This window comes from Pantoea sp. UBA6567 (assembly GCF_002434165.1).
GTDB classification, from domain to species: domain Bacteria; phylum Pseudomonadota; class Gammaproteobacteria; order Enterobacterales; family Enterobacteriaceae; genus Pantoea; species Pantoea eucrina.
In genome coordinates this window covers 56848-171920 of sequence record NZ_DJJN01000006.1, presented here as the reverse complement: position 1 = coordinate 171920, position 115073 = coordinate 56848, and the positions used below count along the sequence as shown (strand labels likewise).

Sequence of the window (115073 nt, the reverse complement as noted above, 5' to 3'; positions counted from 1 at the left end):
GCTGGCGCTGCTGATCGCCCTGCTCTCCAGCGCAATTCCCTATTCACTGGAGATGATTGCCATGACCCGCCTGCCGGCGCGGATCTTTGGCACCCTGATGAGCCTCGAACCGGCTGTCGCGGCCCTTTCCGGCATGCTGTTTCTGGGTGAACAGCTTACCCTACCGCAGTGGTCAGGACTGCTGGCGATTATCGCCGCGTCGGCAGGCACCACGCTGACCATGCGCCAGAAAGCCCGTCTGAAAGAAGTCGCCTGAGTTACGCTTAATTAACGCTGTCTATCGCAGCCTGTTATTTCAGCAGGCTGCGCCGGCATCCGGAATCATTATCATTCCGTTATTGCATCGCCGGGCCGTTATTATTTTGTCACACAGATAACATCTTTAAGACCTATATAATAAACCATTGATTATGGTTACTTAATTCATGATTGCATCCGCAACGCTGCATGATGTCTTTATCTATCTCTGCTATCGGCCAGATCGCTTCAGCATATTTTATAACAGCTGCTATACTTATTTCCGTGCTTGATTAGGACAACATCAATTAGAGGACATAAATGATGAGTACCGCAAAACTGGTTAAAAACAACGCTTCCGATCTGATTTACACCCGCAATGATGTGGCTGACAGCGAAAAGAAAGCCACCATTGAGGTGCTCAACCGTCTGGTTGTGGAATTCATTGACCTGTCCCTGATCACCAAACAGGCGCACTGGAACATGCGTGGCGCAAACTTTATTGGCGTGCATGAGATGCTGGATGGTTTCCGTGCTGCTATCACCGAACATCAGGACACCATCGCTGAGCGCGTGATCCAGCTGGGTGGCGTAGCGCTGGGTACCACGCAGGTCGTGAATGATAAAACGCCGCTGCAGAGCTATCCGCTGAACATTCACAGCGTTCAGGATCACCTGAAAGCGCTGGCCGATCGCTACGCCATTGTGGCTAACGATACCCGCAAAGCGATCACCGAAGTCAAAGATGAAGATACTGCCGATATCTTTACCGCAGCGTCCCGTGACCTCGACAAGTTCCTGTGGTTTATCGAAGCCAATATCGAATAATCATCAGAGGCGGGTTAACCCGCCTTTTTTTATTGCTTCAGATCCGCTTTTTTGACCCTGTTAACACTTCTTTCATCCCACCCTTTCCTTGTCATTATCCTGATGCACACTGTGGCTGCACCAAAAATGTTTCATGCACCATAATAGTGCCCACAAATGGTGCAAACGATCATTTTTCTGCAAAATCGTGTCAGCTGACAGCCCTGCCGCCGGTAATTTCGGGCTGTTATTAAAGTTGGCATAATTTTTTCATATGACAGTCGTAGTGCAGACCATCAGGTCTGCAGAGCAATAAAGGATAAAATGATGAAGTCTCTGTTTAATGTCTCTGTGGCCGCGCTGGCGCTGGCCTTTTCTCTTTCTTCTACTGCCGCAGATAAAAAACTGATTGTCGCAACCGACACCGCATTTGTTCCTTTCGAGTTTAAGCAGGGCGACAAATATGTGGGTTTTGATATCGACCTGTGGGATGCGGTGGCAAAAGAGCTGAAGCTCGATTACACCCTGAAACCTATGGATTTCAGCGGTATTATTCCGGCTCTGCAAACCAAAAATGTCGATCTGGCGCTGGCCGGTATTACCATTACTGACGAACGCAAAAAAGCTATCGACTTCTCTGATGGCTACTATAAAAGCGGTCTGCTGGTGATGGTGCGCAATAACGAAAACGAGATCAAAGGCATTGACGATCTCAATGGCAAAACCGTTGCGGTAAAAAGCGGAACCGGTTCGGTGGACTACGCCAAAGCGCATATCAAGACCAAAGATTTGCGTCAGTTCCCGAATATCGATAACGCCTATATGGAGCTGGGAACCAATCGCGCCGACGCCGTGCTGCATGATACGCCGAATATTCTCTACTTTATCAACACCGCCGGCAAAGGTCGTTTCAAAGCGGTTGGTGAGTCTATTGAAGCTCAGCAGTATGGTGTGGCGCTGCCAAAAGGCAGTGATGAACTGCGTGACAAAATCAACGGCGCGCTGAAAACGCTGCGCGACAACGGTACGTACAACACAATCTATAAAAAATGGTTCGGTACTGAGCCAAAATAATGCCTGCATAAGCGGGCTTATGCAGCAGGGCGCCCTTTGCGCCCTGCTTTTACCTTTTCCATTGCAACATATTCCGGAGTAACACCATGGAGTTTGACTGGAGCGTCATCTGGCCAGCCCTGCCGATTCTGATCGAAGGCGCCAAAATGACCCTGCTGATTTCCGTTCTTGGCCTGATAGGCGGCCTGATTATCGGCCTGGTGGCTGGCTTTGCCCGCGCCTACGGTGGCTGGATCACCAATAACGTCGCGCTGGTATTTATTGAGCTGATCCGCGGCACACCCATTGTCGTGCAGGTCATGTTTATTTACTTTGCGCTGCCAATGGCTTTTCCCGATCTGCGCATCGATCCTTTCACGGCGGCAGTCGTGACCATCATGATCAACTCAGGCGCCTATATTGCTGAGATTACGCGCGGCGCCGTGCTCTCTATCAACAAAGGCTTTCGCGAAGCGGGACTGGCGCTGGGCCTGTCACGCCGCGAGACCCTGCGCTATGTGATTATGCCGCTGGCCCTGCGCCGTATGCTCCCGCCGCTGGGCAACCAGTGGATTGTCAGTATTAAAGATACCTCGCTGTTTATTGTTATCGGCGTGGCGGAACTGACGCGACAGGGCCAGGAGATTATTGCCGGTAACTTCCGTGCGCTGGAGATCTGGAGCGCGGTTGCCATTATCTATCTGATTATTACGCTGGTGTTGAGCTTTGTGCTGCGCCGTATTGAGAAAAGGGTGAAAATCCTGTGATTGAATTTAAAAACGTCTCTAAAAATTTCGGTCAGACGCAGGTTCTGCACGACATCAATCTGAAAATTAATCAGGGCGAAGTGGTGGTGATTATCGGTCCTTCCGGTTCCGGTAAATCCACGCTGCTGCGCTGTATCAACAAACTGGAAGAGATCACCAGCGGCGAACTGATTGTGGACGGCATGAAAGTCAACGATCCGAAAGTTGATGAGCGGCTGATCCGTCAGGAAGCGGGTATGGTGTTTCAGCAGTTTCATCTGTTTCCGCAGATGAGCGCGCTGGATAACGTCGCCTTTGGTCCGATTCGCGTCCGCGGCGCGAAAAAAGAGGAGGCCCACAGGCTGGCGCGCGAGCTGCTGGGCAAAGTGGGCCTGGCGGAACGGGCGCATCATTTTCCGGCTGAACTCTCCGGCGGTCAGCAGCAGCGCGTGGCCATTGCGCGGGCGCTGGCCGTGAAGCCAAAAATGATGCTGTTTGATGAGCCGACGTCCGCGCTCGATCCGGAGCTGCGTCATGAAGTTCTGAAAGTGATGCAGGATCTGGCCGAGGAAGGCATGACGATGGTGATCGTCACGCATGAAGTGGGGTTTGCACAGAAAGTCGCGTCGCGCCTGATCTTCATTGATAAAGGTACGATTGCGGAAGATGGCGATCCGGATACCCTGATTACCGCGCCGCCAAGCGAACGTCTGCGCGAGTTCCTGCAGCACGTTTCCTGACGCGCTGCGCGCGCTGAATAAGGCCGCACCGGGTAACCGGGCGGCCTTTTTATCGGGTGATACGCTTAGCGCTTCATCCGCTGCGCGCGGGTGGCGGGCGTCATAAAGCTCCAGGCGAGGAAGCGGCTCTGTTTCTGACCCTGCGCCATATTGACGATGCGCACCTCACAGGCCTCCGCCGCAAGCCGATCGCGCAGCGCCGGTAAGTTCTCTTTTCGCGAAACCAGCGATGTAAACCAGACAATGCTGCTGCCCTGCGCGACGCTCTCATCGATCATCCTGCCGATAAACGCCAGCTCGCCCCCTTCACACCATAACTCAGTCTGCTGACCGCCAAAATTGAGCGGCGCGTTCTGCTTCAGTCCCAGATTGCGTACTTTGCGCTGGCTGCCCGCTGCAGCATCAGTTGCCGATGCGTGAAACGGCGGATTGCACATCACGGCATGGTAGCGCTCATTTTTATGGATCACGCCGCTGAAAATCGCCTGCGGCTGTTTCTGGCGACGCAGACGTACCGCACGCTGCAGGCCGGGATTACCCGCCACAATCTGGCTGGCGGCGGTAATCGCCTCAGCGCTGGTATCCGTACCGGTAAAACGCCAGCCATACTCGGCGTGGCCAATCAGGGGATAAATGCAGTTGGCGCCGCAGCCAATATCCATGACGTCCAGATCGCGCGGGATCGCCCCGCCGTTATCACCCGCCAGCAGATCGGCCAGCGCGTGAACGTAATCAGCACGCCCCGGTACCGGCGGCGTCAGATACCCTTCCGGCAGCTGCCAGTTAAGGTTATAAAAGAGCTTCAGCAGCGCCTGATTAAGCAGCATTACCGCCTGCGGATCGGCGAAATCGATCGACTGCTCGCCGTGACCGTTAGGACGAACCTTCGGCGCAAGCGGCGGATGCGCGGCAATCAGCGCAGGAAAATCGTAACGCCCCTGATGGCGATTACGCGGATGAAAGGGCGCACTGGCGGCTGGCTTATTCATAGTCTCTCCGGAAAGTAAGGCGGGCGTAAGATACTCCGGCTGCCGCCAGCGCACAATCCGCTTACCGCAATTTTACGTTTACACCAGACTCTCTGCGAACCCTTTTCCTGCAATGCACGCCGCCTGCCGCGACGTGCCTTCACCCTGACCCAGGAGTTTTTATGACGCGCCATCGCTACAGCTACCAGCCCCGGACCGGACACGGCCTGCCCCACGATCCGCTGAACGCCATTATCGGTCCGCGTCCGATTGGCTGGATCAGCTCCCGGAGCGGCAGCGGCCAGGATAATCTTGCGCCGTACAGCTTTTTTAACTGTTTTAATTACCAGCCTCCGATCATCGGCTTTGCCAGCAGCGGCTGGAAAGACAGCGTGCAGAACATCAGCGAAAGCAAGGTGTTTGTCTGGAATCTGGCCACGCGTCCGCTGGCGGAAGCGATGAACGAAAGCTCCGCCTCGGTCAGCAGCGATGAGTTCGCGCTCGCGGGCCTGACGCCGGTTGCCGCTTCCCATATCGACTGCAGCATGGTGGCAGAGAGCCCGGTTAACTTTGAGTGTCGCCTGACGCAGCTGATCCGGCTGCAGGATGCGCAGGGCGGGGAGCTGGAGAGCTGGCTGGTGCTGGGTGAAGCGGTCGCCATTCATATTGATGAGGCCCTGCTGGAGGATGGCATTTACCAGACCGCCAGAGCGCAGCCGATTCTGCGCGCCGGGGGGCCTTCTGCCTATTACGGCATCAGTGAGGCGCAGCGTTTTGATCTGGTCCGCCCGGACGCGCGTAAGCGGTAAGCGTTTAACGCTTTCCTGCCGCCAGCAGCGCGCCGATCAGCTGCTGCAGCACCGGCTGCAGCTGTGAGGCGCGCGCTGGGTGCCAGGCAAAAGTCAGCGACTCATCCATATAGTTGTGCTGCGCCAGCTCCAGCTGTACCGCCTCGACGCCCTGCGCCGGCTGACCATAGGCGCGCGTAATATAACCGCCTTTAAAACGGCCATTCAGCACCCAGCTATAGCGCTGCTGAGCGTTACATACCTGCTCCAGCGCGTCGCTCACCGCCGCTGAGCAGCTGGCGCCATCACTGGTTCCCAGGTTCAGATCGGGCAACACGCCGCTGAACAGCCGGGGCACCCGTGAAGCGATAGAGTGCGCATCAAACAGCAGCGCATAGCCATATTGCGCTTTCAGGCGCGCCAGCTCCTGCTGCAGCTGCTGATGATAGGGCTGCCAGAGGGTCTGCAGATAGCGCTGACGCGTCGCCCGATCCGGCGTCATGCCCGGTCTGAACACCGGCGTGCCGTCAAACAGCGTCTCTGGCCAGAGTCCGGTAGTGGCGGTGGTATAGAGCGGCCGGTCGTCAGGCGGCCGGTTGAGATCGATAACGAAACGGGAATAGCGTCCGGTCAGCACGCTGGCGCCGATATCCTGCGCAAAATCGTACAGCTGCGGCAGATGCCAGTCGGTGTCCGGCAGCGGGCGTGCCGCGTCGCTCAGCCCCGCCTCAACCTCCGGCGTAAGCTGCGTACCGGCATGCGGTATTGAGATCAGAAGCGGCAGCCTGCCCGGTATAAAATCAAAGCTCATTGTGCTTCTCCACGATAGATAACCCGGCACGGCAATTCGCCGCCCAGCCAGTAAGCCAGCTCGCCCGGACGCGTCAGCGGCCAGTGAACAAAGCTGGCGACTTTGCCCGCCTCCAGTGAGCCGTGCGTCTGCTGCAGACCCAGCGCTTTCGCGCCCCACAGCGTCACCCCCGCCAGCGCCTCCTCCGGCGTCATGCCAAACAGCGTACAGCCCATATTCATCATCAGCCGCAGTGAAAGCGCGGGTGATGTCCCTGGATTAGCATCGCTGGCGAGCGCCATCGGGACGCCGTAGCGGCGGAACAGCGCGACCGGTGGCCGCTGCGTTTCGCGCAGCAGATAGAACGCTCCCGGCAGCAGCACAGCAACGGTGCCATGCTCTGCCATCGCGCGGACATCCTCCTCGCTGGCGTACTCCAGATGGTCAGCGGAGAGCGCGCCATAGCGTGCGGCCAGCGCCGCCCCGCCCTGCGCCGAGAGCTGCTCAGCGTGCAGTTTGACCGGCAGATCCAGCGCGCGCGCCGCATCAAACACCGCGCTGACCTGCGCAGGCGACAGCGCCAGATGTTCACAGAACGCATCCACCGCATCCGCCAGCCCCTCCTCTTTTACCCGCGGCAGCAGCCGCTGGCAGATAATATCGATCCAGCCCTGCGGATTGGCGTGAAACGCCGGCGGGATCGCATGTGCGGCCAGGCAGGTTGCGATGACATCAGCCGGCACGCCGGCTGCCAGCTGGCGTATGGCCCGCAGCATTTTCAGTTCGCTCTCTTCATCAAGCCCGTAACCCGATTTGATTTCTACCGTGGTGACGCCCTCCGCCAGCAGATGCGCCAGCCGCCCGCGCGCTGACGCCACCAGCGCCTCCTGTGAGGCGGACCGCGTGGCGCGTACCGTGGCGAGAATACCGCCGCCCTGCGCAGCAATTTCTGCATAGCTGGCACCGTTGAGACGCTGCTCAAATTCCGCGCTGCGATCGCCGGCGAACAACAGATGCGTATGGCAATCCACCAGCCCCGGCGTGATGATGCCGCCGCTAAACGTATGCCGCTGACGCGGCGCAAATGCCGGCAGTTCACTGCGCGCCCCGACCCATATCAGTACGCCGTTATCCACGGCCAGCGCGCCATCGGTGATGATGTTGTAGCGCCCGTCGCGCAGCGTAACGATATCTGCGCCCAGCCACAGGCTGTCGATCTGCTTCGCGTCTCTCATGCCCTGTTCCCTGCGTACGGGCGATTTACACACCCGGTTAAAGTATGTATATGTATATACAACTTTCCAGCCTGAAGGATCAACCATGACCACCTATTTTGCCCCGCGCGCTCAGCTGGCAGATGGCTGGCACAGCCACGTGACGCTGGAGGTCAGCGACGCCGGTTTTATCACCCGCGTTACGCCAGATAGCGCGCCGGGCGCTGCTATACCGCTGGCGGGGGCCGTCATTCCCGCCATGACCAACCTGCACTCGCACGCTTTTCAGCGCGCGATGGCGGGACTGGCTGAGGTGGCGGGCGATCCGCAGGACAGCTTCTGGACCTGGCGCGAGCTGATGTATCGCATGGTAGCGCGGCTGACGCCGCAGCAGGTGGGCGACATTGCGACCTGGCTCTATATTGAGCTGCTGAAAGGGGGCTACAGTCAGGTTGCTGAGTTTCACTATCTGCATCACGATCCGCAGGGCCAGCCCTATCCGGATGATGCCATGCTGCAGCAGCTGATGCTGGCCGCTGAGCGCACCGGCATCGGCCAGACGCTGCTGCCGGTGCTTTACAGCTACAGCAGTTTTGGCGCACAGCCCGCCAGCGCCGGACAGCGCCGTTTTATCCAGCAGACCGGCGCTTATCTGCAGCAGCTGCAGCGCGTGGCCGCGGTCTGCGCAGATAAACCGCTGCTGAACTACGGCGTCTGTTTTCATTCGCTGCGCGCGGTCAGCGAAGCGCAGATGCACGACGTGCTGGCCGCAGCGCCGGGCGATCTGCCGGTCCATATCCACATTGCCGAGCAGGAAAAAGAGGTCAGCGACAGCCTGGCGTGGAGCGGTGAGCGTCCCATCGCCTGGCTGATGCGCCGCTTTAACGTTGATGCACGCTGGTGCCTGATCCACGCCACCCATCCGGATGAGAGCGAGCTGCAGCAGCTCGCCGCCAGCGGTGCCGTTGCGGGATTATGCCCGACGACTGAAGCCAACCTCGGCGACGGTATTTTTCCGGCGAGTACCTATATTGCCCGGGGCGGACGCTGGGGGATCGGCTCTGACAGCCACGTCTCGGTCAGCGCCCGTGAGGAGCTGCGCTGGCTGGAGTACGGGCAGCGGCTGCGCGACAGGCGGCGTAACCGTCTGGCGCTGCCGCAGCAGCCGTCGGTGGGCGATCTGCTGTGGCAGCAGGCTGCGGCCGGGGGCGCTCAGGCGTGTGGCATCCGCAGCGGCGTGCTGGCACCCGGCCTGCGCGCCGACTGGCTGGTACTGCGCGACGACCCGCTGCTCAGCGCAACCCCTTCCGATGCGCTGCTCAATCGCTGGCTGTTTGCCGGCGCGCGCAGCGGGATCCGCGATACGTTTGTCGCCGGCCGGCAGGTGATCGCTGACGGCCAGCATGCAGAAGAGGCGCAGGCGGCCATCCGCGTTGCCGACGCGCTGCGGGCGCTGCAGTGATCCGCCGCTTTTGCCACGACGCGCTGCCGGTCAGCCGCTGGCGCAACGGCGGCGGCGAGACGCGCGAAATCGTCAGCTTTCCCCCCGGCGCGGCGGATTTCGCCTGGCGGGCCAGCATCGCCACGCTTGACGCCAGCGGCCCTTTTTCGCTGTTTCCTGGCGTGGATCGGGTGATTACCCTGCTGCAGGGCGACAGCCCGCTGCTGCAGAGCGGCGGGCTGACGCACCGGCTGCAGCCCTGTCAGCCGTGGCGCTTCGCCGGAGAAGCCCCGGTGCAGGCGACAGTGCACGGCCGCTGCAGCGATTTCAATATCATGACCCGCCGCGACAGCTGGCGGGCGGAGGTCAGCATCCTGCAGCAGGCACCGCAGCAGAGCCGGCACGGGGTGGCGTATGTGTTAGCCGGTGCGTGGCAGTACGCCTCCGGCGAGGTCCTGCACCAGACGCAGGGGATCTGGTGGCTGGATGAGCCACTGACGCTGACACCGCAGAGCTGCGATGCCCTGCTGCTCTGGTGCCGGCTCAGCCGTGTCCTTTAAAACGTCCCAGCAGCTTATAGCGCGAGCCGGGATAGAGCAGCCGCGCATAGGTCACGATCTTACTGTCGCTCCACGTCTGCCGCCGAATCAATAAGCATGGTTCGTGCTCCTCCAGCGCGAGATGCCTGCGCTGGCGCAAATCGGGCAGTACCGCCTCAACAATATGCTCGCCGGCGGTCAGCGGCGCGACCCGCATCAGATAGGTATAAGGGGTAACGCTGTGATAATCCTGCTTCAGGTAGTCCGGCGCCATCTGCGGGTTCACCAGGCGATCTTCCAGCTGTACCGGCAGATCGTTTTCGTAATGCACCATCAGCGAATGAAACAGCGGCTGGCCGGTGCGCATCCCCAGCAGCGCCGCCTGCTCCGGATCCGCCCGCCCCTGCGTCAGGGTCAGGATCTGGCAGCGGTGCTGATGACCGCGCTGCGCAATCTCATCCGCAATATTGTGCACCTCCAGCATCGCCGTGTAGCCTTTCATCTCCGCGACAAAGGTGCCCACCCCCTGCATACGCAGCAGGTAGCCCTCGGCGGTGAGTTCACGCAGCGCGCGGTTGATGGTCATCCGGCTCACGCCCAGCTCGCTGACCAGCTCGCTCTCGGAGGGCACACGCTGCCTGGCTTTCCACTCTCCCGCGCGGATCTGGCTGATAATCGCCTGTTTGACGCGCTGGTAAATCGGTGCCGGTTCATCGCCCATTGCGGCGGCTAACTGCGCCAGTGCCGTTTGCTCGGTCATCTGCTGTTCCTTTCTGCTCTGAGAAGGAAAGTTTACTGTTCCGCCAGGCAGATGTATAGACATGCAGTAGTGCAGCGCAGCGGCTGCGGGTGCAGAGGCTGCTGCTTTAGCGTGCAGCAGGCTGGCTGATTAGCCTGCCTGCCCGCAGTGCGGCACATTTCACAAATTGCAGTGAAACTGGCATAGCGCTTGCTACTTGTATAGACAGGAATAACAAACCTGTGCTTCACTCGGTTTACCGCGGGTGAAGTAACCTGACGCATGGCGTTAAGAAGCGTGACTTTTCCCGCCACTTACTTGTATATACAGGAGTAGATCATGTCGCATGCACTGCAGGAAATCTGCCTGGAACCCGGTAAGGTGGATCTCGCGACCCTGCGCACTATCTATCAGCAGCCGGTGACGTTACACCTGACGCCAGCGGCGCGCAGTGCTATTCACCGCGCCCATGCGACCGTCGACGATATCGTCGCGTCCGGCAGCGTGGTGTATGGCATTAATACCGGCTTTGGCAAACTGGCACAGACGCAAATTCCCGCTGCCCGCCTGGCTGAGCTGCAGCGTAACCTGGTGCTGTCGCACAGCGTTGGCCTCGGCGATCTGCTGCCGGATAACGTCACGCGTCTGGTGGTTGCCAGCAAGATTATCAGTCTGGCGCGCGGTCATTCCGGCGTCCGTATTGAGCTGGTGGATGCCCTGCTGGCGCTGTTTAACGCCGGCGTGATGCCCTCTATTCCGGCTAAGGGCTCAGTAGGCGCGTCTGGCGATCTGGCTCCGCTGGCACACCTGTCGCTGATGCTGCTGGGTGAAGGCGAGGTGCGCATTGCCGGTGAACGGCGGCCGGCAACGGAAGGTCTGGCGCGCGCCGGACTGACGCCGATTGTCCTCGGGCCAAAAGAGGGACTGGCGCTGCTGAACGGAACCCAGGTCTCAGCGGCCCTGGCGCTGCGCGGCCTGTTTGAAGCGGAAAATCTCTTTGCTGCTGCACTGATGGCGGGCGCGCTCTCGCTGGAGGCGATTAAAGGCTCGGTTAAACCCTATGATGCGCGCATTCATCAGGCGCGCGGCCAGCCTGGCCAGATCGCTGTCGCCGCCGCCGTCAGCTCGCTGCTCAGCGGCAGCGGGATCCTGCAGTCGCACACCCACTGCGGACGCGTCCAGGATCCCTACTCTGTCCGCTGCGTGCCGCAGGTGATGGGGGCCTGCCTTGATAATCTCAGCCACGCCGCGCGCGTCCTGCAGATTGAGGCCAATGCCGCCTCCGATAACCCGCTGGTTTTCAGCGACAGCGGTGAAGTGATCTCCGGGGGCAACTTCCACGCCGAGCCGGTGGCGTTTGCGGCTGACATTATTGCGCTCGCCGTGGCCGAAATAGGTGCTATCTCCGAGCGCCGTCTGGCGCTGCTGCTCGACAGCACTCTCTCCGGCCTGCCGCCTTTCCTGGTGCAGGATGGCGGCGTCAACTCCGGCTTTATGATTGCCCAGGTGACCGCTGCCGCGCTGGCATCAGAAAACAAATCGCTGGCGCACCCTGGCAGCGTAGACAGCCTGCCTACGTCAGCGAATCAGGAAGATCACGTCTCTATGGCCACCTATGCAGCACGCCGTCTCGGGGAGATGTGTTTTAACACCGCTGCGGTGGTCGGCATTGAAGCGATGGCCGCAGCCCAGGGCATTGAGTTTCACCGGCCGCTGCAGAGTTCGGCCATCCTTGAACAGGAGATGCAGCGCATTCGCAGCAGGGTGGCGTTTCTTGCCAGCGACCGCCTGCTGGCACCCGATATCGAAGCGATGCGTCTGTGGGCTGCGGGCACGCAGTGGCCCGACGCGCTAATAACGTTGCTGCCGAGCCAGCGCCAGAACCAGCACTGAGGAGTGAATCATGAGCGAAACCCTGACGCAGGCCGTGGCCCGCGAAATCCGTGCCCCGCATGGCAGTGAACTGCACTGCGCTAACTGGCTTATCGAAGCGGCCTGGCGCATGATCCAGAATAACCTCGACCCCGATGTCGCCGAACGTCCGGACGATCTGGTGGTCTACGGTGGCATCGGCAAAGCCGCACGTAACTGGCCCTGTTTTGAGCAGATCCTGCGCTCGCTGCGCCTGCTGCAGCCGGATGAGACGCTGCTGATCCAGTCCGGTAAACCGGTGGGCGTATTCCGCACCCATGCCGACGCACCGCGCGTGCTGCTGGCTAACTCTAACCTGGTGCCGCACTGGGCGAACTGGGATCATTTTCATGAGCTGGATCGCGCCGGCCTGATGATGTATGGCCAGATGACCGCCGGCTCGTGGATCTACATTGGCGCCCAGGGCATTGTGCAGGGAACGTTTGAGACCTTCGCCGAAGCGGGCCGCCAGCACTATAACGGCGATCTTACCGGTCGCTGGATCCTCACCGCGGGCCTCGGCGGCATGGGCGGCGCACAGCCGCTGGCCGGCGTGCTGGCGGGTGCCTGCGTATTAGCGATTGAGTGCCAGGAGTCGCGCATCGATTTTCGCCTGCGCACCCGCTATCTCGATCACAAAGCGCGTACGCTGGATGAGGCGCTGGCGCTGATTGAACAGGCCACGGCGGCAAAAGAGGCGATCTCTGTCGGCCTGCTGGGCAATGCGGCGGAGATCCTGCCGGAGCTGGTAAACCGCGCCCGCGCCGGCGGCATACGCCCCGATATCGTGACCGATCAGACCTCTGCGCACGATCCGGTCAACGGCTATCTGCCGCAGGGCTGGGAGGTGGCTCGCTGGCAGGCGGAGCGCCAGCGCAATCCGAAAGGCGTTGAACAGGCGGCGCGCGCCTCCATGGCAGTGCACGTCCGGGCCATGCTCGATTTTCACCATATGGGCGTGCCGACCGTGGACTACGGCAATAATATCCGGCAGGTGGCGCTGGACGAGGGGGTCAGCAACGCTTTTGACTTCCCTGGTTTTGTTCCCGCCTATATCCGCCCGCTGTTCTGCGAGGGCAAAGGCCCGTTTCGCTGGGTGGCGCTCTCGGGCGATCCGGAAGACATTTATAAAACGGACGCAAAATTAAAGTCGCTGTTTCCGGATAACCTCAATCTGCATCGCTGGCTCGACATGGCGCAGGCGCGTATCGCTTTTCAGGGCCTGCCCGCCCGTATCTGCTGGCTCGGACTGGGCGAACGCCATCTGGCCGCGCTGGCGTTCAACGAGATGGTACGCAGAGGCGAGCTGAAAGCGCCGGTGGTGATTGGCCGCGATCATCTCGACTGCGGTTCAGTGGCATCGCCTAACCGCGAAACGGAAGCGATGCGCGACGGCTCAGACGCGGTCTCTGACTGGCCGCTGCTTAACGCGCTGCTGAATACGGCCGGTGGCGCCACCTGGGTCAGCCTGCATCATGGCGGCGGCGTCGGCATGGGTTTTTCCCAGCACGCCGGCGTCGTAATTGTCTGTGACGGTACGCCGGAGGCGGATGCACGGCTGGCGCGCGTTCTGTGGAATGACCCGGCCACCGGGGTAATGCGCCATGCCGATGCCGGCTACGAGCAGGCGCAGGCGTGCGCCGTGCGGCACGGGCTGAACCTGCCGATGCTAACGTAACGGCCGTTTACGCAGGGAAGCGTAGCCGCTATCAGTGAGGGTTGTATATTCCACAAGGATATAATCTATAGCCAAATTATTCCTTTTAGCGATAGACGCTCCGACGACATATCACTACAGTGATGACTTATCCCCTGCGCTGGCGCGCGTTGCAAACGGAGCCCTCTGTTATGAGTCTGCCTGCTCTCCTGCTGGAAAATGCCCTTAACTGGCGTCATCAGTTACATCAACTGCCTGAGCTGGGCTATCAGGAACAGCAGACCAGCGAGCTGGTCGCCCGCGTACTGGAGCAGGCCGGGCTTCAGGTATTCCGCGGCATAGCGGGCACCGGCGTCATTGGTACGCTGGAGAACGGTCCGGGGCCGGTGATTGGGCTGCGCGCTGATATGGATGCGCTGCCGATCACAGAAAAAGGCAGCGCGGCGTGGAAATCGACCCGGCCCGGCGTGATGCACGCCTGCGGTCACGACGGCCATACCGCTATTCTGCTGGCCGCCGCCTGCCAGCTCGCCGCCACGCGCGATTTCAGCGGCACCATCCACTTTCTGTTTCAGCCCGCCGAAGAGAACCTCGGCGGCGCACGCCGCATGGTAGAAGAAGGTCTTTTCTCGCGCTTCCCTATGGATGCCGTCTATGCAATGCACAACTGGCCCGGACTGCCGCTCGGCACGCTGGCGGTGAATCCGGGGGCGATGATGGCGTCGCTCGACTCCTTTGAGATCACCCTTTCCGGCCGCAGCTGCCATGCGGCCATGCCGGAAAGCGGCGCCGATCCGATGGTCGTGGCGGCTGAGCTGGTGCTGGCGCTGCAGACCATCCCTTCACGCCGCCTTTCGCCGCTGGCGTCCGCCGTGGTGAGCGTGACGCAGATCCACGGCGGCGAGGCGATTAACGTCATCCCGGAGCAGATCACGCTGCGCGGCACGGTACGCTGTCTGCAGCCGGAGGTGCGCGAGCGGGTGCGCGGCCTGATTGAAGAGTTTGTGACCGCGCTGCCGCGACCGTTTGGCGTCAGCGGTGACATTCACTGGTATCCCGGCTATCCGGTGACCGCAAATCACCCTGCCCCGGCACAGCAGGTGCGCGAGGTGGCGGAGCAGATGCTGGGGGACGCGCAGGTAAAATGGGCGTGCAGCCCGTCGATGGCGTCAGAAGATTTCGCCTGTATGCTGGAAGCCTGTCCGGGCGCCTACTTCTGGCTGGGCGCCGACGGCGAGGTGCCTTCTGCGCCGCTGCACAACGCCAGCTACGATTTTAATGATGCGCTGCTGCCGGTGGGGATTACTTTCTGGCAGAAACTGGTGGAGAGCGTACTGGCGAAACGCTGAGCCGCTGCCGTCTGCTAAACCGGGTGCGCAGCACGCCCTGCACCGCGCTTACATGCCCGCCTGCTGCAGCCTGATCTCAGCAGCAGATAAGTTTGCCGCTTCACCCGTTGCCACCAGGCAGCAGGCGAGCTGCAGCCGCAGCGACTGCGGCACGGCACGCGTGCCGTTCAGCACCTCATCACTCCAGCGCGCGGTGGTTTCAGCCTGTTTGTTCTCCGGCAGCGCTTCCACACGCTCCGGCTGCCGCTCAACCCAGATCTGCGCCTCACCCGCCGCGCCGGCAATATAGTTGATCGCCGGACAGCGCAGCGGACTGGCATACACCTCGCCTTCCGTGCCGTTGAGCAGAATAGCGGGCGCGTCTATCGCCTGGAAAAATGCGCCGACGCGCGGCACATATTCAGGATGCGACACGCTGGCAAGACGCAGCGCGGCGCGTTCGGCAAACGGCGTGGCCAGCTTTGCCAGCGTATGCGCGCTGTTGCGCACGCCCATCCGCCAGCGCAGCGCCAGCTGTCTGGCCACAGGCGGACAGAGGTTATCGATGGTGATAAACGCCAGCTCGCCGTTATCCAGCGCCGCCTGCGCCTGCGCGGCGGTCGTTACCGCCGCGATGCCTGATGCGGCAAGCACCGCTTCACTGGTTACGCGCGTGGCGTCTTCGCTGACACCGTGCAGCAGCACCGGAAAGCCCAGCTTTACCAGCAGCCGCGCCAGCAGCGGCGTCAGATTGCCCTGACGGCGCGCGCCGTTATAGCTGGGGATCACAATCGGCATCGGCCGGCCGGCCGGCGCCTGCAGCCGCAGCATACGCTGTTGCATGGCGTGATAGAAACCGCGCATCTCCGCTTCGCCTTCGCCTTTAATCCGCAGCGCAATCAGGATCGCACCCAGCTCCAGCTCCGGCACCTCGTCTGCCAGCATGGCGCTGTAGAGCGCCACCGCAGTGTCGAAATCGATATCGCGCGCATGGTTTTTACCGCGCCCGATCTCTTTAATAATTTTATTCAGTTCCATAGTTACGCTTCCTGCTTTCTGGGCGCGCCGCAGTGCGGCGGCCGGAACGAGTAGCCGCTCAGCGCGGCTACTCAGGCTTTTCGTTTGCGTCTGGCGCTTTTTTTCTCTTCCGGCACCGCAGGCTGCTCGATCGGAAACACCGGCAGCGCCGCCAGCAGCCGGCTGCCGTAGCTTTTGCTGAGCAGACGGCGATCGTAGATCACAATCTCACCAAAACAGTGATGACTGCGGATCAGGCGCCCGACCTGCTGTATCAGCGTAAACGAGGCGCTGGGCAGGCTCTGGACTTCAAACGGATAGCGGCGCAGGCTTTTCAGCCACTCGCCTTCGGTCAAAATTACCGGACTGTCTACCGGCGGGAAAGCGATTTTATGAATATGCACCTGCGACAGCAGATCGCCTTTAAGATCGAGCCCTTCGGCAAACGACTGCAGGCCCACCAGAATGCTGCTGTTTCCTGCGGCCACCCGTTCGCGATGCAGCGTCACCAGCCGGGAGCGCGGCTGATCGCCCTGCACCAGCATCGTGAGACGCAGCTCCGGCAGCTGCGCAACAAACTGCTGCATCGCCCGTCCGCTGGCAAACAGCACCAGCACGCCTTTATGTTCCCCTTCCGCCATCTGCTGGCGGAAAAAGCGCGCCATTTCGGCGATATGCTCAGCTTCGTTTGCCAGCAGCGGCTCATAGCGCATCTGCGGGATCACCAGCTTGCCCTGGTCGACATGATTGAACGGAGAATCGAGCGCCACGAAACGATCGCCCGCTTTCTCACTCAGTCCCGACATCTCCTGCAGGCGGCTGAAGCTGCTGAGCGAACGCAGCGTGGCTGATGTCACGACCACATGCGGAATTTTACGCCACAGCAGCTTCTCCAGCTGGTCGCTGACGCGGATCCCGGCGCAGTGAAACAGCAGGTGCGCCTGCCCCTCGCGCACTTCACGCGTCACCCATTTAGAGACTGGCGCGTTTGAGGCTTTTTCCATTGCGGCCAGCCGCCAGAGTTTACTGATGGCTTCTAACCAGCCAAAGTGCCGGTTGAGCTGCAGAATCGCTTTATGCAGGCGCATAATATCCGCCTTACCGGTCTGCTCGCCCAGCTCATTCAGCAGCCCCTCACTCAGACCGCGCAGCGCGTCGCTAAGCTTAAACAGTCGCGCACAGAGCGTGAGCAGCGTTTCCGGCAGCTCCCCCAGCACAAAACGAAACTCACCCGGCTGATTATCGGGCGGCAGCAGCGGATTGAGCGCCTGACTCAGCGTCTGCAGCAGCTCGCGCATCTCTTCGCAGTGCTGTTTGAGCCGTTCAGGATTGGTCAGCGGCGGGGGCGATTTGGGGCGGAACTGCGCCATGATCGTCTCTACCAGCCGTATGAAGAGATCGAGCTGCAGCCCGCTCCAGCCTGGCGTGATCTCGGCGCTCATCTCCAGCGCGTCACGCGCCACTTCCGGCAGATGGTGGCCCTCATCCAGTATCAGCATCAGATGCTTTGCCGGCGGCAGCACCGACTCATTTTCCATAGCTGCCATTACCAGCGCATGGTTTGCGACGACGACGTCAGCCTGTTCAATCTCGCGCCGGGCGACAAAAAAGGGACATTCACGATACCAGCGGCAGTGGTGAGCCAGACAGTTGGCTTTATCGGTCGAGAGGCGCCGCCACAGGCTGTCATCGATCGCCTTCTCCGCGTGATCGCGCAGGCCATCCCATGTATGGCGGCTGAGATCTTTCTCCAGCCCGGAACAGATTTTCTGCTCCTCTTTTGAGCCGGTCACCGCCTCTTCATCCAGATAGAACAGCAGGTCGCCCTGCTGATCGTCGCTGGCGGCCAGCGCGGCCAGATTACGCGGGCAGACATAGCGTCCGCGGCCAAAGGCCGCCGTAAAGGTGAGATCGGGGATGATCTTTTTCAGCAGCGGGAGATCTTTGGTGAAAATCTGATCCTGCAGCGCCACGTTGGCTGTGCTGATCACCAGCCGTTTTTCATCGGCACGGCTTACCGCAATGCCGGGGATCAGATAAGAGAGCGTTTTACCCACGCCGGTAGGGGCTTCAATAGCCAGATGGCGCCCCTCATCGCCCGCCAGACTTTTTGCCACTTCGGCAATCATCTGGCGCTGCGGCGCGCGCGGGATAAAGTCAGGAACCTGCTGCTGCAGCGCCTTATACCATTGCGCAATCTGGCTTTTAATCGCTGCTGTCAGAGCCATAATTATTACTGTTGAGTTAATCCGGCCTGTATTTTTACACAGTAATCTGGCAGCGTCAGCCTCAGCGCATCTTTTTTCGCACCCGCTGCCCGTTACAGCAGTTTGTACATCAGGGTGGTCGCCTCCATAACCCCTTCCGTTGAGCAGGCATAGTGCGGTATCTCTCCGGCGCTCTGCCAGCCCAGAGAGAGATAGAGCTGGCTGGCCACGTCCCCGCTGCGGGTATCCAGCACCAGCAGCGTTTTTTTCTGCGCCCGGGCCAGGTCTTCTGCCTGCAGCATCAGCTGACGCGCAATGCCCTGCCGTCGACGCTGCGGGTGCACCAGCAGCTTGCTGATTTCTGCGCGGTGATAACCGTTAGGCATCGGGCTGCCGCTCAGTGTTACGGTCGCCACCGGGATCTGATCCTGCCAGGCCACCAGCAAAATATGGCTTTCATCTGCCAGCGCAGCGGCTCTCGCCTGCCAGAAGCGCTCTATAACCTGCCGATCGCCGGCGTCGGTAAAGCCCACGCTGGCACCGTCTGCGACACAGGCCTGCAGCAGATCGCTCAGCGGAGCGATAGCGTGTGCTGCGCTGGCAGCAGTAAGCTGAGAAAACGTGATCATGGTTTGCATACCGCCAGAATATAGCGGGCGCCCGCTTGCGCATCGGCGCTGAAGGCGGAGCGTCCCGTCAGGTGAAAACGCAGGCAATCGCCGGCAGCCAGCGTCCAGCGCTGCTGCTCCATCACGATCGTTAAGCCGCCGCTCTGCAGCCAGATATGCTGCTCAAGCCCCTGAAGAGGAGGCGTGTCATAGTAAATATGTGCGCCTGGCGGGAGTACCCCTTCAATCAATTCTGTTTTAAACTGCCTTGCGGGAGGAGAAAGGGTGCGACGCTGAAAGCCGCTATCGGGATCGCGCCAGCAGGTTTGCTGGTCAGCTTTTATCAGCAGCAACGTCTCATCTTCGACCTCCTGCAACAGACGTGACATTGTCACGCCATAAGCAAGACATAACCGGTTAAGCAATGCTGCGGTAGGACTGGTCTCAGCGCGTTCAATGCGCGACAATGAGGCCCGGCTGATGCCTGTCGCCTGAGCGAGTTCATCCAGCGACCAGCCCTGCTGTTCGCGAAGCTCAGCGAGCCGCAGCGCCAGCCGGTTATCCGTTTCAGTTACTGACATAGTGCCCTCTCAGATATGAGAAATCGCTCTCTTATTTGAGAATTAACCGAAAATCGGGAAAAAACTCAAGTTGTACAATAAAATAAAGATTGTACAAGGCAGCCCCGACGGTTAAGGTGTTTTTATGCAGGTCGCAATATTTGAGGACATTATGGCCTTATACAGTATCGGCGATGTTGCCGAGCGCTGTGGAATAAACCCGGTAACACTTCGCGCCTGGCAGCGACGTTACGGTCTGTTAAAGCCTCAGCGCACCGAAGGTGGTCATCGACAATTTGATGATGAAGATGTTCAGCGTATCGAAGAGATTAAACGCTGGATAGAGAGCGGCGTGCCCGTCGGTAAAGTAAAAGCGCTGCTTGAGGGTGAAACGGTCAACGTGCACGACGGCTGGACTGCGCTGCAGGAAGAGCTGATGAGCGTGCTGCGCCACGTCCGCGCGTCAAAGCTGCGCACCAAGATTGCCACCATCGGTCGTGAGCATCCGATTGATGCACTGATCGATCACGTTTTTGTGCCGGTACGCCAGCGTCTGGGTCTCGATCAAAACACTGCCCGCACGATGTGCAGCCTGCTGGACGGCGCTATCATCGATTACGTCGCGTTTTGTCTGGCGGGTGCCCGCAAAAAACCAGGTAAAGATGCGCTGATTATCGGCTGGGCCGTGGAAGATCGCACCCGAATCTGGCTGGAAGCCTGGCGTCTGGCACAGCACGGCTGGCGCATGGATGTGCTGGCTGAACCGCTGGATATGCCGCGCCCTGAGCTCTTTCCGGGACAGCATCTGTTTATCTGGACCGGGAAACGGCCAACGCGGCGTCAGCAGGAGCAGTTTGAACACTGGCAGGCGCAGGGGTTTTCCATACAGATGCACGAACCGGCTTAATGTAAAACCGCACGTCAGGCCTTTTTCCTCTGCCGGGCGCGCGTTATCATGCCTGACTCACGGCATTAATCAGGTACTGCAATGAACTGGAATAAAATTTTTATCGGTACGCTGTTCGCCATCATGGCGATAGGCGGTATGGGTGGCATGATGCTGGTAGGCTACAGCCTTATTCTGCATACCCGGTAAACCAGCGCTGCACCCGCTCCAGCAGCCGGTCGCAAATCAGCGCCAGCAGCGCAACCAGTATGGCTCCCTGAATGACATAGGCGGTGTTAAAGCCGCTCAGACCAATGATAACGGGCGAACCCAGACTGGCCGCGCCTACCGTTGACGCGATAGCCGCAGTCCCGATATTGATCATCACCGATGTGCGTATACCCGCCATCATCACCGGCGCAGCCAGCGCCAGTTCAATCTGCCAGAGGCGCCGCCACGGCCCCATACCAAGCCCGGTTGCGATCTCCCGGTTACTGGCCGGCACGCTCTCAATACCCGCCAGCGTCCCCTGCAATACCGGCAGTACGCCATAAAGAAACAGCGCGACAATTGCAGGCGTTGCGCCAAATCCCATCACCGGTACGGCAATCGCTAACACCGCAACCGGCGGAATGGTCTGTCCTGCCGCAGCCAGCGTCTCCAGCGTTGGCCGGAACGCCTCGCCAGCGCGGCGCGTGGCAAAAATTGCCCCGCCCACGCCCACAATCGTTGCCAGCAGAGTGCCGCTGGCGACCAGCCAGAGATGGGCCAGCGTCAGACGCCAGAAGCTCTCCTGCTGATAGAGCGGACGCTCCAGCCGGGGAAACCACCAGGCAAACAGCGCTTCACTGTGCGGTAATCCCCACAGCAGCAGTAAAAACAGCGCAATCAGCCAGCTAAGCGGCTCGCGTAACAGGCGCTTCATTGCGCCTCCCGCGGGCGCAGCAGATCGCTGAAATGCAACACGCCCACCCGCTGCTGCTGCTGATCCACCACCGGTAAGGTATCGGTCCCGCGTGCGATAAACTGCGACAGCGCTTCACGCAGCGACAGCGCAGCGGTAATCGGCTCGGCATCAACCCATTCGCCGCGGCGCGCCATGCTGCCCGCCTGCCCCAGCGCCAGCAGCCGCACGCCCAGCTCGCTGCGGCCAAAAAAGTTGCGGACAAAGTCGCTGGCGGGCTGCGTCAGCAGCGTAACCGGTGCGCCCTGCTGCACAATCTTACCGTTATCCATCAATACCAGCTGGTCAGCCAGCGTCAGCGCCTCATCAATATCGTGCGTCACCAGCACGATGGTGCGGCCGGTAAGCCGCTGAATGCGCAGCATCTCCTGCTGCAGCGCCTGGCGGTTTACCGGATCGAGCGCCCCGAAAGGCTCATCCATCAGCAGCAGTTCCGGATCGGCAGCCAGCGCGCGCGCTACCCCTACCCGCTGCTGCTGCCCGCCGGAGAGCTGATGCGGATAGCGGGTCGCCAGCCGGGGATCGAGATTCAGCAGCGCCAGCAGCTCTGCCACCCGTGCCGCAATTTTCTGTGCGGGCCAGCCCAGCAGCGATGGCACGGTGGCGATGTTTTTCGCCACGCTCCAGTGCGGGAATAAGCCGATTGACTGAATGGCGTAGCCGATGCGCCGGCGCAGTGCGCGGACGTTCATCTGGCCGATAGGCTCGTCCGCAAAGCGGATCTCGCCGCTGTCATGCTCCACCAGCCGGTTGATCATCTTCAGCAGGGTCGATTTACCGGAGCCGGATGTGCCGATCAGAACCGTAAAACTCCCCTGGCCGATCTGCAAAGAGAGATCGGAAATCGCCGTTTTACCGGCAAACTGTTTGCTCACGTTATGAAATTCAATCATCTTTTCTCTCCAGCAGCGCGGACAGCAGCCGCAGCAGCGCATCACAGAGTACCGCCAGCGCCACTACCGGGATCACCCCCAGCAGAACCAGATCCAGCGCGCTGCTCAGCAATCCCTGAAAGACGATAGCCCCGAAGCCGCCGGCACCAATCAGCGCCGCAACGACTGCCAGACCTACGGTTTGCACCACCACCACCCGCAAACCAGCAAGCCAGACCGGCAGCGCCAGCGGCAGCTCCGCCAGCCAGAACTGCTGTCCGGAACTCATGCCCATGGCGCGTGCGGTTTCGCGTACTTCAGGCGGCACCTGCTCCAGCCCGGCAACCACGCTGCGTACCAGCGGCAGCAGCGCATAGAGCACCAGCGCAATCAGCGCCGGCGCCATACCGATACCGCTGATGCCAAAACGGCCGAGTACGGGAAAATGTGCAGCCAGCCCGGCCAGCGGCGCAATAAGCAGGCCGAAGAGCGCCACAGAGGGAATGGTCTGGATAAGATTCAGCAGGCTGAATACCGGCCGCTGCCAGCCAGGACGGCGCGCAATAGCCAGCCCCAGCGGCACCCCCGCCAGCAGCACCGGCATCAGCGTACCGCAGACCAGCAGCAGATGCTGGCTAAAGGCCGCATGGAACGTGGTGCTGCGGCTGGCATACTCTTTCAGCAGCGACAGCTGATCCAGCCAGCCGGTCAGTAAAAACAGCAGCGGCAGCACGCCGGTCTGCAGATTCAGCAGAATGCGCCAGACAACCTGCCGGCTTATCGCTCTGATCGCTTCTGCTGCCAGCAGCAGCGATAATCCGGCCGCACACCATAAACCGCTGCCAAACGCCGTGCGCGCCAGCGGCGAACTGCTGCGCGCCAGCTCGCTGGCACCGCTGCCGCCGAGGCCGATAAGCAGTGCAAACAGACCCTGCGCGCCCAGCAGGGTTAGCAGAGCCGTACGCCGGCCCGGCGGCCCGAACAGGCTCAGCCAGAGCAGCGCGATCGGCAGCGCCAGCCAGCCGGCGTGCGCAACCTGCCACACCATCAGCGGCTCGCCCGATACCAGCCGGTTAGCCGCAAAGCGCAGAAACGGCAGCATCAGCAGCGTCAGCGTGATAAGCGCCGTCAGCAGCAGCGTGACCGGCTGACGGCCGGGGCGCAGCAGCAGCTGTCGCACCTTTTACAGCAACTTGTTCTGCTGCAGCCACGCGGTTGCGACCTGGCTGGCGTCCTGCCCTTCTACCGCAATCTGCGCATTAAGCTGCTGCAGCGTTTTTTCATCCAGCTTGCTGAACACCGGCTGCAGCCACTCTGCCATCTGCGGATACTGCTTCAGTACCGCTTCACGCACGACCGGCGCCGGCGCATAGATTGGCTGTACGCCTTTGGGATCGCTCAGCGTCTGCAGACCCAGCGCCGCGACCGGGCCATCCGTTCCGTACGCCATCGCCGCATTGACGCCAGAGGTTTTCTGCGCCGCGGCTTTAATGGTGACCGCCGTATCGCCGCCTGCCAGCGAAAGCAGCTGCGACTGATTGAGTTTGAAGTTATACGCTTTTTCAAACGCCGGCAGGGCATCACCGCGTTCAATAAATTCCGCAGAGGCAGCCAGTTTGAACGTGCCGCCCTGTTTCAGATACGCGCTGAGATCGTCAAGCGAGTTCAGCTTATTCTGCTGCGCCACGTCGCCACGCACGGCGATGGTCCAGGTGTTATTGGCGGGTGCCGGCGTCAGCCAGATAAGATGATTCTTCTCTGCATCGAGCTGTCTGACTTTCTCATAACCCTGCTGCGCATTTTTCCACGCGCTCGCTTTTTCATCGTTAAAAAAGAAAGCGCCGTTGCCGGTATATTCCGGATAGATATCCAGCTCGCCCGCGACGATGGCACCGCGAACAACCTGCGTATTGCCGAGCTGAATTTTGTTGACAGTTTTGACCCCGTGCTTATTGAGCACCTGCAGAATAATATTGCCCAGCAGCGAGCCTTCTGTATCGATTTTCGACCCGACCTTGACCGCATCGGCGGCGTGCGCCGCGCCCATGCTCAGCGACAGGGCAATCAGCCCCAGTAACCCCTGTTTAATCATGATGTTTTCCTTATGCCCTGTTTAGCACCCGGTGATAAACAAGCGTAGCCTGGCGCAGCAGGCGACGGGAAAAAAGCGCAGATTTTACGTCTGTTTTGTTAAGCCGGGCAAAAATTGCCCCGCACAAAAGGTGCGAGGTGTGCCGGGAGAGAGAGGCGTGTCAGGCAGTCAGGCGAAAGTCACCCAGCGTATGCGGAATGCGCGGGAAGGTGTGCAGAAACCATGGCGTAAACTGCTCCGGCTCGGTCTCCATCTGCTGCTGAATCTGCCCGACTGAACGGTAGCACCAGGCGTCCGCTTCTTCCGGGTTCAGCACCGGCTCTTCATCGCTGATGGCAAAGAAGACGTGTCCATACTCATGTTCAATCAGGCCGTTACTGAGCGGCAGGTTGTAGCTCAGCTCAAATACCGGCGTCAGCGCCAGGTTCAGTCCCATCTCTTCACGCAGACGGCGCTCAGCGGCATCGAGCGTCGGCTCCTGCGGAAACGGATGACTACAGCAGGTATTACTCCAGAGTCCGCCGCAGTGGTATTTGCTGCTGGCACGCCGCTGCAGCAGCAGCTCATGACGCGAATTAAACACGTAAACCGTTACTGCGCGATGCAGTAAGCCTTTTTCATGCACTTCCAGCTTTTCCATCTTGCCGGTGGGACGATCGAGGTGGTCAACAAGAATAACTTCTATGGCAGGCATGAGGGCTCCTTCAGAAAAATCCCTGCTATTGTACACAATCGCCGTGGCAGCAGCGGAGAAAAAGGCGCACGTTTCGTGCGCTGGCGCGGTAAAAAATAAGCTTAGCAGGCATAATCTGAATCGGCGAAGAAGAAGGTATGCAGAGGTAAAGCACGATGAGATTGCGGCAGCCTGTAAGCCGCCGCAATAGTGATGAGTGCGGTTATAGTCTGAAGCTCTGCACCACCTGTTCCAGCTGCACGCTCTGCTCCTCCATTGCACGCGCGGCTGAAGAGACCTGCTCTACCAGCGCGGCGTTCTGCTGCGTGCTGCCATCCAGCTGCGTGATCGCGACGTTAACCTGATCGATACCCATGCTCTGCTCACGGCTGGCGGACATAATTTCGCTCATCAGGGTGGTGACGCTGCTGACGCCCTGCATCAGCTCATCCATGGTCTGTCCCGCCTGCTCAACCAGCTGGCTGCCGGTATCAATATTTGCCACTGACTCTTCAATCAGCTTTTTAATCTCGCGCGCTGAGTTAGCTGAGCGCTGCGCAAGGTTGCGTACTTCTGAGGCCACCACCGCAAAACCGCGCCCCTGCTCTCCGGCGCGCGCCGCTTCAACCGCCGCGTTCAGGGCCAGAATGTTGGTCTGAAACGCGATGCTGTCGATGACGCTGATGATATCGACGACTTTACGCGATGAGTGGTGGATCTCCCCCATAGTGGTCACGACCTGACGCACCACTTCACTGCCGCGCGCCGCCACGGTGGCTGCGCCGTCAGCCAGCTGATTAGCGTGGGTGGCGTTATCGGCGTTTTGGCGCACGGTGCCGGTCAGCTCCTCCATTGAGGCTGCCGTCTCGACAATGGAGCTGGCCTGCGATTCGGTGCGCGCAGAGAGATCGGCGTTGCCGCTGGCAATTTCGCGCGAGGCCGCCGTGATCGCCAGCGCGCTGTCGCCCACCTGACGCATCAGCCCCTGCAGGTAGCTGATGAACTGGTTAAAGCTCTCAGCCACGGCGTTAAATTCCGGGCTATTGCTGGCAGGCAGGCGCTGTGTGAGGTCGGCGCCGCCGGTTGAGAGTGCTTCAATATTTTTGTGCAGCACGCCCAGACGCTTCATCATTGCGCGGACAAAGCCCAGCGATACCAGCAGCAGAATAATAGCCAGCGGGATCTGTACCACGCCCAGCCGCGTCAGCATACTGTGCGTCTGTGCATCCAGCAGGCTGGAGGGGACGTCGCTGGCGAGATACCACGGGCTGCCGGGGATCGCCTGCAGGAACAGCGTATGCTCACCATCCTCACCGCTAAACGTTGTCTGCGCCGGCTCGCTCCCCGCCTGCGTCAGCAGCGACTTCAGCGCAGTGGCCATCGGCAGCCGGGTATCGCTCAGGTTTTCCAGCTTTGGCGCACCGTCCAGCAGCGCCGCGTTCCCGACCACTTTGCCATCCGCTTCAACAATCAGCACGCGGCCTTTAATGGCGTCACCCATCTGCTTCGCCAGCTGATTAAAAAAGCCCAGCGTGACATCGATTGTGGCAACGCCCCAGACGCTGCCGTCGCGATAGATAGCCATCGCACAGTTGGTACGCGGCTGCGGGCTGGCCGCATCCTGATAGGCTTTGGCCCAGGCGCACTGCCCTTTTGCTGCGGCCATACCCGCTTTGTACCACGGCTGCTCCCAGTACTTATCGGCCGCATCGGAGTTCCAGTAAGTATTGACCTGCAGCTGATTGCTGGCGTTGCGCGCAAAGAAGGTGCTGTCTTTCTCTTTTGCCGGATCGCGCCGGTTCGGCAGCGGCCAGATCCCGCCGCCAAATACGTTGCTGTCCTGGTACTGGTTTACCAGCGCCGGCAGCAGCGTCTCTATCGTTGCGCTCTCCATCACGCCCGCTGCTTCCGTTATCGCCCGCTGCTGCGCCTGAACCCGGTTCATCTGTTCAACAATGCGTCCGGCCAGACCATCAACTTCATAGCGCACCAGGCGGCTCTCATTCTGACTCAGCTGCGGTGCGATAAACTGATTGATCACCAGTACAGTGACCAGCATCAGCACAACAAAAAATGCGACCAGCGTCGCGGTGAAACGGGATTGTGTCGTTTTAAACATTCGGATGCCCTTACCCTGGTTGGCGAGTTGCCTGATCGAGGTTAACGGCGTGTTAATGGGGAACTTGAGAGGCGCGGGATCACAAAAAAAGCAAATAGTTGAATCGGGTGACTATTTTTACAGGGTAGGAATAACCGGCGATAAGCAGAGCGGAGAATTGCCTGCCTGGAGACAGCGCGCCCCTCTTCACAGAAGAAGGGCGGGCGTTTACTGAGGCGGCGCCACCACCTCCTGACGCGGGCGGAAGATATGGCTGTTGCCCTCCGCCAGCAGCCGCTGAAGCAGCTGCTGTCCGCCCTGTTCATCCGACTGCGCAAAGTGGCGTTCCGCTTCGGTGATCGGCGTCGCCCAGAGCAGTTCCGGCCGATCGCCGTCGCGCTTCGGCAATCGCAGCGACACCGCCTCCGGTGCCAGCGCGTTAGCCAGCAGAAAGCTTTCAAAGCCGACCGGCGCCACTTCAGATGCCAGCGTATGCCCTTCGCCAATCCACGTCAGCCGCGCCCACGGCAGATGGGCAAACTCAGCCAGCGCGCTCGCCATCTGCACCGCGTTGGCCTCGGTCATCACCTCGCCATCTACCGCCAGCGCCAGCTCAACCCGCCGGTACTGGGGAGCCAGCTCTTCAAACAGATAATCGACCTGCGGCATCGGACGAATGCTCATTCCCAGCGTGACAAAATACCAGACGCCGTTATGCCAGTGCTGAGAAAGCGCCATCGGCGGCCAGCTGCCCTGATCGATAGCGTAATATTTGACCGACTCACCCCACCGCGCCTGGTAGACCTGCAGCATTTCATGCTGAATTTTTTCCCACTGCTGGTCGTCGTGCCAGTCGCGCCAGAAGTGACGCTGCTGCTCAGCACGCGCATAGTATTCATTGGTGGAGGCGGAACCCAGCGGCGCCGTCAGGCGGTTTTTCCTGATGCAGCCGGCTGAGAAGCTGACCTGTTTGCTCTGATAGAGGCTCCAGCCGGGGATCACCGCCAGCAGCTGGCCGTAGTACCACAGGGCAGCACCGGTATCATCCGGCTCCCACAATACCTGCAGGCCTGCGGGATCGAGCATCGGCTCCGCCTCCAGCGTGCGGCAATACTCTGCGCTCAGCAGCGGCGCGATCCCCTGCTCCATCGCTTCGCGATCTTCCTCTGCCGGTGCCGGCAGAAGGTTGCGCAGCCAGCAGCCGCGAACAGCGTACTGGCTGCGAAACAGGTCGTTGGGCCAGATATAAAAATAGGCGGTGCGCGCATCCTGTTCGACGATCGCGGTTAAAGTATGTTGCTGATTCGGCACCTCAGCAATCAGAGGGTAACTGGTCATAACGCCTCGACAATGCCTGGAGGGATCCATTTTCCCCGAGAATAGAGCAGGATCGGCACTCGCGCCATGTGAGACAAGGGTAAAACTCTCAAAGTGCGGCTGCGCTCGCGCTGAGCGACTGGCTTTGCTTCAGCGGTAGCGGGCGTCACGCCCCATGCGCTGCATCGCCCGTGACCAGGCGCCGCGCTGTATCGACCAGCGCAGCAGGCGCGCCAGCAGCAGCATCTGCCGGTCGGTGCGCCACTGCGTCAGCGGGCTGACCGGGCGCTGCAGCTGCTGCTGTGCCCACGCCGGCAGCAGACCGATGCCCGCCTGCAGCATGGTGCGCATTGCCGGTCGCGCCTGCCAGCCGGGTGCCGGTGCATTCATCAGCAGCGCCATCACCTCCTGCGTGCGCGCATCAAAACAGAGTTCCGGGCGTATCGCCTGCAGATAGTGCTCAACGTCGGTGACGCTGCACGGCACCTGCTCTGCGCCCAGCGCAATCGCCACCTGCGCCGCCTCCTGATAGTAGCGATCCTGCTCAGCCCGGCTGAGCGCCGGGTTTTTATAGCGCAGATGGGCCGCCAGAAAACGGCTGGTTTCCGCCACGTGCACCCAGGTCAGCAGATGCGGATCGCTGGCCGCGTAAGGATTACCGTTGCTGTCCGTGCCGCTGACCTGCAGATGGATGCGCTTCACCCGCTCAATCAGCGTCCGGGCATCGGCACTGTTGCCAAAGGTCGTTACGGCGATGAACTGGCTGGTGCGGCGCAGCCGGCCGAGCATATCCTGACGGAAGCTGGAGTGATCCCAGACCCCGGCCAGCGCCGCCGGATGCAGCATCTGCAGCATCAGGGCGCTGATACCGCCGCAGAGCATCGCCGGAAAATCACCGTGGATGCGCCAGATAGTGGAGTCGGGGCCGAACAGGCCGGGATCGCCGGGCGGCTGTGAGAGGTCAAACTCGTTGAGTGCCAGCCCGTTAAGGCGAAAGATCTGCTGTTCAATGCGATTGCGAAGCGTCATGGTGGCGTGGTGTCGGATAAAAAGGCGTCAGGGATAGCGCTCCCGGCCTGGCGACCGGGAGACGCGGTTATCCGTTAAAGATAGTCGAACTGCGCATCCTGAGTGCGTACGGAATCCAGGCCAATCATAACGTTAAATTTGCCGGGTTCCGCCACGTGCTGCATCTGCTGGTTCCAGAATTTCAGCGCGTCAGCATCAATCGTAAAGCGCACGGTTTGTGACTCACCGGCTTTCAGCATAATGCGCCGGAAGTCGCGCAGCTCCTGAACCGGACGGCTGATACTCGCCACCGGATCGTTGAGATACATCTGTACCACCGTTGCCCCGTCGCGTTTACCGCTGTTGGTCACCGTTACGCTCGCTTCAATGCTGCCGCTGCGCGGCATCGTGCGGGCGGAGAGCGTCACCGGTGAAACGGTAAAGCGGGTATAGCTCAGGCCGTAACCAAACGGATAGAGCGGGCCGTTGATGGTGTCGTAGTAGTGAGAAGTATATTTATTCGGCTTTTCCGGATTATAAGGTCGCCCGGTTGGCAGATGATTGTAGTAAAGCGGGATCTGCCCCACTGAGCGCGGGAACGTGACCGGCAGCTTGCCGGAAGGGTTGTAATCGCCAAACAGCACGTCCGCGATAGCATTGCCGCCTTCGGTGCCGCTGAACCAGGTTTCCAGCATCGCATCCGCCATGCGGTCTTCATTCACCAGCGTCAGCGGCCGGCCATTCATCAGCACAATCACCAGCGGCTTGCCAGTGGCTTTCAGGGCCGCCAGTAATTTCTGCTGGCTGGCCGGGATCGCCAGTTCGCTGCGGCTGGACGCTTCATGCGCCATGCCCTGCGCTTCACCCACCGCAGCGACGACCACATCCGCCTTCTCTGCCTGGGCTACCGCCTCATCAATCATCTGCTGCGGTGTGCGTGTATCGACGCTCACCGCCTGCTCGTAAAGATTGAGGAAGCCCTGAATACCTTTGTTGTCAGAAACGTTAGCTCCTTTGGCGTACAGCAGCGTGCCTTTGTCCGCCATGGCATTGCGCATCCCCTGCAGCAGCGTCACTGACTGCTTTGCCACACCCGCGGCTGACCAGCTGCCCATGATATCGCGCTGGCTGTCCGCCAGCGGTCCCACCAGCGCAACGGTCGCGTCACGCTTCAGCGGCAGCGTCTCGTGCCAGTTCTTGAGCAGCACCATGCTCTTGCGCGCCACATCGCGCGCTTCAGCACGGTGCAGACGGCTCTCAGCGTTGGTATCCTGCGGATCGCTGCTCTGCGGTCCGAGGTGGCTGTACGGATCGTTAAACAGCCCCATGTCATATTTCACGTTGAGCACGTGACGGGCGGCATCATCAATTTCACGCATACTCACCGCCCCGCTTTTCACCAGCGCCGGCAAATATTTGCTGTAGTACTCATCGCTCATGCTCATGTCGATGCCTGACTTGAGCGCAATGCGCACCGCATCCTGCGGATCGCTCGCCACACCATGTTTAATCAGCTCTTTAATCGCACCGTGATCGCTGATGGTAATACCTTTAAATTTCCACTGGTCACGCAGCAGATCTTTCAGCAGCCAGCCATCGGCGGTGGCCGGGGTGCCGTTCAGCGAATTCAGCGCCACCATCACGCCACCGCTGCCGGCATCGAGCGAGGCTTTATAAGGCGGCAGGTAGTCCTGTGCCAGCCGCTGCGGACTCATATCCACGGTGTTGTAGTCACGCCCGCCTTCCACCGCGCCGTAGGCGGCAAAATGTTTCACGCTGGTCATCACGGCGTAACGATCGGCCGGGCTTTTGCCCTGCATCGCTCTGACCATGGCGCTGCCCATCTGCGACGTAAGATAAGTATCTTCGCCAAAGCCTTCTGAGCCACGCCCCCAGCGCGGTTCGCGGCTGACATCCACCATCGGTGCCCAGGTCATATTCAGACCATCATCCGCGGCCTCATAAGCAGAAATACGTCCCACTTCACCAATCGCATCGCGATCCCAGCTGGCCGCGAGGCCCAGCGGAATCGGAAAAATAGTGCGCTGCCCGTGCACCACATCGTAGGCAAAAAAGAGCGGGATTTTCAGGCGGCTGAGCTGCATCACCTGATCCTGCATGGCGCGAATATCCTGGCGGGTGACGGTATTAAAAATCGCCCCAACCTGACCCTGCTGGATCATGTCGCGAATCGCCTCTTTCGGCGTGTCGGGTCCGACGCTGATCAGCCGCATCTGGCCGATTTTCTCATCCAGCGTCATTTTGCTGAGCAGCTGGCTGACATACGCGTCGCGCGCCTGCTCCGTCAGGGGATGTGTTTCACGCAGCGTATCGGCAAACGCCGGCTGCAGAGCCAGGGAGACCGCGAGGCTAACAGAGTAAATCCATTTCATCAGGTTGGGTTCTCTTAAGTAACTGCGCACAATAAAGATTACCGGGGCAGTGTGCCACAAGATGAGGATAGCAGGTAGCCGCCTTTGTCACACGGCGACCAGAGCCGCGCCGCGTGCTACAGTAGAAACGCCACGTTAACGACAAGGACAGGCTCATGAATTCTCACCTTTCTCACCCTGCACTGGTTGCCGACCTGCGCCGTCTGGTTGGTGCCTCTCATCTGCTGACTGACGCGGAGCAGACCGCGCGCTACCGGACCGGCTTTCGCTCCGGCGCGGGCGATGCGCTGGCGGTGGTCTTTCCGGGGTCGCTGCTTGAACTCTGGCGGGTCCTGCAGGCGCTGGTCAGCGCGGACGCCATTATCCTGATGCAGGCGGCAAATACCGGCCTGACGGAGGGTTCCACCCCCAGCGGCAACGATTACGATCGTCCGGTGGTGATCGTCAGCACCCTGCGTCTCGACCGGCTGCAGCTGATTGATGGCGGCAAACAGATCCTCGCGTTTCCCGGCAGCACGCTTTATCAGCTGGAAAAAACGCTCAAACCGCTCGGGCGCGAGCCGCATTCGGTCATTGGCTCCTCCTGTATCGGTGCGTCGGTGCTGGGCGGGATCTGTAACAACTCCGGCGGCTCGCTGATCAAACGCGGACCGGCCTACAGTGAGATGGCGCTGTTTGCGCAGGTGGACGCCAGCGGTAAACTCAAGCTGGTTAACCATCTGGGAATCGATCTGGGCCACTCACCGGAAGAGATCCTCGGGCGGCTGGATGATGAGCGCTGGCAGCAGAGCGACGTGCGCTGGGATGAGCGCCACGCCTCGGACCATGAATACGCCGGGCGGGTACGTGATATTCACGCCGATACGCCGGCGCGCTTTAACGCTGACGCCCGCCGGCTGTTTGAAGCCTCCGGCTGCGCCGGTAAGCTTGCGGTGTTTGCCGTGCGTCTGGATACCTTTCCGACTGAGCCACAGCAGCAGGTATTCTATATCGGCACCAACGACCCCGCCGTGCTGGGCGACATCCGCCGTCATATCCTGGCAGAGTTCACCCATCTGCCGGTGGCGGGTGAATATATGCACCGCGATATCTTCGATATTGCCGAAGTGTACGGCAAAGATACTTTCGTGATGATCGACAAGCTCGGCACCGATAAGATGCCGCTCTTTTTCACCCTCAAGGGCCGGGTTGATGCCTGGCTGAACAAGCTCAGCTTTGTGAAGCCGCACTTCACCGACCGTCTGCTGCAGCGTATCAGTCGCCTGTTCCCGGCCCATCTGCCGAAACGTCTTAAGCACTATCGCGATAAGTATGAGCACCACCTGATGCTGAAGATGTCCGGCGAAGGCGTTGCCGAAGCGCAGGCGTATCTGCAGGACTATTTCCGTGAGGGTGGCGGCGAGTTTTTCGCCTGCGACAGCAAAGAGGGATCGCATGCCTTTTTGCATCGGTTTGCCGCCGCCGGTGCCGCCGTGCGCTATCACGCGGTGCATGCGGATGAAGTGGAGGATATTCTGGCGCTGGATATCGCCCTGCGCCGCAACGATGAAGCCTGGTTTGAACAGCTGCCGCCGGAGTTTGATAACGATCTGATCCACCGGCTCTACTATGGCCACTTCTTCTGCCACGTGTTCCATCAGGATTACATTGTGAAAAAAGGCGTGGATGTGCACGCGCTGAAAGAGAGGATGCTGGCGCTGCTCAGCGCGCGCGGGGCAGAGTATCCGGCGGAACATAACGTCGGCCATCTCTACAAAGCGAAACCGCAGCTGCAGGCGTTTTATCGTGAACTGGACCCGACCAATACCTTCAATCCCGGCATCGGTAAAACCAGCAAGCAGAAAGGCTGGGCAGTCAAAGCCTGAGACCGGTCGTCATGTGCAGGGTGGTCCGATAACCACCCTGCCATTGACTCAGGATTGCGGCGCATCCTGCTCCTGCGTAGCCGCCGCCAGAGCGCGGCGCTCGATGATCATGGTCTGCGGCGCCGACAGCACAATGCCCTCTTTACGCAGCCGCGTCAGAATATCGAACAGCAGATCGCTTTTCGCACCCGAAATCTGGCGCTGGCTGGCGACGTTGCCGGTTACGCTCAGCACTATGCCCGACGGGGTAAGATCTTTAAACGATACCGAAGGTTCAGGCGTCTCCAGAATGCGCTCATTCTCGTTATAGACCTCCAGCAGCAGCTCGCGCACCCGCACCGGATCGATATCGAGCGGGAACGTCAGCTGAATGGTCACCACCCCCTGCGCATTGCCCATAGTGGCATTACGTACGTTCTGTGAAATCAGCTGCGAATTAGGCACGATCACCGTTGACTTGTCGCCCAGCTGAATCTCCGTGGCGCGAACGTTAATCCGCCGGATATCGCCCTCAATGCCGCTGATGCTGACCAGGTCGCCTACCTTGACCGGCCGTTCGGTGAGCAGGATCAGACCGGAAATAAAGTTTTTAACGATCTCCTGCAGACCAAAACCGATACCCACCGATAGCGCGCTGACAATCCACGCCAGCTTGTTCCACTGCAGCCCCATGATGGAGAGCGTCAGCAGGATAATCAGCACGTAGCCGATATTGCTGAACAGCGTCACCAGCGAGACGCGCATGCCGATATCCATAGTGGTTTTCGGCAGAAAATCGTTATCCAGCCAGCGGCGCACTGAGCGCAATATCCAGATGCCCGCTACTAGGCAAATAAGGGCATTTACCATATGCGCCGGTACGATATTCAGCGACTCCAGCCCTTTGCCACCCCAGAACTCAATGACTTTCTGAATAAGCTCTACCGGCGTGGAGGAGGCGAACGTGCCGGTCATCAGCGCCAGCGCCACAATCCCCATCAGCAGCGCTTTACCCAGCGCGCTGAGCAGCGTGGCGGCCTGCTGCAGATAGCGCTCATCGATATTGAGCGAACTCTGCAGGCGGCGCCCGGCGGCGCTGCTGGTGGAAAACAGGCTTTCACAGCCGTCGGTAATGACGTGGCTTAAAAAATAGAAGGAGCCAAACAGGATCCCGCACCACACCACCTCGTAGCCCAGAAAGCGCGCCAGCGTCACATAGCCGATTGTCAGTGAAATCAGAATCGCAACGGCAGTCAGCGTGAGCGCCAGCTGAACCAGCCCGACCACCGTCGGACGCGCCTCTGGCGGATTGCCGAGCCGGGCCATCCGGCGGCGCACGCGGTTGGTACGCATACTGATAGCGAGCCCGGTGCTGCCAATCAGCAGCGCGGTCAGGCCATTAGCAAAAATCGTCGTGCTGAGACTGGTACCTACCGTGTAGTTAAACGCTTCTGCGGTCTGAAAGATAAACACCAGCGCAGCGGTAATCGGCGGGAACGGCTTCAGCGCCAGCGCAACCTCATTAGAGATGGCCGGCAGACGCCAGCTGGGACGACGGGTCGAGAGAAACGCCCGTCCCAGACCGGCAATCAGCCCGCAGTAGACGCTCAGCTGCACCAGGCGGGTAACAAAATCCTGTACGTCGCCGGAGACTTCATCCCGGCGGGTAAACGCCAGCGCGCTAAAGTTAAAGGTCAGCACCACTGCAGCCAGCGTGGTCAGCGCGATGGCAGCCGCGAGGAAGCTGCGCCGCAGCCGCCCTTCCGGCAGCTTGTTAATACTCACCCAGGCGAGAAACTCTTCGCTGTAGCGCCGTCCCAGCGTCATCACCAGCATCGCCGCCACCAGCCAGCCGATGGTACCGACGCGCCAGTCCGGCTCCCACGACAGTGCCGCCGACGCCTTCAGCTCCGTAATAAAGTCACTGATTTTTTCGCCGTCGAGATCCTGACGGCTCACCAGCGGCGCCCAGAAGCGCGGGCCAAAAATACTGCCGGAATTGAGCGCCAGCTGATTTTTCAGCTGATCGCGGCGCAGGTTCACAATCTGCGAAGAGAGCACCAGCGCACCGTTTTTAATGCCTTCTGCCTGCTTTATCTGATCGTCCAGCTTGCCTTTCTGGTTTTCCAGCGAGCGGCGCTTGCGCGTCACCTCCGGCGTCTCTTTAACGCCGCTGTCCGCTTTGGGCGCGGGACCCAGTACCGCCAGCTGCGCATCAAGCTGCTGGCGCTGCGGGACTAACGCCTGTCCCAGCGTCTCTGCATTGCCCGACAGCTCCAGCGCCATCTCATTAAGCTGGTTGAGCTGGTTTTCGCTGGTTTCTCCCGATACCTGTCCTTTGATCTTATCGAGAATTTTTTGCATTTTTGGCAGCTCAACCGCCGGATTCGCCTGCGGCGGCGCTTCTTCTTCCTGTGCCGGCTGCTGTTGCGTCACATCGGGCGCGTCATCCGCCTGGCTCAGCGCGGGCACGCACAGCATGAGCAGTAACAGCGGAACAGTGAAAAAACGAAACTTAATCATAGAACGACATTCCAGCGAAAAAGCCAGTTAAACGAGTGTGGCGGCCAGTACAGGAGGTCGCCGCCGGGATGAAAACAGGTGTGATAAGGCTAAATCAGGGTACTGATGATACGCCAGTTTGCAAGTGGCGCGCCCCTTCTGCTGGCAGGCGCGCCCTCGTCGTTACTCCACTACCGTATTGCTGGTGGTGAGGCCCGCTTTCTGTTTTTTATATGCCAGCGCTGCCGCCGGAACCGGGGCCGCTTTACCGGTTTCCAGCCAGTCGCGCAGGCGATTAGCATCGGCAAAGTGGGTATATTTACCAAACGCATCCAGTACCACCAGCGCCACCGGGCGGTTGTTGATCACCGTACGCATCACCAGACAGTGGCCCGCCTCATCGGTGTACCCTGTTTTCGTCAGCTGGATCCGCCAGCCCTCTTTGTAAACCAGGTGATTGGTGTTGCGGAACGGCAGTGCGTAGCTCGGGTGCTGAAACACCGCCGTCTGCTCTTTCGTGGTGCTGAGCTGGCCCAGCAATGGGTACTGACGCGTCGCTTTCAGCAACTTAACCAGATCGCTGGCGCTGGAGACGTTCTGCGTGGAGAGGCCGGTGGGTTCTACATAGCGCGTATGCGTCATACCCAGCGCGCGCGCTTTGGCATTCATGGCGCGGATAAAGGCGTTATAGCCGCCCGGATAGTGGTGCGCCAGACTGGCCGCCGCGCGGTTTTCAGACGACATCAGCGCCAGCAGCAGCATCGAGCGGCGGCTGATTTCGCTGTTGAGTTTGACGCGCGAAAACACGCCGCGCATCTCGCGCGTCTGGCTGATATCTACCGAAAGCATCTCATCCATCGGCAGCTTTGCATCCAGCACAACCATCGCCGTCATCACTTTGGTAATGGAGGCGATAGGCCGCACGCGGTCAGGATGGCTGGAGAACAGCACCTTGCCGGTATCGAGATCAACAATCATTGCGCTGCCGGAGGCGATTTGCGGCTGGGCCAGCGGTGCCAGACCCGACAGCGCGGCCGGTGCAGCCAGTACAGGTGTTACCGCCGCCGGGGCCGTCATAAACAGCGCCAGCGACAGCAGAGAAACAGGTAATTTAACAGACATCGTGTCAGTGAGATCCGATCAGGAGTTTTGCGCTGTGAAAGCTCCACAGGCCGCCCGCATCAGGCCTGTCAGGGTGCGGGCTGGCAGCGGCATAATACGCGCAAATGCGGCAAATTTCTTAGTGAGATTGTTTCCGGGCGTTAAAAAGGCCGCAGTTATGTGCGGCCTCAGAAAAAAGCAGGGAAATCAGAACAGCCTTGGTCCATAGCCCCACAGCACAACCGTCAGCGCCAGCAGCACTTCAAATACCAGTACCCCTATCGCCAGCGTTGAACCGGAGAAGCGCATGCTCTCTTCGCGGTCGATATTCAAAAACACCGGGATGCCGACATAGAGCAGGTAGCCGGTGTAGACCAGCGCCACGGCACCCGCCAGTACGCAGAGCCATACCAGCGGATAAAGTGCGACCAGACCGCTGAGAAACAGCGGCGTGGCGACATAGCCGGCGAACACGGTACAGCGCTGAATACCGGGACGCTGCGGATAGTCGCGCGCCATCCAGTGAATGACCCGCCCCATTACCGCGACGCCACCCAGAATTAACAGATAAAAGAGAATACCCAGACCGAGGCCAGTGAGCAGATTGAGCTGAATAAAGCGATTGTCGCCCAGATTCCAGCCAAATTGTGTCGTGCCGATAAAGGCGCAGATAACCGGTATCGCTGCCATCAGCAGCACGTGATGCGTGTAATGATGTGAAACGCTTTCGTTTTCCTGCTTGATATGGCGCATTTCCTGATTCGGATGCGCCAGAAGACCCCAGACATGATTCATAAAATCACTCCTCTGATGCAGTGGGCCGCCCCTTTAGCATTCAGTCAGACTCCGACAGGCAGCGTCTCTTCAAGTATAACCAGCGCGCCTGTTTTTGCGGCCCGCTGCACAAAAAAAGCCGCCTGCAGCTACACTGCTCAGGTGTCTGTTCTGTCCAGGGAGAAAAAATTGCATCTCGATATCAATGGATTAATCACCCAGTATGGCTATCTGGCCCTGATGATTGGCTGTATTGCCGAAGGGGAAACCTTTACCTTGCTGGGCGGCGTGGCGGCGCATGAGGGGCTGCTGCACTACGGCGGCGTGGTGCTGGCGGCGATGGCAGGCGGCATCATTGGTGACCAGCTGCTGTTCTGGCTTGGCCGCCGCTACGGTACGCGCATTTTGCGCCGCTTCAGTAAACATCAGGCGACGATTGGCAAAGCTAACCGTCTGATCCAGAAGCGTCCCAGCCTGTTTGTTATCGGCGTGCGCTTTATGTACGGTTTTCGCCTGATTGGGCCGATTATCATCGGCACCAGCCGTCTGAAGCCGCTGCGCTTTTTTGTGCTTAATATTATCGGTGCTGCGCTCTGGGCGCTGATTTTTGTCACGCTGGGCTATTTTGCCGGCGAAATCATTGCGCCCTGGCTGCATAAGCTCGATCAGCATCTTAAACATCTGGTCTGGCTGGCGGCGGCTATCGTCACCGGTATTGTCTTACGCTATCTGATCCGCCGCTGGAACCACCGCCGCGCCGGTTAACTGTGGTAGCCTTTGAACTGCGGATTCGCCAGAGTGAATCCGCCATCACACGCTCTCCTCGCTGTTAACGATTTTTCAGTACAGAAGTTATCCATCCGTGCCACGGCGCTGCCCGGCCAGCCGTTTCGTCTATAGTTAACAGTCAGATAAGGTACCGGAGGCGGGATGAGCAAAATTAAACGCAGAATTGATGACCACGGCGTAATCGGCGATTTGCGCACCTGCGCCCTGATCGCAAACGACGGCACTATCGACTATCTCTGCTGGCCAGAGCTGGACAGCCCTTCTGTCTTTGCGGCGCTGCTCGACAGCGAAGAGGCGGGCCGTTTTACCCTTGCGCCTGACTGGCCACAGGCGCGTCGCCAGCAGCTCTACCTGCCTGATACCAATATTCTGCAGACCCGCTGGCTGGCCGATGAGGGGGTGGCGGAGATCACCGACTATATGCCGATCTGCGACGAGAGCAGCAAAGTCCCGCGGCTGGTACGTCGGGTAAAAATGGTGCGCGGCACCGCCACTTTTCAGCTGGTCTGCGCGCCGCGTCACGATTACGCCCGGGCTGAGACGCGCGCTGAAATGCGTGAAAGCGGCGTGGCGTTTCTGGCGGAGGGGCAGCCCGCGCTGCGCCTGAGCGCTACGCTGCCGCTGCGCTGCGAAAATCAGGCGGCGGTAGCGGAATTTACGCTGCAGAGTGGCGAACACGCGGAGTTTGTCTTTAGCAACGATGACGATCCGCACGTTGAAACCATCTCAACGGCGCGCTGCTTTCAGGATACGCTCGATTACTGGCTGCGCTGGAGTAATCACAGCTCCTATCAGGGGCGCTGGCGTGAAATGGTGACACGTTCAGCGCTGACGCTGAAGCTGCTTACCTCACATGAACATGGTTCGATCGCCGCCGCCGCCACCTTTGGCCTGCCGGAGGAGCTGGGCGGCGAGCGCAACTGGGACTACCGCGCCTCCTGGATCCGCGACGCCTCGTTCAGTATGTATGCGCTGATGCGCCTTGGCTATGTAGAGGAGGCGCACGATTTTACCCGCTGGGTCGGCCGCTGCGTTGAACACAGCCATGACGACACGCCGCATCTGCAGGTGATGTATCGTCTCGATAGCGGCACCGAACTGCATGAAAGCGAACTGCTGAACCTCTCTGGCTACGCCGATTCACGGCCGGTTCGCATCGGTAATGATGCGTGGCACCAGACGCAGCTTGATATTTATGGCGAGCTGATGGATGCCATCTATCTGGCCAACAAATATGGCGACGCCATCTCCCACCGCGGCTGGCTGCACGTCTCCAGCATGATTGATTACGTCTGCGACAACTGGAACCAGCCGGACGCCGGCATCTGGGAGATGCGCGGTGAGCCGGAGCATTTTCTCCACTCGCGCCTGATGTGCTGGGTGGCGCTGGATCGCGCGCTGCGGCTGGGCATGAAGCGTTCACTGCCGATGCCTTACGATCGCTGGGATCGGGTGCGCAGCGAGATCCGCGACGATATCTGGCAGAACTTCTGGAACGCCGACCTGGGGCATTTCACTGCGACGCGCGGCGGCACCGCTCTGGATGCCTCAATGCTGCTAATGCCGCTGGTGCGCTTTGTCAGCTCCACCGACCCCGACTGGCTGGCCACGCTGGATGCCATCAAGGCTAACCTGGTCAGCGATGGTCTGGTACGGCGCTATAATATCAGCGAAACACCGGCTGACGGACTGGCCGGCGGCGAAGGCTCTTTTGTCGCCTGCTCTTTCTGGTACGTAGAGTGCCTGGCGCGCGCCGGCCGGGTGCAGGAGGCGCATTTTGAGTTTGAGAAGCTGCTAAGCTATGCCAACCCGCTGGGTCTGTATGCCGAAGAGTTTACCGAGCGCGGCTATGCCCTGGGCAACGTTCCGCAGGCGCTGAGCCACCTGGCGCTGATCAGTGCCGCCTTTTTTCTTAACCGGAAACTCAGCGGTGAAGTGACGCTCTGGCAGCCCTGACTATTCACAATTTGGGTCATTGCGCCAACAGATTTATCTGTTAAGAAGGACTTTTTGCGTAAAGTATCTTCAGGCAGTAAAAATCATCATTCCCATCGCCGCAGCAATGCACATATAATGCGCAGCGGGTCACACCGACCACGATGGGTTCGATACACTGACAAGCCTGAAACACGGCCATAACGACTTGTAAAAACATGAAAAAAAGCATTCGCGCGTTCGCTTCACTAGCTCTTGCCCTGGCCGCTTTCAGCCAGTCAGCCTTTGCTGTCGTCTATCCGCTTCCTGCAGCGAATAGCCGCCTGATTGGCGAAAATATTGAAATCACCGTGCCGGAAGAGAGTAAACTTCCGCTGGAAGCTTTTGCGGCTCAGTACCAGATGGGCCTCAGCAATATGCTGGAAGCGAATCCCGGCGTTGACGTTTATCTGCCTAAAGCGGGCAGCAAAATGGTGATCCCACAGCAGCTGATCCTGCCTGACGCACCGCGTGAAGGCATCGTGATCAACAGCGCTGAGATGCGCCTCTACTACTACCCGAAAGGCACAAAGACCGTGGTCGTGCTGCCTATCGGTATCGGTGAGCTGGGTAAAGATACTCCGGTAAACTGGACCACCAAAGTAGAGCGTAAAAAAGCGGGCCCGACCTGGACGCCAACCAAGGCGATGCACGCTGAATATGCGGCACGCGGCGAAAGCATCCCGGCGGTCTTCCCGGCTGGCCCGGATAACCCGATGGGTCTGCACGCGCTCTATATCGGCCGCCTGTATGCCATTCACGGTACCAACGCCAACTTCGGTATCGGCCTGCGCGTCAGCCACGGCTGCGTCCGCCTGCGTGCTGACGATATCAAATGGCTGTTTGACAACGTGCCGGTCGGCACCCGCGTTCAGTTTATCGACCAGCCGGTTAAAGCGACCGTTGAGCCGGATGGTTCACGCTGGATTGAGGTGCACAACCCGCTCTCCACCACGGAAGAGCAGTTCAACTCACGTGAGCTGGTCCCGATCAATCTGACTTCAGCCGTAACGAAAGTGGTTGCTGACGCCAGTACCCGTCAGGATGCGGTCAACAACGCCATCCAGGCTCGCAGCGGCATGCCGACCAAAATCAACGGCCAGACTGACGATGCGCAGCCGGCAGCGATTGCCGTGCAGGAATCGGCTGATGCGATGCCAAAAGAGGAACCGATGACGCCGCAGGGCGCAACGGCCGTCGCACCGCCAGCCGATCAGCCTGCTGCGCAGCCGCAGGCCGACGCGCAGCCGGCACCGGTCGATCAGGCGCAGCCAGCGACCAGCAACAGCCTCTGATATCGTTCTGACGCCGTCAGAAAAGCCAGCCTCCGGGCTGGCTTTTTTATTGCCATCATCATTCTGTCACACTGCAGGCGTATCACACTGCCAGTAGCGGATGCCATGGGTGCATCCGATTGTCAATGGGGTGTGTCATGGCTGAAACCAGTTTACCGGCGGCGCGCGGACGTCCCGATCTGCAGCGCGGCAGCGGTCCGCTCTCCCGCATACTGTTTCTGCTGCTGCTGGCCGCAGGGCTGATTTTTACCGGGGTTAACCTGTTTAATGATGTGGCGGAAACCGGCGCGGCGATCACCACCTATACGCCCTTTGTGCTGCTGACGCTGGCGTTACTGATTGCGCTGGGATTTGAATTTGTGAATGGCTTTCACGACACCGCCAATGCCGTAGCCACGGTGATCTACACCCATTCTCTGACGCCCGGCGTGGCGGTGGTCTGGTCCGGCATCTGCAACTTTCTTGGTGTGCTGCTCTCCAGCGGCGTGGTGGCGTTTGGCATTATTTCGCTGCTGCCGGTCGAGCTTATTCTGCAGGCGGGCAGCGGACACGGCTTTGCGATGGTCTATGCGCTGCTCTTCTCTGCCATTATCTGGAATCTGGGAACCTGGTATTTTGGTCTGCCGAGCTCCTCATCCCATACGCTGATTGGCTCCATCATCGGCGTCGGCGTAGCGAATGCGCTGCTGCATGGCCGCAGCGGCACCAGCGGCGTTGACTGGGATCAGGCGCTGAAAGTGGGCTACGCTCTGTTGCTCTCGCCGATCGTGGGATTTGTCTGCGCAGCTCTGCTGCTGCTGGCGCTGAAAGCGCTGGTGCGTAATCGTCAGCTCTATCAGGCGCCCGACAGCGCCCGCCCGCCGCCGGTCTGGATCCGCGGGCTGCTGATCCTGACCTGCACCGGCGTCTCTTTTGCACACGGCTCTAATGATGGTCAGAAAGGCATGGGGCTTATCATGCTGATTCTGGTCGGCACGATGCCCATTGCCTATGCGCTGAACCGGTCGCTGCCGCCGGAGCAGATCCCGCGCGTCGCCGCGCTGGCGCAGGTCACGGAGCAGCAGCTGCTGACGCTGCAGCCGGCACCCGGGGCGATGCCGGCACCGCGTACGGTACTGACTGAGTTTGTCCGCAGCCGTCAGCCCCGGCCTCAGGTGCTGCCGGCGCTGGGCCTGCTGCTGGGTGATATCAGCGATCAGATCCGGCGCTACGGCTCGGTGAATAATATTCCGGCACAGGCGGTGACCAATACCCGTAACGATATGTACCTGGCTTCAGAAAGTATCCGGCATCTGCAGAGCAGCAGCGTAACGCTGCCCGAAGAGACCGCCCGCAATCTCAGCGCCGTGAAGCGCGAGCTGGACAGCGCCACGCGCTTTATTCCGCTCTGGGTAAAAGTGGTGGTGGCGCTGGCGCTGGGTCTGGGCACGCTGGTGGGCTGGCGACGTATCGTCATTACGGTAGGCGAGCGCATCGGCAAATCGCATCTCAGCTATGCCCAGGGTGCCAGCGCCGAACTGGTTGCGATGGCGACTATCGGCGCAGCTGATGCGTTTGGCCTGCCGGTCTCCACCACGCACGTGCTCTCATCGGGCGTGGCGGGAACCATGGCCGCAAACCGTTCCGGCCTGCAGCTTGCCACGCTGCGCAACCTGGCGATGGCCTGGATCCTGACGCTGCCGGTCTCCGTGCTGCTGGCGGGCGTGCTTTATGCGCTATTTGCCCGGATATGAGCGCCGGTAAAGCAAAAAAAAAAGCCAGCACGGAGGCTGGCTTTTAGCATGGAAAGCGCATAACGCTTAGCGCACCAGGCGCGCCGCATAACGCTCAATTGCGGCAGCGATATCGGCAGATACCCGCAGCGTCCGCACTTCGCTGAAGAGAACGTTCGCTTCGGCGTAGGCTTTACGCAGATAGCCCAGCCACTGTTTGATGCGCGCAACGTGATAGTTGCCGGTATCTCCCTGCTTCTCCAGCTGGGTATACTTCAGCAGCAGCGCCACTACGTCCGGCCAGGCCATCGGCGCCTCGTTATGCTTCACTACGCGCCCGAGGTTAGGCACATTCAGCGCACCGCGGCCCAGCATCACCGCATCGCAGCCGGTGATACGCATACACTCCTGCGCATCTTCCCAGCTCCAGATCTCACCGTTGGCGATAACCGGGATCGACAGCCGCTGACGAATTTCGCCAATCGCCTGCCAGTTAATGCATTCAGCCCGGTAGCCATCCTCTTTGGTGCGGCCGTGTACCACCAGCTCGCTGGCTCCCGCCTGCTGTACCGCATCGGCAATTTCAAAGCGGCGATCGCTGCCATCCCAGCCGAGCCGCACTTTAACCGTGACCGGCAGGTGATCCGGCACGGCGGCACGCATCGCCTGCGCGGCGCGGTAAATCAGCTCCGGATCTTTCAGCAGCGTGGCGCCGCCGCCGCTGCCGTTAACCAGCTTTGACGGACAGCCGCAGTTAAGATCGACGCCCCACGAGCCGAGTTCAGCTGCGCGGGCGGCGTTTTCTGCCAGCCAGGCGGGGTGCTGTCCCAGCAGCTGCAGCCGCACCCGCGTACCGGATGGCGTGCGGCTCTGGTGGCGCAGCTCCGGACAGAGGCGATAGAACGACTTTACCGGCAGCAGCTGATCGACCACGCGCAGAAACTCAGTCACGCAGAGATCGTAATCATTGACGCCGGAGAGCAGTTCACGCACCAGTGAATCCAGTACGCCCTCCATCGGAGCCAGTAACACCCGCATCGCGTTATGCGTTCCCGTTGCCTTTGGCAGCCGGACGACGTGAACGTGCCGGTTTGCCCGCGTGACCTGCCGCCGGGCCGTTACCGCCCTGACGACGCGGCGCGCGCGACTCACTCTGCGGACGTGCCGCACCGTTGCCCTGACGCTGACCGCCGCCGGCGCGACCGGCGTTGCCGCCCTGCCCCTGACCGCGACCGCGCGGCTGCTGCTGGCGACCATTCTGGATCGGCTCCGCTTTAATGCTCGGATCCGGCTCAAACCCCGGCAGCGCAATGCGCGGGATCTCACGCTTCAGGAGGCGTTCGATATCACGCAGCAGCTTGTGCTCATCAACGCAGACCAGCGACAGCGCGGCGCCGGTTGCCGCCGCGCGTCCGGTACGGCCGATACGGTGTACGTAATCTTCCGCTACGTTTGGCAGCTCATAGTTCACTACGTGCGGCAGCTCTTCGATATCAAGACCGCGTGCGGCGATATCGGTAGCGACCAGCACGCGAATGCTGCCCGATTTAAAATCAGCCAGCGCGCGGGTACGGGCGCCCTGACTCTTGTTACCGTGGATAGCCGCCGCGGTGATGCCATCTTTATTCAGCTGCTCAGCCAGATGGTTGGCACCGTGCTTGGTACGGGTAAACACCAGTACCTGCTGCCAGTTATCACGGCCAATCATCAGCGACAGCAGTTCCCGCTTGCGCTTTTTATCCACAAAGTGCACCTGCTGCGACACCTGCTCTGACGCGGTGTTGCGGCGGGCAACTTCGACCTGCTCCGGGTTCGTCAGCAGTTTTTCTGCCAGCGTTTTGATTTCGTCGGAGAAGGTTGCTGAGAACAGCAGGTTCTGACGCTTCGCCGGCAGCTTCGCCAGGACGCGACGGATATCGTGAATAAAGCCCATATCGAGCATGCGGTCGGCTTCATCCAGCACCAGAATTTCTACCTGCGAGAGATCAACCGCATTCTGATGCGCCAGATCCAGCAGACGGCCTGGCGTCGCCACCAGTACGTCAACGCCGCCGCGCAGTTTCATCATCTGCGGATTAATGCTGACGCCACCAAATACCACCAGAGAACGCATGTTCAGGTACTGGCTGTATTCGCGCACGTTCTCACCGACCTGTGCGGCCAGCTCACGCGTTGGCGTCAGGATCAGCGCGCGCACCGGGCGGCGGCCGCGTGCAGCGGCAGGGTTTTCAGAAAGACGCTGCAGCAGAGGCAGCGTAAAACCGGCGGTCTTACCGGTACCGGTCTGGGCACTCGCCAGCAGGTCGCGGCCAGCCAGTACCACAGGAATTGCCTGACGCTGAATTGGCGTCGGTTCGCGATAGCCCTGTTCTGCTACCGCACGCAAAATATCGGCATTCAAGCCGAGAGAGTCAAAGGACATGCAGGTGTATTACTCCGAACCGCCCTGATCGCGCTGCGCGATGTAGTTTTCAGGGGGGATATGACGCAGCCCCGGGGGCCTGCGTGTGAAAAGGGCACAAACTACCATGCGTAAGGGGGCGAGTGTATCAGCTTTCCCTGCACACTGCGACCTGCAAAACAGGCGCGTCGCCGGCTGCTTTTGCCTGACAGGACGTGCAGCAGGCAATAAAAAGGGAGCCTTTAAGGCTCCCTGACTGGCGGGATGCGCAGCGGTCAGCTACGCTTTTTCTCCACGCGGGGAGCAGGTTCTCTGGCCAGCAGAGAGACCAGCGCCGGACCCACCAGCATGACCACGCCCAGGCAACCAATCAGCAGGTTGTTATGGAAAAAGCGTGAGATCAGGAACAGCGTCAGCATCGCTGCGCCAAAATAGTAGGTTGTGGTGACCTCTTCCAGAGTGTCACCCATACGGCGTAAACGGGCACTACGCTGCAGGGCCAGCATGGAGATAAACACCACTGCATAAGCTGCCACCAGGGTACTGCTCACTTCAACCAGTGCCTTATGTTTCCAGCCCCAGACCAGTGCAGCAATCACCAGCAGATGCGTGGCGATGTGCAGACAGGTTTGACCGGTAACAATCTGAACACGATTAGACCATTTCATACTTTTCTCCTGGCAGACCCAACAGGTCGCCCAAGTGTATCTGACCGAAGCCAGACGGATTTCCTCAATGTAAAACAAATTTCAGATAAGACCTTAATTTTCTCGCCCTGGCACCACCCGTTTGTGACAAAGACTACACTTTGTTCTATTCATGATGAAAAGGAGCGCGTCGCAGTATGCCACAAAACACGCAAGGATTTTCATTTAAAGTCCTGACGATCAATACCCATAAAGGTTTCACCACGTTTAATCGTCGTTTTATTCTGCCGGAATTACGCGACGCCGTACGCGCCACATCAGCGGATATCGTCTTTTTACAGGAGGTAATGGGTACCCACGCTATTCATGCCGCACAGATAGAAGCGTGGCCTGAGAACTCACATTATGAGTATCTGGCTGACACCATGTGGCACGACTTCGCCTATGGCCGCAACGCGGTTTATCCCGAAGGCCACCACGGCAACGCGATACTGTCACGCTTTCCTATTGCTGAATATCAAAATCGCGACATTTCCGTTGCTGGCAGCGAAAAGCGCGGCATGCTGCACTGCCAGATTACGCTGCCCGACCGGGCACAGCCGCTGCATGTCATTTGCGTCCATCTTGGCCTGAAAGAGAAGCATCGGCTGACGCAGATGAAGATGATGTGCGAGGTGATCAACGCGCTGCCAGCGGATGCACCGCTGGTCGTAGCCGGGGATTTCAACGACTGGCAGGTGCGCGCTAACCGTTTTCTGCAGCGCGGTGCCGGTTTGAAAGAGGTGTTCAGCCTGAAAAATGGCCGGCCGGCGCGCACGTTCCCGGCACGCTTTCCGCTCTTACGCCTCGATCGTATCTATATTCGTAATGCGTCCGTCAGCCAGCCCTGGGCGCTGCCGGTCAAACCCTGGTCTCATCTGTCCGATCATGCGCCGCTGGCGGTGGAGATATTCCTATGAATTTCAACTGGCGTGATGGCAACCAGCTGCGCCTGCTGGAGAATGGCGAAGCGTTTTTTCCGCGCGTATCGGGTGCCATCCAGCGCGCCGAGCGCACGCTGCTGCTCGAAACCTTTATTCTTTTTGAAGATAACGTAGGTAAGGCGCTGCACCGTGACCTGCTGGCGGCGGCACAGCGCGGCGTGAAGGTCGAAGTCATGGTAGATGGCTATGGCTCTCCCGATCTCTCTGATGAGTTTGTTAATACCCTTACGGAGGCGGGCGTTCGGTTTATCTACTACGATCCGCGCCCGCTGGTCATGGGGATGCGTACCAATCTTTTTCGCCGTCTGCACCGTAAAATCGTGGTGATCGATGAGCAGATCGCCTTTGTCGGCGGTATCAATTTCTCGGCTGAGCACAACACCGATTACGGTCCGGAAGCGAAACAGGATTATGCCGTGGAGGTAAAGGGGCCGGTGGTGATCGATATCGCCCGCTTTGTCCAGATGGCGATGGGCAGCGATCAGATCACCCGCCGCTGGTGGGGAAAACCGTCAAGACATGTGGCCGTTAATGCCCAGCCCGGCAGCGCTCAGGTGCTGTTTGTTTATCGCGACAACAATGAACACCGCGACGACATTGAGCAGCACTATCTGGATATGCTGCGCAAAGCGAAACGCGACGTGATTATCGCTAATGCCTACTTCTTCCCTGGCTATCGCCTGCTGCGCGAGATGCGCAACGCTGCCCGGCGCGGCGTGCGCGTGCGGCTGATTGTGCAGGGTGAGCCCGATATGCCGATTGTAAAAGTGGGGGCTGAACTGCTCTATAACTATCTGGTGGATGGCGGTGTGGAGGTCTATGAGTATTGCCGCCGGCCACTGCATGGCAAGGTCGCGGTGCAGGATCAGCACTGGACCACCGTCGGCTCCAGTAACCTCGATCCGCTCAGCCTGTCGCTTAATCTTGAAGCTAACCTGATCATTCACGACCGCGCTTTCAACCAGACGCTGCGCGATAATCTGGAAGGCCTGATTCAGCACGACTGTGTGCGCGTCCAGGATGACAAACTGCCGCCGCGTAACTGGTGGCAGTTAACCAAAGGCGTCATTGTCTTCCACTTTCTGCGCCACTTCCCGGCCATTGCTGGCTGGCTGCCTGCGCATACGCCTCAGCTATCCCAGGTCTCGCCTCCGGTTCAGCCTGAGATGGAGACGCAGGATCGGGTGGAAGCCAATAATGAAGGAGCGAAATCCTGATGAGCAAAAAGAATCCGAAGTGGCGGCTGGCGAAAAAAATTCTCACGTGGCTCTTTTTTATTGCCGTCGTTGTTCTGCTGGTGGTCTACGCGCGCAAAGTCAACTGGGAAGATGTCTACAAGGTTATCACCGGCTACAACCGCTATGTGGTGCTGGGCGCGGCCGGGCTGGTGGTGGTCAGTTATATTACCTATGGCCTGTACGATCTGATTGGCCGCGTCTACTGCGGTCATAAGCTATCGAAGCGGCAGGTCATGCTGGTGTCGTTTATCTGCTACGCCTTTAATCTGACGCTCAGCACCTGGGTGGGCGGCGTCGCCATGCGCTACCGCCTCTATTCACGCCTGGGTCTGTCAGGCAGCACCATCACCCGTATTTTTTCACTGAGCATTGCCACTAACTGGCTTGGCTATATTTTGCTGGGCGGCGTGGTGTTTGTCTCCGGCATGGTGCCGATTCCGCCACGCTGGTTTATCGGTGAAGGCACGCTGCGTATCATCGGAGGCATACTGCTGCTGCTGACGGCAGTCTATCTCTGGGCCTGCGCCTTTGCGAAAAAGCGGCAGTGGACGGTGAAGGGCCAGCGGCTGCAGCTGCCTTCACTGCGTATGGCGCTGTTCCAGTTTGCCGTCTCCTGCGCGAACTGGATGGTGATGGGCACCATTATCTGGCTGCTGCTGATGCGTGAAGTGGACTATCCCATCGTGCTGGGCGTGCTGCTGATCAGCAGTATTGCCGGCGTCATTATTCATATTCCGGCGGGTATCGGCGTGCTGGAAGCGGTGTTTCTGGCGCTGCTGAGCGGACAGCACGCGTCACACGGTGAAATTATCGCCGCGCTGCTTGCCTACCGTGTTCTTTACTTCATTCTGCCGCTGCTGCTGGCGCTGGTGCTTTATCTCTGGCTGGAGAGCCGGGCGAAGCATCTGCGACACAAAAATCAGCAGAAAATGGCAGAGCAGTAACCGCAGCTGGAAGGATAAAAAACGGGGGCGCATCGCTGCGCCCCCGGTAAAGATAAAGCCGGCGTCTTAGCGGCGGTTGCCGAAAATCCGCAGCAGCATCAAAAACAGATTGATGAAGTCGAGGTAGAGCGTCAGCGCCCCCATAATGGAGTAGCGACGCAGGTTTTCGCTATCGCGGGCGTCAATATTTTCACCCACCGCTTTCAGTTTCTGCGTGTCATAGGCGGTCAGCCCCACAAACACCACCACGCCGATATAGGTAATAGCCCACATCAGCGCCGGGCTTTTCAGCCAGAAGTTCACCAGCGACGCCAGCACGATACCAATCAGCGCCATAAACAGCAGGCTGCCGATACGGCTCAGATCGCGTTTGGTGGTGTAGCCGTAAAAGCTCATCGCCCCAAACATTCCGGCGGTAACAAAAAAGGTGCTGGCGATAGACGAGTAGGTGTAAACCAGAAAAATACTCGCCATGGTCAGGCCGGTCAGCGCCGAATAGAGCATAAATAGCGCCGTCGCCACGGCCCCGCTCATACGCTGGACCAGACCCGACAGCACAAAGACCAGCGCCAGCTGTGCGATGATCAGGCCAAAGAAGGTAATGCGGTTAGCGAACACCAGCTCCATGACCGCAGGCGTACGCGCGGCAAACCAGGAGACAAACGCGGTGAGCAGCAGGCCGCAGGTCATCCAGCCGTACACCTGAGCCATATAGGCCTGCAGCCCGGCCGACGCCGGCTGCACAAACGAATCATTACGTGGATATCGATCCATGATGCACCTCTCAAATAGAAATTACAGGGTCAGAGTGAAGTGTATACCATGCCGCCTCAACGGCGCGTCATACACTGCTGATATCGGCTGTTAACCCGCTGGGCAAACCACGCGGTGGTCAGATTACGGGTGATTTTCGGGCTCTCCAGTTTGATCCCCGGCAGCATTTCGCGCGGCACCCGCTTGCCCGCCATTTTGTCAGCCAGAATGAAGGTCTGTTTCCATAACGTTGTGTCGCTGAAGCCCGCCGTGTCCCCTTTTTCCAGATCGCGGCGAATTTCCCGGTCGCTCATATCCAGGCGTTTACCCAGCGTACGTACCGCCAGCTCAGTCGAGCCCGCCTGCTCGCTGCCGTAATTGATCAGATCGCCATCCAGCGCCAGACGAATACCACTGGCGCGCGCAATCGCGGCCTGAAACGCCGCGTTGCGGCTGGCATACCAGCCTGCGTTAAAGTCGGCAAAGCGATAGAGCGGCTGACTATAGTCTGCCGGATAGCCCAGCAGATGCTTCGTGCCGAACCAGATCCCTCCGCGCCGGCTGAACACCTCGCGCCGGATCGAACCATCGATGGCATACGGGTAGCCCTGCGCATGCGCCTCGGCAAAGGCAACGCTTACCTGCATCGGCCCGCCGGTGTGTACCGGGTTCAGTTTGCCAAACAGCGTCTGCCCCATCGGCACCATATCGATAAAATCATCAAAAATGGCGCTCAGCTCCTTTTCACTGCGCACCTTGTCCAGCCGCGCGGCGTAGCTTTCACCATTGGAGGATTTGATCAGCAGCGCAGTCCGCACCAGAAATGCCGGAATGTGCAGCTTTGCCGCGCGCCGGTCAATCTCCCCCCAGGCAATTTTTGGCAGCCCGGGCACCTCAGCATCGGCGCTGAAATTTGACTCCTGCCCGGCGACGGCGATCACCGCGCACAGATTGCTGGCGCTCGTATCGAGCTGCTGGACACGGAAAGCGGTATAGATGTCATCAGCCCAGGCTGATTTTTGCGTCACGTACCCGGGCAGCAGCTGCTCAATCTGCGCTTTAACATCTGCGGGCTGGCGCGCCGGCGCCTGCGGCTCTTTTTTACTGCTGCAGCCGGCCACGATCAGCGCGGTCAGCAGAAGCGCGCCGCGGCGTAAGAAGGTTGGTTTCATCCTGCTCCCTGATAAAAAAATGCGTGCTTCAGGCACGTTGCGGGCGCGAGGCTCCCGGCCCCCGCCCTGTCAGTTATTACTCCCAGCGCGCCGCTGCCTGATGGTCGCTGTCACGCGCATCCACCCAGCGATCCCCCTCCGGGGTGGCTTCGCGCTTCCAGAACGGCGCACGGGTTTTAAGATAATCCATAATAAATTCTGCGGCTGCGAATGCGCTGCCGCGGTGTGCGCTGCTGACGCCCACCAGCACTATCTCATCACCGGGAAAGAGTTCACCCACGCGATGGATCACTGTTATCTGCTGCAATGGCCAGCGCTGCCGGGCAGCCTCAGCGATTTCCGCCAGCGCTTTTTCCGTCATACCCGGATAGTGCTCCAGCGTCAGCGCCGCTACGTCGGCGCCGAGGTTATGATTGCGCACTTTACCGGTGAAGGTAACGATAGCGCCATCCCGATCGTCTGCGGCCAGCAGCCGGTATTCAGCCCCGGTATCAAACGGCTCGGGGCCAACGCGAATACGGGTTGTCATGGTTAACCTCCGGTGACCGGCGGGAAAAACGCCACTTCATCACCCGCCTGCAGCGGATGCGTCATGGGGACCAGCGTCTGATTGACTGCGGCCAGCAGCCTGCCCGATTCCAGCGCCAGCGCCCAGCGATCGCTGCGCTGCGCCAGTGCAGCACGCAGTGCCGCCACGTCAGGATAGGCTTCCGGCAGCGTCAGCTCGCTGGTGCCGCTCAGCTCACGCACCTGGGCAAAAAACAGGACTTTAATCATGGCTGACCGCCCTGAAGTCACCTGACTTCCCGCCGCTTTTGCTCAGCAGGCGCAGCTGGTCAATCACGATATCTTTCTGCACCGCTTTGCACATGTCATAGATGGTCAGCGCCGCCACGGAAGCGGCCGTCAGCGCCTCCATCTCCACTCCGGTTTTACCGGTCAGGCGGCAGCGCGCGGTGACGCGTACCCGGCTCTGCGCCGGTTCCGCTTCCAGCGTCACTTCCACTTTACTCAGCATCAGCGGATGACAGAGCGGTATCAGCTCCCAGGTGCGCTTCGCCGCCTGAATGCCGGCGATACGGGCCGTGGCAAAGACATCGCCTTTATGATGGCTGCCTTCCATGATCATCTGCAGCGTGGCTGGTGACATCAAAACCAGCGCCTCCGCCTGCGCTTCGCGCACGGTTTCATTTTTGCCGGAGACATCAACCATGTGCGCTTCGCCAGCGGCGTTAATATGCGTTAACTGATTCATACAGTGACTTTCTTCAGATGAGAGACAAAATTACAGGGCCGGGTGCGCGCATCCAGCTGATCGGCGATGATGCGCTCCCAGCCGCAGCGGCAGGCGCTTGTAGAGCCTGGCAGGGCAAAAATCAGGGTCTGATTGGCGAGGCCGGCAACGGCACGCGACTGCAGCGTTGCGCTGCCGATATCTTCATACGAGAACATACGGAACAGTTCGCCAAAGCCGTCAATTTCGCGGTCAAACAGCGGCAGCAGCGCTTCCGGCGTACTGTTTTTGCTGTTAAAGCCGGTGCCGCCGTTCACAATCACCACCTGGATATCGTCGCTGGCGATCCAGCGCGATACCGTGGCGCGAATGCGGTAGCGATTGTCAGGCAGAATAGCGTGATCCACCACCTGATGCCCCGCGTCCGCCAGCGCCTCACGCAGATAGTCTCCTGAGGTGTTACTCGCCGCATCGCGGCTGTCGGATATGGTCAGCACCGCGGCAGTCAGAGCGGTAAATTCGCCGGTTGGTTTAGCCATGGCTGTAACTCCTGTGTTTAGCCACCAATGAAAGAGAGATTTTGCGTAATACCGGTCTGGCCCTGATGCAGAAAGTGGGTCTGCTTTTTCTGGCCAAGACTATGGGCGATACGCGCCTGCAGCTCGTCCTGCTGTGCATCGGAGGCGAGCAGATCGCGCAGCTCTACCCCACCGTCGCCAAACAGGCAGAGGTGCAGTTTACCGGTGGCCGAGACGCGCAGCCGGTTGCAGCTGGCGCAGAAATCTTTTTCATAAGGCATAATCAGGCCGACCTCACCCTGATAGTCGGGATGACGAAATACCTGTGCCGGCCCGTCGCTGCGGCCGCGCGGCTGCCGCTGCCAGCCCTGCACGATCAGCCGGTCGCGGATCACCTCACCGGAGATATGGTGACGCCGGAACAGATCGCCCCCTTCACCGGTTTCCATCAGCTCAATAAAACGCAGCTGAATCGGACGCGTGCGGATCCAGGCCAGAAACGTATCCAGACTCTGGCTGTTAACATCACGCATCAGCACGCTGTTAACTTTGACTTTTTCGAATCCGGCGTCAAACGCGGCGTCGATACCGGCCATGACCTCAGCAAATTTGTTCTGCCCGGTGATGGCATGAAACTGCCGCGCATCCAGGCTGTCCACGCTGACGTTAATGTGCGTCAGCCCTGCATCGCGCCATGACTGTACGTCACGCGCCATGCGATAGCCGTTGGTGGTCACCGCAATCTGTCGCAGCGCGGCGTTTTCACGCACGGCAGCGATGATGTCGGTAAAGTCGCGACGCATCGAGGGTTCACCGCCGGTAAGCCGGATCTTCTCCGTTCCCGCCGCGGTAAAGGCGCGGGTCACCCGGCGGATCTCATCCAGCGAGAGAAAGCTTTTGTTGCGGGTACTGCCAGGCTTGTAGCCGTCCGGCAGACAGTAAGTACAACGGAAATTACATACATCCGTGATCGACAGGCGCAAATAGTAGAAGCTGCGCGCCCAGGCATCTGTAAATTGTGGCACCTTAACACCTTTCCAAAGTCGGGAGATGCAGGCATTTCTTTCTGCACCCTGGCAGCATGACGCTGCGGCCAGGCGGCCCTATCATTTGACTTAGGCGCGCAAGGCTTGGGAGTTTGTTGTCATTGAGGACAACGCGGTCTCTGGATGGTAGCGCGCTTTGCGTCAGTCAGCCAGTCACTGCGTGCGTTGTATAACATGATATATAACGATTTTTCGCGGCATTATCGCAGCAGAATAGGCTAAACTGCGCCACATGACGCTGCCCCCGGCAGCAAAGAATTGGCTTTCAGCGCAGTGGACCGATAAGGAGCAGCATGAATCGAACGCTGGCAGATTTAGATCGCGTGGTGGCACTGGGCGGCGGACACGGCCTGGGCCGCGTCATGTCAGCGCTGGCGCCGCTGGGCTCGCGACTCACCGGTATAGTGACCACCACGGACAATGGCGGCTCCACCGGACGTATCCGCCGTTCAGAGGGGGGGATCGCCTGGGGAGACATGCGCAACTGTCTTAATCAGCTGATCACCGAGCCCAGCGTCGCTTCCGCGATGTTTGAATACCGTTTTGCCGGTAACGGCGAACTGGCGGGCCACAATCTTGGCAACCTGATCCTGAAAGCGCTGGATCATCTCAGCGTGCGTCCGCTGGAAGCGATTAACATTATCCGCAATCTGCTCAAGGTTGATGCGTTTCTCATCCCGATGTCAGAGCAGCCGGTTGATCTGGTCGCGCAGGATGCAGAAGGCAACATGGTGTATGGCGAAACCGCGATTGATGAGATGCGTCAGGCGCCTCAGGCGCTGATGCTGCATCCGGCGGTTAATCCCACCCGCGAAGCGCTGGACGCCGTGGCTGAAGCCGATCTGATCCTGATTGGCCCGGGCAGTTTCTATACCAGCCTGATGCCGATTTTGCTGATGGAAGAGATGGCGCGCGCGCTGCGGCGTACGCCCGCTACGATGGTATTTATTGGCAATCTTGGCCGCGAGCTTAGCCCGGCAGCCGCCCGTCTTAGCGTGGCAGATAAGCTGGCCATTATGGAGCAGGCGATTGGTAAACGGGTTATTGATGCCGTAGTGATCAGCCCGACTGCCGACACGCAGGGTCTGGCGCAGCGCATTATTGTGCAGGAGCCGCTGGAAGCTGAAGATATCCGTTATCGCCACGATCGACAGCTGCTGCGCCTGGCGCTGGAGCACGCCATCCAGGCGCTTTAAAGCCGCCAGCCGTATAAATACGCCAGGGCCGCATAAATGCGGCCCATGTGGAATGCGGCTCCTGCGGAATGCGGCACGGGTTGGTGGTTATGAGGCGGCAATAAACAGTTCGCGCAGCTCATGCAGCCGGTCGCGCAGGCTGGCGGCTTCTTCAAACTCCAGGTTTTGCGCATGCTGCTGCATCTGCGCTTCCAGTTCGTGAATTTTCTTCTGCATCGCCTGTGGCGTAAGCGCCAGGTAATCAGCATCATTCTCTGCTGCCGTGCGCGTGGCCGTTTTGCCTTTGCCGCGCGTTTTCACCACGTTTTTGCCCAGCTCAAGAATATCCGTGATCTTCTTATTCAGCCCCTGCGGCACAATGCCGTGCTCGGTGTTGTAGCGCTCCTGCTTCTCGCGACGTCGCTCTGTCTCTTCAATCGCGCGTGCCATAGAGGGCGTGATTTTATCAGCATAAAGAATCGCTTTGCCGTTCACGTTACGCGCTGCACGACCAATCGTCTGGATCAGGGAGCGTTCTGAACGCAGGAAGCCCTCTTTGTCGGCGTCGAGAATCGCCACCAGGGAGACCTCCGGCATATCAAGTCCCTCACGCAGCAGGTTAATCCCTACCAGCACGTCAAACTCGCCCAGGCGCAGGTCGCGAATAATCTCCATGCGCTCAACGGTATCGATATCAGAGTGCAGATAGCGCACCTTCTCACCATGCTCTTCAAGATATTCAGTGAGGTCTTCAGCCATACGCTTGGTCAGCGTCGTCACCAGCACGCGTTCGTTGATCTCCACGCGTTTGCGGATTTCAGAGAGCAGATCATCCACCTGTGTGCCGACCGGGCGCACCTCAAGAATGGGATCGAGCAGACCTGTCGGACGCACTACCTGATCGATCACTTCCGTGCCCGATTTTTCCAGCTCATATTTACCCGGCGTGGCGGAGACATAAATGGTCTGCGGGGCCAGCGCCTCAAACTCTTCAAACCGAAGCGGACGGTTGTCCAGTGCGGACGGCAGGCGGAAGCCGTACTCCACCAGCGTCTCTTTACGCGCGCGGTCGCCGCGATACATGCCGCCAATCTGCGGAATAGTAACGTGCGACTCATCCACCACCAGCAGACCATCGGCCGGCAGATAGTCAAACAGGGTCGGCGGCGCTTCACCCGGTCCGCGTCCCGAGAGATAGCGGGAGTAGTTCTCAATCCCCGAGCAGTAACCCAGCTCGTTCATCATCTCCAGGTCAAACTGGGTGCGCTGCGTAATGCGCTGCTCTTCCAGCAGCTTGTTGTTTTCCAGCAGCACCTTACGGCGCAGGGCCAGCTCATCTTTGATCTCTTCCATCGCCTGCAGGATGCGCTCGCGCGGCGTAACGTAGTGCGTTTTGGGATAGATGGTAAAGCGCGGGATCACTGACTCAATTTGTCCGGTAAGCGGATCAAACAGTGAGAGCCGCTCAACCTCTTCATCAAACAGCTCCACCCGCAGAGCCATATCGTCGGACTCCGCCGGGAAGATATCGATCACCTCCCCGCGCACGCGGAACGTACCGCGCTGAAACGCCTGATCGTTACGCGCATACTGCAGCTCAGCCAGACGCCGTAAAATACTGCGCTGATCGATGATCATACCGCGCGTCAGATGCAGCATCATTTTCAGATAGAGATCGGGATCGCCCAGACCATAAATTGCCGAGACCGACGCGACCACGATGACATCGCGCCGTTCCAGCATCGCTTTGGTGGCAGAGAGGCGCATCTGCTCAATGTGCTCGTTCACCGCCGCATCTTTTTCGATAAAGGTGTCAGAACTCGGCACATAGGCTTCAGGCTGATAGTAGTCATAGTAAGAGACGAAAAATTCTACCGCGTTGTCCGGAAAAAACTCTTTCATCTCCCCATAGAGCTGCGCCGCCAGCGTTTTATTAGGCGCCAGAACCATCGTCGGCCGGTTGAGATCGGCAATCACATTGGCAACGGTAAAGGTTTTGCCCGATCCCGTTACGCCGAGCAGGGTCTGATGCGCAAGGCCATCTTCCAGCCCCTCCTCCAGACGGCGGATCGCTTCAGGCTGATCGCCTGAAGGCTTAAAGGCGGAGTTGAGTTTAAAGACTTTGCTCATGATTTCAGAATTCCTGCTGAAGAAAAGGGCTGGCAGGCTGATAATTCTACTCTGCTATGGCGATTTTGCCAGAAAAAAACACTGGATATATTTACAGATAAACGCCACGATGGTCCTGCTGCCCGTGGCGCCGCTTCAGAGGCATTAAAGCGGCAGCTGGCTAAAATATGTCGCGCCAGGTTATCCCCAGGCGGGCCGGGCTTTTAACAATTGTCAAGAGAACGTCATTAAAATGCAGCGGTAAACTTCAGCCGGAGTTTTACAGGCTTGCTTTTAGATAACATACTGAATTTAATGAAAATAGACCAAAAGCCCAGTTTCGCAGCATAATGTATCCAGGCCGCGTATTTCCTCGCTTGCGCCCGGTTTTCAGTCGCTAATGCACAAGGTTATCCACAGGAATAGTGGATAAGTGAAGCCAGCCCCGAGCCCGCAGGCTGTGTATAAAAAATCCCGCCCTCTTCTGCGCTAACAAAAAAATTTTTTTTATGATTATTTTTCCAGCAGGGCTGGCGCAATTAACTATTCTTTTTTGATTCCACAGCGCCGCCACGCCTGGGCTGCGCTGTTTTCCTGCGCTGGACCGCTGCCTTATTAATGAACAGATGCACCAGAAAAGCTTAGTAATCAGCACCGTCAAAGTGCAGCAGCTTAATCACCCCTTTTCACAGTTAAGATTTCCTGATGTGTAAGGCACAATTACGGGCATTTATTAACGACAGAAACGCAGGATTATCGATCTGGCCCGTTGATTGCATCTCTTTTCCGGCGGCAGAACATTCAGGTTTAACAGGGACGCCCTGATGTCTGATACCACCGCGTTACTTAATCTGTCACTGCATGCCAGACGACACAGAGCGGGTGCATTCAGGCTAACTATCTGTAAGGAGAAGATCAGATGCTGAGTTTACGTTCGGTGAATCAGTTTTATGGCCAGAATCAGATTCTGTGGGATGTCGATCTTGATCTGCCTCCGGGATCCTGCACTGGCGTGCTGGGCAGTCCGGGGATGGGGAAAACCACGCTGGTAAACTGCATTATGGGCCATCTGCCGGTCAACAGCGGCTCTATCTGCTGGCAGGAGGCGGGCTATCCGCCGGAGAACCTGCTGCTGCAGCCCGCCGTGCAGCGGGCGCGGATGGGCATCGGATATGTGCCGCAAAAGCGCCATATCTTTACGCAGATGAGCGTTGAGGACAATCTGCTGATCGCCCTGCTGGCGGCTGAAGATGAGCGCAACCGCGCCATTCCGGAGATGGTGTTTGAGCTGTTTCCCGCGCTCTATTCACTGCGCCATCAGCGCAGCGGTGAGCTGCCGGTTAATCTGCAGCAGCAGCTGGCACTGGCGCGCGCGCTGGTACTGAAACCGCGCCTGCTGATCCTCGATGAGCCTTCCGGTACGATGTCGCCGTGGCTGGAGGAGGAGACGGGCAACCTGATCCGGCGGCTCAACCGGGAGTATGGCCTGACCATCCTGCTGCTGGAGCAGCACGTCTCGTTTATACGCCGCGTCGCCGACTACTTTCTGCTGCTGCACCGCGGACGTAATGTGGCGCAGGGGCGCGTTGCGCAGCTGGACGATTTTACCGTGAACAAATGGCTGACGCCGGCCTGATCTCTTAAGGGATGCTTATCGCTCAGGGCAGCGTCAGGTAGCGTCCGCAGGTCGCCTGCTCCGTCCCGGACGCCAGCCAGGGGATTTCGCCCAGAAACGGCGCGTCGATGCGCTGGCGCAGCGACGCAATATATTCACGATGCCGCTTGCCCGGCGGCTGAATATCGTTTGCGATCCAGCCTGCCAGTGGTAAGCCGGCTGCCTTGATCGCCGCAGCGGTCAGCATGGCGTGATTAATACAGCCCAGCTTTACGCCCACCACCAGGATCACCGGCAGCTGCTCTGCGATGACCCAGTCCGCATAGGTCTGCGTCTCAGAAAGCGGCGTAAACCAGCCGCCCGCCCCCTCAACCAGCAGCCATTCAGCCTGCGCTTCCACGCTGCGCAGACCCGCCGAGAGCTGTGCAAAGTCGATCGGCCTGCCCTCTTCTGCGCTCACGATATGCGGTGAGGTCGGCTCCATAAATGCCAGCGGGTTAACCTGTTCATAGCGCAGCGGCACGCTGCTGTAGCGCTGCAGCGCCAGCGCATCGCTGTTGCGCACGCCCTCCGCCGTCATCTCACAGCCCGACGCTACCGGTTTATACCCTGCCGTACGCAGCCCGGCAGCGCTGGCCGCCTGCAGCAGCGCGCCGCTGGCAACTGTTTTTCCCACTTCGGTGTCGGTTCCGGTGATAAACCAGCGTTTCATTTTTGCAAAACTCCATACATCAGGTGATAAGTGAGGCGATAGCCCTGTTCATCCTGCGGCCAGTACCGCTCAAGCTGCGCCAGCTGCTGACGCGTCAGTACGCTGTTGCTGCGTCCGCCGTGCAGGTGGGTCGCGCCAATTCCCTTCAGCGAGCGCATCGCACTCAGCGCATCCGGAAAGTGCAGCGTGATGATCTGCTGCGTGCTGCGCAGCGGCTGCGCCCGCGCGGCAGCGGTAACCTCACCGGCCTGAAGAAAGCGGTTGGCGTGACGACGGGAATCTATCGCTGCCCATGCGCGATCCACCTCCGGCAGCGATCCCGCCAGCAGCGTGGAAAAAAGCGCGGTGCCGCCGGGCCGCAGCACGCGATAAAATTGCTGCAGAGCCACGCTCAGATCGCTGCTCCACTGCACCGCCAGGTTGCTCCAGACGCCATCCACGCTGCCGTCCGCCAGCGGCAGCCGGTCGATATCGCCCTGCAGATAATGGTGCGCCGATCGCTGCGCGCGCGCGGCGTCCAGCATCGGCAAAGAGAGATCGAGCGCGGTTACCCGACGGTCGCGATCGCGCCAGTACCGGCTGTACCAGCCGGTGCCGCAGCCGGCATCGAGCAGGTGCGGACCAAATCCGGCTGGCGCACAGGCCAGCAGCGCATCGCCGCTCAGGCGCTGCAGCGCGGCGTGCTGTTCATAGTGTGGCGCGGCGCGACCAAACGCCTGCGCCACCGCCTGCTTGTTAACCTGCAGCGTCATACAACGCCTCCAGCAGCGCGTCGATATCTTCCGGCTCATGCGCCGCCGTAAGGGTAATGCGCAGCCGGGCCGTACCGGGCGGCACGGTAGGCGGGCGGATGGCGCTGACCCAGCATCCCGCCTGCGCCAGCCGCTGCGAGAGCGCCAGCGCGGCCGCGTTCTCCCCCACAATCAGCGGCTGAATGGCACTCTCTGAGGCGGGAAGGCTCCACGGCAGCTGCGCTGCGCCGGCGCGAAAGCGGCTGATATTGGCCCGCAGTCGTGCCCGCAGCGCATCGCCCTGCTGCACCTGCTGCAGCGCCGCCAGCAGCGCGCAGCACTGCGCCGGCGGCATGGCGGTAGAGTAAATAAGGTGGCGCGAGAACTGTTCAACGTAATCGGCGGTCGCATCATCGCACAGCAGCGCTGCGCCGCTGACGCCAAAGCCTTTGCCAAACGTCACCACCAGCAGCTCAGGTTTCACCTGCTGCTGCCAGCAGCTGCCGCGCCCCTGTTCACCGCTCACGCCAATGCCGTGCGCGTCATCGACCAGCAGCCAGCCGTCCGCAGCCCGGGTCGCCGCAGCAATCTCCGCCAGCGGTGCGCTGTCACCATCCATGCTGAAAACGCCTTCGGTGACCACCAGCGTGGCGCCCGCCCCCGGCTGCGCCAGCAGCTTTTGCAGACTTGACGGCTGATTATGCGCAAAACGCCGCAGCGTGGCCGGGCTGTGACTGGCAGCATCCAGCAGCGACGCGTGCGCCAGTTTGTCCGCCACGATGCGGTCCTGCTTCTGCGCCAGCAGATGCACAATCGCCTGGTTGGCGGCAAAGCCGGAGATAAACAGCAGCGCGCGTGAATAGCCGAGCCAGCCTGCCAGCTGCTGCTCCAGCTCTGCATGATAACGGCTATAGCCGGTCACATACGCGGACGCCCCTGCCCCGGCTCCCGCCTGCGCCGCACCCTGCTGCCAGGCCGCAATCACCGCCGGATGCCGGCTCAGCCCGAGATAGTCGTTACCGGAGAAGTGGCGATAGCGCTGACCGTCCAGCGTGATTTCCCGCACGCTGTTCTGCTCAACACAGCGCCGGTAGCGCCAGCCATCCGCGTCCCGGCGCGCCTGCAGCGCCCCGGTAATACGTTCAGCCCACATTTACACCGCCGCGTTGTAAAACTGCGGCGTATCGGCCTCAGCCAGCTGCGCCTGCAGCTGATGCTGCTGTGCGTTATCCCCGCTCGCGGTTGTGGTATGTTCCGGATTCAGCCCCAGCTTGCGGAACAGGATCAGATCTTTATCCTCCTCCGGATTGGGCGTGGTCAGCAGTTTGCAGCCATAGAAAATAGAGTTAGCGCCCGCCATAAAACACATCGCCTGCGTCTGCTCGCTCATCTGCTCACGCCCCGCTGAGAGACGCACGTGCGAAGAGGGCATCATGATGCGCGCTACGGCGATAGTGCGGATAAAATCAAACGGCTCCACGTCAGCGTTATCCGCCATCGGCGTGCCTTTGACTTTTACCAGCATGTTGATCGGCACGCTCTCTGGCGGCACCGGCAGGTTTGCCAGCTGCACCAGCAGTCCGGCGCGATCCGTCACCGTTTCACCCAGACCGACAATGCCGCCGGAGCAGACCTTGATACCGGCCCCACGCACTTTATCCAGCGTATCGAGACGCTCCTGGTAGGTACGGGTCGTGATGACGCTGCCGTAAAATTCCGGTGAGGTATCCAGGTTATGGTTGTAGAAATCGAGTCCGGCCTCTGCCAGACGCTGCGCCTGGTTTTGTTCCAGCGTCCCCAGCGTCATGCAGGTTTCCATGCCGAGCGCTTTCACGCCCTGCACCATCTGCTCCAGATAAGGCATATCGCGTTCGTGCGGGTTTTTCCATGCGGCGCCCATGCAGAAACGGCTGGAGCCGGCCGCTTTAGCTTTACGCGCCGAGGCGAGCACCGCCTCCACCTCCATCAGCCGTTCTGACTCCAGTCCGGTTTTGTAGCGCGCGCTCTGCGGGCAATATTTACAATCTTCCGGGCAGGCGCCGGTTTTAATCGACAGCAGCGTGCTGACCTGTACCTGACGTGGGTCAAAATGCTGGCGATGCACCTGCTGCGCCTCAAACATCAGTTCCAGAAAAGGTTTATCAAACAGGGCCTGGGCCTGGGCCAGTGTCCAGCGGTTAGCCATTACATACTCCAAAAAGGGGTTCATCCCGACAATGATCGTGGTTATACTTGTAAACTAAATCTTTTCAAAATGGTTTACAAGACAGATGTTCACGCCTGACGACCTCGATTTTGACCGCCAGCATATCTGGCATCCCTACACCTCAATGCGCGACCCGCTGCCCTGTTATCCGGTGGTGGCCGCCCAGGGTTGCCAGCTGCAGCTGGCAGATGGACGCGAGCTGGTTGACGGTATGTCGTCATGGTGGGCGGCGATCCACGGCTACAATCATCCGCGTCTCAACCAGGCACTGCAGCAGCAGATGGCGCAGATGTCACACGTGATGTTCGGCGGTATTACCCATCCGGCAGCAGTCGCGCTGAGCCGTCAGCTGGTGGCGATGACGCCTGAAGCGCTGGAGTGCGTGTTTCTGGCTGACTCCGGATCCATTGCGGTGGAAGTCGCGATGAAAATGGCGCTGCAGTACTGGCTGGGTCGCGGCGAGAGGCGCCAGACATTCCTGACGCTGAAGCGCGGCTATCACGGCGATACGTTTGCGGCGATGGCGGTATGCGATCCGGAAAACTCAATGCACAGCCTGTGGCGTGGCTATCTGCCGGAGCATCTGTTTGCCGCTGCGCCGCAGTGCGGTTTCACTGATACATGGGATGATGCCGATTTCAGCGACTTCGCCCGGCTGGCGGAGCAGCACCATCGCGACATTGCCGCGGTGATCCTGGAACCGATTGTGCAGGGTGCGGGCGGGATGCGCTTTTACCATCCGCGCTATCTGCAGCAGGTGCGGGCGCTGTGCGATCGCTACGGGCTGCTGCTGATCGCCGATGAGATCGCCACCGGCTTCGGCCGCAGCGGCAAGCTGTTTGCCTGTGAACACGCGGGCGTGACACCCGATATTTTATGCCTCGGCAAAGCGCTGACCGGCGGGATGATGACGCTCGCCGCCACGCTGACCACGCGCGAGGTGGCTGACACCATCAGCCGCAGCGCCGCTGGCTGCTTTATGCATGGCCCGACCTTTATGGGCAACCCGCTTGCCTGCGCGGTCGCGGCTGAAAGTCTGGCCATGGTGGCGGAAGGAGAGTGGCAGACGCAGGTCGCGGCCATTGAGCAGCAGCTGCAGCGGGAGCTGCTGCCGCTGCAGCTGCATCCCGCCGTGGCGCAGGCGCGCGTGCTGGGTGCCATTGGCGTTATCGAAACGCATCAGCCGGTGAATATGGCCGCGCTGCAGCAGTTCTTTGTTGAGCGCGGCGTCTGGATCCGCCCGTTTGGCCGGCTCATCTATCTGATGCCACCTTATCTGATTTCTGCGCAGGCGCTGAGCCAGCTCACCCGCGCCATTCGGGACGCGCTGGATCACGCTGGCCATTTTCAGCCCTGACGCCGCTGGTATCTGCTGCGCTTTTGCACCATGATGACCTTCCGCGATTAGTAAAAAAGGAGGAGTTATGCGCCTGTTTAGTCAGGATTTTAACGACGGCGATAAGATGCCAGAGCGCCACGTGTTTAACGGCATGGGTTATCAGGGCGATAACCTGTCGCCCCATCTCGCCTGGGATGAGGTGCCGGAAGGCACTAAGAGCTTTGTTGTCACCTGCTACGATCCCGATGCGCCCACCGGTTCCGGCTGGTGGCACTGGGTGGTAGCCAATATTCCGGCTGACGTCACCGTGTTGCCGCAGGGCGCCGGTTCCGGCGTGGCGGAGCTGCCTGAAAGCGCTATCCAGACCCGTACCGACTTCGGCCAGACCGGCTACGGCGGCGCCGCACCGCCGCAGGGAGAATCACACCGCTACATTTTCAGCGTGCACGCGCTGGACGTGGAGACGCTGGATGTGGATGAAGGCGCCAGCGGCGCAATGGTCGGCTTTAACGTGCATTTCCATGCTCTTGCCAGCGCATCGGTTACGGTAAAATACGCCTGATCGCACCGGGCGCGCTTCGCTGCGCACCCTGATAAAGGTCGCCTCTGAGGGCGACCTTGCGTGACATCATCACGCCAGCGCGAGGATCGCTACCCACATCGGCCCCTGCCCGACCGCATAACGCGCCAGCGGCTGCAGCAGGCCACGCTCCGCAATCCGGTACACTTCAATATGATGCGATTTCTGTCCCGCAGCCACCAGGTAAGCGCCACGGCTATCGATATTAAAACCGCGCGGCTGCGTTTCCGTTGGCTGATGGCCCTCAATGGTCAGCGCATCGCCCGCTTCACTGACGCTGAACACGGTAATCGTGCTGCTGGTGCGATCGCAGGCGTAGAGCGACCGGCCATCCGGTGTGATATGAATATCTGCCGCCCAGCGTGTGCCACTGAAATCAGCCGGCATCATATCCAGACTTTGTACGCACCTCATCTCGCCCTGCAGTGACCAGACATCCACCGTGCTGTTGAGTTCATTGACCACATAGCCATAAGCGCCGCCGGGATGAAACGCCATATGGCGCGGGCCTGCGCCTGCGGCAGTATTGACGTCTGCCTGCGCGTGCGGCGTCAGCGTGCCATCCTGATGCAGCTGAAAACGGCAGATGCGATCCTGCTTCAGCGCCGGCACCAGCAGCGTCTCGTTATCCAGGTCGATGTTGGCGGAGTGGCATCCCTCAAGGCCGTTGATCACCTGCGACGGGGCCTGCGGCAGGCCGTTCTCATCCAGCGGACTGATGCTGACGCAGGCGTCGTTATAGGAGCCGCAGAAGAGAAACCGGCCTTCGCGATCGGTGGAGATATGCGTCGGGCTGCCTGGCAGCGGCGCTTCACCCGCCAGCGTCAGCGTTCCGTCTGCGGCGATGCGGTAGGCGAGCACGCGAAAATCGGGACGTACGCCCACATAAAGAAAATCTTTTTTCGGGCTCACCACCATTGGCTGCACCTGACCGGCCACATCGGTAACCTGCAGTAGCGTCAGCGCGCCATCTTCCTGAAGCTGCCAGGCGTGGATCTGCTGGCTCTCGGGACTGGCGGTATACACGACTTGTTTCATGCGTTTTTCCTTATTCGCTGCCTGATGAAAGGGATAACTGTAGCCTGTTTCAGCCGGCTACGCTGGCGGGATTTTTGCCCGCTTTTTTGTCTCAGCGCGGCTGGCAGGTGTAGACTTGATGCCTGGTTATTCAAAGACGGAACCCGTAATGAGCTATCGCGTAATCGCCCTCGATCTGGATGGCACCCTGCTGACACCCAATAAAACTATTCTGCCTGAATCGCTGGAGGCGCTGGCCCGCGCGCAGCAGGCGGGCGTTAAAGTGCTGATCGTTACCGGTCGCCATCACTGCGCTATCCACCCTTTTTATCAGGCGCTGCAGCTTGATACACCCGCAATCTGCTGTAACGGTACCTATTTGTATGATTATCAGGCAAAAAAAGTGCTGGCCGCCGATCCGCTGGCGAAAAGTCAGGCTGCAAGGGTAATAGAGATGCTTGACGAGGAGAACATTCACGGTCTGCTGTACGTCGACGATGCCATGCTCTACCAGGAGCCGACCGGTCACGTCACCCGCACGCTGAACTGGGCGCAATCGTTGCCGGAAGCGCAGCGCCCGCTGTTCCTGCAGGTGCCCAGCCTGGCGCAGGCGGCGCAGGATGCTGAAGCGATCTGGAAGTTTGCCCTGTCACATCCGGATACCCGCGCATTACAGCAGTTTGCTGAACGTACCGAAGCGGAGCTGGGCCTGGCGTGTGAATGGTCCTGGCACGATCAGGTTGATATCGCCCAGGCGGGTAACAGCAAAGGCAAACGCCTGGCGCAGTGGGTGGAGAGCCAGGGCTTCAGCATGCAGGAGGTGCTGGCGTTTGGCGATAACTATAACGACCTTAGCATGCTGGAGCAGGTGGGGCTGGGCGTGGCAATGGGCAACGCCGATGATGCCATCAAAGCGCGCGCGGCCGAGGTGACCGGCACCAACCTTGAGCCGGGCATTGCAGAGATTATTCGCCGGGAAGTGCTGTGACGGCAGCCGCCTCCGTCAGGCAATAACTGAAACGCTTTTGAGCTGGACATAGAGCCACTGATCGACGCGAATGCCCAGCTCATCGCGTGCCCACGGCGTGATGCGTGCCCAGAGCTCGCTGCTGCCGATGCGGACCCTGACTTCGACCTGATCGTCAATATCCAGCAGCTCCATGACCTGCGCAGGCAGAATGTTACGCACGGAGGTATGCTGGGCTGGCTGCAGCGCCAGTGAGACATCGGCTGACGCGATGCGAATGCGCAGCGTGCTTTTTGCTGGCAGGTTAACGCGACTCACCCAGATATGCTGATCGCCCAGCAGCAGTGCGGTCATGGGATAGTAAGGATGCTGCTCCAGCACCTGCACGCGCAGCACGCTGGTGCGTTCGCTGACCGGCAGCCAGGGGCGCATTGCGCTGCTGCTCCAGACTTTCTCCAGCGGGCCTGCCGCTTTAACGCTGCCGTTATCCAGCACCAGCACATTGTCCGCGAGCTGCACAATCTCATCCAGGCTGTGCGAAACGTAGAGCACCGGCACGGCAATCTGCTTTGTCAGCTGCTGCAGCCACGGCAGCAGCTCACGCTTGCGCGGCAGATCCAGTGACGCCAGGGGTTCATCCATCAGCAGCAGATCGGGCGCACTCAGCAGCGCCCGGCCAATCGCCACGCGCTGTTTTTCACCGCCTGAAAGCGTGGCCGGAAAGCGATCCAGCAGCGCATCCAGTCCCAGCAGCGTCACCAGCTGCGCAAACTGCGGCTTCATTGATGCGGCCATGCTGTACTGCAGATTGCCGCGCACCCGATAGTGCGGAAAGAGTCGCGCGTCCTGAAACACATAGCCGATACGCCGCTGCTCCGGCGGCAGATTGATGCCGCGCGCGCTGTCAAACAGCAGCCGCTCATTGATCTGTATGCGGCCCAGCTGCGGCTGGGTCAGGCCGCTGATAGCGTTGATCAGCGACGTTTTACCCGCGCCCGAGACGCCAAACACGGCGGTAATACCGTGCGCCGGCAGCGTCGTATCCAGCTCCAGCAAATGATCACCCAGCCGCTGGGAAAACTGCAGCGTCAGCATCAGGCGATCCCCCAGCGTTTGCGGCCCCAGCGCGCCAGTAATTCTGACGCCACCAGCGACAGCAGCGCCAGTGCGATAGCCATCGCACAGAGCCGCGCGGCGGTGCTTTCTGCACCCGGCGTTTCAATCAGGGAAAACATCGCGGAAGGAATGGTACGGGTTTCTCCGGGGATATTGGAGACAAAGGTGATCGTGGCGCCAAACTCCCCCAGCGAACGGGCAAACGCCAGCACGGTACCGGCAATAATGCCCGGCAGCGTCAGCGGCAGCGTAATAGTAAAGAAGACCCGCCAGCGCCCCGCTCCCAGCGTTCGCGCGGCCTGCTCCAGCCGGGTATCCACCGCCTCCAGCGCCAGCCGGATGGCGCGCACCATCAGCGGAAATGCCATCACCGCCGCCGCCAGCGCCGCACCGCGCCAGCTGAAGGCGAAGGTAAAGCCAAACCACTCCCAGAGCCAGGCACCGATCGCGCCGCGACGTCCCAGCGCCAGCAGCAGCAGATAGCCCACCACTACCGGCGGCAGCACCAGCGGCAGATGCACCAGGCTATCGAGCAGCGTTTTACCCGGAAAACGGCAGCGTGCCAGAATCCAGGCCATGAGAATGCCAAACGGCAGGCTGCACAGCACCGCCACGCAGGAAACTTTCAGGCTGAGCGCAACAGCCTGCCACTCGGGATCGCTCAGTATCATTTTTTCGGCGTAAATCCATACTGTTTAAAAATAGCTGCGGCCTCAGGTCCCTGCAGATAGTGCCAGAAGGCGCTGACCGCCGCGTTCTGATGCGCTTTGACTATGGCCATCGGATACTCCACCGGCGGATGAGAATCGGCGGGAAAACGCCCGGCTACAACAACCTCTTTACTCGCGACGGCGTCAGATCCATACACGATGCCATAGGGGGTTTCGTTACGCTCAACCAGCGCCAGCGCGGCGCGCACGTTGCTGGCTGGCGCAAGCTGTGACGCGAGCTGCTGCCAGGCGCCCAGCTTCTGCAGCGCTGCTTTAGCGTAAATCCCGGCGGGCACATGTGCCGGATCGCCCACCGCCAGACGCTGCCCCTGCAGCAGATTTTTCCAGTTGGTGGCGGCAGAGATGGTTACGGGTGCCGCGCCGGCAGCTTTAGGCGCGATCAGCACCAGATCGTTACCCAATAGCGTTACGCGCGTCTCCGCTTCAATGCTCTGATTTGCCGCCGCGTCATCCATCCACTGCTGATCGGCAGAGATAAAGAGATCGGCCGGCGCGCCCTGTTCAATCTGGCGTGCCAGCGTGGAGGAGGAGGCAAACGAGGAGACCACTTCGGTCCCACTCTGCTGCTGATACCGGGTAGCGATCTCCTGCAGCGCATTGGTCAGTGATGCTGCAGCAAACACCGTAATTTTATCAGCCGCCACCGCCTGGCCCGCCAGCGAAAGGGTCAGCGTAGCCGTAGCCAGCCAGTAAGAAGATTTGTTCAGCATGTAAGACTCCCTGTTTCGTTGTATACCGAATGATACAACGCCTGGGCAGATGCCGCTATGCGCAGCATGCGGATAAATATTATCAGAGTGGGTATCGGCAGGAGCGGGCGGAAATTGATAAAAAAACGCCCGCAGCGTGCGGGCGGGTCAATCAGTGCTGTGAGCTTTTCGCCGGGCGGTCATTGCGGCGGCCAAATTTGGAGATAATGTTAAACACCTCTCCGAGGCCGTAAATCAGACCCAGCATAATCGCCATCACAATCGGCACCATGATGACCGCGACGGCCAGGCTTTTTATCAGTTCCAGCATGGAAACCTCACGCAGAATTTAAAAAAGTGATTGTAGCGGCAGCGGAAAAAAAGGCACTGCCCTTTTCGTGCTTTTACTTTACGCCGTACACTACCCGCTTCCGACTAAAGGAGCTGACATGCAAGCCGATCTCTCACTTCATATTCGTCTTCAGCAGAAACTGTTTGCCGATCCGCGCCGTATTGAACTGCTGCGGCGGGTTGCTGAGACGGGGTCAATCAGTCAGGGTGCCCGGCTGGCGGGTATCAGTTATAAAAGCGCCTGGGACGCCATCAACGAGATGAACCAGCTGGCGGATGAGACGCTGGTTGAGCGGGCTACCGGCGGCAAAGGCGGCGGCGGCGCCCGTCTGACGCGCTATGGCACACGACTGATCCAGCTGTTCGATCTGCTGGCGCAGATCCAGCAGAAAGCGTTTGATGCCCTGCAGCAGGATAACCTGCCGCTCGACAGCCTGCTGGCTGCGATTGCGCGCTTCTCGCTGCAGACCAGCGCGCGTAATCAGCTGTTTGCCACCGTGCGCAGCCGTGATAACCGGCCGGTGCAGCAGCATATTGAGGTGGTACTGGCCGATGGCGTGACCCCGGTTAACGTGGCGCTGACCGCGCGCAGCGCGCAGCGGCTGCAGCTGGTACCCGGAAAAGAGGTGCTGGTGCTGATTAAAGCGCCGTGGATCCGGCTCGGTGACGAAGGAGAACCCGGCGATAACGCCCTCTCTGCTCAGGTCAGCGCCATTGAAGAGGGAGAAGAGATGAGCGAAGTGCTGCTGACGCTGAGCGGTGGTGAAACGCTGTGCGCTACCCTGAGCGCAGCGCAGCTGGCGCAACAGCCGCTGCGGCCAGGCGACGAAGTCACCGCCTGCTTTAGCGCTGAACAGGCGATTATTGCCACGCTAATCTGACGCCTCTGCCCTGATTGACTTCCGTAGCAGCGGCCGTTACAACAGTAACAACGATGCACAAACCGGAATACATCATGTCTTTATTGCATATTTCGCAAGGCACATTTCATCTTAGTCACCATCGCGCGCTCAGCATTAACGCGCTGACCGTTCAGCGCGGTGAGAGCTGGGCCTTTGTTGGCGCTAACGGCAGCGGTAAATCTGCCCTGGCCCGGGTGCTGGCAGGTGAACTTAACGCGGGAAAAGGCCACTTCAGCAGCGATTTTCGCCGGCCGATCCGCCTCTCATTTGAGCAGCTGCAGCAGCTGGTGAGTGAGGAGTGGGAGCGCAATAACACCGATATGCTCAGCGAAGGGGAAGAGGATACCGGCCGCACCGCTGCAGAGATCGTCCAGGCGGACGTCAGCGATGAAGCCCGCTGCCGCGCGCTGGCGCAGCAGTTTGGTATCCAGGATTTGCTGGATCGCCGCTTTAAATATCTCTCTACCGGTGAAACCCGCAAAACTCTGCTTTGTCAGGCGCTGATGGCAGAGCCGGATCTGCTGATCCTTGATGAGCCGTTTGACGGGCTGGACGTCGCGTCGCGCGCCAGCCTCACCGCGCTGCTGCAGCAGCTGCATACGCAGGGCTATACGCTGGTGCTGGTGCTGAACCGGTTTGAAGATATCCCCGATTTCATTCAGCAGGCGGGCGTGCTGGCAGAGTGCACCCTGACCCACGCCGGTGACCGCAGGACGCTGCTGGCGGAAGCGCTGGTGGCCCAGCTGGCGCACAGCGAACGATTGCAGGGCATGGCGCTGCCGGAGGCAGATCGCCCCGATCTGCTGCCGGCGCTGGCCGTTGACACGCCACGCGTAATACTGCGTCATGGCAGGGTCGCCTATGATGATTGTCCTATCATCGATAACCTCAGCTGGCAGGTTAACGCCGGCGAACACTGGCAGATTACCGGGCCAAACGGCGCCGGCAAATCCACCCTGCTTAGCCTGGTGACCGGCGATCATCCGCAGGGCTACAGCAACGACTTAACGCTGTTTGGCATCCGGCGCGGCAGCGGCGAAACCATCTGGGATATTAAGCAGCATATCGGCTACGTCAGCAGCAGCCTGCACCTTGACTACCGGGTAAGCTGCAGCGTGCGCACCGTGGTGCTCTCCGGCTTTTTTGACTCGATTGGCCTTTACCAGGCCGTTTCAGAGCGGCAGAAAGCGCTGGCGCGTCAGTGGCTGGCGCTGCTCGGCATGGATAACGCGCTGGCAGATGCCCCTTTTCACAGCCTCTCCTGGGGTCAGCAGCGGCTGGTGCTGATTGCGCGCGCGCTGGTTAAACATCCCGCCCTGCTGATTCTGGATGAGCCGCTGCAGGGACTGGACCCGATTAACCGTCAGCTGGTACGCCGCTTTACGGATGTGCTGATTGGTGAAGGCCGCACCCAGCTGCTGTTCGTCTCGCACCACGCTGAAGATGCGCCGCGCTGTATTACCCATCGCCTCAGCTTTGTCAAAACCCCGCAGGGTTACTGTTATCAGCAGGAGGCGTTGCGCACGCCGCAGCCCTGACCGCGTTCTGCCCCGCTTACTCTGCCTTGCCGATCGCCTGCTCCGTCAGGCAGGCGACCGGTGCCTCACCTGCTAATGTAATCGCTACCACTAATCTGTGCTAAATTTGAATCCATCTGTTTCACAGACCGCAAAATTAAGAATAAGCGACTTGTGTAAACGATACCATTTATCCAGACTTGATCACGCTTTTGCCTGCGGGCATATGCTAGTTTGAGCGCAGAAAACGTTTACTGTTTGCCGTTACCAGGACAAGTTATGCAAAAATTTAATCCGGTGGATCATCCGCATCGCCGCTATAACCCGTTAACCGATCAGTGGGTCCTGGTGTCACCGCATCGGGCGAAACGCCCGTGGCAGGGCGCGCAGGAGACGCCAGCGCGTGAGACGCTGCCGGCGCACGATCCCGACTGCTTTCTGTGCGCGGGCAATACCCGTATCACCGGTGATAAAAACCCTGATTACACCAACACCTATGTCTTCACTAACGACTTTGCTGCGCTGATGGAGGAGACCCCGGATGCGCCGCAGAGCGACGACCTGCTGATGCGCTGTGAAAGCGCCCGCGGCACCAGCCGGGTGATCTGCTTTTCGCCCGATCACAGCAAAACGCTGCCGGAGCTGTCGCTGAGCAACCTCGAAGCCATTGTTGCGACCTGGCAGCAGCAGAGCGCTGAGCTGGGGCAGCACTATCCGTGGGTGCAGGTGTTTGAGAACAAAGGCGCGGCCATGGGCTGCTCCAATCCGCATCCGCACGGTCAGATCTGGGCCAACAGCTTTCTGCCTAATGAAGCGCAGAAAGAGGATGATAACCAGCGCCGTTACTATGCCGAAAAAGGCACGCCGCTGCTGCTGGATTACGCGGCACGCGAGCAGCAGGATGGCAGCCGTACCGTCGTGGAGACGGCGCACTGGATCGCCGTGGTACCGTGGTGGGCTGCCTGGCCGTTTGAAACCCTGCTGCTGCCAAAAACGCACGTAAAACGCCTGACCGAACTCAGCGCAGAGCAGAGCAGCGACCTGGCGCGCGCGCTTAAGCTGCTGACCAGCCGCTATGACAATCTGTTCCAGTGCTCATTCCCCTACTCGATGGGCTGGCACGGCGCGCCGTTTACCGAAGAGGCCGGCGATCACTGGCAGCTGCATGCGCACTTCTATCCACCGCTGCTGCGCTCGGCAACGGTGCGTAAATTTATGGTCGGCTATGAGATGCTGGCTGAAACCCAACGTGATTTAACGGCGGAGCAGGCAGCAGAACGTCTGCGCTCTGTCAGCGATATCCATTTTCGTGAGGCGCAATAAATGTCTTTGAAATCGACTACCCGGCAGCTGTTCGCTGACACCTTTGGTTATGCTGCCACCCATACCATTCAGGCGCCGGGCCGCGTCAATCTGATTGGTGAACACACCGATTACAATGACGGCTTTGTGCTGCCGTGCGCTATCGATTATCAGACGGTAATCGCCTGCGCACGCCGCGACGATCGCCAGGTCCGGGTGATCGCCATGGATTATGACAACCAGCAGGATAGCTTCTCGCTGGATGCGCCGATCGAACCGGTAAAAGAGCTCATGTGGGCCAACTATGTGCGCGGCGTGGTGAAACACCTGCAGCAGCGTGACGCCGGCACCGGCGGCGTGGATATGGTGATCAGCGGCAACGTGCCGCAGGGCGCCGGCCTCAGCTCCTCTGCGTCACTGGAAGTGGCCGTCGGCACGGTATTCCGTGAACTCTGGCAGCTGGATCTCGATGGCGCGGCGATTGCGGTCAACGGCCAGGAGGCGGAGAACCAGTTTGTTGGCTGTAACTGCGGCATTATGGATCAGCTGATTTCAGCACTCGGCAAACAGGATCACGCCATGCTGCTCGACTGCCGTACCCTGGCGACCCGGGCGGTGCCGATGCCGGACAACGTCGCCGTGGTTATTATCAACAGCAACTTCCGCCGCTCACTGGTGGGCAGTGAATATAATACCCGCCGCGAGCAGTGTGAAACCGGCGCGCGCTTCTTCAACAAACCGGCGCTGCGCGACGTCACGCTGGAGGAGTTTGAAGCACGGGCACATGAGCTGGATAAGCTGGTGGCGAAGCGCGTGCGCCACGTTATTACCGAAAACGCCCGTACGCTGGAAGCAGCCGACGCGCTGAGCAAAGGCGATCTTGAACGCATGGGCGAGCTGATGGCGGCTTCACACGCCTCTATGCGCGACGATTTTGAGATCACCGTGCCGGCAATCGATCAGCTGGTGGCGATTGTTAAACAGGAAGTGGGTCCGCACGGCGGCGTGCGCATGACCGGCGGCGGCTTTGGCGGCTGCATCGTGGCGCTGATGCCGGCAGAGCGGGTAGATCAGGTCAGAGCGGCCGTGGCGGAAAAATATGAAGCGCAGACCGGTATCAAAGAAACCTTCTACGTCTGTAAAGCGTCAGAAGGAGCGGGTCAATGGTAAGCGACGTCAACTCCCATGCGCCAGACGGACAGCCGTGGCGCATTACGGTTCTGCGCAACCGTCACGGCATGGTGGCCACCTTTATGGACTGGGGTGCCACCTGGCTTTCGGCGCGCGTGCCGATGCGGGATGGCAGCGTGCGTGAAGCGCTGCTGGGCTGCGCTACGCCGTCAGATTATCTGCATCAGGACGCCTATCTCGGCGCCACGATTGGCCGCTACGCCAATCGCATCGCGCAGGCTGAGCTAAAGACGCTTAATCTGAAGCTGGCTGCCAATCAGGGGCCGCATCAGCTGCACGGCGGGCCGGAAGGGTTTGACAAACGCCGCTGGCAGATTGTCAGCCAGAGCGACAGCAGCGTGCACTATCGGCTCGACTCGCCGGATGGCGATCAGGGCTATCCGGGTAATCTTATCGCCTCCGTGACCTATGAACTCACGGAGGATAATACGCTGGCGATCCGCTATCAGGCGGAGACCGATCGCGCCTGCCCGGTTAACCTGACTAACCACGCCTACTTTAACCTTGATGCGCATCATGGCGACGCCCGCCAGCATCGGTTACAACTGCAGGCAGATCGTTACCTGCCGGTAGACAGCGCGGGCATCCCCGCTGCGCCGCTGAAAGCCGTTGCGGCGACCAGCTTCGACTTCCGCCAGCCTAAGCGCGTGGCGGACGAGTTTCTGGCTGATGCCGATCAGCAGGCGGTCAAAGGCTACGATCACGCGTTTTTACTGAACGCGGCAGGTGACATCACGCAGTGTGCCGCCCGACTCTGGTCCGCTGACGGCGCGCTGCAGCTCAGCGTGTTTACCACGGCACCTGCGCTGCAGTTCTATACCGGCAACTACCTGGCGGGAACGCGCGCCCGCGAGCAGGAGAGCTATACTGCTTTCCAGGGCATTGCGCTGGAGAGTGAATTTTTACCCGATTCGCCTAACCATAGCGAGTGGCCGCAGCCCGATTGCTGGCTGCAACCCGGTGACATCTGGCGCTCAGAGACGCGGTATCGCTTTACGGCACACTGAGACGACGGCTGAAAAACGCGCACTGCGTATGCGACAGACTTACGCCGTGCGCCGTTTTCCGTTATGGTATGGCGCTATCAGTGTGCCGCCGCTTCAGGCGGCCGCAGCCGGGTTCATTACTAATCTACTTAAGCATTAAGGAGTAAAGCTATGGCCGTAACTAAGCTGGTTCTGGTCCGTCACGGCGAAAGCCAGTGGAATCAGGAAAACCGCTTCACCGGATGGTATGATGTGGATCTCTCTGACAAAGGTCGTACCGAAGCGAAAGCGGCGGGTCAGCTGCTGAAGAAAGAGGGCTTCGTGTTCGATTTCGCCTATACCTCCGTGCTGAAACGTGCCATCCACACCCTGTGGAACGTGCTGGATGAACTGGATCAGGCCTGGCTGCCGGTAGAGAAAACCTGGCGTCTGAATGAGCGTCACTACGGTGCGCTGCAGGGGCTGGATAAAGCAGAAACCGCGGCTAAATATGGTGATGACCAGGTTAAGCAGTGGCGTCGTGGTTTTGCCATTACTCCGCCAGAGCTGGATCGCAGCGATGAGCGTTTCCCCGGCCACGATGCGCGTTACAAATCACTGACCGAGGCGCAGCTGCCTACCACCGAGAGCCTGGCGCTGACCATCGACCGCGTTATCCCTTACTGGAACGAAACCATTCTGCCGCGCATTAAAAGCGGTGAGAAAGTTATCATTGCCGCACACGGTAACTCGCTGCGCGCGCTGGTAAAATATCTCGATAACATGAGCGAAGATGAGATCCTCGAACTGAACATCCCGACCGGCGTGCCGCTGGTGTATGAGTTCGATGAAAACTTCAAGCCAATCAAACACTACTATCTGGGTGATGCCGATGAGATCGCAGCGAAAGCCGCGGCCGTGGCAAACCAGGGTAAAGCGAAGTAAACCTCCGCAGTAAACCTGAAGGCCAGACGTTTGTCTGGCCTTTTTTATGCGTCACGCTCAGCCGCGACGGGTACGGATCGCCTGCGCCAGCTGACGCAGCGCTGTTTCCGTATCTTCCCAGCCAATGCAGGCATCGGTTACGCTCTGGCCGTATACCAGCGGCTTCCCGCTCTCCAGGCTCTGATTGCCTTCCACCAGATGGCTCTCAATCATCACGCCGGTAATCGCCTGCTCGCCGCCGGCAATCTGCTGTGCCACATCTTCCGCCACAACCATCTGCCGCTGGAACTGCTTGCTGCTGTTGGCATGGCTGAAATCGATCATCACCTGCGGACGCAGGCCCGCTTTTTCCAGCCCGCTCTTCACTGCCGCAACGTGCTCAGCGCTGTAGTTTGGCTCTCTGCCGCCGCGCAGGATGATGTGGCAATCTTCATTGCCGCGCGTCTCAACGATAGCCGAGTGCCCATATTTGGTTACTGACAGGAAGCAGTGCGGCGCGCTGGCCGCGCCAATGGCGTCAATAGCGACTTTGATCGTGCCGTCGGTGCCATTTTTGAACCCTACCGGACAGGAGAGACCGGAAGAGAGTTCGCGATGCACCTGCGATTCGGTGGTGCGTGCACCGATGGCGCCCCAGCTCATCAGATCGGCCATATATTGCGGCGTGATCATATCCAGAAACTCGCCGGCAGCTGGCAGACCGGTGTCATTGATATCCACCAGCAGCTTACGTGCCAGACGCAGTCCTTCATTAATCTGAAAGCTGCCATCCATGTGAGGATCGTTAATCAGCCCTTTCCAGCCCACCGTGGTGCGCGGCTTTTCAAAATAGACGCGCATCACCACTTCCAGCTCGCCGCTCAGCTCATCGCGCAGCGTCAGCAGGCGTGCAGCGTACTCTTTCGCCGCTGCCGTGTCGTGGATTGAGCAGGGACCGATCACCACCAGCAGGCGATCGTCCTCGCCATGCAAAATGCGGTGAATGGCCTGACGCGCCTGCGATACGGTCGCCGCCGCGCGCTCCGTTGCCGGATATTTCTCCAGCAGCGCTACCGGGGGAAGTAACTCTTTGATCTCTTTAATGCGTAAATCGTCGTTCTGGTAATCCATACTTATTCCATTCAGATTTTCGCCCTGCGTGCGCCGGACGTAACCCCTTCAATCTATCCCTTCAGCCGGCATGAGTAAATTAAGAGCGTTATGAAAATGCTTTTGTCTCATTTGCATTTATAGAGCCATAGACTAAGCTTTTAAACGTAAGCACTGAGGAACGAGTCGCTTACACTATATATTTTTACGCCGAACACTCCTGACGAAATTTAATTTCGTTACGGCCCGCTTTTTTCGTCACACAGCACCCGTGGGTGTCAAACGGCAACTATCCATTTATTACAGGAGCATAATGATGAATAAGTTTGCAATTGTTTTTCTGACGGCAGCAATGACTCTGGGTAGCGGTGCAGCGATGGCTGCAAACAACAATGGACAGGCCAACGCATCAGCTGAAGCGGGTGCGGCAGCGGGCGGCGCAAAACAGAATCTGCCTCCGCACAATGTTGATAATAGCGATATCAACACCGGCAACACCAATACCAACGGCGCAGCAATGTCAGGCACTGAGTCAGGCGATATGTCTGCCAAAGAGGTGCACAAAAACACCATGTGTAAAGATGGCCGCTGCCCGGACATGAACAAAAAAGTCGAAACCAAATCGGGTAGCGACAACGTGAATACCAAAACCGACGGCACAACTCAGTAAGAGATGTCTCTGCGGTAATCAGGGCGAGCGCAGGCTCGCCCTTTATTTTTGCCGGCCCCGCTTTTCCGCTATGCTAACCGCCATGAAATTCACAGGAACGGTGACATGGCTACCCTACTGCTTATTGACGATCACCCGCTGGTTGAAGTCGCACTTCAGGCTGCCTGCCAGCACGCCCCTATTCCTCTGCAGCTCTATGCCGCCGCTGATGAATCTCAGGCACGCGCCTGCCTGCAGCAGCATAATATTGACGTCATTATTCTTGATATCGGCCTGCCGGATTGTGATGGTCTGGAGCTGCTGCGCCGCCTGCGCGCCCGCGATGCACAGCGCCCGGTGCTGATCTACTCTGCACAGCAGAGCCGCCACACCTTACTGAGCGCCGCTTCGCTGGGGGCGGCAGGCTATGTGGTGAAAAGCCAGAGCATGGCTCAGCTGCTCAGCGCCATCCTTGCAGTGCTGGGGGGACAGCAGGCCTTTCCGCCGCTGCCGGAGCGCCTGGACCTGCCGTTGACGGAGAAAGAGCAGCAAATTGTAGCGCTACTGGTGCGCGGCCTCTCTAACCTGCAGATTGGTGAGCAGCTGCATATCAGCAATAAAACCGTCAGCACGCATAAAAAAAATATCATGGCCAAGACCGGCGTGACCTCGGTGGTTGAGCTGGCTGAACTGTGGAAAGCGCAGCAGTGAAGCGGCTCTGGCTGCTCTGCTTGCTGCTGGTAGCCGGCGCACGCGCTGAACTGCTGCCCGCCAGCAGCGTCATGCTGCCTGCGGTTATGCCGGTGCCTCACGCTGCGCCACCGCCCGCCACGCAGCTGCGCGTGGCGGTGCCGGTGCAAAATAGCGCGCCCTGGTCGATGCGCATCGGCGATCGCCTGTGGGGCATTGATGCTGACTATCTCAGCGCCCTCAGCCAGCAGAGCGGCGTACGGTTTCAGCTGCAGGGCTACCCTGACCGGAGCGCGCAGCTGCAGGCGCTGAAGCGCGGTGAGGTGGACCTGGTTTTGACGACTGAAAGCGCACCGCTGCCTGCCGGCGCCTCGCTCAGCGCCAGCTGGTTCAGCACGCCGCTCCGTATTTACCGCAACCGTGCAAATCAGCGCGCGGTAATGTTTAACAGCGATAACGCTCAGCTGACTATTGCCGGCAGCACGCTGACGCAGCTGCCGCCGGAGCTGGCAGCGCGCCACCGCTGGCATCCGCTGGCCGGCAACTTACAGGCGCTCTACGCCCTGCTCAATCAGCAGAGTGATTATCTGGTCGCCGATGAAGCCAGCGCCGGCTTTCTGCTCAGCCAGCTGCAGCAGGGAGAGATCTACCAGATCACCGCCGATCCGGATGCGGTACTGACGCTGCGCACGATCGCCCGCGATCCGGCGCTGACAACATGGATCGATGCGCAGCTTCGCCTGCTGCCGGCGGAGTTCAGCCGGCAGGTTGCTCAGCGCTGGAGCCCGCCGCTGCCGCGCTATCAGGATACGCAGACGCTGATGCTCAGCCCGGCAGAGCAGCAGTGGCTGGCGGCGCATCCCGTTGTCACCTACGCCGCCGCGCCAGATAATGCCCCCTGGAGCTACCGGGACGCCAGCGGTAACGCGCGCGGCTTTGGTATTGACCTGCTTAATGCGCTGGGCCAGAGCACCGGCATCCGCTTCACGCCGCGCTGGGTCGCTAACCCGCAGCAGGCGCAGGCGCTGCTGGCACAGCAGGCGGTGATGCTTACGCTGCTGGAGCCTCTGGATACGCCCGATGCGGCCTCCACCACGCTTCCGGTATGGCGTGCTATCTGGGGCGTTTACAGCCGGATGCCGCTTGCGCCTGCCGACTGGTCCTCGCTGCAGGGCAAACGTCTTGGCGTACTGCGCGGCGATCTGGCCCGTCAGCTGCTGCCGCCGGGTATTACGCCACAGTGGTTTGACGACCGCACCCGGCTCTGGCAGGCGCTCGGCAGCGGACAGATTGATGCGCTGGTGGATAATGTGATCTCAGCACGCTGGCGGCTGGCCAGCCGCGATGACACCGCGCTGCGTCTGGCGTTTGCCGCCAGCGATATCGCCTGGCCGATGGCGCCCCGGGTAACCCCGCAGCAGCCGCAGCTGCGCGCCCTGCTCGATCGCGCGCTGCAGCAGATACCGCCAGAAACGCTGAACCAGATGCGGGCAAGCTGGGCGCAGCCGCCGCAGCCCGGCAGCACGATGATGATGCGCAGCATACCAAAACTGCTGCTGTTTGCAGCGGCGCTGATTATTGCAGGGCTGCTGCTGCTGCAGCTGCGTCACGTGCTGCAGCAGCGGCGTGAACGGCGGCAGCGCGCAGAAGCGGAGCGCGCCAGTGCGGCTAAAAGCCAGTTTCTCGCGACCGTCAGTCATGAACTGCGCACGCCGATGCAGGCGATTCTTGGCCTGCTGGAGCTGGAACAGCAGCAGCATGTGCCCTCACGGGTCGCGCTGATGCACAGCAGCGCCCGCTCGCTAATGGCGCTGCTGAACGATTTGCAGGATCATGCGCGGATTGAGAATCAGAGTTTCCGCCTGAATCCGCACCCGCTGAATCTCTCCCGCTGGCTGCAGCAGCAGCGGCAGCTTTACCATCCGCTGATGCGCCCCGGCGGTCCGCAGCTGCGCGTAACGGCCCTGACGCCGCTGCCCGCCAGCGTGCTGCTGGATAGCGATCGCCTGCAGCAGGTCATTAATAACCTGGTGGCTAATGCACTGAAGTTCACCCGTGAAGGCGAAATAAGCCTTACGCTGGCGGCAGAGGAGCAGATTACGCTTGTTGTGACGGACAGCGGCAGCGGCATTCCGCTCAGCGAACAGGCACACCTGTTTGAGCCATGGTATCAGGCGCCGTCTGGCCGGCGTCATGCGGTACAGGGCAGCGGTCTGGGGCTCTTTATCTGCCGGGAAATCGTACAGCGAATGGGCGGTACGCTGCAGCTGAGCTCTGCGCCGGGCCAGGGCACACGCGTCAGCGTAACGCTGCCGCTGACGCCCTGTGACATTGCGGATGCCGGCGACGATCCGGTCTGGCCGCGCTATCCGCAGCTGCGGGTGGCGATTGTTGACGATCATCCCGCTAATCTGCTGGTGCTGCAGCAGCAGCTGGCTGCTTTTGGCATTCAGGCTGAGACCTTTGATGCGGGACGCGCCCTGCTGCTCGCCGATGCCAGGCAGCCGTTTGATGTGCTGTTTATCGATCAGATGATGCCGCATCCCGATGGCCTGACGCTGCTGCGCATTCTGCGCCGCCGCCAGCGGCAACGACCACACCCTGCCCTGCGCGTGATCTGTTCCGCCGACGTGCAGCGCTTGCGCCTGCCTCTGCAGGCGCATGAGGCGCAGCTGGTGAAGCCCGTTACGCTGCAGGCGCTGGCCGCGCTGCTGGCGCAGGCGCAGTCCGATCCGCTGGCGCAGCTGCCGGCAACGCTGCAGCAGCTGGCTCAGCACGACGCCAGCTGGCTGCCGCGCATCAGTGAAACGCTGCAGCGCGCCGTTACGCAGGATCGCGATGCGCTGCTGCAGGCCAGCGGGCAGCGCGACTGGGCGGCGATTGAAAAAGCGGCTCACCGCCTGAAAGGCAGCTGGCTGATGCTGGGCATTGAAGATGCCGCCGGAGCGTGTCAGCAGCTGATTGACGCCGCGAAACAGCAGCAGCTCCATCCTGACACGCTCAATTTACTGATATTATTAACCAACAGGCTACTCAACCAACTGGAACGCTATGGCACACTCTCACTCTCACGGTGACCACAATGCTAATCGCACCCGCCTGGCGGCGGCGTTTAGCGTCACGGCACTGTTTATGCTGGCCGAAGTGATCGGCGGCCTTCTTTCAGGTTCACTGGCGCTGCTGGCCGACGCCGGACATATGCTGACCGACGCCGCCGCCCTGCTGATGGCGCTGCTGGCGGTGCAGTTTGCGCGCCGTAAACCCAATGCGCGGCATACCTTTGGCCTGCTGCGTCTGACCACCCTGGCGGCGTTTGTAAACGCGATTGCGCTGCTGGTGATCACCGTGCTGATTGTCTGGGAGGCGATCCGGCGTTTTACTCATCCGCAGCCGATTGAGGGCGGCCTGATGCTCGGTATCGCTATCGCCGGGCTGTTTGCTAACCTGCTTTCATTCTGGCTGCTGCATCGCGGCAGCGGCGAGAAAAATCTCAACGTGCGCGCCGCCGCGCTGCACGTCATGGGCGATCTGCTTGGTTCGGTGGGCGCCATTGCCGCCGCGGTTATCGTTATGCTTACCGGCTGGACGCCCATCGATCCGATTCTTTCACTGCTGGTTTCCGTGCTGGTGGTGCGCAGCGCCTGGGCGCTGCTGCGTGAAAGCCTGCATGAGCTGCTGGAGGGTGCACCGGTGAATATCAATATTGATAAGCTGGCGCGCGAGCTGAAGCTGAACATCGATGAGGTGCGTAACGTTCACCATATTCACCTGTGGCAGGTGGGAGAGAAGCCAGTGCTTACGCTGCATGTTCAGGTGGTGCCGCCGTACGATCACGACGGCCTGCTGCGAAAAATTCATCACTATCTGCATCAGCACTATCAGATTGAACATGCCACGGTGCAGATGGAGTATCAGGCGTGCAGCCTGCCCGACTGCGCGCTCGGTTCAGAACACGCCGCTGATGACGATCATCATGCGGTGCTGGACGGACACGCGCATCATCATCACTAACCCGCCAGCGCACGTGAGCCCTGCTCGCGTGCGCTCTGTATCCACAGACGCGAGCCGTTCAGCGCAATCAGCGTGAGAATGGCGTACTCCAGCGACATCGCATATACCCCCTGCCGGGCAAAAATCATCACGCTAATGACGTTGATGACCACCCACAGCAGCCAGTTTTCGACATATTTACGCGTCATCAGAATCATTGCCACGACAGAGAGCACCATCATGCAGGAATCCCAGAAGGGAAACGCGTCAGGCTGCAGCTGCGGCATGCTGACCTGCAGGCCGATTCCCTGCATGATCTGCACTGCGCTGCGGGTAAGGAAGCCAAACACCATGTCGATATAGCGCGTCATCAGCGCAATCGCAATAACGCAGGCGGCGCCCCATGCCAGCGCTTTCGGCAGCGACAGCCAGCGAATTTTTAACGCGCGCTCATGGTCACTGGTTTGCCGGCTCCATGCGTACCAGCCATAGAGATTGGCGACAAAGAAAAAGAGCTGCAGCAGCAGGCTGGCGTAGAGCTGGATCTGAAAGAAAATCACCGCAAACAGCGTGACGTTGATCAGGCCAAACAGGTAGTTACTGATTTTTTCCTGGCTTGCCAGCCAGATACAGAGCAGCCCGGCCAGCGTGCCGAACGCTTCAATCCATGAGAGGTCGTATCCGCCGGCGCCCAGAGGGATATGTACCAGGATATTTTGCGTGCTGAAAATGTCCATTACTGGCTCCTGTGCCTGAAATGCAGGGTGCGTAAAAGAGCGGTTCGCCTGCCGCCGATCCGATGGCGCACTACCGCATCAGTGTTTTATGTAATTAACAACAGAAGCCACGAAAATACTACAAAGCATAATAAATCGCTATTTAGTTTTTTATACTAAACAACCGGCGCACCCAACTCTTTACCTGCCCGCTCCAGCTCCAGCAAAAACGCCTTAACCGGCAGGCCACCGGCAAAGCCGGTCAGTTTGCCGTTGCTGCCAATGACGCGGTGGCATGGAGCCATAATAGAGAGCGGGTTTTTGCCGTTGGCAGCCCCCACCGCGCGTACGGCTTTGGGATGCCCAATCTGCTCGGCTATCTGCCGGTAGCTGCGCGTCTCTCCAAATGGGATGGTCAGCAGGGCGGCCCATACCTTTTGCTGGAACGGCGTGCCGGACGGGTCGTAGCTCAGGGTAAAACGCTGCCGGGTGCCGGCAAAATACTCCTGCAGCTGACGCTCCGCCTCGCACAGCACCGGGTGCGACTCGTTACGTGACAGCGGCGTCAGCGGCACGCGCTGCGATCCTTCATTTTCCCACAGCACGGCTGCCAGGCCTTTATCGCTGGCAATCAGCGTCAGCTCGCCGACCGGCGTCACGATGGTTTTAGTATGGTACATAACAGATCTCCGCAGTGGATGACTCCCGACTATTATTGCATTAATCGCGCCGCAAACTGGCTGTTTTCGGACAGGCACATAAACTGATTAGCTGTCCGAAAGCAGCGTGTTTCCGCACCCGGACTGCGCCATGATGCCCTTTATTTACCGGAGAAGACGATGCTTGATCCTGAAATTGCTTACCAGGCGCTGACGTCGCGCGACAGTCGCTTTGACGGGCTGCTCTACGTGGGCGTAACCTCAACCGGTATTTACTGTCGTCCTGTCTGTCCGGTGCGCAAACCGCTGCTGAAAAACTGCCGCTTTTTTCATAACGCAGAAGCAGCGGAAAAGGCGCGCTTTCGCCCGTGCCTGCGCTGCCGCCCGGAGCTGGCGCCGGGATTTGCGCCGGTAGATAACCATCACCGCATTGCCGATCGTCTGATCCGTCGCGTTGAAGAGGGCATGCTGGAGGAGCAGACCTCGCTGGCAGATATTGCCGGTGAGTTCTTTCTGAGTGAACGTCAGCTGCGGCGCGTTATTCAGCAGGAGCTGGGCGTTTCGCCGCTGGAGCTGCGTCAGACGCGGCGTATGCTGCTGGCCAAACAGCTGCTGACCGAAACCGCGCTGCCCGTAACGGAGATCGCTTACGCCAGCGGCTTTCGCAGCCTGCGCCGCTTTAATGATGTGTTTCAGGCGCGCTATCACATGACGCCTTCCGCGCTGCGTAAGCGGAGCCAGCCGGAAGGCGCTGCGCTGCCACAGCAGAGCGCCACCCTGCAGCTGAGCTACCGTCCACCCTATGACTGGGCGGCGATGCTGGAGTTTCTTGAAGCGCACGTCATGAAGCAGGCTGAGTGGGTGGCCGATGGCGCTTATCACCGCACCGTCGCGCTGGGCGGCTGTCGCGGCTGGGTGCGCGTCAGCGCCCTGCCCGATAAGCATGCGCTGCAGGTTGAGTTCACTACCACACTGACGCCGGTGCTGCCTGCCCTGCTGCGCCGGCTGCGCGATCTGTTCGATCTGGATGCTCAGCCGCAGGCGGTGAGCGAGCTACTGGGCCGCGATCCGCTGCTGGCAGAGAGCCTGGCGCGCCACCCGGGCCTGCGCGTGCCCGGCGCGTTCGATGCGTTTGAGTTAAGCGTGCGCGCGATTCTCGGCCAGCAGGTTACGGTAAAAGCGGCTGTAACGCTCAGCAGCCGTCTGACGGAGCGCTTTGGCGAGCCGCTGGAGACGCCCTGGCCAGCGCTCTCCCGCCTCTCTCCGGACGCGGCCACGCTGGCAGCAGCAACGGTCGATGATATTGCGGTGCTCGGCATAGTCAGCGCCCGTTCAAATGCGATTATCGCACTGGCCCACGCCTGCGCCAGCGGCGCGCTGCGCTTTAACGGATCTCTGCCGCCGGATACTGTACAGCAGCAGCTGCTGGCGCTGAAGGGGGTCGGCCCGTGGACCGCCAGCTATATCGCCATGCGGGCGCTACGCTGGCCTGATGCTTTCCCGAAAGAGGATATCGCTATCCGTAATAATCTCGGTGGCGTAACGGCCAGAGAGGCAGAGCAGCTATCGCAGGTCTGGCGGCCATGGCGCAGCTATGCCGTGCAGCATATCTGGAAAAGCCTGATGCCCGAAAAAGCCTCCCGGAAAAAGCCGGCACGGTAGCGGCCAGGACGCCATAAATGGCGCCCCTGCGGATAGATGGGCATATTCCGTCAACGCAAACGCATTACCGCTCCCCATACCCGTAGGGGTCGCATTAATGCGACCCTGGTGTATTAATGCGCGTCTGTGGGGGGGGCATTACCGTACTGCGGAAAACGAAAAAAGCGCCCGTTGGGCGCTTTTTTCTGAATCTGGTGGGTCGTGCAGGATTCGAACCTGCGACCAATTGATTAAAAGTCAACTGCTCTACCAACTGAGCTAACGACCCGCTGTGGAAGCGACTTACAACTTTAAACTTGATGGTGGGTCGTGCAGGATTCGAACCTGCGACCAATTGATTAAAAGTCAACTGCTCTACCAACTGAGCTAACGACCCATCAAGGTTGTGAAGCTAACTGAAGAACCCGCCTGAACCTGTGGTTGAGATGGTGGGTCGTGCAGGATTCGAACCTGCGACCAATTGATTAAAAGTCAACTGCTCTACCAACTGAGCTAACGACCCATCTTCAGCGTCGCCGATACGCATTTACATATGTCCCGGCAACGGCGGCATATATTACTGATTTAGCGGGAGGGCGCAACCCTTATTTTCCCGCAGATAGCTCAACTGCTTACCTTTCAGGCGGCAAGACCAGAAATCAGGCGAAATCTGGTCTTTTTCGTACAAATTACAATCCGGCCAGCCGCTTTTGCGCCTGCTTTGCTGACTCACTATCCGGGAACTGCTTGATCACCTGCTGATAAACCGCTTTGGCTTTTGCCGTGTCTTTTTTATCCTGCATGATCACGCCAACCTTAAACAGCGCTTCCGCCGCTTTCGGTGATTTGGGATAGTTCTTCACCACCGTGGCAAAATAGTAAGCCGCATCGTCCTTCTTGCCTTTGTTGTAATGCAGCTGCCCCAGCCAGTAGTTGGCATTTGGCTGATAGGTAGAGTCAGGATACTTCTTCACCCATGCCTGCAGTGCAGAGATAGCCTGATCGTACTGCTTCTTCTCCAGAATCAGCGCGACGGCAGCGTTGTAATCGGTATTTGCATCGCCGGTTTGTGCAGGTGCGGCAGCCGTATTACTGCTACCCGCATCAGCGTTTCCCGCTGCGGCACCGGCAGCATCAGCGTTACCGCCGCTCTGTGCAGCGGACTGGCTGCTGCTTAACGTGTCGAGCTGCTGGTAAAGCTGCTTCTGACGCTCAACCGCCTGGTTAAGCTGATAGCTGTTCTGCTGGATCTGCCCGCGCAGGGAATCGATGTCGCTCTGATTATCGCTCATCTGCTGCTGTAACTGCTGCAGCAGCTGCGCCTGAGCATTGGAGATACGTTCAAGAGTGGTGACACGGTCTTCGACCGAGCCTGAGCCAACGCTACTGATTGACGCCTGGGCATTAGCGGCCCAGGGGGCCGCTACGCCAACCAGTAACGACAGACCCGCAAGGGATAGTCTGAAGTTACTAATCATATGATTCTCTTAGTAAACCAGTACGGCACGACGGTTTTTAGCATACGCTGATTCGTCATGGCCCAGTACGGCTGGTTTCTCTTTACCGTAAGATACGATAGACATCTGATCGGCAGAGACGCCTTTGCCCTGCAGATACATTTTCACTGCGTTAGCACGACGCTCGCCCAGCGCGATGTTGTACTCTGGCGTGCCACGCTCATCCGCATGACCTTCGATAGTCACTTTGTAAGACGGGTTGCCGCGCAGGAAAGCTGCGTGCTGATCCAGCATCTGAGCATAGTCAGACTGCACGTCATACTTGTCCAGACCGAAGTAAACGATGTTGTTCTGCTGCAGCTGCTGCATCTGCAGACGCGCCTGCTCGTCAGAAGACATGTTGCCGCCGTTCATGCCAGCGCCAGAGCCCGCACCGTACGCACCATCAGCACCCATACCGGACTGATCGTTGTTGTTGTTTTTGTGTGAGCTACAAGCAGCGACTGCAATCACTGGCAGAGCCAGCATTAAACCCTTCAGCATTTTGTTCAGTTGCATTTCTTTATCCTATTATTTTGTTTGCCATACATTGACTCCTCCGCCGACGAGGCAAGGGAGCGATGCATCACAGATACGGCGACCAGGCAGGTGATTTTACCTGTCCATCAGTTGCCGGAAGACGCGCTTTGAAACGCCCGTCAGTTGAAACCAGCTGCAGCACGGATCCCATCCCCTGAGTAGAGCTGTAGATAACCATGGTGCCGTTTGGTGCCAGACTTGGCGTTTCATCCAGGAACGTGTCCGTTAACGTCTGAACGGCTCCCGTTTCCAGATCCTGTTTGGCGACGTGCTGCGCGCCACCGGCGCTGCTGATCATCACCATGGTTTTACCGTCGGTCGACACATCCGCATCCTGGTTCTGTTTGCCTTCCCAGGTAATACGCTGTGGCGCGCCGCCGTTAACACCGACTTTATAAATCTGCGGTGCACCCGCCTGATCCGAGGTATACGCCAGGGTCTGGCTATCCGGGAACCAGGTTGGCTCAGTGCTGTTATAGCGGCCGTCTGTTACCTGACGGATCTGACCTGAGCCCAGGTCCATTACATAGAGATTCAGGCTACCCGTTTTAGAGAGGGCGAAAGCCAGCTTAGAACCATCCGGTGAGAACGATGGTGCACCGTTGTGACGCGGGAAGGAGGCAACCTGACGAATAGCGCCATTTGCCAGCGTCTGGATTACCAGCGCTGATTTGCCACTCTCAAACGTAACGTAGGCCAGTTTGCTGCCGTCAGGTGACCAGGCCGGTGACATCAGCGGCTGCGGTGAACGGTGTACCACAAACTGGTTGTAACCATCGTAGTCAGACACGCGCAGCTCATACGGGAACTGGCCGCCGTTGGTCTGCACAACATAAGCGATACGGGTGCGGAATGCGCCTTTAATGCCGGTCAGCTTCTCAAAGACTTCGTCACTGGCGGTATGCGCCGCATAGCGCAGCCACTGTTTTGTTACTTTGAAGGAGTTTTGTGCCAGTACGCTGCCCGGTGCACCACCGGTGTCGACCAGCTGATAGGCGACCTGATAGCTGCCATCGGCGTTAGGTGAGACCTGACCGACCACCACGGCATCAATACCCAGCGCGCTCCATGCGGCAGGCTGAACTTCCTGCGCACTGCCGGGCTGCTGCGGCAGACGTGAGCGATCCAGCGGATTAAATTTACCACTGTTGCGCACGTCAGCTGCCACAATACCGCCGACATCTTCTGGCGCCGCGCCAGGTCCGGCCCATTTAAACGGTACTACACCAATCGGACGGGCAGTGTTAACGCCCTGCGTAATTTCAATGCGTACTTCTGCGTGCAGCACAGCGGCCCACAGCAGTACAAAAAAACCTAAGGTTACACGAAGTGCCTGCTTCATCTTATCTCCCTTACCTGAACCTGAGTTCACGATAATTCGCACAGTTCCTGAAAAAACACGAGTATTTTATAGAATACGGCAAGCTAACCTTAGTTCAACCTGCCGTACGTTACTGCATTATTGCGGCCTGAAACGCATTGGTGCGTTTTTAAACACTTCATACACCGCCTGCGAAGGTGGCTTAGGAATACGCGCCTGCTTCGCAGCGGCAATGGCAGCCTGGCAAAGTGCCGGATCGCCCCCTTCCGATTTCACATCAATCAGCAGCCCATCGGGTGCCAGCTTAATACGTAAATCGCAGCTCTTACCGCGATAGAGATCGGCATCATAGAAGCGGCTTTGGATGGCGCTGGTGATCTGGCCCAGATAGGCGTTGACCTCAGCACCCGATGCACCCGCTTTCTTCTGATTGCCCTGCCCTGCTGCACCACCGCCGCCGGCTGCAGCGCCACTCTTCGGCGCGTTTTTACCGGAGGAGAGGCCGCCCAGCAGATCGTCAACATCGCTTTCGCCCTGCGCGGCTTCAGCAGCAGCCTTTTTCTTCGCGTCCGCGGCTGCTTTGGCTTTCGCCGCTGCATCTGCTTTTGCTTTAGCGGCTGCATCCGCTTTCGCTTTGGCAGCGGCGTCTGCTTTCGCTTTTGCCTCAGCGGCCGCCTTCTCTTTAGCAGCTTCCGCAGCTTTCTCCTTCGCCGCCTCTGCTGCTTTCTCTTTGGCTTCCTGCGCAGCTTTGGCTTTCGCCTCTGCCGCTGCTTTAGCTTTGGCATCGGCCGCTGCCTGCGCTTTCGCTTCCGCCTGCGCTTTGGCTTTCGCCTCAGCTGCCGCTTTCGCCTGCTCTGCCGCTTTCTCTTTTGCAGCATCCGCTGCCGCTGCTTTCGCCTGCTCTTCTGCCTGTTTCTTCGCCTCGGCAGCAGCCTGCTTCGCTTCAGCCGCTGCGGTTGCTTTCGCTTCTGCTGCTGCTTTAGCGCGCGCGTCTGCTTCTGCTTTCGCATCCGCTTTCGCCTGTGCGGCAGCGGCTTCAGCCGCTTTTTGCTGCTCCTGAGCCTGCTTTGCAGCCGTTTCGGCCGCTTTCTGCTGCTCAGCCTGCTGTTTAGCCTGCTCTTTCGCTTCCTGCTGCGCCTGCAGCCGCTCTTTTTCCAGCGCTTTCAGACGCTGCTGCTCGGCGGCCTGCTTCTGCTGTAGCTCTTCCGCCTGCTGCTGCGCCTGCTTTTTCCGCTGCTGCTCCGCACGCTGGCTGTCGCTCTGCTGATTTTGCTGACGATTATATTGTTCAACCACAGCCCCGGGATCGACCATGACGGCATCAATATCGCTACCGCCGCCGCCGCCGCTCGCTTCAATATGTTCGTTGAACGAGCTCCAGATCAGCAGCGCAATCAGCACGATGTGCAGCGCCACCGAAACAATAATTGCGCGTTTCAACTTCTGGTTCTGTTCGGTTGCCTTCGACACTCTCGGTTCCCAAAAACAAGTCGCGTTAAATCGGCTGCGTCATCAGACCGACTGATTTGACGCCAGCCTGATGAAGCAGGTTCAGCGCTTTAATGATTTCGTCGTAAGGCACATCTTTGGCCCCGCCAATCAGAAACACGGTTTTAGGATTGGCTTCAATACGACGCTGCGCTTCACTCACAACCTGCTCAGGCGGCAGCTGGGTCATACGATCGTGATCCACCACCAGGCTGTATTGTCCTACACCGGCCACTTCAACAATTACCGGCGGATTATCATCGCTGGCAACCGTTTTGGAGTCAGTGGCGTCCGGCAGATCAACTTCCACGCTCTGCGTAATGATTGGCGCGGTTGCCATAAAGATAAGCAGCAGCACCAGCAGCACATCGAGCAGCGGAACAATGTTGATTTCCGACTTAAGATCGCGGCGTCCGCGACCACGGGTTCTGGCCATCGTAAACCTCGACTTACTTCGTATTGTCGCTAGAGAAAGCCTGACGATGCAGGATAGCCGTGAACTCTTCCATAAAGTTATCGTAACCCTGCTCCAGCTTGTTGACGCGCTGGTTCAGACGGTTATAGGCCATGACCGCCGGGATCGCGGCAAACAGGCCGATCGCGGTGGCGATCAGCGCTTCTGCGATACCCGGTGCCACCATCTGCAGCGTGGCCTGCTTGACTGCGCCCAGCGCGATGAAAGCGTGCATGATCCCCCATACGGTACCAAACAGACCGATATAGGGGCTGATAGAACCCACGGTGCCGAGGAAAGGAATGTGGGTTTCCAGCGCTTCCAGCTCGCGGTTCATAGAGATACGCATGGCGCGGCTGGCGCCCTCGACCACCGCTTCCGGCGCATGGCTGTTTACGCGATGCAGGCGGGCAAACTCTTTAAAGCCGGCGTAGAAAATTTGTTCCGAACCGCCCAGCTCATCACGACGCCCCTGGCTCTCCTGATAGAGACGCGAGAGTTCGATACCGGACCAGAACTTATCTTCAAAGGCGTCCGCTTCGCGTCCTGCCGCATTCAGAATGCGCGTACGCTGGATAATGATTGCCCAGGAGGCAATAGAAAAGCCGATCAAAATCAACATGATAAGTTTGACCAGAAGGCTCGCCTTCAGGAACAAATCAAGAACATTCATGTCAGTCACTGCTTGAACTCCGCGACAATAGACTTGGGAAGCGCAATCGGCTTCATCAGGTGTGGGTTAATGCAGGCGATCAGGACATCTGCCTCGTTGAGCACCCTGCCTTCAGCATTGACGATACGCTGGGTGAAGGTCATGGTTGCGCGGGTCATTGAGGTCACTTCGGTCTGTATCTCCAGAAGGTCATCAAGGCGAGCCGCGGCAATGAACTCCACCGTCATGCGCCGTACCACAAATGCGACCTGCTCTTCTAACAGGACGTGTTGATTGAAATGGCGCTGACGCAGCATTTCGGTACGTGCTCGTTCATAAAAAGCAAGATAGCTGGCGTGGTAAACCACACCTCCGGCATCGGTATCTTCATAGTAGACCCGCACCGGCCAGCGAAACAGCGTTGTACTCACTCTACATCCCGGTCTCATTTTTAAACGTTGCTACTATACGCAAGAGCGATCCGCTTGGGAATGGTCCGCCAGAGCCAGAAGAAAATAATTATCTGACGGTAACAACCAGAAGGAATTACTCAACATTTCCTGACCTGATGCTGACAAAAGTCCTGGTCTGCAGTCAGGCGAGTGTGCCGTTAACAGGCACAAAAAAAGGGCCCGTCCGGACCCCTTTATTACCCCATGCTACCGGCCAGCATGCTGACCGATCAGGCGTTGTCATCCTGTGCACGGTTTGCATCTCTCTGCTCCAGCGCCAGGGCGGTGATCACACCTAATGCGCAGGCCAGCAGCGTGCCGAGGATCCAGGCAAAATACCACATGCAAAAGCTCCTTAATCAGTAGAGAGAGTGCGTGTTGCGTTCAATATCATCTTGGGTAATGCGACCGAACATTTTGTAGTAGCACCAGCTGGTGTAGGCCAGAATGATCGGCACAAAGATGAGTGCGGCGATGGTCATAATCTTCAGCGTCAGCAGGCTGGAGGTGGCATCCCAGAGGGTCAGGCTGCTACCCGGCACGGTGCTGGAGGGCATGATAAACGGGAACAGCGCAATACCGGCGGTCATGATGACGCAGGCCAGCGTCAGGGAAGAGAAGATGAATGCCCAGGCGCCCCGCTCGCCGCGCGAACAAAGTAGTGTAAGCAGCGGCAGAACAGCGCCCAGCAGCGGAAACGCCCACAGCAGCGGCATCTGCTCAAAATTACGCAGCCAGGCACCCGCCTCGCGCACCACCTCTTTGCCCAGTGGATTAGAGGCTGCGTGGTGATCGATAACGCTTTTCACTACATAGCCGTCAAGGCCATATTTTACCCACAAGCCCGCCAGCACAAAGGCGATGAGCATCACCAGCGCCCCCGCCTGCGCCGCGCTGCGCGCACGTAAATGCAGCTCACCGCAGGTGCGCATCTGCAGATAGGTGGCGCCCTGGGTCAGGATCATCGCCACGCTGATGACTCCCGCCAGCAGGCCAAATGGATTGAGCAGCTGGAAGAAATTGCCGGTATAGAACAGACGCAGATAGCTATCTGCATGAAACGGCACCCCCTGCAGCAGATTGCCAAAGGCGACGCCTATCACCAGCGGCGGAACAAAACTGCCGGCAAAGATGCCCCAGTCCCACACGGCACGCCAGCGCCTGTCTTCAATTTTGGATCGATAATCAAAACCCACCGGGCGAAAAAAGAGCGAGGCGAGCACCAGAATCATGGCGACATAGAAACCAGAGAAGGCGGCGGCATAGACCATGGGCCAGGCGGCAAACAGCGCACCGCCAGCCGTGATCAGCCAGACCTGATTGCCGTCCCAGTGCGGTGCAATCGTGTTGATCATAATACGGCGCTCGGTGTCGCTGCGTCCGAGCACGGGCGTCAGCATACCGACCCCCATATCAAAACCGTCCGCCACGGCAAAGCCGATCAGCAGTATGCCAATCAGCAGCCACCAGACAAAACGTAACACTTCGTAGTCAAACATGGTTGCTCTCCTTTAGCCGCGCTCTGGCTGCGTAGCGATCTGCACTGATTCATTGTGATAGCGGCCGGTTTTCAGGCTGCCCGGCCCCATGCGGGCAAACCGGAACATCAGATACATCTCTGCCACCAGAAACAGCGTGTAGAGTCCGCAAATCAGCGTCATCGAAAACAGCACGTCTCCCACGGTCAGCGAAGAGTTCGCTACGGCGGTGGGTAACACTTCACCGATTGCCCACGGCTGACGCCCGTACTCCGCAACAAACCAGCCCGCCTCGATAGCGATCCACGGCAGCGGAATGCCATACAGTGCGGCTTTCAGCAGCCAGCGCTGCTGACCGATCCGGTCGCGGACTACGCTCCAGAATGAGAGGGCAATAATCGCCAGCAACAGCGCGCCGCACAGCACCATGATACGGAAGGCAAAATAGAGCGGCGCCACGCGCGGAATGGCGTCTTTCACCGCCTGTTGTATCTGCGCTTCGCTGGCATCGGTGACCGTCGGGGTGTAGCGCTTAAGCAGCAGGCCGTAGCCAAGATCCTGCTTGCTGGCTTCAAACGCGCGGCGGACTTCCGGGTCCTGATTGCCGCTGCGCAGCGCATTGAGCAGGCCATACGCTTTGATGCCGTTACGGATCCGCACCTCATGCTGCGCCTGCAGTTCTTTCAGGCCGGTAACGGGTTTATCCACTGAGCGCGTGGCGATAAGGCCAAGCAGATACGGAATCTGAATCGCATATTTGTTCTCCTGCGTCTCCTGATTCGGTATACCAAATAGCGTAAAGGCGGCGGGTGCCGGCTGGGTCTCCCACTCCGCCTCGATTGCAGCCAGTTTGGTTTTCTGGACATCCCCCATCTCGTAGCCCGACTCATCGCCGAGTACAATCACCGAGAGCACCGCCGCCATGCCAAAACTGGCCGCAATGGCAAAGGAGCGGCGGGCAAACGCCACATCACGCCCTTTAAGCAGATACCAGCCGCTGATCCCCAGAACAAACATGGCGCCAGCGGTATAGCCCGCTGCCACGGTATGCACAAATTTCACCTGTGCGACCGGGTTAAGCACCAGCTCTGAAAAGCTCAGCATTTCCATACGCATGGTTTCAGCGTTGAATGCTGCGGCGATGGGATTTTGCATCCAGCCATTGGCCACCAGGATCCAGAGCGCAGAGAGGTTGGATCCCAGCGCCACCAGCCAGGTGACCGCCAGATGCTGAACTTTGCCCAGCCGATCCCAGCCAAAGAAAAACAGCCCGACAAAGGTGGATTCAAGAAAGAACGCCATTAATCCTTCGATGGCCAGCGGCGCCCCGAAAATATCGCCGACGTAGTGGGAGTAATAGGACCAGTTAGTGCCGAACTGGAACTCCATGGTAAGTCCGGTGGCCACGCCCAGCGCAAAGTTGATGCCAAACAACTTGCCCCAGAATTTGGTCATATCTTTATAAATCTGTTTGCCCGACAGCACGTAGACGGTTTCCATGATCGCCAGCAGAAACGCCATACCCAGCGTTAATGGTACGAACAGAAAGTGGTACATCGCCGTCAGGGCAAACTGTAAGCGCGACAGCTCGACAATATCTAACATGAGAACTCCTTGCTCTTCGCATGCCGCTGTGTTGCCGGACGGTAAACGGCGCAACAGCGTGCAGGAACGGCTGATTATTAATTCCGGTTTTATTACCCGCAGATAGCGCAATCTGCGGCCCGAAATGAGCGAGTAATAGTGGTGATAATTCCCTGAAAATATCGCCTCACATTTCTGTCATGCAGGCGTCAGCGTCAGATGTCACAATATTGATCCGGGGGCATACGACTCAGACGGCTGTTATCCGTGGCAAAACTGTGATTTGATGCAGCGCAATTTATACCGGCCGGGTTGTTTTTAGCCAGCAGTAAAGTTTGCTATAACACGCTATTATTTGATCTGGATTAAGATATAAAGTTTACGAATATGTAGCCTGAAAGAGTTGTTAAAGCGATGTCAAAAGCTGCCGCGTTTAATTAAAATTACGATTACCTTTTCTGTGAGTTATTAACTTTAAAATCCGCCGCGCAGGATAATAAATAAAAACCGCTACGCTGCAGGCATAAAAAAAGCCACCCGCAGGTGGCTTATGCTTATTCAGTCAGCGCAATCAGTTAGCAGGCAGAACTGCTTTTACCGCATCACCGATATCGGCCAGGCTGCGGACGGTTTTCACACCTGCCGCTTCCAGCGCAGCAAACTTCTCGTCAGCCGTGCCTTTACCGCCGGCAATGATGGCGCCAGCATGGCCCATACGTTTGCCTTTCGGCGCCGTTACGCCTGCGATGTAGCCGACAACCGGCTTGGTGACGTGCTCTTTGATAAAGGCTGCCGCTTCTTCTTCCGCGCTGCCGCCGATTTCACCGATCATCACAATCGCTTCGGTCTGCGGATCGTCCTGGAACATCTGCAGAATATCGATGAAGTTAGAGCCCGGGATCGGGTCGCCACCGATACCGACACAGGTAGACTGGCCATAGCCAATATCTGTGGTCTGCTTAACCGCTTCATAGGTCAGGGTGCCGGAACGTGACACGATGCCCACGCGGCCTGGCTGGTGAATGTGGCCTGGCATAATGCCGATTTTGCATTCGCCTGGGGTGATCACGCCAGGGCAGTTAGGGCCAATCATGCGCACGCCTGCTTCATCCAGCTTCATTTTCACAGTCAGCATATCCAGCGTCGGGATACCTTCAGTGATGGTGATGATCAGCTTGATGCCCGCGTCGATCGCTTCCAGGATACCGTCTTTGCAGAACGGAGCCGGAACGTAGATAACCGTGGCCGTTGCGCCGGTCGCTTCTACCGCTTCACGCACGGTATTGAACACCGGCAGGCCCAGATGGGTAGTGCCGCCTTTACCTGGCGTTACGCCGCCAACCAGCTGCGTGCCATAGGCCAGCGCCTGCTCAGAGTGAAAAGTCCCCTGGCCACCGGTGAAACCCTGGCAGATGACTTTGGTGTTCTTGTCGATCAGAATGGACATTATTTACCCTCCGCTGCAGCAACAACACGCTGTGCCGCGTCTGTCAGGCTGGTTGCTGCAATGATGTTCAGACCGCTGTCCGCCAGTTTCTTAGCGCCCAGCTCAGCGTTGTTACCTTCCAGACGTACCACTACCGGCACGTTGACACCCACTTCTGCCACTGCGCCGATGATGCCATCAGCGATCAGATCGCAACGGACAATACCGCCGAAGATGTTAACGAATACCGCTTTTACCGCGTCGTCAGAGAGGATGATTTTGAAGGCTTCGGTTACGCGCTCTTTAGTTGCGCCGCCGCCGACATCAAGGAAGTTTGCAGGCTGGCCACCGTGATGCTTCACGATATCCATTGTGCCCATCGCCAGACCCGCACCGTTGACCATACAGCCAATGTTGCCTTCCAGCGCGACATAGTTCAGCTCCCACTGCGTTGCGTGCGCTTCGCGTGGATCTTCCTGGCTTGGATCGCGCATTTCGCGCAGTTCAGGCTGGCGGAACAGCGCGTTGCCGTCTGCGCCCAGCTTGCCATCCAGGCAGATCAGGTCGCCCTGTTTGGTGATCACCAGCGGGTTGATCTCAACCATCGCCAGATCGCGCTCCAGGAACATGGTAGCCAGACCCATAAAGATTTTGGTGAACTGGCTGACCTGCTTACCGGTCAGACCCAGTTTGAACGCCAGTTCGCGGCCCTGGTATGGCTGCGGTCCCGCTAACGGGTCGAGCGCCATTTTGTGGATCAGGTGCGGGGTCTCTTCCGCCACTTTTTCAATTTCCACACCGCCTTCGGTTGATGCCATGAAGATCACGCGGCGCGTAGCGCGATCGACGACCGCACCCAGATAGAGTTCCTGATCGATATCCGTTGCCGCTTCAACCAGAATCTGGTTAACCGGCTGGCCCAGCGCATCTGTCTGATAGGTCACCAGACGTTTACCCAGCCAGTGCTCAGCAAATGCACGGATCTCTTCTTTACTTTTCACTACCTTCACGCCGCCCGCTTTACCACGGCCACCGGCATGAACCTGACATTTCACTACCCACGGGCCTGCGCCAATTTTTGAGGCGGCTTCTTCGGCTTCACGTGGCGTGGTGCAGGCATAACCAGTCGGTGCTGGCATACCATACCGTGCAAACAGCTGCTTCGCCTGGTATTCGTGTAAGTTCATGATGTTCTATCCATTCAGATCTGAAACATTTAAATGTGGGCGCGCATCGCTGCGCGCCCGGCGAAAATCAGACATCCAGCAGCAGACGAGCCGGATCTTCCAGCATCTCTTTCACTGCGACCAGATAGCCCACCGATTCACGGCCATCGATCAGACGGTGATCGTAAGAGAGCGCCAGATACATCATCGGCAGGATCACAACCTGACCATTGACCGCCATTGGACGATCTTTAATGGCGTGCATGCCCAGAATGGCGCTCTGCGGCGGGTTAATGATTGGCGTTGACATCAGCGAACCAAATACGCCGCCGTTGGTGATGGTGAAGTTACCGCCGGTCAGCTCTTCAACTGTCAGCTTGCCATCACGGCCTTTCACCGCCAGCTCTTTTATTTTCTTCTCGATATCCGCCATGCTCAGCGCATCCACATCTTTCAGCACTGGCGTCACCAGACCGCGCGGCGTAGAAACGGCGATGCTGACATCGAAGTAGTTGTGGTACACCACATCTTCGCCATCGATAGAGGCGTTTACTTCCGGGAAGCGCTTCAGGGCTTCAACGACCGCTTTGATGTAGAAGGACATAAAGCCCAGGCGTACACCGTGACGTTTTTCAAACGCCTCACCATACTGCTTGCGCAGATCCATGATGGGCTTCATGTTGATTTCGTTGAACGTGGTCAGCATGGCGGTGCTGTTTTTCGCTTCCAGCAGACGCTCAGCCACGCGTTTGCGCAGGCGGGTCATCGGCACGCGCTTCTCGCTGCGGTTAGCAACCGGAGCCGGAGCCGCCGCTTCAGCAGCCGGAGCCGCTTTCGCTTCCGGCTTTTTCGCCAGGTGCTTTTCAATATCTTCGCGCGTCAGTCGGCCACCCACGCCGGTGCCTTTGATCTGGCTGGCGTCGAGATTGTTTTCCGCGATCAGACGGCGTACAGCAGGGCTCAGCGCGTCGCTGCTCTCTTCTTCCAGCGACGCGGACTGGCGCTGTGCCGGTGCAGATTCATTGCTCTCAACTTTCGCTGAGGTCTCTTTCCCGCCGCTGTTGCCCTCTTTCAGGCGACCAAGCAGCTGGCGCGAGGTGACGGTAGCACCCTCTTCTTCCAGCACGGCTTCCAGAATACCATCAGCAGCAGCAGGAACTTCTAGCACCACTTTATCGGTTTCAATTTCGACCAGCACTTCATCACGGCTGACTGCATCGCCAGGTTTTTTGTGCCAGGTTGCAACCGTTGCGTCCGCTACGGATTCAGGTAAATCGGGAACGAGAATTTCTACGCTACTCATTTTCTTTCCTTTTTATTAACCAAGGTTCAGCGCGTCGTTGACCAGGTCTTGCTGCTGTTGTTGATGTACGGACATATAGCCCACGGCCGGTGAAGCAGATGCCGGACGGCCTGCGTAACGCAGCGACGCACCAAAGGGAACCACTTCGCGGAAATGATGCTGACTGCAATACCATGCGCCCTGATTGAGCGGCTCTTCCTGACACCAGACGAAATCCTGGACATGGGCGTAATCTTTTAACGCTTCCTGTACCGCTTTGTGCGGGAAAGGATAGAGCTGCTCGATGCGCACAATGGCAACATCGCTCTGCTCGTTTTTGCGACGCTGTTCCAGCAGATCGTAGTAGACCTTACCTGAACAGAGCACCACGCGTTTAACCTGCTGCGGATCGAGCGCATCGATCTCGCCAATCGCCGGCTGGAAGCTGCCGTTTGCCAGATCGTCCAGGCTGGAGATCGCCAGCGGATGACGCAGCAGCGACTTCGGCGACATCACAATCAGCGGACGGCGCATACCGCGCAGCGCCTGACGACGCAGCATGTGGTAAACCTGAGCCGGGGTAGATGGCACGCAAACCTGCATATTCTGCTCAGCGCAGAGCTGCAGATAACGCTCCAGGCGCGCTGAGGAGTGCTCCGGACCCTGACCTTCATAGCCGTGCGGCAGCAGCATCACCAGGCCACACATGCGGCCCCACTTCTGCTCGCCCGAGCTGATGAACTGATCGATAACCACCTGTGCGCCGTTGGCAAAGTCACCAAACTGCGCTTCCCAGATGGTCAGCACGCGCGGCTCTGCGGTGGCGTAGCCATATTCAAACGCCAGTACCGCCTCTTCCGACAGCACGGAGTCCCAGACTTTGAACTCTCCCTGACCATTATGAATATGGTGCAGCGGCGTATAGGTAGAGCCATTCAGCTGGTTGTGGATCACCGCATGGCGGTGGAAGAAGGTGCCGCGTCCGGAATCTTCGCCAGAGAGACGCACCGGAATGCCTTCATCCACCAGCGTGGCGTAGGCCAGATTCTCTGCCCCGCCCCAGTCAAACGGTTTGTTGCCTTCCGCCATCTCTTTGCGGTCGTTGTAAATTTTGGCCACGCGCGACTGCACTTCAACCGCTTCCGGAACCGTGCTGATACGGCGCGCCAGCTCCTGCAGGCGTTTCAGCTCAACCGTTTCCGGGTAGCTCTCATCCCACTCGTGGTTGAGATAAGGGGACCAGGTAAACGAGTGCAGGCTCATCGGGCGCCATTCCGGCACCACGCACTCACCGGCATCCAGCGCATCGCGATAGAGGTTAACCAGTTCAGTGGCATCTTCCTGCGAGGCTACGCCCTGGCTCTGCAGGCGGTCGGCGTAAAGTTTACGCGGCGTCGGATGCTTTTTAATCTTCTGATACATCAGCGGCTGCGTTGCACTTGGCTCATCCGCTTCGTTATGGCCATGACGGCGATAGCAGACCAGATCGATAAAGACATCACGCTTAAAGGTGTTGCGGTAGTCGAGCGCCAGACGGGTAACAAAAGCAACGGCTTCCGGATCGTCCGCGTTCACGTGGAAAATAGGTGCCAGCACCATCTTACCGATATCAGTACAATAAGGCGTGGAGCGCGCATCTCTTGGATTTGACGTGGTAAAGCCAACCTGGTTATTGATCACGATACGCACCGTACCGCCAACTTCATAACCACGCGCCTGCGACATGTTCAGGGTTTCCTGCACCACACCCTGACCAATTACCGCTGCGTCACCGTGAATGGTGATAGGCAGAACTTTGTTACTGCCCGGCTCAGAGAGACGATCGAGGCGGGCGCGTACGGAGCCCATGACAACCGGGCTGACAATCTCCAGATGTGACGGGTTAAACGCCAGTGCCAGATGCACCAGGCCCCCTTCGGTTTCAACATCGGAAGAGAAGCCCATGTGGTATTTCACATCACCGGTACCCAGATGCTCTTTGTGCTTGCCGGCGAACTCATCAAACAGATCCTGCGGCTTTTTGCCCAGTACGTTGATCAGCACGTTCAGACGTCCGCGGTGCGCCATACCCAGCACCACTTCGCGCGTGCCGCTTTTCCCTGCGTGGCGAATCATTTCGCGCAGCATAGGCACCAGCGCATCGCCACCTTCCAGTGAGAAGCGTTTGGCGCCGGGGAATTTCGCCCCAAGATATTTTTCCAGACCTTCGGCTGCGGTCAGCTCTTTCAGGAAGCCTTTTTTCTCTTCCGCGCTGAATGAAGCCTGTCCAGCCACTGATTCAAGACGCTGCTGGATCCAGCGCTTCTCTTCAGTGTTGTTAATGTGCATATACTCTGCGCCAATCGACCCGCAGTAGGTCTGCTGCAGGGCGGCGTAGAGATCGGCCAGCTTCATCGTCTCTTTGCCAATCGCAAATGAGCCTACGTTGAAGCTTTCCTGAAAATCGGCGTCGGTCAGATCGTGAAAGGCCGGGTCGAGATCGGCCACAATATCCTGTTTCCACAGGCCAAGCGGATCAAGATTAGCGTGCTGATGGCCGCGGAAACGGAACGCGTTAATCAGCTGCAGGACTTTAACCTGTTTGGAGTTAGTAGCCGGATCGGTAACGGTAGAGGTGTAGCGGGTAGCATCCTTCGCCAGGCGGCGGAAATAGTCACGCGTCGTGGAGTGAAACTGCTCTGGTTTTACGCCGGTACCTGGCAACTGCTGGAACAGGTCGCGCCACACTTCATCAACAGAGTCAGGATCGGTCAGGAAATCCTCATAGAGTTGCTCTATGTAAGACTGGTTCGCGCCGGCCAGCCAGGAGGAGTCCAGCCAGGGTTTCATCGCGCTGTTCTGCATTGTGATCCCTTAAGCATTAAGCTGCTTTTTATGAGGTTTCATTTGTTGCCGCTTTCACGGCTTGCCGTAGTGAGTTCAGCGATACGAACCTGTGCGCTACCGGCGCCGGGCCCGTAAGGGAACCTTTATAAGCGTGGTCAGCACCGCGCTTATAGAGGCTTCCATACGCTGCCGGGAACCTGAGTTCCCGGCAGGACTTCTTAGCTTTACGCCCCGCGCTGCAGCAGCATCGACTTGATATGGCCGATGGCGCGCGTGGGGTTAAGCCCTTTCGGACATACGCTCACACAGTTCATGATGCTGTGACAGCGGAATACGCTGAAAGCATCACTCAGATTGTCGAGACGCGCATCCGTTTCCGTGTCGCGGCTGTCAATCAGGAAGCGATAGGCAGCCAGCAGACCGGCCGGACCGATAAACTTATCCGGGTTCCACCAGAACGACGGGCAGGAGGTTGAGCAGCAGGCGCAGAGAATACACTCATACAGGCCATCAAGGTGCTCACGCTCCGACGGGCTCTGCAGATGCTCACGCGCCGGCGGATTCTCACCGTTGTTCAGCAGGAACGGTTTGATTTTCTCATACTGCGTATAGAACTGGCTCATGTCGACCACCAGATCGCGCACAACCGGCAAACCTGGCAGCGGGCGAATCACGATCTTTTTACTGCCGTTACCCAGTGCTGAGACCGGAGTAATGCAGGCCAGACCATTTTTGCCGTTCATGTTCAGACCATCTGAGCCGCAGACACCCTCGCGGCACGAGCGACGAAACGCCAGCGTTGGATCCTGCTCTTTCAGCCGAATCAGCGCATCCAGCAGCATCATGTCGCGCCCGTCTTCCGACTCCAGGGTGTAATCCTGCATGCGCGGCTTGTCATCGACGTCCGGGTTATAACGGTAGATTGAAAATTCGAGTTTCATCATGACCTCCGCAATTAATAGGTACGCGCTTTCGGCGGGAAGGCCGCGCGCAGTTTCGGCTGCATGTTCACCTCACGGCGCGTCATGCTTTCCGTTTGCGGAACATAGAGACTGTGACACAGCCAGTTTGCATCATCACGCTCCGGATAGTCGAAGCGGCTATGTGCGCCACGGCTTTCAGTGCGGAAGTTTGCGGCAACCGCGGTTGCATAAGCGGTTTCCATCAGGTTATCCAGCTCCAGACATTCGATACGCTGCGTATTGAAATCGGGTGAGCGGTCATCCAGACGCGCACTCTTCAGACGCTCGCGAATCGCTTTCAGCTCGGCCAGGCCTTCACGCATGGCGTCACCTTCGCGGAACACTGAGAAGTTGTTCTGCATGCAGCGCTGCAGCGCTTTGCGGATTTCCACCGGATCTTCACCCGTGGTGTTATTTTCCCAGCGATTGAAGCGCGCCATCGCCGCATCGATCTCTTCCGCGGTAGCATCGCGCAGCTCGCCCTGCTCAGCGATACACTCCATCAGGTGCACCCCTGCCGCGCGACCAAATACAACCAGATCCAGCAGTGAGTTACCGCCCAGACGGTTAGCACCGTGCACCGATACGCAGGCGATCTCGCCAACCGCAAACAGGCCCGGGATCACTTCATCTTCGCCCTGTTCATTCACGCGCAGCGCCTGTCCGGTGACGCGGGTCGGAATACCGCCCATCATGTAGTGACAGGTTGGAATAACCGGAATCGGCTCTTTAACCGGATCGACATGCGCAAAGGTGCGCGACAACTCAAGAATGCCAGGCAGGCGCGACTCAAGCACCTCAGCCCCAAGATGATCGAGCTTAAGTTTGATATGCGGACCCCACGGGCCATCGCAGCCGCGACCTTCACGGATCTCAACCATCATTGAACGCGCAACAACATCACGGCCCGCCAGATCTTTGGCGTTTGGCGCATAGCGCTCCATGAAGCGTTCGCCATGTTTGTTCAGCAGATAGCCGCCTTCACCACGGCAGCCCTCGGTGACCAGCACGCCCGCACCCGCAATACCGGTTGGGTGGAACTGCCACATCTCCATATCCTGCATCGGTACGCCGGCACGGATTGCCATGCCAACGCCGTCGCCGGTATTGATGTGTGCGTTAGTGGTGGACTGGTAGATACGTCCCGCGCCGCCGGTTGCCAGAATAGTCGCTTTGGCTTTGAAGTAGACGGTTTCACCGGTTTCAATGCAGATAGCGGTACAACCCACAATCGCACCATCTGCGTTTTTCACCAGATCCAGCGCATACCATTCGGAGAAGATGGTGGTTTTGTTTTTCAGGTTCTGCTGATACAGCGTATGCAGCAGCGCGTGACCGGTACGGTCAGCGGCCGCAGCGGTACGTGCGGCCTGCTCGCCGCCAAAGTTTTTGGACTGGCCACCAAATGGACGCTGATAAACGCGGCCATCTTCTAAACGGGAGAACGGCAGTCCCATATGCTCCAGCTCCAGAATCGCTTCCGGACCGGTTTTACACATATATTCGATCGCGTCCTGGTCCCCGATGTAGTCGGAACCTTTTACGGTATCGTACATATGCCATTCCCAGTTATCGTCATGGGTGTTACCCAGCGCAACGGTAATGCCGCCCTGCGCCGATACGGTATGGGAACGGGTTGGAAAAACTTTCGATAACAGGGCACAGCTCTGGCCCGACTGGGAGATTTGCAGTGCCGCGCGCATACCCGCGCCACCTGCGCCGATCACCACGGCATCAAATTCTCTGACTGGCAAATTCATTTACACACCCCACACAACAACAGTGCCATAAACGGCATACGACAACAGCGCGACCACAATAACCAGCTGCAGCAACAAACGCGGCGCCAGCGCTTTCACGTAGTCAGTCAGTACCTGCCACATACCGATCCAGCCGTGAACCAGAATGGAGAACAGGGTCAGCAGCGTAAACACTTTGGTGAAGGAGGAGGCGAAAAAGCCGCGCCAGACATCATAGGTCAGCGTATCGGTCATGACGACGAAACCGAGCAGATAGATGATGTAGAGCGTAATCAGGATTGCGGAAGCACGGACCAGAAGCCAGTCGTGGATACCGTTGCGTCCTAAAGCAGAAGCATTGCTTACCATACGAGGACTCCAGCCAGAATTGAGAGCACGACAGTGATAACAAAAACCGCCTGCGCGGTACGGGTTCCCACCTGCAGGGTCTCTGCGGTAAAGCCAAAATCTGCCAGCATATGACGGATACCGCTTGCCGCATGATAGGCCAGCGCGGTCAGAATGCCCCACATAATGAATTTGGCAAAGAAGCTATCCATGATGGATGCCGCCTGCTGAAAACCTTCGGGAGAGGAGAGAGAGAGACCCAGTAACCAGAGCAGAATTCCGAGAGCGACAAACGTAATCACGCCGGAGACGCGGTGGAGAATGGACGATATTGCAGTAACGGGAAACCGGATCGTCGTGAGATCCAAGTTAACAGGTCTTTGTTTTTTCACGGTTTTGCCCACACAGCTCTTTTTTATTTTGCTTCCTCCGGTCCTGAGTTGCAGCAGAGCACTGAGCGTGTTCAGACAACAACCGCCACCAAAATAGCAACATCCAGTGTTAAATGAAGCGGGTAAAACGCTGGGTGGCTCCTGGTGTCAGGGTATTCCGGAGACCTGGCGGCAGTATAGGACGATCACATTCTGATTACAATTCCCCTACAATCTGTTTGGTCACATTTAAGCTGAACAGTGATCAGGGTCACGATTTTCACAAAATATACATTTTTAATTATCTGATTTGACAATAGATCAACATTTCAGTTACAAACAATCGCACTAAAGCCCTATGATGCACAAAAGTTATGGGGATACACTTTCCCCTAAGCTCAAGTTATGTAACATTGCCCTAACGAGCAACATAAACCGTCAGGTTATTGGTTACCAAGAAGTTATGTCGTGACAGGATCTTTAACATCTGCGATGAGCGCCATGTCATGTCCGAATATCCTTGCCCCGGATGCCTTAGTACTGCGTAACCTCATTACGTGCAGGTTATTGCCAGGTGATAATCTGAAGCGAGTGGTGTTACGCAACATGCGAACTATTCTGGTGTCTAAAGATCCTTACTTACCCAGGCGCTATGGAGACGAAAAATGACAGATAAAAAAGTGACGCTGACCCTACAAGACAACAACACGCTTGAACTGGATGTGATGCAAGGCACGCTGGGACAGGATGTTGTTGACGTCCGCGCCCTTGGCTCACAAGGCCTGTTTACATTTGACCCCGGCTTTACCTCTACCGCGTCGTGTGAATCCAAAATAACGTTTATTGATGGTGATGAAGGCATTCTGCTGCATCGCGGTTTCCCGATTGACCAGCTGGCGACCCACTCAAATTATCTGGAAGTCTGTTATATCCTGCTGTACGGCGAAGCGCCTACTCAGGAGCAGTTCAAAGAGTTCTGCACGACCGTTACCCGTCACACCATGATTCACGAGCAGATCACCCGTCTGTTCCACGGTTTCCGTCGTGACTCACACCCGATGGCCGTTATGTGCGGCGTAACCGGTGCGCTGGCCGCGTTCTATCACGACTCGCTGGATGTAAACATTGAGCGCCATCGCGAAATCGCTGCGTTCCGCCTGCTGTCGAAAATGCCTACCATGGCAGCCATGTGTTACAAATATTCTATCGGTCAGCCTTTTGTTTATCCGCGTAACGACCTCTCCTATGCCGGCAACTTCCTGCATATGATGTTTGCCACACCGTGTGAAGAGTACAAAGTGAATCCGGTGCTTGAGCGCGCGATGGATCGTATTCTGATCCTGCACGCCGATCACGAACAGAACGCCTCCACCTCTACCGTACGTACCGCAGGGTCATCCGGGGCTAACCCGTTTGCCTGTATCGCGGCCGGTATCGCTTCACTCTGGGGGCCGGCACATGGCGGCGCCAACGAAGCTACCCTGCGTATGCTGGAAGAGATCAGCACCGTAGAGCACATTCCGGAGTTTGTGCGCCGTGCTAAAGATAAGAATGACTCGTTCCGCCTGATGGGCTTTGGTCACCGCGTTTACAAGAACTACGATCCGCGCGCCACCGTGATGCGTGAGACCTGCCATGAAGTGCTCAATGAGCTGGGTATGAAAGATGACCTGCTGGAAGTGGCGATGGAGCTGGAACACATTGCGCTGAACGACCCCTACTTTATCGAGCGTAAACTCTATCCAAACGTCGATTTCTACTCCGGCATCATTCTGAAAGCGATGGGCATCCCTTCTTCAATGTTTACCGTAATCTTTGCGATGGCGCGTACCGTTGGCTGGATTGCACACTGGAAAGAGATGCACGATGAAGGCATGAAAATTGCCCGTCCGCGTCAGCTCTATACCGGTTATACCGAGCGTCCGTTTGAGTCAGCGCTGAAAAAATAAGCGCCGTCACGCCATAAAAAAGGGCAGATTCTTCTGCCCTTTTCTTTTGCCCGCAATCTGCCCACGTCTGGCTACAGCTGGCACCCCGGACACCAGTAAAAAGGACGTGATGAGAGCACGCCTTTCTCAATCAGCGTACCGCAGCGCCGGCACTTTTTGCCCTGCCGGTGAAAGACTTCAAAGCGAAACGCCGCCTCTTCATGATACTTCTTCATGCTGCCACGCATTTTGTAAGAGAGACGCGGGATCGCCAGCAGCGCGTCACTGAGCCTGTCGAGCTGAGCGTCATCCAGATCCTGCGCCCGGTGCTGCGCGCGCAGTCCGGCGTGCCACAGGATCTCCACCCGCAGATAGTTACCCAGCCCGGCCAGAAAAGCCTGATCCAGCAGCAGGCCGCTGAACTGCCGGCGCCGGAACCGCGGCGAAAGCAGGCGTTCGCGCACCTCCGTGACGGTCAGCGTGGCATCCAGCACATCCGGCCCGACGCGCTGCAGAAACGGGTGTGCACCGAGCGTGTCCGCATTCAGCAGTTCAATATCAGACGCGCTGTAAAGCAGAATGGCTTTATCGGCGCTCTCCAGCCGCACCCGCAGCTGCCGGGTGGTCGCGGGCTGCGTGCCTGCGGCAACGACCCGCCAGACGCCGTAGAGCTGATTGTGACTGTAAAGCGTCAGGCCATTAGAGAAGTGGGTCAGCAGCGCTTTACCGCGCGTTTCAATAGCGTTAACCGTTTCGCCCAGCAAGGCGGGCTCATAGGTTTTCAGCGATGGAAAAGCAAACCACACATCGGTAAGGGGCTTGCCCACGATAGCGGCTTCCAGCTGATCCGCCGCCCGGCGGATCTCCGGTCCCTCTGGCATACAGACTCCTGATTAGTGTGTTGCGCCACCCGCAACACGGATGTCGTCATGGGTGTTCATCATGACCTGAATGGCGATCTCCAGCGCCTGCGTCACGCTGCTAACGGACATGCTCGGCGCGCCAGGATGATTCACCGCCTGCTGCGGCATCCAGGGAATGTGCATAAATCCGCCGCGTGCCGGACTGCCGTGGGTGTGCAGCCAGTGCAGCAGAGAGTACATCACGCTGTTGCAGGTAAAGGTGCCGGCCGTTTGCGAAACCGAGGCGGGAATGCCTGCCTCCCGCAGCGAGGCGACTATCGCTTTAATGGGCAGCGTGGCAAAGTAGGCCGCCGGGCCTCCCGCTACGACCGGCTCATCCACCGGCTGCTGCTGCTGGTTATCGGGGATACGCGCATCGTGAATATTGATCGCTACCCGCTCCAGCGTAATATCGCAGCGACCGCCCGCCTGCCCCACGCAGAGAATGCCATCGGGCTGCAGCGTAGTCAGCGCGTCAGTCAGCACCGCACCGCAGGTTGCAAACACCACCGGCAGCTGGCGTACCACTACCCGCACGCCAGCCAGCATTTTACCGTCAAAGTCGCGCACCGCCTCCCAGGAAGGATTGAGACGCTCACCGCCAAACGGCTCAAAAGCCGTTAACAACACCGTTTTCATTACTGCCTCACAAAAACATCAGGAAGTAGAGCAGGAAAATATTCACTAACAAGAGTAGTACACCGGTAGGAACCTGAGCCTTGATCACCGCATTCCTATCCGGCAGCTCCAGCAGGCGCGCGGGCACGATGTTGAAGTTTGCTGCCATCGGTGTCATCAGCGTCCCGCAGTAGCCGGAAAACATGCCGATCGCCGCCATGACGGCCGGGTTTCCGCCATGCTGCAGCACCAGAATCGGGATGCCGACGCCGGCCGTCACAATCGGGAACGCGGCAAAGGCGTTGCCCATTACCATCGTCAGCAGTGCCATTCCTCCGGCATAGACCGCCACCGCAATCAGCCGGTTATCCACCGCCAGATAGTGTTCAGTGAGATGCGAAATCGCGCTGCCGACGCCGGCGCTGGTAAACAGCAACCCCAGCGTGGCGAGGATCTGCGGCAGAATAAACGCCCAGCCTACCGCATCCAGCAGCCGCCGTGTCTCCTGCATCGACTGCAGCGGCTTTTCCCGCGTAAACGCCAGTGCAATCAGCCAGCCCAGAATACAGCCCACCATCATTGAAAACAGCGTCACCAGCGTAGCGTGGTTGCCCGCGCCAAACACCTGCTCCTGCAGTCCGGGAATATGATTAAACGCCAGTACGCCAATCACCGTAACCAGCGGTATCGCCAGGGCGGGTAAGAACAGCTTATTGCCCAGCCGTCTGGCGCTGGCCTGTTTCTCCTCATCCGTACGCTGATGATAGCGCCCGAGGCGTACCCCACCACAGCCGGCGATCAGCGCCATCACAACCACGACCACCCCGGTGGCAATATGCAGCCAGCGGCGGCCCAGCTCAGCGTCGCCGGCCCACTGCCCTGCCAGCTGATAAGCGCCATCACCAATCAGAAAAATCAGGCCATAGAGCGCCCAGAAGAGACCGGTGGTCAGACGGCGCGGATTGGCGCGGTCTCCCCAGGAGAGCCGCGCCACCACCAGCAGAATCGCCCCTGCCAGCCACATCAGATATTGTTGCTGAAACATTACTTCTCCTCCCTGGCGTGCAGCGCCTGCTGATTCAGCGCACCCAGCTCACGCGACAGCTGGCGATCCAGCCGCACCAGCCGGGCCGAGTGGATAAGAAAGGCGCACAGCGCGGTCGGGATGCCCCACAGCGCAATATGCAGCGGCTCGGTGGTAATGCCGGCTGATTCCTGCATAAAGTTATGCATAAAGATAATCGCGCCGAACGCGACAAAGATATCCTCACCAAAGAAAAGGCCGACGTTATCCGTTGCGGCAGACATGGCGCGCAGCCGGTGACGTATCTCCGGCGAAACCTCACCATAGCGGTTCTCCGTCGCCCCCTCCGCCATCGGTGCCAGCAGCGGACGCACCATCTGCGGATGGCCGCCCAGGCTGGTCAGCCCCAGCGCGGCGGTTGCTTCGCGCACAAACAGATAAACGATAAGCAGACGGCCGGCGGTGGCAGTTTTGATCTGCGCAATCCAGCTCTGGGCACGCTCTTTCAGCCCGTGGCGTTCCAGCAATCCGATTACCGCCAGCGGCAGCAGCAGGATCAGCGGCAGATTGCGCGTATTGAGAAAGCCGGAACCGAGTTTTTCCAGAATGTCGCCGAGCGGCATCTGCGCCGCGAGGCCAGTAACAAAGCCCGCGACGATTACCACCAGCACCGGATTAAAGCGTAATAAAAAGCCAATAATGATGGCCAGGATCCCCAGCAGGGGCCAGAGGTTGACAACGTTTTCCATGATTTTCCTCACTGAAAACAAAAAAGCCCGGCCGTAGCAGGCCGGGCGAAAAAGGGACGTTATGCGCTGCTGACGGCAATCTGCTCAGCAGCAAACGCGGCACGCAGCGTACGGGCAAACTGCAGCGCGTGTGCGCCATCACCGTGCAGGCAGACCGTCTCCGCGTTGACGGCGACCCACTCACCGCTCACGCTTTGCACCTGCTGCTGCTTTACCATAGCCAGCGTCTGCGCCAGCGCCTGGCCGGCATCCTCAATCAGCGCGCCTGGCTGGCTGCGCGGCACCAGCGCCCCGCTCGCCAGATAGCCGCGATCGGCAAACACCTCTTCGCGGGTGCGCAGGCCATACCGGGCACCTGCCGCAATCAGCTCGCTGCCCGCCAGGCCAACCAGAATAAGCTGAGCATCCACCGCCCGTACTGCCCGGGCAATCGCGTCAGCGAGCTGCGGATCGGCGGCGGCCTGGTTATAAAGCATGCCGTGCGGCTTAACGTGAAACAGCCGCGCGCCTTCACTTTCCGTCATGCTTTTCAGCGCGCCAATCTGATAGATCATCTGGGCATAGACTGTCTCCGGCGGCAGCTGCATCGCCGTGCGACCGAAGTTCTCGCGGTCGGGAAAGCCCGGATGAGCGCCAATCGCCACCCCTGACGCATTGGCCCAGCGCACCGACTGCAGCATGGTCTGCGCATCACCGGCGTGAAAACCGCAGGCGATATTGGCAGAGCTTACCAGCATCAGCAGTTCCCGATCGCTGCTGCTGCCTTCGCCGAGATCGGCATTCAGATCAATTTTCATGCGTAAGCCCCCAGGCTATCTGATCCAGCGCGCGCTGCTGCTGCTGTTTCGCCAGCAGCGCCTCCTCCAGCGTGCACGGAATAAAGTGAATCGGTTCGCCGAGCCGGATTTGCGCCAGCTGATAAATATCCGCCTCGATAATGCAGGCGATCCGCGGATAGCCGCCGGTGGTCTGTGCATCCGCCATCAGCACAATAGGCTGACCGTTTGGCGGCACCTGCACCACGCCAGGCACCAGACCATGTGAGAGCAGATCGCGCGTGGCGGTCCGCTGCAGGCTGTCGCCCTGCAGGCGATATCCCATACGGTTACTCTGCGGGCTCAGTTTCCACGGGTTACGCCAGAATGCCTCCTGCGCCTCCTGGGTAAATTCGCTATATTCCGGACCCGGCAGCGCACGAATGCGGTTCCCCCACAGCAGCTGGCGCACGCCCGCCGGCTGGCTGAAGCGGCGGGTTGGCTCGCCCAGCGGCAGACGATCGCCATCCTGCAGCCTGCGGCCCTGCCAGCCGCCAAACGCAGCTTTCAGATCGGTGCTGTGCGAGCCCAGCATTTCTGCTACCGCAAACCCGCCGTTTACCGCCAGATAACTGCGCATGCCGCTGGTTGGCATGGATAGCGTAAGAACCTGACCACGCCGCACCGGCAGGCGCCATCCGGTCCAGACCGGCTTGCCATCCAGCTCAGCGTTACAGGCGGCTCCCGTCAGCGCAAACCAGCCGTCGCGCTGAAACTCCGCCCTGAACTGACCCAGCACAATCTCCAGTACCGCGCTGTTCTCGCTGTTACCCACCAGCATATTTGCGGTACGCATGGAGGGCTCATCCAGCGCACCGCTCAGGCTGACGCCCAGCTGACGCCAGCCGTGCCGCCCGCGATCCTGTACCGAGGTCATTAACCCGGCGCGTAAAATATTCAGCATATGCCCTCCTTCTGCGGCACAAACCGAACGCGATCGCCGGGGCGCATCAGCGTGGGCGGCTGCTTAAGCGGATCAAACAGGCTGAGTGGCGTATGGCCAATCAGCTGCCAGCCGCCGGGGGCAGCCAGCGGATAGATACCGGTCTGACTGCCGCCAATCCCCACTGAACCAGCCGGGACGGCCACGCGCGGCTCGGCGCGACGCGGCGTATGCAGTCGCGTATCCAGGCCGCCCAGATAGGGGAAACCAGGCTGGAAGCCAAGAAAATAGACAATGTAGTCTGCGCTGCTGTGCAGCTCTACCACCTGCGGCGGCGTCAGCCCGGCGCGATCTGCCACTTCTGACAGATCGGGTCCGGCACTGCCACCATACACCACCGGGATCTCAATCAGCCGGGGATTATTCTGCAGCTGCTCTTCACCCTCTTCCCACCAGCGCTGCAGACGCTCAATGGCGTCCTGCGCATCAATTTGTGACTCGCGCAGTATCAGCGTGAGGTTGTTCATACCGGGGATCACCTCCTGCACCTGCTCATCCTGCTGCAGTCGTTCACATAATCCCCAGATGCGCTGCTGACTGGCGAGCGAAACCGGCGGCGCCAGTTCCAGTACAACCGCCCGCTCTCCCAGTAAATAACAACGTGCCTGTTGCAAAACCCACCTCCCGATCGTGAATAACGCGCGCCGGCAGACGTGCTGCGGCACGATAAACCTTTCACATAGCTGCTCAGGTTCAATAGGTTATGCAAAAGTGGCGGAGATGTGTCAACCAGTTTGCGCCCGGCGAGCGGACGCAGAGAGAGAAAAATCAGGCAGGATTGTCGATATCGATAAAGGTAACATCGAGGTGGTAATGCTGCGCCAGCCACTCACCCAGCGCTTTGATACCGTCGCGCTCGGTCGCGTGATGGCCCGCGGCGAAAAAGTGCAGCTCCTGTTCGCGCGCGCTGTGAATGGTCTGCTCAGAGACTTCGCCCGTAATAAAGGCGTCAACGCCGGCCGCGGCCGCGTTGTCGATAAAGCCCTGACCACCGCCGCTGCACCAGGCCACGCGTTTGATCAGCGCGGGTGCGTTATCACCGCAGTGCAGCGGCGTGCGTCCCAAGCGCTGCGCGATTTTTTCTGCCAGGTCGCTGCCGCTGAGCGGCGTGCGCAGCTCACCCCAGGGCAGCAGCGGTTCGATTTCACCCCTGACGTCGATATCAAACAGGCGCGCCAGCTGCGCGTTATTCCCCAGCTGCGGATGCGCATCCAGCGGCAGATGCCAGCCATAGAGATTAATATCGTTAGCCAGCAGCGTGCGCAGACGCTGTCGTTTCATGCCTTTTATTGCCGGGGCTTCGTTTTTCCAGAAATAGCCGTGGTGTACCAGAACGGCATCGGCATTCCGCTTTACCGCTTCATCCAGCAGCGCCTGGCAGGCCGTAACGCCGGTAACCACTCTTCTGACTTCACTGCGTCCCTCAACCTGCAGTCCGTTAGGTGCATAGTCGCTAAACGCGCTGCTGTTTAGCTGCTGGTTAACGATCTTTTCCAGCTCAATGTTATTCATAAAGGCTCCGTCATCGCCTCAGGCCGCGCCGCGTGCGCGTTCAAAGGCGTCTAATGTCTTTTTGCGTGCCGCCTTATGTTCCACGATTGGCAGGGGATAATCGAGTTTCTTGTTATTTTTCTTCGCCCAGACGTGCGGCTGATGAATATCGCTGTCGGGCACATCTTTCAGCTCCGGCAGCCACTGCCGGATAAATGCGCCCTGCTTATCGAACCGTTCACCCTGGGTTGTCGGGTTGAAGATACGGAAATAGGGAACGGGATCGGTGCCGGTAGAGGCTGCCCACTGCCAGCCGCCGTTGTTAGCAGCGAAATCACCGTCAATCAGCTGTTCCATAAAGTAGCGCTCGCCCTGCCGCCAGTCGATAAGCAGATCTTTTACCAGAAAGCTGGCGGTGATCATGCGCAGCCGGTTGTGCATCCAGCCAATGCTGTTCATCTGGCGCATACCTGCATCAACGATGGGATAGCCGGTTTTGCCCGCTTTCCAGGCATCAAAATGGGCGCTGTCTTTCTGCCAGCTGACGTGATGGGTCCAGTCGATAAACGGCTGATGTTTACAGAGCGCCGGATAGGCCACGATCAGATGGCGATAGAATTCCCGCCAGATCAGCTCACTGATCCAGGTAAAGGCTTTTCCTCCTTTCAGCGCATCAGCATGCTCTTTCACAATCCGATGCAGACACTGCCGGGGTGAGAGTACGCCGGTTGAGAGATAGGCTGACAGCTGGCTGGTCCCGTCGCTGGCAGGTGTATCGCGCTCTAAGGGATAATCCAGTACCGGCTGTCTGGCGAAGGCGCGCAGGCGTTTTAACGCTGCCTGT

At 59.0% G+C, this 115073-nt stretch carries 107 protein-coding genes, 3 tRNA genes and 1 riboswitch (2 of these 111 only partly in view); of the genes, 37 read left to right on the top strand and 73 right to left on the bottom strand.

What is annotated here, in order from left to right:
• The 5 genes from rhtA to glnQ form a co-directional block, all read left to right on the top strand.
• Positions 1-256, top strand: the 3' end of a protein-coding gene (rhtA, locus tag B4M48_RS06795; protein ID WP_039383412.1) for a threonine/homoserine exporter RhtA. Its footprint begins 635 nt before the window's first position; the window shows 256 of its 891 coding nt (coding positions 636-891); the start codon falls outside the window, past its left edge; the stop codon is at positions 254-256.
• A 305-nt stretch (positions 257-561) separates the two neighbouring features.
• Entirely contained in the window at positions 562-1065 is a 504-nt protein-coding gene (gene dps, locus B4M48_RS06790; protein WP_039383410.1) for a DNA starvation/stationary phase protection protein Dps, read from the top strand.
• 306 nt (positions 1066-1371) lie between these two features.
• A complete protein-coding gene (gene glnH, locus B4M48_RS06785; RefSeq protein WP_039383409.1) occupies positions 1372-2118 on the top strand; it encodes a glutamine ABC transporter substrate-binding protein GlnH in 747 nt (248 codons plus the stop codon).
• 86 nt (positions 2119-2204) lie between these two features.
• Complete coding sequence (glnP, locus tag B4M48_RS06780; RefSeq protein ID WP_039383407.1) at positions 2205-2864, top strand: glutamine ABC transporter permease GlnP; 660 nt, start codon at positions 2205-2207, stop codon at positions 2862-2864.
• On the top strand, positions 2861-3583 hold the full coding sequence (glnQ, locus tag B4M48_RS06775; protein ID WP_039383405.1) for a glutamine ABC transporter ATP-binding protein GlnQ: 723 nt from the start codon (positions 2861-2863) through the stop codon (positions 3581-3583). The genes glnP and glnQ overlap by 4 nt, the downstream gene beginning before the upstream one ends.
• 65 nt (positions 3584-3648) lie before the next feature.
• On the opposite strand, the gene rlmF is transcribed toward glnQ, so the two are convergent.
• Entirely contained in the window at positions 3649-4572 is a 924-nt protein-coding gene (gene rlmF / locus B4M48_RS06770; protein WP_104084699.1) for a 23S rRNA (adenine(1618)-N(6))-methyltransferase RlmF, read from the bottom strand.
• Between the two features lie 161 nt (positions 4573-4733).
• Between rlmF and B4M48_RS06765 the strand changes: the two genes are divergently transcribed.
• The gene (locus tag B4M48_RS06765; RefSeq protein ID WP_071669021.1) at positions 4734-5360 is read left to right on the top strand and encodes a flavin reductase family protein; all 627 of its coding nucleotides are present in this window, start codon (positions 4734-4736) and stop codon (positions 5358-5360) included.
• 4 nt (positions 5361-5364) lie between these two features.
• Here the strand turns inward: B4M48_RS06765 and hutG are convergent, their stop codons facing one another.
• Complete coding sequence (hutG, locus tag B4M48_RS06760; protein ID WP_039383398.1) at positions 5365-6150, bottom strand: N-formylglutamate deformylase; 786 nt, start codon at positions 6148-6150, stop codon at positions 5365-5367.
• The gene (gene hutI / locus B4M48_RS06755) at positions 6147-7364 is read right to left on the bottom strand and encodes an imidazolonepropionase (protein ID WP_039383397.1); all 1218 of its coding nucleotides are present in this window, start codon (positions 7362-7364) and stop codon (positions 6147-6149) included. Before hutI ends, hutG begins: the two co-directional genes overlap by 4 nt.
• 85 nt (positions 7365-7449) lie before the next feature.
• Between hutI and B4M48_RS06750 the strand changes: the two genes are divergently transcribed.
• Positions 7450-8805, top strand: coding sequence for a formimidoylglutamate deiminase (locus tag B4M48_RS06750; RefSeq protein ID WP_104084696.1), 1356 nt, complete (start codon positions 7450-7452; stop codon positions 8803-8805).
• Positions 8802-9344, top strand: a complete 543-nt coding sequence (locus tag B4M48_RS06745; protein WP_071669018.1) for a HutD family protein — start codon at positions 8802-8804, stop codon at positions 9342-9344. The genes B4M48_RS06750 and B4M48_RS06745 overlap by 4 nt, the downstream gene beginning before the upstream one ends.
• Here B4M48_RS06745 and hutC read toward each other — a convergent pair.
• A complete protein-coding gene (gene hutC / locus B4M48_RS06740) occupies positions 9328-10083 on the bottom strand; it encodes a histidine utilization repressor (protein WP_039383392.1) in 756 nt (251 codons plus the stop codon). The two genes, B4M48_RS06745 and hutC, sit on opposite strands and share 17 nt — an antisense overlap.
• A gap of 318 nt (positions 10084-10401) precedes the next feature.
• Between hutC and hutH the strand changes: the two genes are divergently transcribed.
• The 3 genes from hutH (at position 10402) to B4M48_RS06725 (ending at position 14979) form a co-directional block, all read left to right on the top strand.
• On the top strand, positions 10402-11955 hold the full coding sequence (hutH, locus tag B4M48_RS06735; protein ID WP_039383390.1) for a histidine ammonia-lyase: 1554 nt from the start codon (positions 10402-10404) through the stop codon (positions 11953-11955).
• Positions 11956-11965: 10 nt separating this feature from the next.
• On the top strand, positions 11966-13651 hold the full coding sequence (gene hutU, locus B4M48_RS06730) for a urocanate hydratase (RefSeq protein ID WP_071669017.1): 1686 nt from the start codon (positions 11966-11968) through the stop codon (positions 13649-13651).
• Between the two features lie 170 nt (positions 13652-13821).
• The gene (locus B4M48_RS06725; protein ID WP_071669016.1) at positions 13822-14979 is read left to right on the top strand and encodes a M20 aminoacylase family protein; all 1158 of its coding nucleotides are present in this window, start codon (positions 13822-13824) and stop codon (positions 14977-14979) included.
• A 48-nt stretch (positions 14980-15027) separates the two neighbouring features.
• Here the strand turns inward: B4M48_RS06725 and ybiB are convergent, their stop codons facing one another.
• From ybiB to B4M48_RS06705, 4 genes are all read right to left on the bottom strand, one after another.
• Positions 15028-15996, bottom strand: coding sequence for a DNA-binding protein YbiB (gene ybiB, locus B4M48_RS06720; RefSeq protein WP_039383385.1), 969 nt, complete (start codon positions 15994-15996; stop codon positions 15028-15030).
• Positions 15997-16067: 71 nt separating this feature from the next.
• Complete coding sequence (gene dinG, locus B4M48_RS06715; RefSeq protein ID WP_250341004.1) at positions 16068-18203, bottom strand: ATP-dependent DNA helicase DinG; 2136 nt, start codon at positions 18201-18203, stop codon at positions 16068-16070.
• 92 nt (positions 18204-18295) lie between these two features.
• Positions 18296-18811 carry a GNAT family N-acetyltransferase gene (locus B4M48_RS06710; RefSeq protein ID WP_039383382.1) on the bottom strand — a complete coding sequence of 172 codons (516 nt, stop codon included), beginning with the start codon at positions 18809-18811 and terminating at the stop codon, positions 18296-18298.
• Positions 18808-19371 (bottom strand): helix-turn-helix domain-containing protein, encoded by a 564-nt coding sequence (locus B4M48_RS06705; RefSeq protein ID WP_039383380.1) that lies wholly within the window; start codon positions 19369-19371, stop codon positions 18808-18810. The genes B4M48_RS06710 and B4M48_RS06705 overlap by 4 nt, the downstream gene beginning before the upstream one ends.
• A 151-nt stretch (positions 19372-19522) precedes the next feature.
• Here B4M48_RS06705 and B4M48_RS06700 point away from each other — a divergent pair, with 151 nt between their 5' ends.
• Positions 19523-20257 (top strand): MerR family transcriptional regulator, encoded by a 735-nt coding sequence (locus B4M48_RS06700; protein ID WP_039385767.1) that lies wholly within the window; start codon positions 19523-19525, stop codon positions 20255-20257.
• 169 nt (positions 20258-20426) lie between these two features.
• Here the strand turns inward: B4M48_RS06700 and B4M48_RS06695 are convergent, their stop codons facing one another.
• The 9 genes from B4M48_RS06695 to bglX form a co-directional block, all read right to left on the bottom strand.
• Complete coding sequence (locus tag B4M48_RS06695; protein ID WP_039383378.1) at positions 20427-21161, bottom strand: ABC transporter permease; 735 nt, start codon at positions 21159-21161, stop codon at positions 20427-20429.
• Positions 21158-22093, bottom strand: coding sequence for an ABC transporter ATP-binding protein (locus B4M48_RS06690; RefSeq protein WP_288656278.1), 936 nt, complete (start codon positions 22091-22093; stop codon positions 21158-21160). The genes B4M48_RS06695 and B4M48_RS06690 overlap by 4 nt, the downstream gene beginning before the upstream one ends.
• Positions 22086-23252: an ABC transporter permease gene (locus tag B4M48_RS06685; protein ID WP_288656275.1), complete on the bottom strand. Its 1167-nt coding sequence runs from the start codon at positions 23250-23252 to the stop codon at positions 22086-22088. Before B4M48_RS06685 ends, B4M48_RS06690 begins: the two co-directional genes overlap by 8 nt.
• A 3-nt stretch (positions 23253-23255) precedes the next feature.
• Complete coding sequence (gene osmF / locus B4M48_RS06680; protein WP_071669013.1) at positions 23256-24164, bottom strand: glycine betaine ABC transporter substrate-binding protein OsmF; 909 nt, start codon at positions 24162-24164, stop codon at positions 23256-23258.
• Positions 24165-24324: 160 nt separating this feature from the next.
• The gene (gene idi / locus B4M48_RS06675) at positions 24325-24858 is read right to left on the bottom strand and encodes an isopentenyl-diphosphate Delta-isomerase (RefSeq protein ID WP_039383369.1); all 534 of its coding nucleotides are present in this window, start codon (positions 24856-24858) and stop codon (positions 24325-24327) included.
• A 202-nt stretch (positions 24859-25060) separates the two neighbouring features.
• Positions 25061-26956, bottom strand: a complete 1896-nt coding sequence (locus B4M48_RS06670; protein ID WP_071669012.1) for a methyl-accepting chemotaxis protein — start codon at positions 26954-26956, stop codon at positions 25061-25063.
• Between the two features lie 207 nt (positions 26957-27163).
• Positions 27164-28273, bottom strand: coding sequence for a suppressor of fused domain protein (locus tag B4M48_RS06665; RefSeq protein ID WP_039383365.1), 1110 nt, complete (start codon positions 28271-28273; stop codon positions 27164-27166).
• Positions 28274-28402: 129 nt separating this feature from the next.
• Positions 28403-29281, bottom strand: coding sequence for an oxygenase MpaB family protein (locus B4M48_RS06660; protein WP_039383363.1), 879 nt, complete (start codon positions 29279-29281; stop codon positions 28403-28405).
• A 74-nt stretch (positions 29282-29355) separates the two neighbouring features.
• Positions 29356-31653: a beta-glucosidase BglX gene (bglX, locus tag B4M48_RS06655; protein ID WP_039383360.1), complete on the bottom strand. Its 2298-nt coding sequence runs from the start codon at positions 31651-31653 to the stop codon at positions 29356-29358.
• Between the two features lie 155 nt (positions 31654-31808).
• On the opposite strand from bglX, the gene dld reads away from it, so the two are divergent.
• The gene (gene dld, locus B4M48_RS06650) at positions 31809-33518 is read left to right on the top strand and encodes a D-lactate dehydrogenase (protein WP_039383358.1); all 1710 of its coding nucleotides are present in this window, start codon (positions 31809-31811) and stop codon (positions 33516-33518) included.
• A 48-nt stretch (positions 33519-33566) separates the two neighbouring features.
• On the opposite strand, the gene B4M48_RS06645 is transcribed toward dld, so the two are convergent.
• The 3 genes from B4M48_RS06645 to B4M48_RS06635 all read right to left on the bottom strand — a co-directional run bounded on the left by B4M48_RS06645 (position 33567) and on the right by B4M48_RS06635 (position 37895).
• Positions 33567-36020 carry a DUF3772 domain-containing protein gene (locus tag B4M48_RS06645; RefSeq protein WP_039383355.1) on the bottom strand — a complete coding sequence of 818 codons (2454 nt, stop codon included), beginning with the start codon at positions 36018-36020 and terminating at the stop codon, positions 33567-33569.
• A 162-nt stretch (positions 36021-36182) separates the two neighbouring features.
• On the bottom strand, positions 36183-37121 hold the full coding sequence (gene pbpG, locus B4M48_RS06640) for a D-alanyl-D-alanine endopeptidase (protein WP_071669009.1): 939 nt from the start codon (positions 37119-37121) through the stop codon (positions 36183-36185).
• A gap of 186 nt (positions 37122-37307) precedes the next feature.
• Positions 37308-37895, bottom strand: a complete 588-nt coding sequence (locus B4M48_RS06635) for a Yip1 family protein (protein WP_039383350.1) — start codon at positions 37893-37895, stop codon at positions 37308-37310.
• Between the two features lie 168 nt (positions 37896-38063).
• Between B4M48_RS06635 and B4M48_RS06630 the strand changes: the two genes are divergently transcribed.
• The 4 genes from B4M48_RS06630 (at position 38064) to B4M48_RS06615 (ending at position 43665) form a co-directional block, all read left to right on the top strand.
• On the top strand, positions 38064-38639 hold the full coding sequence (locus B4M48_RS06630) for a DedA family protein (protein ID WP_039385764.1): 576 nt from the start codon (positions 38064-38066) through the stop codon (positions 38637-38639).
• Between the two features lie 165 nt (positions 38640-38804).
• Positions 38805-40619, top strand: a complete 1815-nt coding sequence (locus B4M48_RS06625) for a glycoside hydrolase family 15 protein (protein WP_288656269.1) — start codon at positions 38805-38807, stop codon at positions 40617-40619.
• Between the two features lie 197 nt (positions 40620-40816).
• Complete coding sequence (locus tag B4M48_RS06620) at positions 40817-41932, top strand: L,D-transpeptidase family protein (protein ID WP_039383345.1); 1116 nt, start codon at positions 40817-40819, stop codon at positions 41930-41932.
• A 137-nt stretch (positions 41933-42069) separates the two neighbouring features.
• Positions 42070-43665: an inorganic phosphate transporter gene (locus tag B4M48_RS06615; protein WP_039383343.1), complete on the top strand. Its 1596-nt coding sequence runs from the start codon at positions 42070-42072 to the stop codon at positions 43663-43665.
• Between the two features lie 66 nt (positions 43666-43731).
• Here B4M48_RS06615 and dusC read toward each other — a convergent pair whose 3' ends face one another.
• The 3 genes from dusC to B4M48_RS06600 form a co-directional block, all read right to left on the bottom strand.
• Positions 43732-44682 (bottom strand): tRNA dihydrouridine(16) synthase DusC, encoded by a 951-nt coding sequence (dusC, locus tag B4M48_RS06610; RefSeq protein WP_071669007.1) that lies wholly within the window; start codon positions 44680-44682, stop codon positions 43732-43734.
• Between the two features lie 4 nt (positions 44683-44686).
• Complete coding sequence (rhlE, locus tag B4M48_RS06605) at positions 44687-46066, bottom strand: ATP-dependent RNA helicase RhlE (protein WP_039383341.1); 1380 nt, start codon at positions 46064-46066, stop codon at positions 44687-44689.
• Between the two features lie 254 nt (positions 46067-46320).
• The gene (locus B4M48_RS06600) at positions 46321-46713 is read right to left on the bottom strand and encodes a YbhQ family protein (protein ID WP_039383339.1); all 393 of its coding nucleotides are present in this window, start codon (positions 46711-46713) and stop codon (positions 46321-46323) included.
• Positions 46714-46889: 176 nt separating this feature from the next.
• Between B4M48_RS06600 and B4M48_RS06595 the strand changes: the two genes are divergently transcribed.
• The 3 genes from B4M48_RS06595 to B4M48_RS06585 are packed head-to-tail and all read left to right on the top strand — an operon-like array spanning position 46890 to position 49857.
• Positions 46890-47651: an endonuclease/exonuclease/phosphatase family protein gene (locus B4M48_RS06595; protein WP_071669005.1), complete on the top strand. Its 762-nt coding sequence runs from the start codon at positions 46890-46892 to the stop codon at positions 47649-47651.
• Positions 47648-48892, top strand: coding sequence for a cardiolipin synthase ClsB (gene clsB / locus B4M48_RS06590; RefSeq protein ID WP_039383337.1), 1245 nt, complete (start codon positions 47648-47650; stop codon positions 48890-48892). The genes B4M48_RS06595 and clsB overlap by 4 nt, the downstream gene beginning before the upstream one ends.
• Positions 48892-49857 (top strand): lysylphosphatidylglycerol synthase domain-containing protein, encoded by a 966-nt coding sequence (locus B4M48_RS06585; RefSeq protein ID WP_039383336.1) that lies wholly within the window; start codon positions 48892-48894, stop codon positions 49855-49857. Before clsB ends, B4M48_RS06585 begins: the two co-directional genes overlap by 1 nt.
• A 66-nt stretch (positions 49858-49923) precedes the next feature.
• On the opposite strand, the gene B4M48_RS06580 is transcribed toward B4M48_RS06585, so the two are convergent.
• The 7 genes from B4M48_RS06580 to moaA form a co-directional block, all read right to left on the bottom strand.
• The gene (locus tag B4M48_RS06580) at positions 49924-50631 is read right to left on the bottom strand and encodes a Bax inhibitor-1/YccA family protein (protein ID WP_039383334.1); all 708 of its coding nucleotides are present in this window, start codon (positions 50629-50631) and stop codon (positions 49924-49926) included.
• Positions 50632-50687: 56 nt separating this feature from the next.
• Positions 50688-51782: a DUF1615 domain-containing protein gene (locus B4M48_RS06575; protein ID WP_039383332.1), complete on the bottom strand. Its 1095-nt coding sequence runs from the start codon at positions 51780-51782 to the stop codon at positions 50688-50690.
• A gap of 76 nt (positions 51783-51858) precedes the next feature.
• Entirely contained in the window at positions 51859-52311 is a 453-nt protein-coding gene (gene moaE, locus B4M48_RS06570) for a molybdopterin synthase catalytic subunit MoaE (RefSeq protein ID WP_039383330.1), read from the bottom strand.
• 2 nt (positions 52312-52313) lie between these two features.
• The gene (moaD, locus tag B4M48_RS06565) at positions 52314-52559 is read right to left on the bottom strand and encodes a molybdopterin synthase sulfur carrier subunit (protein WP_039383327.1); all 246 of its coding nucleotides are present in this window, start codon (positions 52557-52559) and stop codon (positions 52314-52316) included.
• Positions 52552-53037 carry a cyclic pyranopterin monophosphate synthase MoaC gene (gene moaC / locus B4M48_RS06560; RefSeq protein WP_039383325.1) on the bottom strand — a complete coding sequence of 162 codons (486 nt, stop codon included), beginning with the start codon at positions 53035-53037 and terminating at the stop codon, positions 52552-52554. The genes moaD and moaC overlap by 8 nt, the downstream gene beginning before the upstream one ends.
• The gene (moaB, locus tag B4M48_RS06555; RefSeq protein ID WP_286877185.1) at positions 53034-53555 is read right to left on the bottom strand and encodes a molybdenum cofactor biosynthesis protein B; all 522 of its coding nucleotides are present in this window, start codon (positions 53553-53555) and stop codon (positions 53034-53036) included. Before moaB ends, moaC begins: the two co-directional genes overlap by 4 nt.
• A 17-nt stretch (positions 53556-53572) precedes the next feature.
• Positions 53573-54559: a GTP 3',8-cyclase MoaA gene (gene moaA / locus B4M48_RS06550; protein WP_039383320.1), complete on the bottom strand. Its 987-nt coding sequence runs from the start codon at positions 54557-54559 to the stop codon at positions 53573-53575.
• Positions 54548-54683, bottom strand: a riboswitch (molybdenum cofactor riboswitch). (Overlaps the previous gene by 12 nt.)
• 190 nt (positions 54684-54873) lie before the next feature.
• On the opposite strand from moaA, the gene B4M48_RS06545 reads away from it, so the two are divergent.
• Entirely contained in the window at positions 54874-55776 is a 903-nt protein-coding gene (locus B4M48_RS06545; RefSeq protein ID WP_039383318.1) for a gluconeogenesis factor YvcK family protein, read from the top strand.
• An 87-nt stretch (positions 55777-55863) separates the two neighbouring features.
• Here B4M48_RS06545 and uvrB read toward each other — a convergent pair whose 3' ends face one another.
• Positions 55864-57885, bottom strand: coding sequence for an excinuclease ABC subunit UvrB (gene uvrB / locus B4M48_RS06540; RefSeq protein ID WP_039383316.1), 2022 nt, complete (start codon positions 57883-57885; stop codon positions 55864-55866).
• 898 nt (positions 57886-58783) lie between these two features.
• On the opposite strand from uvrB, the gene B4M48_RS06535 reads away from it, so the two are divergent.
• Positions 58784-59500 carry an ABC transporter ATP-binding protein gene (locus B4M48_RS06535; RefSeq protein ID WP_288656264.1) on the top strand — a complete coding sequence of 239 codons (717 nt, stop codon included), beginning with the start codon at positions 58784-58786 and terminating at the stop codon, positions 59498-59500.
• 22 nt (positions 59501-59522) lie between these two features.
• Here the strand turns inward: B4M48_RS06535 and bioD are convergent, their stop codons facing one another.
• Genes bioD through bioB form a run of 4 tightly spaced genes read right to left on the bottom strand, consistent with a single transcriptional unit; the run spans position 59523 to position 63107 of the window.
• Positions 59523-60191, bottom strand: a complete 669-nt coding sequence (gene bioD, locus B4M48_RS06530) for a dethiobiotin synthase (protein WP_071669003.1) — start codon at positions 60189-60191, stop codon at positions 59523-59525.
• The gene (gene bioC, locus B4M48_RS06525) at positions 60188-60943 is read right to left on the bottom strand and encodes a malonyl-ACP O-methyltransferase BioC (protein ID WP_039383310.1); all 756 of its coding nucleotides are present in this window, start codon (positions 60941-60943) and stop codon (positions 60188-60190) included. Before bioC ends, bioD begins: the two co-directional genes overlap by 4 nt.
• Entirely contained in the window at positions 60927-62075 is a 1149-nt protein-coding gene (gene bioF, locus B4M48_RS06520; RefSeq protein WP_250341010.1) for an 8-amino-7-oxononanoate synthase, read from the bottom strand. Before bioF ends, bioC begins: the two co-directional genes overlap by 17 nt.
• On the bottom strand, positions 62076-63107 hold the full coding sequence (bioB, locus tag B4M48_RS06515) for a biotin synthase BioB (protein ID WP_071669001.1): 1032 nt from the start codon (positions 63105-63107) through the stop codon (positions 62076-62078).
• An 85-nt stretch (positions 63108-63192) separates the two neighbouring features.
• Here bioB and bioA point away from each other — a divergent pair, with 85 nt between their 5' ends.
• Positions 63193-64485 carry an adenosylmethionine--8-amino-7-oxononanoate transaminase gene (bioA, locus tag B4M48_RS06510; protein WP_039383304.1) on the top strand — a complete coding sequence of 431 codons (1293 nt, stop codon included), beginning with the start codon at positions 63193-63195 and terminating at the stop codon, positions 64483-64485.
• A gap of 67 nt (positions 64486-64552) precedes the next feature.
• Positions 64553-65029 (top strand): kinase inhibitor, encoded by a 477-nt coding sequence (locus B4M48_RS06505; protein WP_039383301.1) that lies wholly within the window; start codon positions 64553-64555, stop codon positions 65027-65029.
• A gap of 69 nt (positions 65030-65098) precedes the next feature.
• Here B4M48_RS06505 and pgl read toward each other — a convergent pair whose 3' ends face one another.
• Positions 65099-66085, bottom strand: coding sequence for a 6-phosphogluconolactonase (gene pgl / locus B4M48_RS06500; protein ID WP_039383299.1), 987 nt, complete (start codon positions 66083-66085; stop codon positions 65099-65101).
• Between the two features lie 148 nt (positions 66086-66233).
• Between pgl and B4M48_RS06495 the strand changes: the two genes are divergently transcribed.
• Positions 66234-67052, top strand: coding sequence for a pyridoxal phosphatase (locus B4M48_RS06495; RefSeq protein WP_039383296.1), 819 nt, complete (start codon positions 66234-66236; stop codon positions 67050-67052).
• Between the two features lie 15 nt (positions 67053-67067).
• On the opposite strand, the gene modC is transcribed toward B4M48_RS06495, so the two are convergent.
• The 4 genes from modC to B4M48_RS06475 form a co-directional block, all read right to left on the bottom strand.
• Complete coding sequence (gene modC, locus B4M48_RS06490) at positions 67068-68126, bottom strand: molybdenum ABC transporter ATP-binding protein ModC (protein ID WP_039383294.1); 1059 nt, start codon at positions 68124-68126, stop codon at positions 67068-67070.
• A complete protein-coding gene (gene modB, locus B4M48_RS06485; protein ID WP_288656262.1) occupies positions 68126-68818 on the bottom strand; it encodes a molybdate ABC transporter permease subunit in 693 nt (230 codons plus the stop codon). Before modB ends, modC begins: the two co-directional genes overlap by 1 nt.
• Positions 68815-69588, bottom strand: coding sequence for a molybdate ABC transporter substrate-binding protein (modA, locus tag B4M48_RS06480; RefSeq protein ID WP_288656260.1), 774 nt, complete (start codon positions 69586-69588; stop codon positions 68815-68817). The genes modB and modA overlap by 4 nt, the downstream gene beginning before the upstream one ends.
• A 151-nt stretch (positions 69589-69739) precedes the next feature.
• Positions 69740-69898: an AcrZ family multidrug efflux pump-associated protein gene (locus tag B4M48_RS06475; RefSeq protein WP_039383289.1), complete on the bottom strand. Its 159-nt coding sequence runs from the start codon at positions 69896-69898 to the stop codon at positions 69740-69742.
• Between the two features lie 118 nt (positions 69899-70016).
• On the opposite strand from B4M48_RS06475, the gene modE reads away from it, so the two are divergent.
• The 6 genes from modE (at position 70017) to gpmA (ending at position 76740) form a co-directional block, all read left to right on the top strand.
• Positions 70017-70799 (top strand): molybdenum-dependent transcriptional regulator, encoded by a 783-nt coding sequence (gene modE / locus B4M48_RS06470; protein WP_288656259.1) that lies wholly within the window; start codon positions 70017-70019, stop codon positions 70797-70799.
• Positions 70800-70873: 74 nt separating this feature from the next.
• A complete protein-coding gene (gene modF / locus B4M48_RS06465) occupies positions 70874-72358 on the top strand; it encodes a molybdate ABC transporter ATP-binding protein ModF (protein ID WP_039383283.1) in 1485 nt (494 codons plus the stop codon).
• 258 nt (positions 72359-72616) lie between these two features.
• Positions 72617-73660 (top strand): galactose-1-phosphate uridylyltransferase, encoded by a 1044-nt coding sequence (gene galT / locus B4M48_RS06460; RefSeq protein ID WP_039383281.1) that lies wholly within the window; start codon positions 72617-72619, stop codon positions 73658-73660.
• Positions 73661-74809 carry a galactokinase gene (galK, locus tag B4M48_RS06455; protein WP_288656257.1) on the top strand — a complete coding sequence of 383 codons (1149 nt, stop codon included), beginning with the start codon at positions 73661-73663 and terminating at the stop codon, positions 74807-74809. It begins immediately after the preceding gene.
• Positions 74803-75837, top strand: coding sequence for a galactose-1-epimerase (gene galM, locus B4M48_RS06450; RefSeq protein ID WP_288656255.1), 1035 nt, complete (start codon positions 74803-74805; stop codon positions 75835-75837). The genes galK and galM overlap by 7 nt, the downstream gene beginning before the upstream one ends.
• Positions 75838-75987: 150 nt before the next feature.
• Positions 75988-76740: a 2,3-diphosphoglycerate-dependent phosphoglycerate mutase gene (gpmA, locus tag B4M48_RS06445; protein ID WP_039383274.1), complete on the top strand. Its 753-nt coding sequence runs from the start codon at positions 75988-75990 to the stop codon at positions 76738-76740.
• A gap of 57 nt (positions 76741-76797) precedes the next feature.
• On the opposite strand, the gene aroG is transcribed toward gpmA, so the two are convergent.
• Positions 76798-77850, bottom strand: a complete 1053-nt coding sequence (aroG, locus tag B4M48_RS06440; protein WP_039383273.1) for a 3-deoxy-7-phosphoheptulonate synthase AroG — start codon at positions 77848-77850, stop codon at positions 76798-76800.
• Positions 77851-78145: 295 nt separating this feature from the next.
• Between aroG and B4M48_RS06435 the strand changes: the two genes are divergently transcribed.
• From B4M48_RS06435 to zitB, 4 genes are all read left to right on the top strand, one after another.
• Positions 78146-78499 carry a YbgS-like family protein gene (locus tag B4M48_RS06435; protein ID WP_082032651.1) on the top strand — a complete coding sequence of 118 codons (354 nt, stop codon included), beginning with the start codon at positions 78146-78148 and terminating at the stop codon, positions 78497-78499.
• A gap of 105 nt (positions 78500-78604) precedes the next feature.
• The gene (locus B4M48_RS06430) at positions 78605-79189 is read left to right on the top strand and encodes a response regulator transcription factor (RefSeq protein WP_039383269.1); all 585 of its coding nucleotides are present in this window, start codon (positions 78605-78607) and stop codon (positions 79187-79189) included.
• The gene (locus tag B4M48_RS06425) at positions 79171-82245 is read left to right on the top strand and encodes a hybrid sensor histidine kinase/response regulator (RefSeq protein WP_039383266.1); all 3075 of its coding nucleotides are present in this window, start codon (positions 79171-79173) and stop codon (positions 82243-82245) included. The genes B4M48_RS06430 and B4M48_RS06425 overlap by 19 nt, the downstream gene beginning before the upstream one ends.
• Positions 82220-83179, top strand: coding sequence for a CDF family zinc transporter ZitB (zitB, locus tag B4M48_RS06420; RefSeq protein WP_039383263.1), 960 nt, complete (start codon positions 82220-82222; stop codon positions 83177-83179). The genes B4M48_RS06425 and zitB overlap by 26 nt, the downstream gene beginning before the upstream one ends.
• Here zitB and pnuC read toward each other — a convergent pair.
• Together pnuC and B4M48_RS06410 are read right to left on the bottom strand one after the other, a co-directional pair.
• Positions 83176-83895, bottom strand: a complete 720-nt coding sequence (pnuC, locus tag B4M48_RS06415) for a nicotinamide riboside transporter PnuC (protein ID WP_283340771.1) — start codon at positions 83893-83895, stop codon at positions 83176-83178. The two genes, zitB and pnuC, sit on opposite strands and share 4 nt — an antisense overlap.
• A gap of 155 nt (positions 83896-84050) precedes the next feature.
• On the bottom strand, positions 84051-84554 hold the full coding sequence (locus B4M48_RS06410) for a methylated-DNA--[protein]-cysteine S-methyltransferase (protein WP_283340770.1): 504 nt from the start codon (positions 84552-84554) through the stop codon (positions 84051-84053).
• Between the two features lie 159 nt (positions 84555-84713).
• Between B4M48_RS06410 and B4M48_RS06405 the strand changes: the two genes are divergently transcribed.
• Positions 84714-86195 carry an AlkA N-terminal domain-containing protein gene (locus B4M48_RS06405; protein WP_039383254.1) on the top strand — a complete coding sequence of 494 codons (1482 nt, stop codon included), beginning with the start codon at positions 84714-84716 and terminating at the stop codon, positions 86193-86195.
• A gap of 192 nt (positions 86196-86387) precedes the next feature.
• Here B4M48_RS06405 and B4M48_RS06400 read toward each other — a convergent pair.
• The 21 genes from B4M48_RS06400 to sdhC all read right to left on the bottom strand — a co-directional run bounded on the left by B4M48_RS06400 (position 86388) and on the right by sdhC (position 105792).
• Positions 86388-86463 (bottom strand) — tRNA-Lys (locus B4M48_RS06400).
• Between the two features lie 32 nt (positions 86464-86495).
• Positions 86496-86571, bottom strand: a tRNA-Lys gene (locus B4M48_RS06395).
• Between the two features lie 50 nt (positions 86572-86621).
• Positions 86622-86697, bottom strand: a tRNA-Lys gene (locus B4M48_RS06390).
• A 166-nt stretch (positions 86698-86863) separates the two neighbouring features.
• Positions 86864-87652 carry a cell division protein CpoB gene (gene cpoB, locus B4M48_RS06385; protein WP_071668993.1) on the bottom strand — a complete coding sequence of 263 codons (789 nt, stop codon included), beginning with the start codon at positions 87650-87652 and terminating at the stop codon, positions 86864-86866.
• Positions 87653-87661: 9 nt separating this feature from the next.
• Complete coding sequence (pal, locus tag B4M48_RS06380; RefSeq protein WP_039383250.1) at positions 87662-88189, bottom strand: peptidoglycan-associated lipoprotein Pal; 528 nt, start codon at positions 88187-88189, stop codon at positions 87662-87664.
• 67 nt (positions 88190-88256) lie between these two features.
• Positions 88257-89552, bottom strand: coding sequence for a Tol-Pal system beta propeller repeat protein TolB (gene tolB, locus B4M48_RS06375; protein WP_039383247.1), 1296 nt, complete (start codon positions 89550-89552; stop codon positions 88257-88259).
• A 117-nt stretch (positions 89553-89669) separates the two neighbouring features.
• A complete protein-coding gene (gene tolA, locus B4M48_RS06370) occupies positions 89670-91001 on the bottom strand; it encodes a cell envelope integrity protein TolA (RefSeq protein ID WP_071668992.1) in 1332 nt (443 codons plus the stop codon).
• Between the two features lie 25 nt (positions 91002-91026).
• Positions 91027-91455, bottom strand: coding sequence for a colicin uptake protein TolR (tolR, locus tag B4M48_RS06365; protein ID WP_039383244.1), 429 nt, complete (start codon positions 91453-91455; stop codon positions 91027-91029).
• A gap of 13 nt (positions 91456-91468) precedes the next feature.
• On the bottom strand, positions 91469-92155 hold the full coding sequence (gene tolQ, locus B4M48_RS06360; protein ID WP_039383242.1) for a Tol-Pal system protein TolQ: 687 nt from the start codon (positions 92153-92155) through the stop codon (positions 91469-91471).
• Positions 92152-92556 (bottom strand): tol-pal system-associated acyl-CoA thioesterase, encoded by a 405-nt coding sequence (ybgC, locus tag B4M48_RS06355; RefSeq protein ID WP_039383240.1) that lies wholly within the window; start codon positions 92554-92556, stop codon positions 92152-92154. The genes tolQ and ybgC overlap by 4 nt, the downstream gene beginning before the upstream one ends.
• Positions 92557-92807: 251 nt before the next feature.
• Positions 92808-92921 carry a cytochrome bd-I oxidase subunit CydX gene (cydX, locus tag B4M48_RS06350; RefSeq protein WP_071668990.1) on the bottom strand — a complete coding sequence of 38 codons (114 nt, stop codon included), beginning with the start codon at positions 92919-92921 and terminating at the stop codon, positions 92808-92810.
• A 15-nt stretch (positions 92922-92936) separates the two neighbouring features.
• A complete protein-coding gene (gene cydB, locus B4M48_RS06345) occupies positions 92937-94076 on the bottom strand; it encodes a cytochrome d ubiquinol oxidase subunit II (protein WP_039383238.1) in 1140 nt (379 codons plus the stop codon).
• Positions 94077-94088: 12 nt separating this feature from the next.
• Positions 94089-95660 carry a cytochrome ubiquinol oxidase subunit I gene (gene cydA, locus B4M48_RS06340; protein WP_288656251.1) on the bottom strand — a complete coding sequence of 524 codons (1572 nt, stop codon included), beginning with the start codon at positions 95658-95660 and terminating at the stop codon, positions 94089-94091.
• A 550-nt stretch (positions 95661-96210) separates the two neighbouring features.
• On the bottom strand, positions 96211-97086 hold the full coding sequence (gene sucD, locus B4M48_RS06335) for a succinate--CoA ligase subunit alpha (RefSeq protein ID WP_039383236.1): 876 nt from the start codon (positions 97084-97086) through the stop codon (positions 96211-96213).
• Complete coding sequence (gene sucC / locus B4M48_RS06330) at positions 97086-98252, bottom strand: ADP-forming succinate--CoA ligase subunit beta (RefSeq protein WP_039383235.1); 1167 nt, start codon at positions 98250-98252, stop codon at positions 97086-97088. Before sucC ends, sucD begins: the two co-directional genes overlap by 1 nt.
• Before the next feature lie 67 nt (positions 98253-98319).
• Positions 98320-99534, bottom strand: a complete 1215-nt coding sequence (odhB, locus tag B4M48_RS06325; RefSeq protein ID WP_039383234.1) for a 2-oxoglutarate dehydrogenase complex dihydrolipoyllysine-residue succinyltransferase — start codon at positions 99532-99534, stop codon at positions 98320-98322.
• A 15-nt stretch (positions 99535-99549) separates the two neighbouring features.
• Complete coding sequence (gene sucA, locus B4M48_RS06320) at positions 99550-102357, bottom strand: 2-oxoglutarate dehydrogenase E1 component (protein ID WP_039383231.1); 2808 nt, start codon at positions 102355-102357, stop codon at positions 99550-99552.
• Positions 102358-102563: 206 nt separating this feature from the next.
• Positions 102564-103280 (bottom strand): succinate dehydrogenase iron-sulfur subunit, encoded by a 717-nt coding sequence (locus B4M48_RS06315; protein WP_039383229.1) that lies wholly within the window; start codon positions 103278-103280, stop codon positions 102564-102566.
• Between the two features lie 14 nt (positions 103281-103294).
• Positions 103295-105061, bottom strand: a complete 1767-nt coding sequence (gene sdhA, locus B4M48_RS06310; protein WP_039383226.1) for a succinate dehydrogenase flavoprotein subunit — start codon at positions 105059-105061, stop codon at positions 103295-103297.
• Entirely contained in the window at positions 105062-105409 is a 348-nt protein-coding gene (gene sdhD / locus B4M48_RS06305; RefSeq protein ID WP_071668989.1) for a succinate dehydrogenase membrane anchor subunit, read from the bottom strand.
• Complete coding sequence (gene sdhC, locus B4M48_RS06300; protein WP_039383221.1) at positions 105403-105792, bottom strand: succinate dehydrogenase cytochrome b556 subunit; 390 nt, start codon at positions 105790-105792, stop codon at positions 105403-105405. Before sdhC ends, sdhD begins: the two co-directional genes overlap by 7 nt.
• A gap of 632 nt (positions 105793-106424) precedes the next feature.
• Between sdhC and B4M48_RS06295 the strand changes: the two genes are divergently transcribed.
• Complete coding sequence (locus B4M48_RS06295) at positions 106425-107708, top strand: citrate synthase (protein ID WP_039383219.1); 1284 nt, start codon at positions 106425-106427, stop codon at positions 107706-107708.
• A 71-nt stretch (positions 107709-107779) separates the two neighbouring features.
• Here the strand turns inward: B4M48_RS06295 and nei are convergent, their stop codons facing one another.
• The 9 genes from nei to phrB form a co-directional block, all read right to left on the bottom strand.
• Complete coding sequence (nei, locus tag B4M48_RS06290; protein ID WP_039383217.1) at positions 107780-108568, bottom strand: endonuclease VIII; 789 nt, start codon at positions 108566-108568, stop codon at positions 107780-107782.
• 12 nt (positions 108569-108580) lie between these two features.
• A complete protein-coding gene (gene pcp / locus B4M48_RS06285; RefSeq protein WP_039383214.1) occupies positions 108581-109228 on the bottom strand; it encodes a pyroglutamyl-peptidase I in 648 nt (215 codons plus the stop codon).
• Between the two features lie 7 nt (positions 109229-109235).
• Positions 109236-110252 carry a DUF979 domain-containing protein gene (locus B4M48_RS06280; protein WP_288656248.1) on the bottom strand — a complete coding sequence of 339 codons (1017 nt, stop codon included), beginning with the start codon at positions 110250-110252 and terminating at the stop codon, positions 109236-109238.
• Entirely contained in the window at positions 110252-110980 is a 729-nt protein-coding gene (locus B4M48_RS06275; protein WP_039383210.1) for a DUF969 domain-containing protein, read from the bottom strand. Before B4M48_RS06275 ends, B4M48_RS06280 begins: the two co-directional genes overlap by 1 nt.
• A 59-nt stretch (positions 110981-111039) precedes the next feature.
• Entirely contained in the window at positions 111040-111777 is a 738-nt protein-coding gene (gene pxpA / locus B4M48_RS06270) for a 5-oxoprolinase subunit PxpA (protein ID WP_039383208.1), read from the bottom strand.
• Entirely contained in the window at positions 111767-112699 is a 933-nt protein-coding gene (gene pxpC / locus B4M48_RS06265) for a 5-oxoprolinase subunit PxpC (RefSeq protein ID WP_039383205.1), read from the bottom strand. Before pxpC ends, pxpA begins: the two co-directional genes overlap by 11 nt.
• The gene (gene pxpB / locus B4M48_RS06260; RefSeq protein ID WP_039383204.1) at positions 112693-113352 is read right to left on the bottom strand and encodes a 5-oxoprolinase subunit PxpB; all 660 of its coding nucleotides are present in this window, start codon (positions 113350-113352) and stop codon (positions 112693-112695) included. The genes pxpC and pxpB overlap by 7 nt, the downstream gene beginning before the upstream one ends.
• 154 nt (positions 113353-113506) lie before the next feature.
• Complete coding sequence (locus B4M48_RS06255) at positions 113507-114250, bottom strand: type 2 GTP cyclohydrolase I (protein WP_283340765.1); 744 nt, start codon at positions 114248-114250, stop codon at positions 113507-113509.
• Positions 114251-114268: 18 nt separating this feature from the next.
• On the bottom strand, positions 114269-115073 hold the 3' portion of the coding sequence (gene phrB / locus B4M48_RS06250; RefSeq protein WP_039383198.1) for a deoxyribodipyrimidine photo-lyase. Its footprint extends 623 nt past the window's final position; the window shows 805 of its 1428 coding nt (coding positions 624-1428); its start codon lies beyond the right edge, outside the window — the gene reads right to left on this strand; its stop codon occupies positions 114269-114271.

Excerpts from the sequence above, each read along its gene's own strand:
- galM (WP_288656255.1), top strand. The coding sequence starts at position 74,803 with ATGGTAAGCGACGTCAACTCCCATGCGCCAGACGGACAGCCGTGGCGC.
- hutI (WP_039383397.1), bottom strand. The coding sequence starts at position 7,364 with ATGAGAGACGCGAAGCAGATCGACAGCCTGTGGCTGGGCGCAGATATC.
- B4M48_RS06620 (WP_039383345.1), top strand. The coding sequence starts at position 40,817 with ATGAAAAAAAGCATTCGCGCGTTCGCTTCACTAGCTCTTGCCCTGGCC.
- modE (WP_288656259.1), top strand. The coding sequence starts at position 70,017 with ATGCAAGCCGATCTCTCACTTCATATTCGTCTTCAGCAGAAACTGTTT.
- ybiB (WP_039383385.1), bottom strand. The coding sequence starts at position 15,996 with ATGGAACTGAATAAAATTATTAAAGAGATCGGGCGCGGTAAAAACCAT.
- pgl (WP_039383299.1), bottom strand. The coding sequence starts at position 66,085 with ATGAAACAAGTCGTGTATACCGCCAGTCCCGAGAGCCAGCAGATCCAC.
- B4M48_RS06615 (WP_039383343.1), top strand. The coding sequence starts at position 42,070 with ATGGCTGAAACCAGTTTACCGGCGGCGCGCGGACGTCCCGATCTGCAG.
- moaC (WP_039383325.1), bottom strand. The coding sequence starts at position 53,037 with ATGAATCAGTTAACGCATATTAACGCCGCTGGCGAAGCGCACATGGTT.
- gpmA (WP_039383274.1), top strand. The coding sequence starts at position 75,988 with ATGGCCGTAACTAAGCTGGTTCTGGTCCGTCACGGCGAAAGCCAGTGG.
- dusC (WP_071669007.1), bottom strand. The coding sequence starts at position 44,682 with ATGCGGGTGTTACTGGCTCCGATGGAGGGCGTACTGGATTCACTGGTG.
- uvrB (WP_039383316.1), bottom strand. The coding sequence starts at position 57,885 with ATGAGCAAAGTCTTTAAACTCAACTCCGCCTTTAAGCCTTCAGGCGAT.
- idi (WP_039383369.1), bottom strand. The coding sequence starts at position 24,858 with ATGCCTGCCATAGAAGTTATTCTTGTTGACCACCTCGATCGTCCCACC.
- B4M48_RS06495 (WP_039383296.1), top strand. The coding sequence starts at position 66,234 with ATGAGCTATCGCGTAATCGCCCTCGATCTGGATGGCACCCTGCTGACA.
- B4M48_RS06645 (WP_039383355.1), bottom strand. The coding sequence starts at position 36,020 with ATGATTAAGTTTCGTTTTTTCACTGTTCCGCTGTTACTGCTCATGCTG.
- B4M48_RS06725 (WP_071669016.1), top strand. The coding sequence starts at position 13,822 with ATGAGTCTGCCTGCTCTCCTGCTGGAAAATGCCCTTAACTGGCGTCAT.
- odhB (WP_039383234.1), bottom strand. The coding sequence starts at position 99,534 with ATGAGTAGCGTAGAAATTCTCGTTCCCGATTTACCTGAATCCGTAGCG.
- B4M48_RS06545 (WP_039383318.1), top strand. The coding sequence starts at position 54,874 with ATGAATCGAACGCTGGCAGATTTAGATCGCGTGGTGGCACTGGGCGGC.
- tolB (WP_039383247.1), bottom strand. The coding sequence starts at position 89,552 with ATGAAGCAGGCACTTCGTGTAACCTTAGGTTTTTTTGTACTGCTGTGG.
- rlmF (WP_104084699.1), bottom strand. The coding sequence starts at position 4,572 with ATGAATAAGCCAGCCGCCAGTGCGCCCTTTCATCCGCGTAATCGCCAT.
- B4M48_RS06690 (WP_288656278.1), bottom strand. The coding sequence starts at position 22,093 with ATGATTGAATTTCATAACGTGAGCAAACAGTTTGCCGGTAAAACGGCG.
- B4M48_RS06750 (WP_104084696.1), top strand. The coding sequence starts at position 7,450 with ATGACCACCTATTTTGCCCCGCGCGCTCAGCTGGCAGATGGCTGGCAC.
- B4M48_RS06475 (WP_039383289.1), bottom strand. The coding sequence starts at position 69,898 with ATGCTGGAACTGATAAAAAGCCTGGCCGTCGCGGTCATCATGGTGCCG.
- B4M48_RS06670 (WP_071669012.1), bottom strand. The coding sequence starts at position 26,956 with ATGTTTAAAACGACACAATCCCGTTTCACCGCGACGCTGGTCGCATTT.
- moaE (WP_039383330.1), bottom strand. The coding sequence starts at position 52,311 with ATGACAACCCGTATTCGCGTTGGCCCCGAGCCGTTTGATACCGGGGCT.
- B4M48_RS06665 (WP_039383365.1), bottom strand. The coding sequence starts at position 28,273 with ATGACCAGTTACCCTCTGATTGCTGAGGTGCCGAATCAGCAACATACT.
- B4M48_RS06700 (WP_039385767.1), top strand. The coding sequence starts at position 19,523 with ATGGCCTTATACAGTATCGGCGATGTTGCCGAGCGCTGTGGAATAAAC.
- B4M48_RS06505 (WP_039383301.1), top strand. The coding sequence starts at position 64,553 with ATGCGCCTGTTTAGTCAGGATTTTAACGACGGCGATAAGATGCCAGAG.
- zitB (WP_039383263.1), top strand. The coding sequence starts at position 82,220 with ATGGCACACTCTCACTCTCACGGTGACCACAATGCTAATCGCACCCGC.
- hutG (WP_039383398.1), bottom strand. The coding sequence starts at position 6,150 with ATGAGCTTTGATTTTATACCGGGCAGGCTGCCGCTTCTGATCTCAATA.
- bioF (WP_250341010.1), bottom strand. The coding sequence starts at position 62,075 with ATGTGGGCTGAACGTATTACCGGGGCGCTGCAGGCGCGCCGGGACGCG.
- pal (WP_039383250.1), bottom strand. The coding sequence starts at position 88,189 with ATGCAACTGAACAAAATGCTGAAGGGTTTAATGCTGGCTCTGCCAGTG.
- bioA (WP_039383304.1), top strand. The coding sequence starts at position 63,193 with ATGTTCACGCCTGACGACCTCGATTTTGACCGCCAGCATATCTGGCAT.
- B4M48_RS06625 (WP_288656269.1), top strand. The coding sequence starts at position 38,805 with ATGAGCAAAATTAAACGCAGAATTGATGACCACGGCGTAATCGGCGAT.
- aroG (WP_039383273.1), bottom strand. The coding sequence starts at position 77,850 with ATGGATTACCAGAACGACGATTTACGCATTAAAGAGATCAAAGAGTTA.
- modF (WP_039383283.1), top strand. The coding sequence starts at position 70,874 with ATGTCTTTATTGCATATTTCGCAAGGCACATTTCATCTTAGTCACCAT.
- pbpG (WP_071669009.1), bottom strand. The coding sequence starts at position 37,121 with ATGTCTGTTAAATTACCTGTTTCTCTGCTGTCGCTGGCGCTGTTTATG.
- B4M48_RS06585 (WP_039383336.1), top strand. The coding sequence starts at position 48,892 with ATGAGCAAAAAGAATCCGAAGTGGCGGCTGGCGAAAAAAATTCTCACG.
- glnP (WP_039383407.1), top strand. The coding sequence starts at position 2,205 with ATGGAGTTTGACTGGAGCGTCATCTGGCCAGCCCTGCCGATTCTGATC.
- nei (WP_039383217.1), bottom strand. The coding sequence starts at position 108,568 with ATGCCAGAGGGACCGGAGATCCGCCGGGCGGCGGATCAGCTGGAAGCC.
- B4M48_RS06280 (WP_288656248.1), bottom strand. The coding sequence starts at position 110,252 with ATGTTTCAGCAACAATATCTGATGTGGCTGGCAGGGGCGATTCTGCTG.
- B4M48_RS06255 (WP_283340765.1), bottom strand. The coding sequence starts at position 114,250 with ATGAATAACATTGAGCTGGAAAAGATCGTTAACCAGCAGCTAAACAGC.
- cpoB (WP_071668993.1), bottom strand. The coding sequence starts at position 87,652 with ATGATTAGTAACTTCAGACTATCCCTTGCGGGTCTGTCGTTACTGGTT.
- cydB (WP_039383238.1), bottom strand. The coding sequence starts at position 94,076 with ATGTTTGACTACGAAGTGTTACGTTTTGTCTGGTGGCTGCTGATTGGC.
- pxpA (WP_039383208.1), bottom strand. The coding sequence starts at position 111,777 with ATGAAAATTGATCTGAATGCCGATCTCGGCGAAGGCAGCAGCAGCGAT.
- rhlE (WP_039383341.1), bottom strand. The coding sequence starts at position 46,066 with ATGTCCTTTGACTCTCTCGGCTTGAATGCCGATATTTTGCGTGCGGTA.
- dps (WP_039383410.1), top strand. The coding sequence starts at position 562 with ATGAGTACCGCAAAACTGGTTAAAAACAACGCTTCCGATCTGATTTAC.
- B4M48_RS06695 (WP_039383378.1), bottom strand. The coding sequence starts at position 21,161 with ATGAAGCGCCTGTTACGCGAGCCGCTTAGCTGGCTGATTGCGCTGTTT.
- B4M48_RS06410 (WP_283340770.1), bottom strand. The coding sequence starts at position 84,554 with ATGTACCATACTAAAACCATCGTGACGCCGGTCGGCGAGCTGACGCTG.
- bioC (WP_039383310.1), bottom strand. The coding sequence starts at position 60,943 with ATGACGCTGCAGGTTAACAAGCAGGCGGTGGCGCAGGCGTTTGGTCGC.
- B4M48_RS06275 (WP_039383210.1), bottom strand. The coding sequence starts at position 110,980 with ATGGAAAACGTTGTCAACCTCTGGCCCCTGCTGGGGATCCTGGCCATC.
- bioD (WP_071669003.1), bottom strand. The coding sequence starts at position 60,191 with ATGAAACGCTGGTTTATCACCGGAACCGACACCGAAGTGGGAAAAACA.
- B4M48_RS06705 (WP_039383380.1), bottom strand. The coding sequence starts at position 19,371 with ATGTCAGTAACTGAAACGGATAACCGGCTGGCGCTGCGGCTCGCTGAG.
- B4M48_RS06600 (WP_039383339.1), bottom strand. The coding sequence starts at position 46,713 with ATGAAATGGTCTAATCGTGTTCAGATTGTTACCGGTCAAACCTGTCTG.
- pnuC (WP_283340771.1), bottom strand. The coding sequence starts at position 83,895 with ATGGACATTTTCAGCACGCAAAATATCCTGGTACATATCCCTCTGGGC.
- bglX (WP_039383360.1), bottom strand. The coding sequence starts at position 31,653 with ATGAAATGGATTTACTCTGTTAGCCTCGCGGTCTCCCTGGCTCTGCAG.
- B4M48_RS06710 (WP_039383382.1), bottom strand. The coding sequence starts at position 18,811 with ATGATCACGTTTTCTCAGCTTACTGCTGCCAGCGCAGCACACGCTATC.
- moaB (WP_286877185.1), bottom strand. The coding sequence starts at position 53,555 with ATGGCTAAACCAACCGGCGAATTTACCGCTCTGACTGCCGCGGTGCTG.
- B4M48_RS06430 (WP_039383269.1), top strand. The coding sequence starts at position 78,605 with ATGGCTACCCTACTGCTTATTGACGATCACCCGCTGGTTGAAGTCGCA.
- B4M48_RS06575 (WP_039383332.1), bottom strand. The coding sequence starts at position 51,782 with ATGAAACCAACCTTCTTACGCCGCGGCGCGCTTCTGCTGACCGCGCTG.
- clsB (WP_039383337.1), top strand. The coding sequence starts at position 47,648 with ATGAATTTCAACTGGCGTGATGGCAACCAGCTGCGCCTGCTGGAGAAT.
- sucC (WP_039383235.1), bottom strand. The coding sequence starts at position 98,252 with ATGAACTTACACGAATACCAGGCGAAGCAGCTGTTTGCACGGTATGGT.
- galT (WP_039383281.1), top strand. The coding sequence starts at position 72,617 with ATGCAAAAATTTAATCCGGTGGATCATCCGCATCGCCGCTATAACCCG.
- modC (WP_039383294.1), bottom strand. The coding sequence starts at position 68,126 with ATGCTGACGCTGCAGTTTTCCCAGCGGCTGGGTGATCATTTGCTGGAG.
- B4M48_RS06535 (WP_288656264.1), top strand. The coding sequence starts at position 58,784 with ATGCTGAGTTTACGTTCGGTGAATCAGTTTTATGGCCAGAATCAGATT.
- bioB (WP_071669001.1), bottom strand. The coding sequence starts at position 63,107 with ATGGCTAACCGCTGGACACTGGCCCAGGCCCAGGCCCTGTTTGATAAA.
- modB (WP_288656262.1), bottom strand. The coding sequence starts at position 68,818 with ATGATACTGAGCGATCCCGAGTGGCAGGCTGTTGCGCTCAGCCTGAAA.
- B4M48_RS06295 (WP_039383219.1), top strand. The coding sequence starts at position 106,425 with ATGACAGATAAAAAAGTGACGCTGACCCTACAAGACAACAACACGCTT.
- sucD (WP_039383236.1), bottom strand. The coding sequence starts at position 97,086 with ATGTCCATTCTGATCGACAAGAACACCAAAGTCATCTGCCAGGGTTTC.
- B4M48_RS06580 (WP_039383334.1), bottom strand. The coding sequence starts at position 50,631 with ATGGATCGATATCCACGTAATGATTCGTTTGTGCAGCCGGCGTCGGCC.
- dinG (WP_250341004.1), bottom strand. The coding sequence starts at position 18,203 with ATGGCTCTGACAGCAGCGATTAAAAGCCAGATTGCGCAATGGTATAAG.
- B4M48_RS06635 (WP_039383350.1), bottom strand. The coding sequence starts at position 37,895 with ATGAATCATGTCTGGGGTCTTCTGGCGCATCCGAATCAGGAAATGCGC.
- galK (WP_288656257.1), top strand. The coding sequence starts at position 73,661 with ATGTCTTTGAAATCGACTACCCGGCAGCTGTTCGCTGACACCTTTGGT.
- hutH (WP_039383390.1), top strand. The coding sequence starts at position 10,402 with ATGTCGCATGCACTGCAGGAAATCTGCCTGGAACCCGGTAAGGTGGAT.
- dld (WP_039383358.1), top strand. The coding sequence starts at position 31,809 with ATGAATTCTCACCTTTCTCACCCTGCACTGGTTGCCGACCTGCGCCGT.
- B4M48_RS06315 (WP_039383229.1), bottom strand. The coding sequence starts at position 103,280 with ATGAAACTCGAATTTTCAATCTACCGTTATAACCCGGACGTCGATGAC.
- B4M48_RS06765 (WP_071669021.1), top strand. The coding sequence starts at position 4,734 with ATGACGCGCCATCGCTACAGCTACCAGCCCCGGACCGGACACGGCCTG.
- pcp (WP_039383214.1), bottom strand. The coding sequence starts at position 109,228 with ATGAAAACGGTGTTGTTAACGGCTTTTGAGCCGTTTGGCGGTGAGCGT.
- modA (WP_288656260.1), bottom strand. The coding sequence starts at position 69,588 with ATGCTGAACAAATCTTCTTACTGGCTGGCTACGGCTACGCTGACCCTT.
- hutC (WP_039383392.1), bottom strand. The coding sequence starts at position 10,083 with ATGACCGAGCAAACGGCACTGGCGCAGTTAGCCGCCGCAATGGGCGAT.
- moaD (WP_039383327.1), bottom strand. The coding sequence starts at position 52,559 with ATGATTAAAGTCCTGTTTTTTGCCCAGGTGCGTGAGCTGAGCGGCACC.
- pxpC (WP_039383205.1), bottom strand. The coding sequence starts at position 112,699 with ATGCTGAATATTTTACGCGCCGGGTTAATGACCTCGGTACAGGATCGC.
- glnH (WP_039383409.1), top strand. The coding sequence starts at position 1,372 with ATGAAGTCTCTGTTTAATGTCTCTGTGGCCGCGCTGGCGCTGGCCTTT.
- sdhA (WP_039383226.1), bottom strand. The coding sequence starts at position 105,061 with ATGAATTTGCCAGTCAGAGAATTTGATGCCGTGGTGATCGGCGCAGGT.
- tolR (WP_039383244.1), bottom strand. The coding sequence starts at position 91,455 with ATGGCCAGAACCCGTGGTCGCGGACGCCGCGATCTTAAGTCGGAAATC.
- B4M48_RS06405 (WP_039383254.1), top strand. The coding sequence starts at position 84,714 with ATGCTTGATCCTGAAATTGCTTACCAGGCGCTGACGTCGCGCGACAGT.
- cydA (WP_288656251.1), bottom strand. The coding sequence starts at position 95,660 with ATGTTAGATATTGTCGAGCTGTCGCGCTTACAGTTTGCCCTGACGGCG.
- osmF (WP_071669013.1), bottom strand. The coding sequence starts at position 24,164 with ATGATTAAACAGGGGTTACTGGGGCTGATTGCCCTGTCGCTGAGCATG.
- B4M48_RS06660 (WP_039383363.1), bottom strand. The coding sequence starts at position 29,281 with ATGACGCTTCGCAATCGCATTGAACAGCAGATCTTTCGCCTTAACGGG.
- cydX (WP_071668990.1), bottom strand. The coding sequence starts at position 92,921 with ATGTGGTATTTTGCCTGGATCCTCGGCACGCTGCTGGCCTGCGCATTA.
- B4M48_RS06435 (WP_082032651.1), top strand. The coding sequence starts at position 78,146 with ATGAATAAGTTTGCAATTGTTTTTCTGACGGCAGCAATGACTCTGGGT.
- hutU (WP_071669017.1), top strand. The coding sequence starts at position 11,966 with ATGAGCGAAACCCTGACGCAGGCCGTGGCCCGCGAAATCCGTGCCCCG.
- sucA (WP_039383231.1), bottom strand. The coding sequence starts at position 102,357 with ATGCAGAACAGCGCGATGAAACCCTGGCTGGACTCCTCCTGGCTGGCC.
- B4M48_RS06595 (WP_071669005.1), top strand. The coding sequence starts at position 46,890 with ATGCCACAAAACACGCAAGGATTTTCATTTAAAGTCCTGACGATCAAT.
- sdhD (WP_071668989.1), bottom strand. The coding sequence starts at position 105,409 with ATGGTAAGCAATGCTTCTGCTTTAGGACGCAACGGTATCCACGACTGG.